This window comes from Altererythrobacter sp. C41 (genome assembly GCF_016803135.1).
GTDB lineage: Bacteria > Pseudomonadota > Alphaproteobacteria > Sphingomonadales > Sphingomonadaceae > Pelagerythrobacter.
In genome coordinates this window covers 1-114,232 of sequence record NZ_JAEVFE010000005.1, presented here as the reverse complement: position 1 = coordinate 114,232, position 114,232 = coordinate 1, and the positions used below count along the sequence as shown (strand labels likewise).

The window sequence follows — 114,232 nt, the reverse complement described above, 5'->3', positions numbered from 1 at the left end:
CCGCTGACGGAGTGCGAAGCACCGATCAGTTCACGCTGCGCGTCGCGCAAAACGCAGTTTTGGATTTCGACCTGTCCGCGCCCCAGGCCGCACCCACCGCCACGGGTGAAGAGCTTCCCGACGCAGGCGAGGGGGGCGAGATCATTGTCACGGCGAATCGCATCCGCACGATGGAGGGCGGCGAAGTCGGTGTTAACATCACCCAGCGACTGATCGAGCAGCTTCCGCAGAACAACCGCAACTTCCTGGCCTTTGCCGATCTTGCGCCGGGTGTGCAGTTCATCACCGGAGCCAATGGCGACAGCCGGCTGCAGGGTGGCGCGCAAAACAGCAGTACCGTCAACGTCTTCATCGATGGCGTCGGACAGAAGGACTATGTCCTCAAGAACGGTGTCACCGGCCAGGATTCGACCCAGGGCAATCCGTTCCCGCAGCTCGCCATCGGTGAGTATCGCGTGATCAGCTCCAACTACAAGGCCGAGTTCGATCAGGTCAGTTCGGTCGCAATCACGGCCGTGACCAAGTCGGGCACCAACGAATTCGAAGGTCAGGGGTTCGTCGATTTTACGAACCAGGATCTGCGTGACGCGCGGCCGATCGAGATCTTCGGTGATAACCCCGGCAAGGTAGAGAGTCGGGACTTGCAGTTCGGCGGTGCATTGGGCGGTCCGATCATCAAGGACGTACTGCACTTCTTCGCAACTTACGAGGGCAAGCGGCGCGTCGAGCCTCGCGACGCCGTTCCCGGTCTTGATCTGCCCGTCAGCTTCTTTCCCGAAGAATATCAGGGATACTTCGGTGCACGGAATCAAGAGTTCAACGAAGATCTCTACTTCGGAAAATTGACCTTCTCTCCGACCAGCCGAGACATATTCGATGTATCGGTGAAGTTCCGCGACGAGTACGGCGAGCAGTACAATGGAGGTATTGCCGCCTACGATACGCGGAGCATCACGAACGTGCGGGAGTGGCGCGGGCTGGCTCGCTGGGAGCACACCGGTGACAACTTCGTAAATGACTTCAAGGTCGCCTACGAGGACGTGTTCTGGAACCCGCGTCCCTTCACGATCGGAAATACGACTCTCTTCACTGCGCGAGTGCCTGGAGAAGAGCCGGGCACCACTCGTCGCGGGGACATCCTGCGCTTCGGAGGCGGCAGCAACTTCCAGAACAAGGGGCAGAAGGGCTGGCAGGTCTCCAACGACTTCACCTACACAGGCTTCTCGAACCATACGCTGAAGTTCGGCGTGAAGGCCAAATGGGTTCGTCTCAATTCGGACCAGCGTAACAATCTGAACCCCGTATTCAGCTATCTGGTCACGTACGATCCGACCGACAGTGGCCTGACGTTTAACGACCAGATCCCCTATCGCCTGCAGTTCAGCGCGCCCGTAGGGGATGCCGATCCGCGGATCAGCTCGAAGAACTTCCAGTTCGGCATCTACGCTCAGGATGATTGGGAAGTCACCGATCGTCTGACGCTCAACCTCGGCGTGCGTTGGGATTATGAGCGTACGCCGGCGTTCCTGGATTACGTTCACGACCCTGAACAGGTCGCCGCCGTGTCTCCGGAGAACTATCCGAACCTGAACAACGCGAACTACGACATCAACGACTACATCTCGACCGGTAATGAACGGAAGGCATTCACCGGCGCATTCCAGCCGCGGCTCGGGTTTTCTTATGAGCTCGATGACGAAAGTCGCTTCGTGCTCTTCGGCGGCTATGGCCGTTCGTATGACCGTACGCAGTTCGACTTCATTCAGCAGGAGCTGGCACAGGGCCTCTTCGCCGGCAGGACTTTCCAGTTCATCGGTGCCGATGCGGATTCGCCGTGCACGCCAGGCGTTACCTGTATCGCGTGGGATCCGATCTATTTGACCGAGGAGGGGCGTCAGCAGCTCATCGATAGTGTACCAGTTGGCACGGGGCGCGAACTGCGCTTCATCAAGAATGATCTGAAGGTTCCGTACTCCGACCAGTTCAGTCTTGGCTTGCGTGGACGGTTCAACCTGCTCGACCTCGAAGTGGGCTACACACGCGTCAATAGCCATGACGGCTTCGTATATCTGCTTGGCAACCGTCGTCCGGATGGCAGCTTCTTCCCGCCCAGTGGCAATCCTTCATCGCCATGGGGCTTCGCGCCCTCCCCCTTCGGTAACCTCATCATTGGCGATAATGGCCTCGAGACGCGCGCAAACACCGGTTATCTGAAGCTGACCAAGCGCTACACCGAGACGTCCCGCTGGAGCCTTGACGCGACCTACACTTATACGGACGCCGAGGAGAACCGGTCGTTCGGCGAGGTCTTCGCGCTCGATTTCCCGTCGATCGAAGACTACCCCTTCGTGCATTCGGCGGGCGTACGTACGCACCGCTTGGTCATGGCCGGGACCGTTGATCTTCCGATGGACATGGTGCTGGCGGGCAAGTTCCAGATCTCCTCACCGAAGTGGCAGACGAGCTTCGTGTCGGTTGAGGGAGATCCATTGTCGCGTGACGTGATCGCCGTGGAGACCGAAGGAAACGGTGATCGTTGGGGCTATCGTCAGATGGATCTCGCGCTCACTAAGTATCTCAATCTGCCGTTTGTCACCGACGATACCAGAATCTGGGTTCGAGCCGACGTGATCAACTTGTTCAACGATCGAAATTATAACAGCTTCAATGCCGAGACGGGTGAGCGGAATCTTGGCAGTTTCGGCACAGACGGGCCGCCCCGCACGATCAAGTTCTCTGCCGGCTTCTCGTTCTGATCGTCGACACTGTTCGGGCGCTCGGTCATTCCCCTCCTCCTCCCTTGACCGGGCGTCCATCCTACTCTTGGGAGTTATGATGTCCTTCCGTTTCGGGTCGCTTGCGCTGCCGCTTCTGGCGTTGGCAGCGTGCACTTCTACCGCCACCCCGCCTCCTCCTGCGGCGGCGGGCGGGAATTCCGCTGCGGCGCTGCCTCAGCTCACGCAGGCGGAGTTCGCCGAGCAGCTCTCGCAGCGCACGTTCCAGTATTTCTGGGAGACCACCGACACCGAGCGTTGCCTCGCGCCCGATCGCTGGCCGAGCAACCCGTTCTCCTCGATCGCAGCGACCGGCTTCGCGCTGACGGCCTATGGCATCGGCGCCGAGCGCGGCTATGTCACGCGCGAGGAAGCGGCGCAGCGCACCCGCGACTGCCTGGAATTCTACTGGAACGCGCCGCAGGGGCCCGAAGTTTCGGGCAAGGCCGGATACAAGGGCTTCTTCTACCACTTCCTCACCAACGAGGACGGTACGCGCCGCGGCAAGACCGAGCTGTCGACGGTCGATACCTCGCTGCTGCTCGGCGGCGTGCTGTTCGCGCAGAGCTATTTCGACCGCGACACGGCGGTTGAGGCCGAGATCCGCGACCTCGCGGAGGAAATCTATCGCCGCGTCGACTGGACCTTCGTGCAGCGCGAGAACAGCGAGATTCCCTCTGCCAACGGCGGCAGCGGCAAGGCGATCGTGATGGGCTGGTATCCCGAGCGCGGCGAGGACGGCGACTTCGGGACCCACGACTGGGTCGGCTACAACGAAGGCATGCTGGTCTATATCCTCGCCGCCGGATCACCGACGCATCCGATCGGCAAGGAGGCCTGGGACACCGGCTGGGCGGCGAACCTGGAGAAGGACTGGGGCACTTACTACGGCTACGAGCATCTGCAGTTCGAGCCGATGTTCGGCCACCAGTACAGTCACGTCTGGGTCGACTTCCGCGGCATCCGCGACGAATTCATGCGCGGGAAGGGGATCGACTACTTCGAGAACAGCCGCCGCGCGGCCTTGAGCCAGCGCGCCTATGGCGCCGACAATCCGAACGACTGGATCGGCTATTCGGCCGATATCTGGGGCTGGACGGCATCCGACGGGCCGACCGGCGCTGCGAACGGGCGGGCCGTCAACGGCAAGGCGCGAGAGTTCCTCGGCTATGCCGCGCGCGGCGTCAGCGCGGAGCGGGTGATCGACGACGGCACGATCGTGCCCACCGCGGCCGGCGGCTCGGTGCCGTTCGCGCCGGAGGTGACAATCGATGCGCTGATGAACATGCGCGAGGCATACGGCAGCAAGCTCTACACCAAGTACGGCTTCAAGGACGCGTTCAATCCGAGCTACACCTTCGTCGACGCGGGCAGCCGCAGCGGCACGGTCGATCCGAAGTTCGGCTGGATCGCGCGGGACCATATCGGCATCGATCAGGGTCCGATCCTGGCCATGATGGAAAACCACCGCAGCGGCCTGGTGTGGCGCACGATGCGCAAGAACCCGCACATCCGCCGGGGGCTCGAGCGCCTCGGTTTCACCGGCGGCTGGTTGGACGAGGGCAAGTAGGCCGTTCGGCGGCTGCCCAACGCGCCAGCCGTCCCGCCAATCCGTCACCCCAGCTTTCGCCGGGATGACGGCGCTCTACCTCACCGCCGCAGTTTGATATCGGCGACCACCGGGTAGTGGTCGGAGGGCAGGCGGCCCTCCCAGTGCTGCGTCACGACCGCATAACGGTTCACTGAAAAGTCGCCGGTTGCGAAGATGTGATCGATCGGCGCTTCGGCTGCGGCCATGATGTCGAAGCCGGTGAAGGTGCCGGGCGGTCCGTAGGGCGGGAGGGCGCTGATCGTGCGAGTGTCGGAAAGGCCGCTCTGCGCGGTGTCCGCAAGGACCTGATAAGGTTCGCTATCCGGCTTGACGTTGAAGTCCCCCATGACGATCGCGGGCGCCCCGCCGTCGGCGACCCATTCGGCGATCATCAGCGCGGCATTGGCGCGGGCAGCCGTGCCGACGTGATCGAAATGGGTATTGAGGACACGGATCGTCTCGCCGCTGCTCCTGTCGCGCAGGACGGCCCAGGTGGCGATGCGGGGGAGGGCGGCGTCCCAGCCCTTGCTGCCGGCCACCTCTGGCGTTGGCGAGAGCCAGAACGTGCCCGAGTCCACCACCGCGAAGCGATCGTTGCGCCAGCCCAGCGGGGAGAACTCGCCGGCCTCTGCTCCGTCGTCGCGCCCGACGCCCACGAATGTGTAATCCGTCAGTTCGGCTTCGAGATACTGCTTCTGGTGCAGCAGGACCTCCTGCATGCCGAGCAGGTCGGGATTCTCGTGCTTGATGACGGCTTCGACCATCTCCTTGCGGTGCGGCCAGGCGTTCTCGCCATCCGAAGCGACGTCGAGCCTGATGTTGAACGTCATTGCCCGGATCGGCGCGCTATCGGCGGATTGCGCCGGCACATGCGCGCAGGCGGCGAGCAGAACGGTCGCGAGGAGGGAGAGGAGGTATTTCATGCGGCGTGCTCCAGTTCGGCGCCGTTGCTGGCGATGATCTGACGGTAGAGCCGCGCGCTGTGCTTGGGCGTGCGCGCGAGCGTTTCGTAGTCGACATGGACGATCCCGAAGCGCTTGGCATAGCCGAGCGCCCACTCGAGATTGTCGAACAGCGACCAGACCATGTAGCCGCGAATGTCCACCCCTGCCGCGATCGCGTCGCGCACCGCGGCGATGTGCTCGGCGAGATACTGGCAGCGGTCGTCGTCGGGAATGCCCTCGGCGGCGCTGGTCGCGGGATCGGAGAAGGCGGCGCCGTTCTCCATGATGTAGACCGGCAGGTCGCCGTAGCGTTCGCGGAACCAGAGCAGTGTGCGGGTCATCGCTTCGGGGAAGACTTCCCAGTCGGTCTCGGTATGCGGCGCGCCTTCCTGCACGACGTGTTCGGCGAACAGCGGCCAGGCCGTTTCCGACGCGCGCACGACGCTGCGGGTGTAGTAGTTGATGCCGACGAAATCGACCGGCTGGCAGCACAGCGCCAGGTCCTCGGCCGACCAGTCCTCCCACGCCTCGCCGTAGATCACCGGCAGCTCCGGCGGGCAGGTGCCGAGCAGCGCGGGGTCGAAATACTGGCGGTTCATATAAGCATCGGCACGCGCCGTGGCGGCGAGGTCCTCGGGGCTGTCGCTGGCCGGGTATTTGGGCTCGATATTGATGACCAGCCCGACCTCGTGCGCCCCGCATTCGCGGTAGGTCTGCACCGCGCGGCCGTGCGCGCGCATCAGGTTGCGGCTGACAATGGCGCATTCGAAGATGCTGCGGTGGCCGGGCGCGAGCACGCCGTTGAGGTAGCCTCCATCGGCCACCACCCACGGCTCGTTGAGCGTGGCCCACTTCTTCACTTTGCCGTCGAGCGCCCGGAACATGACGCCGGCATATTCTGCGAACCATTCCGCGCTCTCGCGGTTGAGCCAGCCGCCCCGGTCGTCGAGCGCGGCCGGCAGGTCCCAGTGGTAGAGGGTCGCCAAGGGCTCGATCCCAGCTTCGAGCAGGCGGTCGACGAGACGGCGGTAGAAGTCGAGCCCGGCCTCGTTCACCCGGCCGGTGCCTTCGGGCAGAACGCGGCTCCACGAAACGCTGAAGCGATAGGCCTGCAACCCGAGTTGCTTCATCAGCTCCACGTCGCTTTCCATGCGATTGTAGTGGTCGCAGGCCACGTCGCCGGTGTCGCCGGTCGCGATCATCAGGCGCGGGTCATGAGTGAAGCGGTGCCAGATGCTGGTGCCCGCGCCATCAGCCAGAGGGGAGCCCTCGACCTGATAGGCGGCGGTTGCCGCGCCCCAGAGGAAATCATCGGGAAAGCCGCTCATTGGCCCTGCTCGTCGAGGCGATGGGACAGCAGCCACAAGTAAAGCGCGGGGTCGTCGTAGGCAGGATCCCATGCGTTGTGGCCGAGATCGGGGTAGATCGTCAGGCGGCTCTGGTGCCCGCCGCAGGCGCGGATCGCGCGCGACATGGCAAAGCTGCCCTCCGGCGTCACGACATCGTCACGGTCGCCGTGGAGGGCCCATACGGGCGTGTCGACCAGCGCGCAGGCGGTCGCCGGATCGCCGCGCCCGGCGACGGGGGCGATGGCGGCGAAGCGGTCGGGCTCCGCGGCCGCCCAGCGCCAGGTCGCATGGCCGCCGCGGCTGAGGCCGGTGAGATAGACACGCGCCGGATCGACCGGCAGCGTTTCCCTCACATGATCGGCGATCGCGTCGAGCTTGGCGATGTCCCAGTCCTCTTCCGCCGGCAGCAGCGGGGAGATCAGAATGAAGGGGAAGTCCTTCTGCCGGTCGGCGACCTTGGGCGGGCCGTGGACTTTGACCTTGGCGACGTCGCTGCCGCGCTCGCCCGAACCGTGGAGGAAGATCATTAGCGGCCAGCGCGCGTCCTCGTCCGCCGTCGCGACGCCGGGCGGCAGGTGAAGCTGATAGACGTAGCCGCTGTCCTCGACCGCCGGCTGCGGGTGCTGCCCGGCTTCTATCGGAGGCGGCGGTGTCGCCGCCACGGCATGACCGGTGCAGGCCCCCAGCAAGAGGACCAGCGGCAACAAGCGAACCCAATTCATCCTTTGACACTCCCGGCAAGCAATTCGCCGATGAACTGGCGCTGGAGCGCCAGGAACAGCAGCAGCACCGGCACGGTGGTCACCACCGAGCCGGCCATCATCAATTCGATATCCTGCGCGCGCTCGCGCCCCAGCGAGGCGAGGGCGACGGGCAGGGTGTAGAGGTCCTGATCGGACAGCACGATCAGCGGCCACATGAAGTCGTTCCAGCTCCCGAGGAACACGAACAGCGCCAGCGTCGCGATCGCCGGGCGGAGGATCGGCAACACGACGTGGCGGAACACCTCCCACTCGCTCGCGCCGTCTATCCGCGCCGCCTCCAGCAGTTCGTCGGGGATCGAGAGCGCATATTGTCGCACCAGGAAGATCCCGACGATCCCCGCCAGCCAGGGGACGAGGACGCCGGCGTATGAGTTGACCAGCCCGAGCGCCTTGAGTTCGAGGAACAGCGGCAGCATGCCGATCTGACCCGGGATCAAGAGCAGCGCGAGCAGGGTTTGCACGGTGGCCGCCTGTCCCGGAAATCGCAATTTGGCGAAGGCGTAGCCGGCAGGGAGGGTGAACAGCAGTGCGAGCAATGTCGCTAGAGTGGAGACGAGCAGGCTGTTGAGCAGGAAGCCGCCCATGCCCTGCGCGGCGAACAGCTCCCGATAATTGGCGAGTGTCGGATCGACGGGGATCAGCGGCGGCGGGAACTGACCGGCTTCCCCCGGCTGCATCAGACTGACCGAGACCATCCACAACAGCGGCGCGAGCGTGATCGCCGCGAAGAGGGCGGCGAGCGCGGTCAGGGCGCGCCGCGCGATCATGCCTTGCGCACCCCGAGCAGCCGCATCGCGAGCGCCGGCAGAACCGCCGCGGCGAGGATACATGCGAACAGCACGACCGCGACCGCCGCGCCGGTCCCGAGGTTCCACCACTGGAAGCCTTCCTCGAACATCAGATAGAGCACGGTGATCGTCGATTGCGCGGGGCCGCCCTCGGTCATCACGTAAGGCTCGGCGAAGAGCTGGAACATGGCGATTATCGTGAGGATCGCGACGAGGCCGGTCGCGGGGGCGATGGCGGGCAGCGTGACATGGCGCAGCCGGGCCCACCATCCTGCGCCGTCGATCCGCGCCGCCTCGTCCAGTTCGCGCGGCACGGTCTGGAGTGCGGCGAGGAAGATCAGCATGGCATAGCCGAAGCTCTTCCAGACGACGAACAGCGTGATCGCCGGGATCGCCCAGCGCGGATCGCCGAGCCAGTCGACCCTCGGCAGTCCCAGGGCGCCAAGCGCGTAGTTCACGAGGCCGTAGCGCGTGTGGAGCAGATATTTCCACACCATCGCTGCCGCCACGAGCGTCGCGACGTAGGGTGCGAAAAACGCCACCCGCCACACCGGCCGCCAGGCGACCATGCGCTCGTTGACCAGGATCGCCGCGCCGAGCGAAACGACCACCACCAGGGGAACACCGAGCAAGACGAACCAAAGCGTGTTGTGGAGCGCAGCCCAGAACAGCGGATCGGCAAGCAAGGCGGCGTAGTTGTCGAAGCCGACGAAGCGCAGGTTGCGAATGTCGGCAAGCGCATAGATGTCGAAATCGGTCAGGCTCAATGCGAGCGAAGCGATCGTCGGCAGGATGAAGAACAGCGCGATTGCGAGCAGCGCCGGGGCGCTGAACAGCCACCCGGCTCGCCGCTCCGCCCTGATTCCGGCGCCGCTCATGGAAGACGCCCCTTTCCCATCATCCAGCGACGCTTGGTGAGGATCTCGTCGACCCTCCGGTCCATTTCGGCAGCCGCGCCGCGTACGGTGTATTCGCCGCGCACCATACGATCGGCGACGACCTGCATGGCGGTAACGACGCGCTCCCACTCGGGAACCTTGGGCAGCGGACGGGCGAGCTCGAGCTGGCGCGCGAACGGCGAAATCACGCGGTCGCCCGCAAGCTCGGCCTCGCGCCAGACCGAGCGCCGTGCCGGCAGGTCGCCGGTCGTCCGGTGCAGCGCAAGCTGCGCTCCGGGCTCGAGCAGGCGGCGCACGGCATCCCAGGCTTCCGGCTTGCGCTCACCGCGGCTGAATACGACGAGGCTCGATCCCCCCGGTGCGGCGGCACCGGCGCCGCCGGGGCCCGGATGCGGCGCAGTGCTCCACAGGTCCTGCATTGCGGCCGGCAGGCGCCTGCGCATCTCCTCGATCATCCACGGGCCCGCCGGATAGACCGCGAACCAACCGCGGGCGAACTCTACCCAGCGGTTGGCGATCTGCGCGCCGGTGACGATCGGCGCCAGCCCCTCGTCGAACAACGACTTGTAGAAGGCGAGGCCCTCGACGAACTCGGGCGCGGAGAAAGCGCCGCGCGTGCGATTTTCCCGCAGGAACGTCGCGCCGGCGGACAGCGCCAGCGTCTGCAGGTGTTCGAACTCTTCGAGCGGCAGGAGTACGCCGTAGGTCTCGCTCCCGCGTTGGGCGCGAATGCGGTGAAGCGCCGCCTTCCATTCGTCCCAATCCAGCGGCGGCGAGCCGTAGCCCGCCCGGGCGAACAGATCCGTGCGGTAGAACTGGACGCGCGTATCGACATACCATGGCGCCGCCATCAGCCGGCCGCCGATGCGGTTGCTTGCGAGCACCGCGCCGAACTGGTCTTCGGCGAGGTCGAGGTCGGCTGGCACCGGATCGATTGCGCCCAGTGCCGCGAGCTCGGCCAACCAGCTATTGCCGACTTGCGCCAGGTCGGGCAGCGACTGGCCGACGTACCCGGTCAGCAGCTTCTGATGTGCTCCGGACCACGGCAGGGGTTGCACCTCGACCCCGCCGAGGCCGAGGTCGGGAAGGAAGGCGGGGAGGGCGGCCGCCTCGTTGCCGATGGCCCAGAAGGTCAGTCCGCCCTCGCTGCGGCAGCCCCCCAGCGCGAACGCGGCGGATCCTGCAAGCCCCGCCGCGAGAACCGCGCGCCGCGAGAGGGCGCTCGTCATCAGGCCACGTCGGCGGGCGCGCCCGCAATGGTCGCGCCGTCGTGCGATTCTGCTCCGGTCGATCCGCGCGCGGCCAACTGGGGTGAAAGGACGACGCCATGCTCCCGGCCGAGCTCTTCCCCGCGCAGCATCCGCAGCAGCAGCATCGCCGCTGTCGAGCCGAGCTGCGCCATGTTCGACTGCATCGTGGTCAGCTTCGGGCTCACATGGCGCGCGAGCGGGATGTCGTCGAAGCCGGCGACGAGTGTGTCCACGCCGACCGCGACGCCGGCCTCCTCGAGCACCGACATGAGGCCGACCGCCATCACGTCGTTGGACGCGAACACCGCATCGGCGGGCACTTGTCCGGCGAGCAGCAGGCGGGCTGCTTCCAGGCCCGCGCTCTCCGTGAAATCGCCGGGCAGGATTACCGGGGCCCTCTCACCCAGACCATCCCGCATCGCGTCCGTGAAGCCTCGCAGGCGCTCGCGCGCATCGCGGTTGTGCTTGGGCCCCGAGATATGGACGATCCGCCTGCGCCCGCGCGCGATCAGATGCTCGGTGATCGTCCGTGCGCCGTGATAGTTGTCGACCGCGACGAAGGGCACGTCGCTGCCGTCCGCCTGCGCGTTGAGCAGGACGGTCGGCATGTTGACGTCGAGGTGGTCCGACAGCAGCTCGGCGGTGGAGTCGGGCGGCATCAGCAGCAACCCGTCGACCCGCCCCCGCATCGAGCGGATCGCGTTGGTCGTCTCGTGCGAGCTGCCGTGCATGTTGCCGAGCAGCAGGTGCTTGCCCGCACCGTGGGCGATCTTGTCGATCCCGCGGATGACTTCGGAGAAGAACTCGCCGAACAGGTCGGGCAGGATTACGCCGATGGTATCGGTCTGGCGATTGGTCAGGCTGCGCGCGCCGCTGTGGGGCACGAAGTTGAGCGCCTTGGCCGCGGCCTCGATCGCCTCCCGGGTCGCTTTGGTGACGTTGCTGTGCCCGTTGAGCGCGCGGGACACGGTGGCGATCGAAACGCCGGCTTCCCGCGCAACATCCCGAATCGTGACCATGCCTTCCCTCTCCCGCGTCAATGTAACCGTTTTCACAAATTCGGCAATGCGGCATGCGGAACCGCTCGTCCCTCGCCGTCGAAGACGTGCACCTTCTCGGGCGCGACATGCAGCGCAATGCTCTCCCCTGCGGCAATCGGGTGATCGCCGGTGGTGCGCCAGACCAGCGCAGTATCGCCGTCCCCAAGGCGCGCGTGGCGCTCCCCGCCGAACCATTCGACGAACGCGACCGCGCGCGGGGCGAGCGCGATCGTGCCGCCATTCGGCCGTGCCGTCAGTGCCTCGGGCCTGATCGCCACCACCACATCGTCCTGCACAGGGCCTGCGCCGGTAAGCGGCCCGAGCACGATCCGCTCACCGTCACCGACCGTGATTTCGGTCCCTCGCGCATCGGCGCGGACAATGCGACCGGGCAAGCGGTTGATCGGCGGCTGGCCGAAGAATTCTGCGGCGAAGAGCGTTGCCGGGCGGCAATAGAGGTCCTCGGGCGTGCCCTGCTGTTCGATCCGCCCGTCGCGCATCAGCACGATCCGGTCGGCCAGCGCCATCGCCTCGGCCTGGTCGTGGGTGACGTAGATCGTCGTGGCGCCCAGCCGCGCGTGCAGCTCCGCGAACTCGCGCCGCATCTGCGCGCGCAGATTGGCGTCGAGGTTCGACAGGGGCTCGTCGAACAGGAACAGGTCGGGCTGACGCACGATCGCGCGGCCGATGGCGACGCGCTGCCGCTGCCCGCCCGACAGCTCGGCTGGCCGCCGATCCATCAGCTCGGCAAGCCCCAGAAGCTCGCAGGTCCGCTGGACGCTTTCGTCCAGCTCGCGCTTCGGCCGCCCCGCCATGCGCAGCGGAAAGGCGATGTTCTGCGCGACCGTCATCTGCGGATAGAGCGCATAGGACTGGAACACCATGGCGACGCTGCGCTCGCCCGGCGGCAAGCGATCGACGCGCCGCGCGCCGATGCGGATCTCGCCGCTGTCCGGCCCGTCGAGCCCTGCGATCAGCCGGAGCAGCGTCGACTTGCCGCAGCCGGAAGGGCCGACGAGCACGACGAACTCGCCGTCACCGACCGACAGGTCCAGGCCGTCGAACAGCGTGACTGCGCCAAAGCTCTTGCCGATCCGGGATAGCGTTGCGCCCGGCAATTGACTCTCTCCCTCCACCGCTGCGGCCATAGCGCCGCCATGGGCTGCGCACCAAGGGCCTTGTGCGCGAGAGAGGGAACGCGTCGGCTCAGGTGCGCTTCAGGATTACCTGCATGACCCGCGCAACCTGGCTGCGCAGCGTCGACGCCTGCGTCTCCAGCTCGGTTGCCGAGTTGAGCACTTGCGAAGCGGCCGCGCCGGTCGAGAGCGCGGTTTCACGGATCTGGTCGACGCTCGCCTGCACCTCGCTCGCACCGCGTGCGGCAAGATCGATGTTGCGCGCCAGTTCCTGCCCCGCGACCGACTGCTGATCCACGGCGGAGGCGATCGAGACCGCGGTTGATTCGAGCTGCTGCACCTGATCGGCGACCGTGCGCAGCGCGCCGACACTGGCACCCGTCGATTCCTGGATGGCCCGGATCTGCTGCGCCACCTGCTCGGTCGCGCGGCCGGTCTGGGAGGCGAGCTCCTTCACTTCCGATGCCACGACCGCGAAGCCGCGACCGGCTTCCCCGCCGCGTGCTGCCTCGATCGAGGCATTGAGCGCGAGCAGATTGGTGCGCTGGGCAATGGTGGAGATCAACTCGACAATCTGCCCAATCTGGTCCGCCGTGGCGGAAAGCGCGGAGATCGTGTCGTTGGCCTGCCGGGTGGAGCCGGTCGCCCGGCGTGCCAGTTCGGCCGACTGCGCGGCCTGACGGCTGATCTCGCCGATCGACATGGCGAACTCGTCCGACGCAGCGGCCGCGGCAGTGACGCCGGAGGAGGCCTCCATCATCGCCCGCGCCACGCGCTGGGTCTGTGCCGCGCCCTGTTCGGCGGCGGCGGCCATCGAACTGGCGGTCGCCTTCAGTTGCGCGGAAGCCGCGCCGACGCCCGAGACCACCTCGCCCACGCTCGATTCGAACGTACGCCCGAAGGTGCGGACTTCCTTCTCGCGCCGCTCGCGTTCCGCGCGGCGGTTGGCGAACAGCTCGTCGAGCTTCACGCCCGATTTGACGAAGACCTCGAACGCGCGGGCGATCTCACCGATCTCGTCCCGCCGATCGAGCCCGCTGATCGTGAAGTCGCGATGGCCGGCGGCAAGTGCAGTCATGTCACGCGCCAGCGTGCCAAGCTGGTCCGAAGTGTCGGCTAGCATCGCCTTGATCGCACCGAGGCCGAGCAGGGCGGCTACGGCCGCGATGGCGACGATTGGCCAGCGCAGCGCGGCCGCGGCTTGCGTGTCTGCCGAAGAAAGCCCGATCCAGGCGAGCACGGTCACCAGTGCCAGCGCGGCAAGCGGCAGCCCGCCTAGAATCGCAACTTTGCGCACGAGCGACTGGTTGTTGAAGAAACGCACATGCACGAAGCCTTTGCCGGCAGCGGCCGCGGTCGGGGCCGATTGGCTCAGCTCGACCTGGTCGATTTCGTCGCGCATCTCGTCGGGCACGATGATCGTCGTCGGGGCGTTCATGCTACTTTCCTTCCCGGTTCGACCTTGGCCGGGCCGGCCTTTCGGGCAGCGGGGGCGAGGTGCTGTGGGATGTCGTCGGGCGGCATCGGCGCAAAGAAGAGCCAGCCCTGAATGTGATCGCAGCCGGCGCTTCGCACCATGGCGGCCTGGGCTTCGGTTTCGACCCCTTCGGCCGTCACGCGCATCTTGAGCGCGCGTGCCATCGAGATGCTGGAGAGCATCATCGCACGCAGGCTCTCGTCGATCGCCGAGTCGACAACCAGCGAGCGATCGAGCTTGAGCTTCTCGAACCGGAACTGCCGGAGAAAGCCGATGGACGCGTAGCCGGTTCCGAAGTCGTCGAGCACGACGTCGACGCCGAGGCCGCGCACGAGATCGAGGCTACGCTCGGCAACGAGGGGATCGAGCACGAGGCAGGTTTCGGTGATCTCCAGTTCGAGCCGCTCGGGCGGGAAGCCGGTCTCCTCCAGAACCTGTCCGAGCTGGAAAGGGAATTCGGGATTGCGGAGCTGCGCGGCGGAGATGTTGACCGAGAGCTGGATGCCCCAGGGCAGGGCATCGGTGCAGGCGCGGCGCAGGACCCAAAGGCCGATCGCATTGATCAGCCCCGATTCCTCGGCCACCGGAATGAACACGTTGGGCCCTACGTCCCGGCCGTCGGGTCGTTGCCAGCGCAGCAGCGATTCCACAGCCACGACGCGGTGGGTCCGTGCGTCCACCAGCGGCTGGTAGTGGACGCGGAACTCCTCGTTGAGGAGCGCCGCGCGCAGTTCGTTGTCGAGATCGCGCATCGCCTCCAGGCTGCGGTCGAACTCGTCCTTGAACCAGGTGCAGCGCATCTTCCCGTCGCGCTTGGACACATACATCGCCACGTCGGCGCGGCGCAGCAGCTCGGAGGATTCCAGAGTTCCGCCGGCAGCGCAGCGGGCCAGCCCGACGCTCGCCCCGATCGGAATACGCCGGTCGTCGAGTGCCACCGGCTGCGACAGCGTCTCGAGCAGCCCGCGGCAGATTCCTTCGAGCAGCGTTCCCGCGAGCGGGCCCACCATGCTCACGGCGAACTCGTCTCCGCCCAGGCGGTAGGCGGCGGCGTCGTTGCCGCACAGCCGGCGCAAGGTCAGCGCGACTTCCTTGATCAGCCGGTCGCCGACCCCGTGCCCGTAAAGATCATTGACGGTCTTGAAGCCGTCGAGGTCGATCAGCGCGACGGCCATTTCGTGTCCGGTCATCGCCGCGGCGGTGATGTTCCGGTGCAGCGCGCGGCGATTGGGAAGCTGGCTCAGGCTGTCGGTCATGCCGAGCCGTTCGAGCCGCGCGACATGCGCAAAACCGAAACGGAGCAGCAGGAGCACCGCGATCGCGTAAGCGACGATGCCCACGAGGATCAGTGGCGAAGCCTTGGCGAGCGCGAAATCGTCGCTCATCAGCAGGGCAAGGCAGATCGCCGCGAAGATCGCCGTAAGAACGGCGACGGGCGCGACCACCAGCAGGCGCGGCGCCAAACCGTGATTTTCCCCCTCTAGTGTCACCCGCCGGACCCCAAACCCCTGTTCTTGCTCCGCAAGTTAGCGGCGCGGCACTAAAGAACTGTTAAACACCGATTTACCTTGCAGCCGCCATGCGGGTGCTCAGAGCCGGCGCGCGCGGTTCGACGCATCGGTAGAGCCCCTGGACGTCCGTTGCGGGGGCGAAACGCCCCGCCTTGCCGGCCATGGTCTCGCCCGCACCGAGCATCAGCCACCCGTCGTCGCGCAGGCTGTCGGCCACGCGGCCGAGTGCCCTTTGCCGGGTCTCCCCGTCGAAATAGAGCAGTACGTTGCGGCACAGCACGAGGTCGAACCGCTCCGGCCGGGACTGTACGTCGAGCACGTTGCCGACGCGGTAGCAGATCGGCGTCAGCAGCGCCGGGTCCGGCTCCCATCCCCGCGGCGTCTCGTTGAAATGGCGCAGCATTTGCGCGACGCCCAGGCCGCGCTGGATCTCGAACTGGCTGTAACACGCGCGCCGCGCGGCCGCGATCGCGTGGGTCGAAATGTCGGTACCCAGGATCTCGATCTTCCAGCCGCGCCACATGTGCGGGCGGTCGGCGAACATCATCGACAGCGACAGCGCCTCCTGCCCGGTCGAACAGCCGGCGGACCAGATCGACAGGCGCCGGGTGCCCGCGCGCTTCTCGGCCAGATCGGGCAGGACGGTTTCGGATAGCTGCTGAAAGAGTTGCCGGTCGCGGAAGAAGTAGGTCTCGTTGTTGAGCAGGGCCTCGACGACCTTGCGCGAGAGTTCCCCGGAATCGCCGGTGCCCAGCATGCAGACGAGCTGGTCGAGGTTGTCGATCCCGTATTCGCGGAACACTCCGGCAAGCGCGCTGCCGATACGCCACTGGCGGCCTTCGGTGAGTTGCTGACCGGTCCGTTCCAGAAGCAGGTCGGCAATGATCCGGTGCGAGATCTGCGTCACCTCCATGCGGCTTCTCCGGCGTGAAGCGCGATGCGCAAGGCGATCTTTTCCGGCGGCAGCACGGCCGAAGCAAGGCCCGCCTGAACGACCGCGCGCGGCATGCCCCAGACGGAAGAACTGGCCTCGTCCTGCGCGATGATATTGCCGCCGGCGCGGACCAGTCGCTCGGCGCCGATCAGGCCGTCGCGGCCCATGCCCGAGAGCACGACGCCGAGCGCCGCCCCCTCCGCAACGTCGGCCATGCTCTCGAACATGGTATCGACGGAAGGCATGCAGCCGCTGGGCGCCTTGAAAGCGGCCGTGCCGGCAAGCAGCACCCCGCCGTCCCGGCGAAGCAGAAGGTGCCCGTCGCCGGGCGCAATATGGATACGGCCGCTCTCGACCGGTGTCGCGCCGTCGACCACCACCGCTTCGCGCCCGCTCGCGAGCTCGAGCTGCCCGGCGAAGACCTGCATGAAGGTTTCCGGCAAGTGCTGCGTGACCAGGATCGGCGCTTCGACATAGCGCGGCAGGTTGCGCAGCAGCATGCAGAGCGCGTGGATACCCCCGGTCGAAGCGCCGATGCCGATCACTTCCAGCGGGCCGCCCCGCTTGTTGCGCGCGCGCAGCGGTGGCGCAATGGGCGGTACGGCGGCCGCGCCTGTCCAGTTGCGCCGCCCCAAGGCCCGGATGCGTTGCAGCAGCGCAGTACGATAGTGCTGATCGAACTCGCCGCTCCGCGGCTTCAGCATGGTGTCGGCGGCGCCCATCGAAAGCGCGGCCAGTGTGTGCTCCGCCCCGACTTCGGTGAGCGAGGAAACGACCAGCACTTGCGTGCCTGCATGCGCGGCGAGGATCTTGGGCAGAGCGTGAAGGCCCCCCATGCCCGGCATTTCGAGGTCGAGCAGCACGACGTCTGCCGGGGCGATCGCGAGGGCGGCGAGCGCGTTCTCTGCGCTGCCGGTCTTGCCCACGATGGTCATATCGCCTTCGGGCGCGATGATCCTGGAAAGCACGGCGCGGACCGTCAGCGAATCGTCGACGATCATCACCCGGATCGGCGCCCGTTCGGTCGACGATCGGCCGGCCCTGCCAGCCGCGATGCTGCTCTCCGCGCCCACGGGCCGGACCTCAGGCCATTCCGACGAGCTGGAGCTTTATCTGCAGGGTTTCGTGGTCGAACGGCTTCATCACGTATTCGTCGGCACCCGCCCCGATCGCCTCGCGGATGTGTGCGATGTCGTTCTCGGTCGTGCAGAACACGACCTTGGGCACGTCCCCACCGGGCATGCGGCGCAGGTGGGTGATGAATTCGATGCCGGTCATCACCGGCATGTTCCAGTCGAGCAGGACGAGATCGGGCATGGCCTTCTCGCACTGCGCGATGCCTTTCTCGCCGTTCTCCGCCTCGTCGACCGAAAGGCCGAGCGATTCCAGAATGTGGCGTGAAACCTTTCGGATCACCCGCGAATCATCGACGATCAGACAGGTCTTCATTGTGCGCGATCCTTTTCTATGATCCCGGATTATTCGCTCCGGGTAACCAATCATTTAAGCGGCGGCCCGCTGCGGGCCGGCGACCAGGGCGGCCACATCGACCAGAACGGCAGGGCCGGCTGTGGTTTCAATCATCCCGCGTGCGACCGGCGTCCAGGCCGGTCCCAAAGTGGCAGGCGGCGGCGTAGGTTCACCGACGGCGGCGACAACGTCGTCCACCCGGTCGACGAGCAGGGCGTAGGCGTGCCCCCCAACCTCGACGACCGGCGCACGCACATCGGCTTCCCTGGGGGTGCCGGAAAGAGCGAGCGCCTTGCGGCTGTCGATCACGGTCAAGGCGCGGCTACGCAGGGCAGCAAGGCCTGCGACGAAATCCGGTGCGCGCGGCACCGGGGTAATCCCGGTCAACTCGATGATCGAGCTGATGTCCTCGGCCCGGAACGCGGCCGGCCGCCCGCCGATGCGCGTCAGGAGAAGCAGGCTGCTCATCGTCTTGCTCCCGGGCATGCCCGGGCAAGGGCCGAGAGAAGCCCGTCGCGGTCGTAGCGGTAGATGCTGTCCGGATCGCGCTCGCCCCCCTCCGGACGCGAGCGGAGGCGGACGACGGCCGCGGCGGGGCCGGTGTCCTCCGCTGCATCGAGCGTTACGGTGATGTCAGCGGCCCGCCCATCGCCGTCGCCTAGAACATCGTAGCCGGCCGAACGGATCAGCGGTTCGAGAAAGCTCGCCACCCACGGGTCGGAGCCGGGCAGGCGGCAGGTCGGGCGCTGTGCCCGCAGCGCGGCGCGCCCATGACGGGCGAAGAGCCCGTGCGCGTCGATCACGCCGACGATAGCGCCGTCGATCAGTGCCGTGCCTTCCAGCGTTTCGTCGCCTTCCAGCGGCACGACGGGGCCCGGCAGCTCGACCGAGTCGATGATACCGGCGACGGCGTAGAGCAGTTCGAACTCACCATCCCCGAGACGCAGCGCAGTAATCGTGTCGTTGACGAGTGTTCCGCCCTCTGTCCCCAGCAGTGGCAGGATCGTGCCGTCGACGGTGGCCAGCACGCCGCCGTCGGTGAGCTCGATTGCGGAGACCGGCAGAGTATGAATATGCCGGATGGCCGCCATGCGGATCGCGAGTCTGCGTCCGGCGAAGGAGGTGAAGACCACCGCGTGCTCGGCGGGCGCCGCGGCCTGTTCGGTGCCATGTTCCTGCACCGCGGTGCGGATGCGTGCATGGCTTGCCAGCCCGTATGCTTCGGCAAGACCGGGAACGTCGATCTTGAGGATCGGCTGGCCGTCGTCGAGCAGCGCCGTGCCGCCGTAAAGACCGATCGCTTCCAGCGCCGGGGGCAGGGGCTTCAGAACGAAGTCCTCGTTGTCGAGCACCCGATCGACCGCGAGCGCGAACAGGTCACCGCTGACGAGCCGCAGGAAGACGAAGGTGGCGCGCTCGAGATCGACCTCCTGTTCAAGCCCGAGCACTTCCGCGAGATCGAGACAGGGCACGCGTTCGCCGCGGAAGGTGAGGAAGATGCCGTCGCCGAGCCGGTCGACCTCGACCGAGCGCGAGACGCTGCGTGCGATCTCGACGATGTAGGAACGCGGCAGGCCCAGCGTGTGGGCGCCAACTTTGACCGTCAGCCCCTCCACGATGCTGAGCGTCAGCGGCAAGTGGAGGAACACGATCGTGCCCCGGCCTTCCTTGCTGGAAACCGAAACCGAACCGCCGAACCGCTCGACATTGGCGCGCACGACATCCATGCCGACGCCGCGGCCGGACACCTGGCTGACCTCGGCGGCGGTCGAGAAGCCGGGCGCGAAGATCAGGTCGAGCTTCTGCTCATCGGTCATCGCGGCGACTTCGGCAGCGCTCGCCACGCCTGCCGCCACCGCCTTGTCGCCCAGCTTGCCGAGCGCGATGCCGCGCCCGTCGTCGCTCACGGCGACGATGATGCGGTTGCCCGTGCGGCGCGCGGAAACGGTGATGATGCCGATCTCGCGCTTGCCCACGGCGAGCCGTTCGGCCGGCGGTTCGATCCCGTGGTCGATTGCATTGCGCAGGATATGGGTCAGCGGGTCGCGGACCGATTCGATCATCTCGCGGTCGAGTTCGACATCGCCGCCTTCGAGATCGATCATTACCTGCTTGCCGAGCTCGGCGGAAAGATCGCGGACCATGCGCGGCAGGGCGCCGAACAGGTGCTCCAGGCGCTGCATCCGCATCCGGGTCGCCCCTTCGCGAACCTCGTCGAGAATGGTGGAAAGCCGCTCGAACGGACCCTGCAGTACGGGATCGGCGCCGTGGTCACGCAACCGCCGGGCGAGTTCGTTGCGGGCGAGAACCATGTCGGAAACGCCGCTCATCACCCGGTCAAGAAGCTCGACAGGCAAACGGATGGAGCGCGTGCTGCCTGCCCGCGCCGCGCGCGGTCCGGCCTTCTCGCCCGCCTGGATCGTCTCGCTGTCGGGCTCGTCGCGGCCTGGTTCGAGCGCAGCGATTAGCATGTCGTCGCCGCCTGCTGGCAGGTCCTCGCCTGCGTCGATCGCATCGATCATGTCGGTAATGCGGTCGATCACCGCGAGCACCGCGGTGACCAGGGCACTGCTGGCGCGCCGGCGCCCGGCGCGCACATCGGACAGTGCGCTTTCGGCCGCATGGCTGAGTTTTTCGAGGCGGGGGAAGTCGAAGAAGCCGCAGTTGCCCTTCACGGTGTGGACGAAGCGGAAGATGGCGTCGAGCCGCTCGCGGTCCGCGGGATCGGCTTCCCACGCCACGATCTCGCCCTCGATCGCTTGGAGCATCTCGCGGGTTTCGGCCACGAAATCAGCCAGCAGGTCGTCCATCGAAAATCCCAGCCCCCCGGATAGAGCGGGGAGGTATGGCCAAGGATGGTTAACGAACGGTCACTGCCGCCCGGGAAAGTGCCGCAATGCGCGCCAGACGATCAAGGCCGCGACCGCCCCGCCAACGACGTTCGCGGCAAGCTCGGCGGCATAGACCGCTTCCGCGCCCCAGCGTGGACGCAGCAACCAGCCGATGGGCAGCATGACCAGGAACACCCGTGCGCAGCTCTGCGTCAGGGCCCAGCTTGCTTTGTCGACCGCATTGAGTGCGCCATTGGCGACGATTACCAGCCCGAACCCGGCATAACCCCAGGCGGCGATGCGCAGATAGCTGTCGAACTCGGCGATCACCGCCGGATCGTCGGTGAAGAACCGCGCGAACCATTCGCCCGCGGCGAACAGCACGAAGGCGAGCGCAATGCCGTAGACGAGGCAGAACACGCCTGCCTCCAGCATCGCGAGCCGTGCCCGGTCGGGCCGCCCAGCGCCCCAGTTCTGTCCGACGATCGCCCCAATCGACCCGGAGAGGCCGAGCAGCGGCACCACCGCGAAGCTCTGCAGACGCCCGGCCGCGCCGAAACCCGCCACCGCGGCTTCCCCCTGCGCGGCGAGCAGTGCGGTGAGGATCGACAGTCCGATCGGGTTGACCGCGTTCGAGAAAGCGGCTGGCCCGGCGACGCGCAGGATCGCACGGGCGGATTCGCCGAAACGGGACTGACGGATCAGGCTCGGTTTTATCGGCAGCTCGGTGCCGGCGATCAGCCACAGGGCGACGCCGATGGCGAGCGCATATCCGGCGATCGAGGCGTAGGCCGCGCCCGCCATGCCGAAACCGGCAAATCCGAAGGCACCGGAGATCAGCAGCGGATCGAGGACCCAATTCGCGATGGCGAAAGTGAATGCGACGACCGTGGTCTTGCGCGCCTCCCCCTGGCCGCGCAGCACGCCGTTGAGCGCCATCTGCAACAGCAGCACAGGCATGCCCAGCGCGAATGGGGCCATGTAAGCCCGGATCAGCGGCAGCAGTGCGTCCGATGCCTGCATGAGGCGGAACAGCGGATCGAGCAGCAGATAGAGCGTCAGCCCCAGGATCGCGCCGAGCACGACCGCGAACACCGCACCGAAGTTCGCCCGCCGCGCGGCCTGCGCGGTATCGCCAGCACCCAGCGCCCGCGCGATCACGGAATTGACACCGACCATGACGCCGACCCCGAGACTGGAGAGCGCAATGGTGACCGGAAACACGAATGCGACCGCCGCCAGCTCCGCGCTGCCAAGCTGGCCGATGAAATAGGCGTCGATGAGCCCGACCGACATGATCGCCGCAACGCCGATGATCATGGGCAGGGTTTGGGTCACGAGGTGGCCGCGGATCGATCCGCGCGTCAGCTTGGCGCCCTCGCTCATGCGCTTGCCGATAGCGCCGCCCCGCACGATTGCAAGGTCGCCGGGCCGGCGCTTGTGCAGGGGGGATGCTCCGTGCGATAAGTGGCACAAAGCAATCGAAGGAGAGAGTGCTCGTGGCGACTCAGCTCAAACCCCGCATGGAATGCAGCGAGGCCGAATGGCAGGCCCGGCTCGATCTCGCCGCATGCTACCGCATTTTCGATCATTTCGGCTGGTCGGAATCGATCTACAACCACATCTCGGTGAGGGTGCCGGGAGAGGACAACGCGTTCCTCATCAACCCGTTCGGTCTGCTCTATTCGGAAGTCAGCGCCTCCAACCTCGTGAAGATCGACATCGACGGCAATGTGCTCTCGGGCAATTACCCGGTGAACAAGGCGGGCTTCACCCAGCACGCCTATTTCCACCGCCACCTCGATTGGGCGCACGCGATCTGCCACACGCACACCACCGAGGCGATGGCGGTCTCCAGCACCGAAGGCGGACTGCTGCCGATCAGCTTCTACGCCTGCAACTTCCAGGGCCAGATCGGTTATCACGATTTCGAAGGCGTGACCGTGCGCGAGGAGGAAGGCGAGCGGCTGCTCGCGAACCTCGGCGACAAGCGCATCCTGATGCTGCGCAACCACGGCCCGGTGGTGCTTGGCCGCACGATCCACGAGATGTTCGTTCAGGCCTGGGCGCTTCAGCGCGCCTGCGAGATCCAGGTTGCGACGCTCAGCCAGGGCCGGCCGATCCACGTCTCGCAGGAGGTCATCAACGTCCACCAGCGCGATCTCAGCCAGGCGCAGGCACCGGGCGGGCCGGGCTACGCCGACTTCGAGGCGTGGAAGCGCAAGGTCGATCGGATCGATTCGAGCTGGCGCGACTGAGAACCAAGCTCCGCCGAACCGAATGCCCGCGCTCACCGTCAACGACCGCCCGGTCCGCTTCGACATGGACCCGGAGACGCCGCTGCTCTGGGCGCTGCGTGACGCGGCGAATCTCACCGGCACCAAGTATGGCTGCGGCGTGGGCGATTGCCATGCCTGCACCGTGATCGTCGATGGCGAGGCGCTCCGATCGTGCCTGATCACGCTGGCCGAGGCCGAGGGGCGTTACGTCACCACGATCGAGGGGCTCAGCCGCGACCGCTCGCATCCGGTGCAGCAGGCGCTCGTGGCGGAGCAGGCGATCCAGTGCGGCTTCTGCACACCCGGCATAGCCATGGCGGCGGCCGCGCTGATCGAGGCCAATCCCGATCCATCCGAAGAGGCGATAAGGCAGGCGATCCCGAACCTGTGCCGCTGCGGCGTCTATCCGCGGCTCGTCCGCGCCATCCAGCGCGCCGGCCGGGTCGCGCGGCGGGTCGAACGCATCAGCGCCGCCCCCGCGCCGGGGATCAGCGCCGACGATGCGGCTGCGGAAGTGCCGGCAATGGCTGCGCCGCAGAGCGAGGCGCGGGAATAGCGCGCGGTTCAGGGACTCGCGAAATTGCCGCGCCGGCGCTAACCGTTCCTGCAAAGGAGACCGGCGATGAAAGCAACCATCTGGCACAACCCGAACTGCAGCAAGTCGCGTGCGGCGCTCGAGACGCTGCGCGGGCGTGACGACATCGAGCTCGAGGTCGTCGAGTATCTCAAGAACCCACCGAGCCGCGACAAGCTGACCCAGCTCTACAGCGATGCGGGAATCGCACCGCGCGAGGGCATCCGGACCCAGGGCACCGATGCGAAGGAGCGCGGATTGACCGAAGCCGACGACGACACCGTGCTCGACGCCATGGCCGCCGATCCCAAGCTGATCGAACGTCCGCTGGTCGAGACGGAGAAGGGCGTGCGGCTGTGCCGTCCGACCGAACGGATCGAGGAAATTCTCTAGTCGTCGTCCGCGGTGCGACCTTCCAGCAGGTCGTCTGACTGGAGCGAGCGCCAGCCGAACGCGAACACGGCCGCGCACAGCAGGCAGATCGCGGCGAAGCCGATCCACGCGTGATGGCCGTAGAGCCACACGCCCGCCGCGGGTGCGACGATATAGGCCGCGCCGTTGACCGAGGCGACGATGCCGCCGATTTGCCCCTGCTCGCCCCGCGTCACCGCGAGCGAGGAGCCCGCGGTGAAGCCCGGGCGATAAAGGCCGAACCCGAGCGATGCGACCGCAAAGCCGAGCGCGATCGAATGCAGGTCCTGCGCCACCGAAAAGCCGATCACGCCGATGATCGCCAGCGCCATGCCCCAGAGCGTGGAGGAACGCGGACCCAGTTTGAGCATGGGAATCAGGCCCCACTGCGCGAGCAGCGTGGCGATCGCGCCGCACATCAGCACCAGGCCGATCGGCCCCGTGCCCGCCGAGGGATCGGTCCGCAGCCCCAGCCGGTCGAGAATGAAAAACCCGATGATGCCCAGCGTCGCCGCCTGAGCATGGCCGCCCAGCAATCCCGCCACCAGCCAGGGCCGCAGCCGCCTGTCGCGCCAGGACAGATCGGGGATCGCCTCGGGCGCGGGCAGAGCATCCTCCCGCTCCTCCTCGTCCTCCCCCCGGACGACGTTGGGATTCGAATTCGCACTGAAGGGAACAGCCACGACGTCGCCGCGCGCGGCGAATGTCGGCGCGTCATTCGGCAGGCGCAGGCGCAGTGCGATCAGCACCGCCGCGCCGACCAGCGCGAAGGCGAAGAACGGGCCGACCAGTCCCGTTGCAGGGAAGATCAGCAGCGGCGCCAGCGCCGGACCGATCACCGTACCCAGCCCGAAGCTGGAGGCGATCAGGGCCATCGCCTTGGTCCGCTCGGCGCGCGGCGTGCGGCTTGCGACATAGGCCTGGACGGCGGGCGGTGCGGCCGAGCCGAACCCGCCGTAGAGACTGCGCGCGGCGGCGAAGAAAATCAGCGTCGCCGCAGCGGAGATTGCGCCGGCCAGTCCGAACATCAGGACGAGGCCGCACAGCGCGAACGACGCGATGAAGCCGACAAGGCCGATCGCCATCATCGCCTTGCGTCCTCGCCGGTCGGAGCGGCGTGCCCAGATCGGCGCGCAGATCACCCACAGCAGCGCCGACCAGGTATAGGCTATGCTGATCCACACGTCCGCCACACCCAGCGCCGTGCCGACCGAGGGCATGACGGACTGCATCGCGGTATTCCCCGCCGCCGTCACCAGCATGACGAGGAACAGCAGCACCATGCGCCCGCGCGAGATCCTTTGCGCCGCAGGCGCTTCGATCGGGGGAAGGTGGGGGTCCCTGTCGGCCATCGCGCTCATCGCTAGGCTCGCCGCGGAGCGCTTGCAATACGCCCGTGGATTTGCGAACGCGAACGGCGCAACCGCGAACGAGGCAACATTTCTTGGCCCAAATGAACGAATTGGCGGTCGAACCGCGTACCCGCCTCCGCGATCGCACCGCCCGGCTGTTCGGGCAATGGGGCGTTTTCTTCCGCGGTTTCGTGGAACATCCGCGCATGGTCGGCTCGATCATCCCGTCCTCCCGCTTCACGATCCGCAAGATGCTCGGCCCGGTGAACTGGGCCGAATGCAAGCTGTTCGTGGAGTATGGGCCCGGCGTCGGCACTTTCTGCCGCCCGGTGCTCGAGCGGCTGCCGCGCGACGGCAAGCTGCTCGTGATCGACACCAATCCGCTCTACATCGACTATCTGAAACGGACGATCACCGACGGCCGCTTCGTCGCCGTCCACGGGTCGGCTGCCGATGTGAAGGAGATCGTCCGCGCGATCGGGTACGAGGAGGCGGACTACGTGCTCTCCGGCCTGCCGTTCTCGACCCTGCCCGACGGGGTGGGACCCGCCATTGCCGAGGCGACGCACGACGTGCTGCGTCCGGGCGGGGCGTTCCTCGTCTATCAGTTCAGCGCCAAGGCACGCGACTTCATGGCCAAGCACTTCGCGCGTATCGAGCAGGGCTTCGAGCTGTGGAACGTCCTGCCGTGCCAGCTCTTCTGGGGCTGGAAGGACGAGGCGGCCTGAGCCGCCTCGCTTCCGATCTTCCTTATTCGAAGGCTTCGCTGACCGCCTCGGCCGAGGGGCCCGCGAGCTGCTTGTAGACCGCGGCGAGCACGCACACGATCAGCACGCTCCAGATCGCGGCGATGATCCCGCTGAGCGCCCCGCCGACGAGCAGGCCCGCCGTGTTCTGGCCGAGCATGGCGACGAACAGGCCCGAGATCATGCTGATGACGATCCCGACCACGATCACGCCGATCGCCAGGAGCAGGTAGAAGCCGAACAGTCGCAGGCTGTTGCCCTTGGTGAGGCGCCACGAATTGCGCAGCGCCGTGATCGGATTGAGATTGGCGCCGATCACCATTTCCGGCGAGACGAGCGAGAACTTCACCATCACGTACGCAAATATGACGAAGGCGAGCAGGCCCACGAGCACGCCCGCAGCGGGCCCGCCCAGTCCCGCCGCGACGCCGACGGGCACGCCCAGCACGATCGACAGGCCGAGAACGAGAAGGATCTGCGCCGCGATATAGGGGATCAGCGTGATGAGCCCGGTCCTGATCGCCTCGCCCACGGTCGGCCGGCGGTCGTGCAGCAATGCTAGGAGCGACAGCGTTCCCACCGACTGGATGATCCCCAGCAGCAAAAACCAGATGCCGTTGTCGGCGTAGAACGCCTGGAAGGCGGCCATCGGGTCCTCCGGATTGACCTCGGCCGGGCCGGTCATCATCTCCGGCACCAGCAGCGCGAGTGCGAGGTTGGGCAGAAATATGAAGATGCCCGCGATCACGGCGAGCAATTCCTTGTTCGCACCGACCATCGCGGTCGCTTCGTTCCACGCGCGTCCCATGTCGAATTTCATGGCATGTCCCCTCGTTGCGGTGCCTTTGCCCTTGATAAGCTGCGCGGGGCGCGCCACGCAATCGGCAATGTCCGGCAATACCCAGTCAGAAATCGAATGGCGGCGCGAGGCTGCGCCCGTGCCTTATCGGGAAGCACTGTCCGAAATGGAGGCGCGCAACCGCGCTATTGCCGAGGGTGAGGCGGGGGAGCTCGTCTGGCTGCTCGAACATCCGCCGGTCTATACCGCCGGCACGAGCGCCGCGGCCGCCGAGATGCTCGACCCGCGCTTCGAGGTTGTCGAGGCGGGGCGGGGCGGTCGTTACACCTATCATGGTCCGGGCCAGCGGATCGGCTACGTCCTGCTCGACCTGAACCGTCGCGGGAAGGACGTGCGCTGTTTCGTCCATGCGATCGAAGGCTGGGTGATCGACACACTGGCGGACTTCGGGGTCGAATCCTGGCGCGCCGAAGGGCGGATAGGCATCTGGACGCACGACATCGACGGCAGCGAAGCCAAGATCGGCGCGATCGGCGTGCGGGTGCGCCGGTGGGTCACCATGCACGGCTTCGCGGTCAACCTGGCGCCCGATCTCTCGCATTTCGCGGGGATCGTGCCCTGCGGTATCGCCGAATACGGGGTCACCAGCCTCCAGCGGCTCGGCGTCACGGTTGCGCCGGAGGAATGGGATGAGGCATTGGAGGCGCGCGGCGGGGGCTTTCTCGATGGCCTCGCGCGTGCTTGCGGAGTGAAGGCATGATGCACAAGACGATTGCGGTGGCCGGTCTGGCGGTGCTCCTTGCCGCCTGCGACGGCGGCGCCGACAGCGGGGCGGATGGCGGCACGGCCGAGGGCGAAGTGCTCGGCGGTACGATCAGCGACGAGATGCTGCCGCTCGACACGGTTCAGTCGCAGTCCCCGCCACTGCGCACCGAGCCGACCGGCGACGCAACTGGTGAAGACGGGGCGGAGGAGGCCGACGAAGCGTCCGATGCGCAGGAAGCTGGCGACGGCGATGAGGCGGCCGCCGATGCGGACGCCGGCGGCCCTCCGCAAATCCAGCTAAACCCCGCGCCGGAGCCCGAAGCTCCGGCAGATGAGGGCGAGCCGGATTAGGGCTTCGCCATCCCAGCTTTCGCTGGGATAACGGTGTTTCGGAAGGGCGGCTGGCGAGAACCGGCGGCCCCGCCCGCCACTGCCGGGCGAAGCTCAGGCCGCTGCGCTCTGCTCCATCAGCGTCGGGTAGTCGACGTACCCCTCCGGACCGCGCCCGTACCAGCTTTGCGGCACGCCCTTGTTCGGGGCGAGGTCGGCGCCGGCGCGGATACGGTCGGGCAGATCGGGGTTCGAGATGAAAGGACGGCCGAAGCTGATCGCGTCGGCGCGGCCCGCGTCGACATCCGCTGCCGCCTGCGCTGGATCATAATCGGAATTGAGGATCAGCGGTCCCGAATAGATGCTGCGGATCAGCGGGCTCTGCTTGGGCACCTCGGTACTGCCGAAGGTCCCGTCGGGCCCGGGTTCGCGCAGTTCGAGGAAGGCAATGCCGAGATCCTCCGCCACCTTGGCGGCAGCGCCGAAGGTCGCCGCAGGATCGCTGTCGTCGCAGCCCTGCGATTCGCCGTTGGGTGAAAGGCGCAGTCCCACGCGATCGGCGCCCCAGACGTCGATCAGCGCGGTCAGCACCTCGCGCAGCAGGCGTGCACGGTTTTCCGGCGAGCCGCCATATTCGTCCTCGCGAAGATTGGTGGAATCCCGCAGAAACTGGTCGATCAGATAGCCGTTCGCGCCGTGGAGCTGGACGCCGCCGAAGCCGGCCTTCTTCGCATTCTCGGCCGCCTTGCGATAATCCTCGACCACGCGCGCGATGTCCGCCACGCTCAGCGCGCGGGCCGGCTCGTAATCCTTGCGCCCTTCGTAGGTGTGGGCGTGTCCGGGTCCCGTCGTCGCGCTGGCGGAGACGGGCGGCGCGCCGTCGAGAAAGTCGGGGTGGACCAGCCGGCCCATGTGCCAGAGCTGGAGCACGATCAGCCCGCCTTCGCGGTGCACTGCATCGGTGACCGGCTTCCAGCCTTCGACCTGCTCCTCGCTCCAGATGCCGGGCGCGCCCGGCCAGCCCGATCCTTCGACGCTGATCCCCGTCGCCTCGCTGATGATGAGCCCGGCGCCGGCGCGCTGGCGGTAATAGGTCGCCATCATCTCGTTCGGCACCACGCCGGGGAGGGTTGCGCGGCCGCGCGTCAGCGGTGCCATGAAGATGCGATTCTTCGCCTGGAGAGCACCCATGGTCAGCGGTTCGAACAGGTTCTCGTGCATTCGGGATACATCCTTTTTGCTGTCGCTTTCTGCCATTGGAGCTAGGGCCCGGTCATGGCGATCACAACCGAACCGATTGCGGAGAAAAACTATCAGGCGAGCGCCTGGCACTTCGCTGCGCTCGTCGGAGGCAACGTCGCGCTCGCGTTCGGCCCGTGGTTCGTGCGCATGGCCGACACCGGCCCGGTAGCCGCCGGTTTCTGGCGCATGGTAATCGCTCTGCCGGTCATCGCCCTGCTTGCCTGGCGTGCTCGCTCGCCGGGCCCGATCGACCGGCGGCTCTTGCTCCTGGTCGCCGCAGCCGGACTGTTCTTCGCCTTCGATCTGGCGAGCTGGCACGTCGGCATCGAGCGCACCCGGCTCGCCAACGCGACTCTGTTCGGCAACGCGGGCAGCGTGATCCTGATGATCTGGGGACTGCTGGCGCTGCGCCGGATACCCGGCACACGCGAGATTCTCGCGCTCGCAGCCGCGCTCGGCGGCGCCGCGATCCTCATGGGGCAGAGCCTCGAGATCTCGGCGGTAACGCTCGTGGGCGATCTGTTCTGTCTGCTCGCCGGCGTGTTCTACGTCTTCTATCTCCTGCCGGCGCAGCGCGCGCGGACCGGGCTGGGGCAGTGGACCGTCTTGCTCCTGGCCGGTCTCGCCGCCGCGCCCGTGCTGCTTGCGGTTGCGTTGGTGCTGGGCGAGCCGGTCTGGCCGGGAGAGGCCGGATGGACGCCTGTTGTCGGACTGGCAATTTCGAGCCAGGTTATCGGGCAAGGCTTGCTCGTGTTCTCGCTCAAACACTTTCCGCCGCTGGTGATCGGAGTCGCGCTCCTGACCCAACCGGCGATCGCCGCTGCGACCGGCTGGCTCGCATTCGGCGAAACGCTCGGCGTGCCCGATATGGCGGGCATGGTGCTTGTCGCCTGCGCGCTCGTATTCGCCAAAGTGGCGGAGCCGCGCGCTGCGCGCGCCGTGCCGCCCGAGCGCTAACGCGCCGCGTCTTCGGGAAACCCGTGCAGAAAGCGGCTGTAACCTTCTGCGACATCACGCATATCGGGACCTCCGATCGCGAGCTGCGCCTGTTCGTAGAGCCGCCTGCCTTCGTCGCGCAGCATGGCGATCCGCGCTTGGTCGGTGATAGGCGCCGCGGCGCTGCGCAGGACGTCGAAGGTGACAAGCGCCGCGGTGGGGCTGGTGGCGACGGCGCTGCGGATGGTTCCAAATCCGCGATGCAGGAAATGACCGAACGTTTCCGGCAGTGGATGCACACGCGCGTGTTCGGGATGGTCCTCCCATCGCCGCCGCAGATCGCGTCGTCCCAACTCCGCCGTAGCAGCGCCGAGCCAGTGGAGCGCGTTGATCGCGGTGAAAGGATCGTTGATCGCCGGCGATAGTGCGCGCAGCGCGATCTCGACCAGCTCGTCGATCAGGAACTGCGGATCCTGCTCTGCCGTGCGCGTGGCGCCGAACGAGAAGGCGTTTGCGGCCGCTTCGCCGACGGTCTCACATGATTCGCCCTCGCATACCCGCACCAGCGCCATTCCTGGATGAACGAAATCGCCGGTCCGCACCTCCAGCGCGATCGTGCAGTTCGCCCTCGCCGCGAGCGCCGCGAGCTCGTCGTAGTCGATCATCTGGACATAGCCGGTGTGCTCGCTCGGCACAGGCGTGCCGACGGGCGCCTCCCCCTCTTCGCCGGGGTTGTGATCGCGGGGATAATTATCCTCGATGTCGGCCAGCAGGCGCTTGCCGATACCGTGCAGCACGCTGTTGATGCGGATGCTGGATGGGACGTGATTGAGAAAATAGACAAGCACCGCCACCGACAATGCCATCAGCAAATAGGCAACCAGGAGCGATAGCTGCGGCACGAACCCAGGAAGCGTCGTGGCAACGGCTGCTTCGGCGGTAGCGGCCACCTCGTCCTCGGCACGCACCGTCCTCAGCACGGTAAGGGCGTAAACGAACGTTCCGATGAACGTGGCGAGGCTCAACTGGTTGCCGCGATCCTCCAGGAAGTTCGTCAGCAGCCGCGGGCCATAGGTGCCGCTGGCATAGGCGACCGCCGCGATGGTGATCGAGAACACGGTCGAGGCGACCCCGATCATCGACCCGGCCATCACGGTCAGCATATTGGCCGCGCCGTCGGGTCGCGCCGGTACGATCGCCTCCACCCGGCTGAGGAATTCGGCCGCGCCGATCCGATCGAGATGGACCAGGGTGAACGCGAGCGCCGCCGCCGCGATCGAGAACAGTGCCGGATAGAACCAATAGTTCGCCCCGAGCCGCGCGAGTAGCCACCTGAGGTCCGCCGTCATGCGCGTTAAACCCCTTGAGGAGCGGTACGTTGCCGCGCGCTCAGTCGATCTTCGCCAGTTCGCGGTTGAGGAAGGTCAGCAGCAGGGCCGCGCGCTTCGCGTCCTCGGCGTGGTCCGCGCCCACCGAATGGCCGCCTTCGCGGTATTCGTGGAAGTAGAGCGTCTGCCCCAGCGCCTCGTGCTTCGCCGCCATCTTGCGCGCGTGGCCCGGATGGACCCGGTCGTCGAGCGTCGAGCTGTAGTAGAAGGTCGCCGGATAACCCTCGACCGCGCGCAGATTTTGATAAGGCGACCATTCCTTCATGAACGCCCAATCCTCCGGCACTTCGGGATTACCGTACTCGGCCATCCACGAGGCGCCGGCGAGCAGCTTGTGATAGCGCTTCATATCGTCGAGCGGCGATCCGGAGATCACGGCCGCGTAGAGGTCTGGGCGCTGGTTCGCCGCGGCACCGACGAGCACACCCCCGTTGGAGCGGCCCGAGATGCCGATCCCGTCCGCCACCGCGAGGTTGTTCGCGATCAGGTCCTCGGCCACCGCGTGCAGATCGTCGAAGCTGTTCTGGCGCTTCTCGCGCAGAGCGTCCTCGTGCCAGCGCGGCCCGTATTCTCCGCCGCCGCGGATGTTTGCAAGCACGTAGGCATGCCCTTCCTCAAGCCAGAACAGCGCCAGCGGACCGCTCCGATAGGGCTCTGCCGTGAGGTACTTCGGGGTCTGCGCCGCACGGAAGCCGCCGTAAGCGTGCATCAGCGTCGGCAGCGGCCCCTCGGCGCCCTTTGGGCGGACGATGTAGTAGGGAACCTTGGTGCCGTCCTTCGAGGTGGCGAAGCGCTGCTCGACCGCGAATTTCGAGGCATCGAACTGTGCGGGCATCGAATCGACGACGCGCGGCTCAGCGCCCGGTGTGGCGGCATAGAGCGTCGGCGGCGTCAGCATGCCTTCGACCGTCACCAGCGCCAGATCGCTGCTGCCGCTCACTGCGGCGAGCGAGAGGGTGGAACTGTCGGGCAGGGCCATCTCCTCGGCCGTCCAGCCGCTTGCGCCCGGCGTCAGCGCGACGAGCTTGCCGGAGACGTCGTCGAGCAGCTTGATCCACAGGTTGCCTTGCGACGCAGCGACTTCTTCCAGCGCTTGCGATGCACTCGGTGCGAAGACGAGCGATGGCGCGGCGTCGCTGCCGGCGGCGATCTCCGCCAGCGGCCATGACACCAGCGAGCCGGCCGCGAAGGTGGCGCCGCCGGCCTCCAGCGGTGAATTGAGCTTGGCGATCATGCGCCCGCCCAGCACATCCTGGAAATCGGCATCCTCGGGCAATGGCAGGGCAACCGTCGCGCCATCTTCGCGCACCAGGCTGACACGGTTGGTCCAGAAGCTCGGCGAGACATTGACGAAGCGCCAGCGCGTCGTGCCGTCGAGAATCGAGAAGGCGCCCGCGCTGACCGCCTGCTGCTCGGCTTCGATCAGTTGCGGCGCTTCGGCGAGGTCCGCCCCGCGCTTCCACAGGCGGATCTGCCGCGGATAGCCGGAATCGGTCATGCTGCCGGCGCCGTACTCGGTGCCGACCATCAGCGTATCCGCATCGAACCAGGCGACGTTGGACTTCGCCGCGGGGAGGGTAAAGCCGCCCTCCACGAAGGCGCCGGTCGTCACATCGAATTCACGCACCACGTCCGCATCGGTGCCGCCGGGGCTGAGCGAGACGAGGCAGCGGGTATATTCGGGGGCCAGACAGTTCGCGCCGTGCCAGACCCAGCTTTCACCTTCCTGCTTGCCGAGGGCGTCGACGTCGATCAGCACACGCCATTCGGGCGTACCGGAAAGATAGCTGTCGAGCGAGGCGATGCGCCAGAGTCCGCGGGGATTGTCCTTGTCGCGCCAGAGGTTGGTGACCTGGTCGCCCTGGATCGCGGTCGGCATTGCGATCTGCCGCTCGTCGTCGAGTATCTGCCGTGCCCAGGCTTGGGCGATCGCATATTCGGGCTCGCCGGTCAGCTTCGCTTCGGTTTCCGCGTTCCACTTCTCCACCTGCTGGAGCGCGCGTTCGCCCTGGATTTCCTCCAGCCAGACATAGGGATCGTCGTCCGACACCGCATCCTGTGCGGCGAGCGCGGCGGGCAGCGAGAGGAAGGCGAGAGCGAAAGCGGTCGTGCGGTTCAGCAGCATTGGCACCTCTTTGTGGATGCGCGGGACCATACCGGTTTTGCCGCCCGATCAAAGGGGTGCGATGCGATCTAAACGTAGCCGGACACGTCAATCTTCGTCGTCCCTGCTCAGGCAGGACGACGGAAGAGGGCAGGAACGAGCGGGAGCTAGACCCGCCCCAGGTCCCCCTTGCCGATCGTGCCGCTCGCCATCTCCAGCATACGGTCGAGGCTCTGCTTGGCTTTGAGGCGCAGGCCTTCCTCGATCTCGATGCGCGGTTCGAGGTCCCGCAGGCAAGCGTAGAGCTTTTCCATCGTGTTGAGCGCCATGTAGGGGCAGATGTTGCACGAACAGTTGCCGTCCGCGCCGGGCGCACCGATAAAATTCTTCTCCGGCAGCGCCTTTTCCATCTGGTGGATGATGTGCGGCTCGGTCGCGACGATCAGCGTGTCGCCTTCGAAGGTGCGGGCGAACTGGAGGATGCCGCTGGTAGACCCGACGTAATCCGCATGATCGATGATCGTCGGCGGGCATTCCGGGTGCGCGGCGACCGGGGCGCCCGGATACTGTTCCTTCAGCTTCATCAGCTCGGTCTCGCTGAAGGCCTCGTGCACGATGCACACGCCGGGCCAGAGCAGCATCTCGCGGTTGAACTTGCGGCTGAGATAGCCGCCCAGGTGCCGGTCGGGGCCGAAGATGATCGGCTGGTCCTTGGGGATCTGGCTGATGATCGTCTCGGCAGAGGAACTCGTGACGATGACGTCCGACAGCGCCTTCACCTCGGTCGAGCAGTTGATGTAGGTCAGCGCGATGTGATCGGGGTGCGCCTCCCGGAAAGCCTTGAACTTCTCCGGCGGGCAGGAATCCTCGAGACTGCATCCGGCGTCCAGGTCCGGCAGGACGACGATCTTCTCCGGACTGAGGATCTTGGCCGTGTCGGCCATGAACTTCACACCGCAGAACGCGATCACGTCGGCATCGGTTTCCGCCGCCTTGCGCGAGAGCTCGAGCGAATCGCCGACGAAATCGGCGAGGTCCTGGATGTCCGGCTTCTGATAATAATGCGCCAGAATGACCGCATTGCGCTCCTTGCGCAGGCGATCGATCTCGGCGAGCAGATCGGTTCCGGCGGGGATCTTGTTTTCAATGGACATGCCAATCTCCTGTCGCGCTGGCATATAGGAAGCGGCCGCGCCTGTGTCGCGGAGTTATTCCTATGCCCCTGCGATCTCGCGCTATTCTCAGCGATCGGGGCAAGACGCAACCGGCAGCGCCGGCGCGCGTTGTTTGCCGGAGGAGCAGTTGGGGAGCGCGGCGTGAACGATCCAGTCCTGAAGGAAGCGGCAGGCGCAGAGCAGAGTGCGCGGATCAAGGTCAATCCGCCGGTCTTCTTCGTTTCCGCGGCATTGATCGTCGCCTTCGCGCTGTTCGGTGCGGTGTTTGCGGAGCGCGCCGGCATTTTGTTCGGCCGGGTGCAGGCCGTCATCGTCGCCGATTTCGGCTGGTTCTACATCGCCTCGGTGGCGGGGTTTCTGATCTTCGTCGTCTTCCTCATGATCAGCCGTTACGGCGACATCAAGCTAGGGCCGGACGAGAGCGAGCCCGAATACAGCCACCTGTCGTGGTTCGCGATGCTGTTCAGCGCGGGAATGGGCATCGGGCTCGTCTTCTTCGGCGTCGCCGAGCCGATCCAGCACTACGCAGCTCCGCCTGTGGGCGAGGGCGGAACCGTCGATGCCGCACGGCAGGCAATGGTGCTGACCTTCTTTCACTGGGGATTTCACGCCTGGGGCATCTACGTCGTGGTCGGGCTGGCGCTCGCCTACTTCTCCTTCCGGCGCGGTCTGCCGCTGACGATCCGTTCCGCGCTGTTTCCGCTGATCGGGCGACGGATCAACGGACCGATCGGCCACGCGATCGACACCTTCGCGGTGCTCGGCACGATGTTCGGCGTGGCGACCTCGCTCGGGCTCGGCGTCCTGCAAGTCAACGCGGGCTTCAGCTACCTGTTCGGCCTGCCGGTGGGCACGGGCGTGCAACTGCTGCTGATCGTGGGGATCACTGGCCTTGCCACGCTATCGGTGGTCCTCGGGCTCGACAGGGGCGTGAAGCGCCTCTCGGAACTCAACATCGTCCTCGCCGTGCTGCTGTTGCTGTTCGTGCTCTTTGCTGGCTCGACCGTGTTCCTGCTCGAAGCATTCGTGCAGAACGTCGGCGCCTATCTCAGCGCCTTCGTCCAGCGGACCTTCCGCATGTACGCTTACGAGCCCAATCCGTGGCTCGGGGACTGGACCCTGTTCTACTGGGGATGGTGGATCGCCTGGTCGCCCTTCGTGGGCATGTTCATCGCCCGGATCTCGCGCGGGCGCACCATTCGCCAGTTCGTCGGCGGCGTACTGCTTGTCCCGGTGCTGTTCACCTGTCTGTGGATGACGGTCTTCGGGAATACCGCCATCGGGATGGACATGAGCGGGACGGCGCCGATCGCCGGGGTCGTGGCCGACAATCTGCCGGTCGCCTTGTTCGAGATGCTTTCGGAACTGCCCTTCGCCGCGATAACATCGCTGCTCGCTACCCTTCTCGTGATCACGTTCTTCGTGACCTCGGCCGACTCGGGCGCACTGGTGATCGACATGATCACGTCGGGGGCGGCCGAGAACCCGCCCGTCTGGCAGCGCATCTTCTGGGCTACCTGTGCGGGCGGTATCGCGGCCGTCCTGCTGCTCGCCGGCGGGCTGGAGGCGCTGCAGACCGCCGCCATCGCCAGTGCCCTGCCGTTCGCCGTGGTGATGATCTTCATCTGCTACGGCCTGCTGCGCGCCTTGCAGATGGAAGCGGTGGGCACCGCCGCGGACCTGTCCCAGCCGACAGACGCGCCGCCCGACCCGGAGCTGGACTGGCAGCAGCGCCTCGCCTCGATCACCAGGTTCTTCGGCCGGGAAGAGATCGGCAGCTTCGTCGAAGGAACGGCGCTACGGGCGCTGGAACAGGTAGCCGAGGAGCTCCGCGAGAACGGACTTGCCCCCGAGGTGACTCAGGAGGAGGACAAGATCGAGCTCACCGTTCCCCACGGCGAGCGCGGCGTGTTCCGCTACACCGTTCGCAGCCGAGCTTTCATGTCTCCCAGCTTTGTCTGGGCCGAGACGCGCAAGTCGCAGGAGCGCGAGCGGCGCCATTACCGCGCGATGGCGCACAGCTCCGAAGGCGAACATGCGCACGACGTCACCGGCTATACGAGCGGCCAGGTCATCCACGACCTGCTCAACCGCTACGCCCATTTCCGGCAGGCGCGGCGGCTGGCGTGAGGCCGCTCAACGTGCGGCGATCGCTTCCGCAAAGCGGATGAAGGGCGGGGCGATCGCGAGGCCCTCGATCACCACGTGCTGCAGGGTCACCGCCGCGATGCCGGCCCATGTGGCCGGGTGCATGCGGCCGAGCGTCTTGCGGTCGTGCCGCAGGATGATGAGAAATACCGCGAGCTGAACCACCAGCACGGCCCATTCGCCCCACGGCATCATTAGCGGCAGAGGCAGCACACGTCCCAGGGCCGGCTCCAGGATCAGGATCAGCGAGGCGAACATCAGCCGCCGGTGCCACTGCGTGTTGCGCCGAAGGCTGACGGCCCAGAACACGAGCGCCATGTAGAACACCGCGGTGACCTGGGTCAGTGCGATGAAGTATGCGGGCGGAAAGAAGGGGGGCTGACGTTCCATCGCAACCGCCCAGTAACCCGTGAAGCTTGCGGTGAGAGCGACCAGCATCGCCAGGACCACGCCTATCCGGCCGAGCACGCGATGCTGCACGATGGCGCGCCGTTCGATCAGCCAGTTCTGCGTGGTGAACAGTGCCAGCCACGCCAGCATGAATCCGCCATGCAGGTGAACCCAGAAGGGCGCGGTGCGATAATCGACTATCCCTCGGAGCGCGAACTGGGCGAACGCAATGACGATGAACAGCGCAAGCCCGATGGCGAGGCGGGTGAAAAAGCGCTGGTCACCAATGAAATCGCGAGATCGCGGCGCCGAATGGGCAATCGTGTCTGAAACGGAATCGGAAACGGTCGCCATGATCGACCTCCCCCCAATTGCCCGCCCGTTATATTGCGATTCGACCCTTGGCGGAAGCGATACTTGGTGGTGCTACTCCCCGTCGAAAATGACCTGTACGGTCGCGCGGTCGTAACCGGCGATCTGCAGCGGGATCGCAAGGTTCTGGCGCACGGCCTCCTTCGCTGCGGTGCGGGCAAGCGCCAGCACTTCGGGGTTCTTCGCGAAAGCACTGGCCTTGCGCTCCGCCTGTCGCGAGTTGTTCTGGCTGAGGTCGCGGGAAGCGTCGCGAGTGATGAACACCCCGTCCTGAAACACGCGCGCCTGTGCCTCGTCCAGGTTGGGGCGCGTGGTCTGGAGCTGCGGCAGGCGCACGGTGAGCTGCTGTGTCTCTGCGTTCCAGTCGATCCGCTCGCGCCCGACCTGCGAGAGATCGACGCGGTATTCGACCGTCGCGGGAAGGATCATGGCCTGCCGCGAGCGCAGGACCGGCACGCCGAGAACGCCGCGCGTATCCTCGCTTTCGGCGACGACTTCGAAGCGTGATGAGAATACCGTCAGGGAATTCTGCTTTTCGAACGCAAGCATCGCGCTGCCGACCGGATCCCCTTCTTCCTGATAGACGAACGCGCGCCAGCCGAGCCAGGCGGCGAGCGCAAGGAGGACGATCACGATCATCCACGGCACAGCCTGGACAAGCGCCAAGGGGCGCTCCCGGCGGACCTCGGGGCCGAGGGCCTCGCCGTCACGGCGCTTGGTTCTCAAAGGGTTTGCCATACGTCCCCCGAACGACCGACGAGGCCGCGGCGTTCCAGATCGAGCAGATGCGCAGTTACGCTCATCTCGGCCGCACCGGTCAGCCGCGGGTCGAGGCCCTTGTACATGCGCGGCACGAAATCGGCCGCGGTATGCGGCGCGTCGCCGAGCAGGCGCAGGATCTGATTCTCGCGCTGGCGGCGGTGGCCGATCATCCCGCGCACGAGTTGGCGGGGCTTCTCCACCGGCGCGCCGTGCGCAGGGTAGTAGACCCGGTCGTCACGCTCGTAGAGCCTCTCGAGGCTCTTCATATAGGCACCCATGTCGCCGTCGGGCGGGACGACGACGCTGGTGGACCAGCCCATCACATGATCACCGGTGAACAGCGCGCCGCTTTCCTCGAGCGCGAAACACAAGTGGTTGGACGTGTGGCCAGGCGTGTGGATCGCGCGCAAGGTCCAGCCCGGACCGATCATCGCCTCACCGTCCTCCATCACCCGGTCGGGCGCGTAGTCGCGGTCGAAGCTGGCATCGGCCCGGGGCTCGCTGTCGTCGAGCACCAGCGGCGCGCAGCCGACGATCGGGGCACCGGTGCGCGCGGCGAGGGGGCGCGCGGCGGGCGAATGATCGCGGTGGGTGTGCGTGCACATGATCGCGGCAATCTTTGCCTCGCCGACGGCGTCGAGGATGGCGTCGATATGCGCCGGATCGTCCGGGCCGGGATCGATCACCGCAACCGCGTCGCTTTCGCCGACGATGTAGGTCTGCGTGCCCGTATAGGTGTAGGGCGACGGATTGGGCGCGAGCACACGGCGCACCAGCGGCTCGGGACGCTCGACCAGTCCGGTCGGCCAGGGTTTGGGCGGGGGACCTGCCATGCATTCCCATATGGGAGCGGGGAAGGGGTGTGTCGAGTTCCGCGCCCATCGACCGCGACCATCACCGCCCGTCATCCGGCTTTCGCCGGGACGACGATATTGGCTAAGGTGGGGGCATGGGAGAGCAGATCCTTGTACTCGATGCCGGCACGACTTCGACCCGCGCAATGCTGTTCGGGGCGGACGGCGCGCTCCATCACATGGCGCAGCGGGCGCTGACGCAGCACTATCCGCGCCCCGGCTGGGTCGAACACGACGCGGGCGAGATATGGCAGCGCACGCTCGCCTGCGCGCGCGAGGTGGTGGACAAGGCGGGCGGCGCGGACGCTGTTGCGGCAATCGGCATCACCAACCAGCGCGAGACGGTGGTCGCGTGGGACCGCAACACCGGCGAACCGCTCTCCCGTGCGATCGTATGGCAGGATCGGCGCACGGCCGATTTCTGTGCCGACCTGCGCGAGGCGGGGCACGAAGCCGAGATCCAGCGCCGCACCGGCCTGTTGCTCGATCCCTACTTCTCCGGCACCAAGATGCGCTGGCTGATCGACAACGATGCAGCCGTGCGCGCCGCGGCCGAGCGCAAGGCGCTGGCGTTGGGCACGGTGGAGAGCTGGCTGGTGTTCCAGCTCTCGCGCGGCACGTTCGTCAGCGACGCGAGCAACGCCAGCCGCACGCTCCTCCTCCCGCTCGACGGTGCGCAGTTCGACACTGCCCTGTGTGACCTCATCGGCGTGCCGATCTCGGCGCTCGGGCTGGTGGTCGATACGCACGGGGCGCTCGCCGAAACCAGCGCAGAACTGTTCGGGCGCGCCATTCCCGTGTGCGGGCTTGCCGGCGACCAGCAGGCAGCCACTGTAGGGCAATGCTGCCTCTCCCCGGGCGAGACCAAGGCGACCTACGGCACCGGCGCCTTCGTGCTGACCAACCAGGGGAATGCGCTTCCGCGTTCCGAACACCGGCTGCTCGGGACCATCCTGACCCAGCGCGGCGGCGTGCGGCGCTACGCGCTCGAGGGATCGGTCTTCGTCGCCGGCAGCCTGATCCAGTGGCTGCGCGACACGCTCGGGCTGATCAGCACCGCATCCGAGACGGAAGCGCTTGCCCGTTCGATTCCCGATAGCGGCGGTGTGACGATCGTCCCTGCGCTCTCCGGCCTCGGCGCGCCGCACTGGCGGGCTGACGCGCGCGGGGTAATCGCCGGACTGAGCTTTGCGAGCGGTCCGGCGCAGATCGCCCGCGCGGCGCTGGAGGCGATGGCACATCAGACGCACGATCTGGCCGAGGCATTCGCCGCCGACGGCACCGCCTGGCAGACGCTCCGCATCGACGGGGGGATGAGCGCGAACGACTGGATGGCGCAGGATCTCGCCGACATTCTGGGCGTCACCGTCGAGCGGCCCGATTTCGTCGAGACGACGGCGCTCGGCGCGGCGATGCTTGCGGCCGTGGGGGCGGGCATTCACGCGAGCCTGGAGCATGCGGCGCAGACCATGCGCGGAAAGGTCCGTCGCTTCGAACCCGCGATGGCGGCAGGCACGCGCGCGGAGCGTCTCGCGCGCTGGCGCAAGGCGCTGGCGGCGGTCTAGATCTCGCCCACCCGGCGCCCGAGCCGCTCGTGCAGGCGCAGGATGGCCGGGGGATACATCTCGAATCCGTCGTTCCATGCCCGGTCGAGCCGTGCGATCCGCGCGTGGAGCCTCCCGCTCGCGCGGATCAGGTCGCGGATCTGCGGGTCGAGCCACGACAGGTTGTCCGGGTCGGCCGGCCGGTCCTCCGGCAGCTTGCCGTGGCGGCGGAGCTGGAACTCGGTCATCTCGCCATTGAAGAACGCGCGCCGGTTCAACAGCCAGGCGAGGACGTGCATCACTCGCGTGGTCGTGCGCAGCCCCTCCACCGACAGCGCAATCCGGGCGAAGTCGCTTTCGCTGGTGGGGGTGTCGTACTGCGAGAGATCGAATGTGGCGCGCACGTCATCGGCAAGGACCAGAGCCTCGCAATAGAGCGATTCGATGATCGTCTGGCTGATGTCCGCGCGGCTGCCCATGCCCGCAGAGCGCTATCGCAGACGGAGTCGCCCCGCTAGTCGCGCCGCGCGGGTTTTTCCCACTTTGATAACAATTGTGCCGTCGCGGGATAGCGAGGCCGATAATCCTTCCCGGGTTTCGCTGCGGGGGCTGGGGAGGGCCTGGAGAACATCAGGCGATGATATCGGGCAGCAGCTCGTCCTCGATGGCGGCGATCTGGTCCTTCAGCTTCAGCTTGCGCTTCTTCAGACGCGCGATCTGCAACTGATCCACCGAGCCCGAAGCGCGCAAGGCATCGATCGCCGCATCGAGGTCGCGGTGCTCGATCCTCAGCGTTGCCAGTCGCTTGCGCAGTTCCTGCTCGTTCACCCCAGGTTGCTCCTCCCGGTCGATTCGACGTGCCTCTGCCCGGTCCCATCGAAATGCGCAATCTCGCCCCTTCGCAAGCGGGTCCGGTTGTGGTTCTATGCCCCTTGCGCGGCTCGCCCGCGAAGGACGAGTCGCTCCATGGCTGCAACCAAGGAGAGCCCGATGGTATCGTCCCACGCCAGCGCACTACAGAGCAAGCATGCCGGTCTCGAAAACAGGCTCCGCGAGGAGATGAACCGGCCCTCTCCCGACGCGGCGGCGATCCAGGCAATCAAGCGACAGAAGCTCCGGATCAAGGAAGAACTCGCCGAGATCTGATCCGGGGAGACCGGCAAAAGGGAGAAGCGGCGCGGGAATCGTTCCAATATCGCGCGCTTTTGTTATAGGCGGCTTGCATGAGCGCAGCCGCCGCCGCCCGCCGCATCCTTACCCGCTTGCACGAGGTCATGGCCTCGCGCCTGCACGCGCAGGGCAAGCTCGATCATGTCGTCGACATCATTGCCGAATCCCTGAACAGCGAAGTCTGCTCGATCTACCTCCTGCGTGAGGGGATGCTGGAGCTGTTCGCGACCCGGGGCCTCAATGCTGAGGCGGTTCACGTCACCCGCATGGCGATCGGGGAAGGCCTGGTCGGCACGATCGCCGACAATGTCGAAACGCTCAACCTGGCCGAGGCCAAGGCCCATCCGGACTTCCAGTACCGGCCCGAAACGGGGGAGGAGAAGTTCCATTCCTTCGCGGGGGTGCCGATCGTCTACCGCGAGCGGGCGGTGGGCGTGCTGTGCGTCCAGCACGTCGATCCGCGCCGTTACGAGGACATCGAGATCGAGGCCTTGCAGACCACCGCCATGGTCCTCTCCGAACTCATCTCGAACAACGAACTGATCGACGAGGAGGAGGCGCGCGGCCTCACCCCCGCCGACACCGGCCCGGCGACGATCTCCGGCTTGCCGCTGGTCAAGGGGCTGGCGAGCGGCGTCGCCGTCTACCACCAGCCGCGGATCACCATCGACCAGGTCATGGCCGAGGACATCGAGGTCGAGCGGCAGCGGGTCTACCGCGCCTTCGACAAGATGCGCGACCAGATCGACAACCTCGCGGACCGCGCGGAGTTCGGCGTCGGGGGCGAACATGAAGAGGTCCTCGAGACCTACAAGATGTTCGCCTATGATGAAGGCTGGAGCCGGCGGATCAACGAGGCGATCGATGCCGGCCTCACCGCCGAGGCGGCGATCGAGCGGGTGCAGCAGCGCACCCGCATGCGCATGCGCGAGATCGACGATCCGCTGCTGCAGGACCGGATGCACGATCTGGAGGATCTCTCCAATCGTCTGCTGCGGATCGTCTCGGGCCAGCTTGGTACAGCGGCGACGCAGGGCCTGCGCGGCGATGCGATCCTGATCGCCAAGAACCTCGGACCCGCCGAATTGCTCGAATACGACCGGCGGCGGCTCAAGGGCGTGATCCTGGAGGAAGGCTCGCTCACCGCGCACGTCGTGATCGTGGCGCGGGCGATGGGCGTGCCGGTGCTCGGCCGCGTGCGGGGCCTGCGCGGGATCGTGCAGGAAGGCGACGTCATCCTGCTCGATGCCGACAACGGAACGGCCACGGCCCGCCCCGCGCAGCCGGTCGTCGACGCGTTCGAAGCCCGCTTCGCCAAATCGCGCCAGCGCCAGGCCGTCTACGCCGAACTGCGCGATATCGAGCCGTTTACCCGCTGCGGCACGCGCATCGAGGTGATGATGAACGCGGGGCTGCGCGACGACATCTCCACCCTCCCGCTGGTGGGCGCCGACGGCATCGGGCTGTTCCGCACCGAATTCCAGTTCCTCGTGTCCGCCACATTGCCTCAGCGCGAGCGCCAGTTCCGGCTCTACCGCGACGTGCTCGACGCGGCGGGCGACAAGCCGGTGATCTTCCGAACGGTCGACATCGGCGGCGACAAGGCGCTGCCCTACCTGCGCGAAAGCGAGTTCGAGAACGACGAGAACCCGGCCATGGGCTGGCGCGCGCTGCGCCTCGCGCTCGAACGCGGCGGGCTCCTGAAGGCGCAGGCTCGCGCCCTGATCGAGGCCGCGGCCGGCCGGTCACTCTACGTCATGTTCCCGATGGTCAGCGAGCCCTGGGAGTTCGACGCTGCCAAGGCGGTGTTCGACGATCAGCTCGCCCACTTGCGCAAGCAGAAGAAGATCCTGCCCGAGGCGATCCGCTACGGGGCGATGCTGGAGGTGCCGGCGCTGGCCGAAGTGCTCGATCTGCTCCTGCCGCGGGTGTCCTTCCTCTCGATCGGAACCAACGATCTTACCCAGTTCCTGTTCGCAGCCGACCGCGCCAATCCCAAGCTCGCCGAACGCTACGACTGGCTCAGTCCGGCGATCCTGCGCTTCCTGCGGCGTGTTGCGCAGACGACGCTCGGCAGCGGCGTCGATCTCGGCATCTGCGGCGAGATGGGCGGGCGGCGGCTGGAGGCGCTGGCGCTGCTCGGGCTCGGCTTTCGCAGGCTGTCGATCACGCCCGTCTCGGTCGGTCCGATCAAGGAGATCGTGCGCCAGATCGACTTGCGCGAGCTGGAAAAGGCGATGCAGGGCTGGCTGTCGTCGCCGCCCGAGAACATGCGCGCCGCGATCGCCGGATGGGCGTCCGAGCGCGGAATCGAGACCGACTGAGGCCGCACCGCGGGCGCGCGGTCGGCCCGCAAGCCGCACGTCTGCGTGGACAGGCGGTTCGACAGGGTGGCGCGCGGCGCCCTGTTCGGGTTAAGGAGCGAGCAAGCCGCGCTTTTTCGGGTACGCTAGGGACGGCATGTCGGACGAATTGAACGAAGCTCCAGGGGAACTGCCGCTGGATGGGGCGGGGCAAACCTTGCGTCGCGCGCGCGAGAAGGCGGGGCTGTCGCTCGAGCAGGTCGCCGCCGAAACGCGCATCCCGCGGAGGCATCTCGAAGTGATCGAGCGCGGCGATTTCGGCGCCTTGCCGGCACGCACGTATGCGATCGGTTTCTCCCGCACATATGCCCGGGCCGTCGATCTGGACGAAGGCGAGATCGCGCGCCAGGTCCGTGAGGAGCTGGGCGTGCAGAGCGCGAACGAGGTGACCCGCGCGAGCAGTTTCGAGCCCGGCGATCCGGCGCGGGTGCCCAGCCGCGGGCTCGCCTGGTTCAGCGCCTTCGCCGCGCTGCTGCTGATCGGGGGCGGGTTCGCCTATTTCAAGGACTACTTCTTCCCCGGCGCGGGTCCCGGGCCGCTGATCCGGCCCGAGGCGCAGCAGACGCCGGCGCCGGCCCAGGCTGCCTCCGCGCCCACGCCGGCCGCGACGGCGACGGGACCGGTCGTATTCACCGCCCTGCAGGACGATACCTGGGTCAAGTTCTACGACGCCAACGGCGAGGAACTGATGCAGAAGCAGATGGCCGAAGGGGAAAGCTATACGGTGCCGGCGGATGCCCAAGGTCCGCAGATATGGACCGGCCGGCCCTATGCCTTCGCGATCACGGTCGGCGGGCGGAGCGTTCCCAAGCTGTCCGAGGAAAACGAGATCATTCGTGACGTCCCGATCAGTGCCGAAGCGCTGCTCGCCCGCGGGCAGCCGGCTGCGGAGGGCGGGTAAGCCGAGTACGGTTTCCCCCGATTCACGCGCCGCCCACCTCGACAGCGGGGCGTGCTTGGGGCACAGATTTCATGCCATTCAGGCGTTGTTCGGGCACCGGGCGCTTGGGTGGCCGCGACCTTCAGGGACAGGAGCCAATTCATCATGACCAGCCGAACGAGCCGTGCAATTCTGGGCGCACTGGCGATCGTATCGGTCGGGGCCGCGTCTGCCCCGGCGCTCGCGCAGGACGGGAATGCGGAAACGCGCCTGCGCAAGCTCGAAGCCGAAGTGCGTGCCTTGCAGCGCACCGTGTTCCCGGGACCGAACGGGCGTTTCTTCCAGCCCGAGATCACCGGCGCGGCGCCTGCGCCGAGCACCCAGCAGGCGCCGCCGTCGACCACCGCGGTGACCGACATTCTCGCGCGGCTCGACGCGCTCGAGGCGCAGATCCAGTCGCTGACGGCGCAGACCGAACGCAACACCAATTCGCTGAGCGAGCTCGAAACGCGGCTCTCCGCGCTTGAGGTGACGAACACCGCGCCGGCCGGGCAGACCTCCGGCTCGAGCGCGCCGCAGCAGAACCTTTCGGTGATGACCGGTGGCGCATCCGCCTCCGCGCCGCCGCCGTCTCCACCGCCGCCGCCGGCATCGACGCCCGCCTCCAGCGGACCGAGCCCCCAGCGGCTCGCCGCGGTGCAGGCGATCGCCAAGCCGCAGACTGACGATCCGGCCGACGACGAATATTCCTACGGCTTCCGCCTGTGGGAAGCGGGCTTCTACCCCGAAGCGCAGCAGCAACTCGCGCTGTTCGTGGAGAAGTACCCGAGCCACTGGCGCACGACCTACGGGCGCAACCTGCTCGGCCGGGCCTACCTCGACGACGGCAAGCCGGCCGAGGCGGCGCCCTGGTTCCTCAAGAATTACCAGACCGACAAGCAGGGTGCGCGCGCGCCGGACAGCCTCCTCTATCTTGCCGAAGCGATGATCGCCTCCAAGGACACGAACCGGGCCTGCATCGCGCTGGCCGAATTCGCGGAGACCTATCCGGCGATCGCGGCCGGCCGTCTGTCCGACCAGTATGAGGCCGACCGGAAGAAGGTCACCTGCAATTGATAGGCCGGTCGATCCCGCGCGCGTAGCCCGCTTCCGGGCCGACCTCGCGCGGATCGGGCCGGAGGCCGGACGGCTGGGCCTTGCCGTTTCGGGCGGGCCGGACAGCCTCGCCATGCTGCTGCTCGCCCATGCGGCCGTTCCCGGCGAACTGGAGGCGGCGACCGTGGATCACGGTCTTCGGCCGGAGAGCGCGGACGAGGCGGCGATGGTCGCACGCCTCTGCGGTGAGCTCGGCGTGCCGCATGCCACCCTTCGCGTCGCGGTCGCCGGCGGCAATCTTCAGGACGAGGCACGGAAGGCGCGTTACGCGGCGCTCGAAGGCTGGGCGCGCCGGCGGGGGCTTGCTGCCGTCGCCACCGCCCATCACGCCGACGATCAGGCCGAGACGCTGCTGATGCGGCTCAACCGGGCAAGCGGCGTAGCCGGGCTTGCCGGGGTGCGCACGCGAACTCACGTGCCCGGCTGCGACCTCGTGCTGCTGCGCCCGCTGCTTGGCTGGCGGCGGGCAGAGCTTCAGGCGGTGCTCGACGCCGTCGGGGTGGTTGCCGCGCAGGACCCCTCCAATGCTGACGAGCGCTTCGACCGTGTCCGCATGCGCCGCGCGCTTGCCGACACCGACTGGCTCGACATCGCCGCGCTGGCGCAGAGCGCGGCTCACCTCGCCGACGCCGACGACGCGCTGCAATGGGCGGCGGACCGAGAGTGGGACGCGCAAGTGGAGGAACGAGCAGGCGGTTACCTCTACCGACCGCAAGCTCCACGTGCGATCCGTCTGCGGATTCTGGCGAGAGCGGTCGCCCTGCTTGGCGGCGCCGCGCGGGGCGCCGCTCTGGCGCAGCTTGACGATGCCCTGACACGCGGATCGGCCGCGAACTGCGGCGGCGTCGCCGGGCGCGGCACAGCGGAAGGTTGGCTGCTGGAACCGGAACCGCCCCGCCGATCCTGACGTCCGCTTCGATCGCGTCACCCCCGCGCAGGCAGGGGCCGCTAACTTCAGTCCTTAGAGGCTCGGGCTCGGGCGAGAGCCGTCCCGACATCAACGCGCGGTTCCACTGAGGCGGAGAGCGTGGATGGGCCCCTGCCTGCGCAGGAGCGACGGCTCGATCATGGTGCGTATTAAATAATCGAATCGCCGAGCTGCATCGTCTCGCCGCGGGTGATGATGACCTTGTCCCCCTTCTTCGCGACCGCAAACAGGCGGCTGGCGAGCTCGTCGGGAATGGCGATGCAGCCGTGGCTGGCGTAGCCGTTCTCGACCACCGAGCCGCCATGGATCGCAACCCCGTCGTGCGTCAGCCGCAGGGTCCAGGGCATCGGCGCGTTGCCGTACTTCTCCGAGACGTTGTGGCGTTCCTTGCTCATGATCGGGAAAGTGCCGAGCGGGGTCGGGTGCTCCTCGGTGCCGAGCATGGCCGCGGCGGCGCCGATCTCGTAACCGTTCCGGAAGATCGAGACCACGCGCGCGTCGAGATCCACGGTCACGACCAGCGGTCCGTCGGGCACGCCCTCGTCGTCCCAGTGCCACTCGCCGTACTTGATCGGACCTTCGATCGGTAGAATCCGTTTGACCACGAAGGCTTGCTCCTTGGTCGAGGGCGCGGGGGTCGGGGGCGTATCGCCGCCGGTGGCGGCAGGTTCGGCCTCGCTATCGGTGGCGCCTTCGGGCGTTTCGGTCAGTGCAGCCTCATCGACCGGAATGGCCTGCTCGAGCGCGGGCGCATTCTCGGCCTCCGGCGCGTCCCGGAGGTGGCTGACCAGAGTAGCTCCGCCGAGCAGGAGCACGAGTGCGGCGGTCGCACCGCCGATCCATTTGAGCATCGGGTCCATGGGCGCGGGCTATGCGCCGGCTGCCGCGCAAGGGCCAGCCTGCCGCACGCCGCGTCCCGCAAGGGGACGCCGGGCGCAGGGACGTTAACGCGTGAGCGCCGCGGCCTCGCGGGCGACTCGTTCGACCTGCTCGCGGTCGGGCGCACCGCGGGGAGCGACCCAGCTTCCGCCGACGCAGAGCACCGGATCGAAGGCGAGCCACTCGGCGGCATTATCGAGCCCGATCCCGCCCGTGGGACAGAACCGGCAGGCACCGAACGGCGCAGCAAGGGACTTGAGCGCCGGCAAGCCCCCCGCGGCCATGGCCGGGAAGAACTTGAAATGCGTGAGGCCGAGGTCGAGCCCGCGCATGATGTCGCCGGCATTGGCGATGCCGGGCAGGAAGGGCACGCCGCGGCGGATCGCCGCCTGCGCCAGCGGTTCTGTGAGACCGGGGGAGACGATGAACTCGCTCCCGGCGGCGAGCGCGTCTTCCAGATCGCGCGGGTTGGCGACCGTGCCTGCGCCGACGATTGCGCCGGGCACCTGCTTCATCGCCGCGATTGCGGACAGCGCGGCCGGAGTGCGCAGCGTCACCTCGAGCACGGGCAGACCGCCGGCGACGAGCGCTTCGGCCAGCGGCACGGCGTGTTCGAGCTCATCGATCACGATCACCGGGATCACCGGGGCGGTGCGCATCAGCGCGTCGATATCGGTCATGTCAAAGTCCTGCGGTGGCGAGCATGGCCGAGCCGCCCTGTTCGGCGCCATCGGCGAAGTTGCGGAACATGGCGAAGAGCTCGCGCCCGGTGCCCGACTCGGGCAGCGGATCGGGCGCCGGCTCGCGCGCGTCGAGATCGGTGGTGGTCGAAAGCTCGCCGGTCACGGCGCAGACGCGAACCACATCGCCGTCGCGCAGCCGCGCCAGCGGGCCGCCGCCGAGCGCCTCGGGCGTGCAGTGGATCGCCGCCGGCACCTTGCCGCTCGCGCCCGACATGCGCCCGTCGGTGACCAGCGCCACGCGGTAGCCGCGGTCCTGCAGCACACCGAGCGGCGGGGTGAGCTTGTGCAACTCCGGCATGCCGTTGGCGCGCGGCCCCTGGAATCGGACCACCACGACCACGTCGCGGTCGAGCTCGCCAGCCTTGAACGCCTCGGCCACCTCGCGCTGCGTCTGGAATACGCGGCACGGCGCCTCGATCGTCCAGCGCTCTTCTTCGACCGCACTCGACTTGAAGCACGCCCGCCCGAGGTTGCCCTGAACCAGCCGCATGCCGCCGTCGGCCTGAAACGGCTCGGACGCCGGACGGAGCATCTCGCGGTTGCCGCTGGGGCCTGGATCGCGCCACACGAGCGTGTCCTCGTCCAGCCCGGGCTCCTCGGCATAGCGCGACAGATCGCCCTCGCTCACGGTCAGCACATCGCGGTGCGCGAGACCGGCTTCAAGCAGTTCGCCGATCACGTAGCCGATGCCGCCGGCCTCGTGGAAATGGTTCACATCGCCTGCGCCGTTGGGATAGACCCGCGCCAGCAGCGGCACGACGTGCGACAGTTCGGCGAGATCGTCCCAGTCGAAGCGGATGCCGGCCGCGCGGGCCATCGCCGGAATGTGGATCGCGTGGTTGGTCGATCCGCCGGTCGCCAGCAGCCCGATCGCGGCATTGACGATCGCCTTCTCGTCGACGCAGCGGGCGAGGGGACGGTAGTCGTTACCCTTCTGCCCGATCGCCGCGACGCGGTGCACGGCGGCCCGGTCGAGCGCCTGGCGCAGCTTGGTGCCCGGCTGAACGAAGGCCGCGCCGGGGATATGCAGCCCCATCAGCTCCATCATCATCTGGTTGGAGTTGGCGGTGCCGTAGAACGTGCAGGTGCCCGGCGAATGATAGCTGCCGAGCTCGCTTTCGAGGAGCTCGTCGCGGCCGACTTTGCCCTCGGCATAGAGCTGGCGGACGCGCTGCTTCTCCTTGTTCGGAATACCCGTCGGCATCGGGCCGCTCGGCACGAATATCGTCGGCAGATAGCCGAAGCGCAGCGCGCCGATCAGCAGGCCGGGCACGATCTTGTCGCAGATGCCGAGCATCAGCGCCCCGTCGTACACGGCATGGCTCAGCGCGACGCCGGTCGAGAGCGCGATCACGTCGCGGCTGAACAGCGACAGCTCCATGCCCGTCTCGCCCTGCGTCACGCCGTCGCACATCGCCGGCGTGCCGCCCGCGACTTGCGCCGTGGCGCCGGCTTCGCGCGCGTAGATTTTCAGGCGCTCCGGATAGCGGCCGTAGGGCTGATGCGCCGAAAGCATGTCGTTGTAGGAGGTGACGATGCCGATGTTCGGCAACTCGCCGGATTTGAGCTCCGGCTGATCGTGCAGCGTCCCGGCATAGGCATGCGCGAGGTTGGAACACGAAACCGACCGTCGATCGGGCCGGTCCTCAGCCTCGCGCTGCATGAGGTCGAGGTAAGCCGCGCGGCTATCGCACGAGTTTTCGATCACGCGCTGGGTGACGCGGTGGATGGTGTCGTTGAGGGTCATCATGCCCCCTCCTCTTCAGAGGAGGGGGTTGGGGGTGGTGGCGGCGCGTAAGCGTCGCGCCCGGTAGCGCACCACCCCGCTGCGACTAGCCCCTGCTGACGCAGGAGCAAGTCTCGCTCCCCTCCTCTGAAGACGAGGGGAAAGGTTTCGCCTGCTCCACACATCGCAAAATCACTCATGCCAGGTAACTCCGTCGCGCTCCGCCAGGGCAATCGCCGCGCTCGGGCCCCAGGTGCCGGCGCTGTAGGGGCGGGGGGTGAGGCCCTGTTCGGTCCAGCCGGCACGGATCGCGTCGATCCATTCCCATTGCGCTTCGACCTCGTCGCGGCGGACGAACAGCGTCTGGTCGCCCTCCATCAGATCGAGCAGCAGCCGCTCGTAAGCGATCCGCCGCACTGCGCCCGAGAAAGCGTCGGGCATCGAAATGTCGAGCGGTACCGAGCGCAGGCGGATGCCCTCGCGGTCTAGCCCCGGCACCTTGGCCATCAGCGAAAGGTGCACGTTCTCTTCGGGTTGGATGCCGATGACGAGGCGGTTGGGCTGCATCCGCGCACCCTTGTCCTCGAAGATCGAGTGCGGAACGCAGCGGAACTGCACGACGATCTCGGTCACTCGCTCGGGCAGGCGCTTGCCGGTGCGCAGGTAGAACGGCACGCCCTTCCAGCGCCAGTTGTCGACGTGCGCCTTGATCGCGACGTAAGTCTCGGTGTCCGAATCCTTGCCCAGTTCCTCGTCGTAGCCGGGGACGGACTCGCGCTGGATCGCGCCGACGCGGTACTGGCCGGTCACCGTCTCGCCTTCTCCGACGCGGCGCAGCGCGCGCAGGACCTTGACCTTCTCGTCGCGCACCGAGGTCGAATCGAAGCTGCTCGGCGGCTCCATCGCGACCAGCGCGAGGAGCTGGAGCATGTGGTTCTGCACCATGTCGCGCAGGGCGCCGGCGTCGTCGTAGAAGGCGACGCGTCCTTCGAGGCCGACCGTTTCCGCCACGGTGATCTGAACGTGGTCGATGTGGCCTGCGTTCCACAGCGGTTCGAACAGAATGTTCGCGAAGCGCAAGGCGAGCAGGTTCTGCACCGTCTCCTTGCCGAGATAGTGGTCGATGCGGAAGATCCGCTCTTCCGGAAAGGCGGCGGCGACCGCGTCGTTGATCTCGCGGCTGGTCTCGAGATCGACACCGAGCGGCTTTTCCAGGCACATGCGCACGCGCGGCCCGTCCAGCCCGGCGTGCTGCAGGCCGCGGATCGTCGGCTCGAACAGGCTGGGTGCGGTGGAGAGGAAGATCGCGATCCCGCGCTCGGGCTCGCCTACCTTGGCGGCCAGCTCCTTGTAGCCTTCCAGCGTCGTCGCATCGAGCGGCTGGTAGCTCAGGCGGTTGAGGAATTCGGCCATGCCGCCGCGGCGGTTGGCGGGAAGGAACTTCTCGAGCGCCGCGCGCGCGAAGTCGCGGAATTCGGCGTCGCTCATGTCCGAACGGGCCGTGCCGACGATCTTGAGGTCGGGCGCGAGCAGGTCGTCGTGATCCAGTGCGCAGAGAGAGGGGAGCAGCATGCGCTGCGCCAGGTCGCCCGTCGCGCCGAACAGAACCAGACGGTCCGCAGTGAAGCTCATGCGCATATGCCTTTCGCTTGTCGCCGCCCTGTCTAGGAAACCGGGCGAGCGCATTCCAGTGTGCCGCATACATATTCAGGCTCGCTTGCGCTTTTGCGCGCTCTTCCCGATAGGGAGCGGCGATGAAAAGGCGGCCGACTTCGATCGATGTGGCGGAACGGGCGGGCGTAAGCCAGTCCACCGTGTCGCGCGCGCTCGCCGGGTCCGAAGTGATCACCGAAGCGACCCGCGCCCGCGTGCTGCGCGCGGCCGAGGAAATCGGCTATTTCGTCGACGAGCGCGCCGCCCGGCTGCGGCGCGGCTCCACCGGCACGCTCGCCGTGGTGGTGATCTGCCGCCCGGGCGAAAGCGCGGCGGACATCAACCCGTTCTCGTACATGCTGCTCGGCAGCGTCTGCCTCGCCGCATCGGAGCGCGGGTTCGAGACGCTGGTTTCGTTCCAGGCGCGCGAGGCGCAGTTCTTCGGCCATTACGAGGAACGCGGCTGGGCCGACGGGCTGGTGGTGATCGGCACGACGACCAACCGCGCCGCGTGGGATTATTTCCGCGGGCTCGAGAAAGCGGATCGGCGCGTGGTCTACTGGGGCTCGCCGTTCGACGATCTCGAATGGGTCCGCTCCGACAACCGCGCAGCCGGGCGGCTGGCGGTCGAACACCTGCTTGCGCAGGGCTACCGCGCGCCGTGCTTCCTCGGCGCGATCGATTCCCCGCAGCACCAGTTTGCCGAGCGCTATGAGGGCTATTGCGAGGGCATGCGCGCGGCCGGGCTGGAGCCGTGCCTGGTGCCGACGCGCGATGGCGTCACGCGCGAGGAAGAAGGAGCCGCCGCCGTTGAAGCGTGGCTCGATGGGGGCGGCGGCTCGGATGCGATCTTCGCAGCCTGCGACGCAATGGCGCTGGGCGCGCTCGACGCGCTCAAGCACCGCGGCGTGGCCGTGCCGGGCGAGATCGGCCTCGCCGGGTTCGACGATCTGCCCGCCGCGCGCTTCGTCCAGCCGACCCTGACCACGATCGCTCCCGACCCGGCCGCTGCCGGCTCGCTGCTGGTCGACGCCCTGTTCAATGCCGGCGACGACGCGCCGCCGCGAAGAGTGCCGGTTTCGCTGATCGCGCGAGGCAGCACGGCGCGATGATGAGCTGATCCTCCCCAGTTTTGCGTCAGCACAAATGGGGAGGTGGCAGACGCTGCAAGCGTCTGACGGAGGGGCATTGGCGCGCGAAACCCCTCCACCACGAGCCGCTTCGCGTCTCGCGGTCCCCCTCCCCATTTGGCTGCGCAAAATGGGGAGGATCCTAGGCTTCACCCATGCGCGCCAAACTCATTGGCGATGGCGGTGGTGATCCGCAGGCTCAGCGCGTGCGCCCGTTCGATCGGGGCGATGAAGTCATGCTCGATCGCGGCATAGCCCTCCGCACCGCCATCCGGATAGTCCGATGGCTCGTCCAGCACATAATCCGCAGGCGCGGGGAAGCGCGTCGGAAAGGCGCGGCGGAGCTGGGCCAGCGCTTCCTCGATCCGCAGCGTCAGCACCATCTCGATCACGTCGCTGCGGCTGATGTCGTTCGCGCGGCTGAAGGCCGGGACCGAAACCGCGCGCAGGAACATGAACTGCAGCAGCGCCAGCCGCAGCGCCTGGAGCACGCCGATCCGGCGGCGGACCTGCTCGCGGTCCTCCATCGGTGCTTCGTCGGGCAGCAGGTCGAGCAGGCGGTGGAGCTTCAGCGCGTCGATCCGCAGGCGCGAGGCAAGGCGGCGGAACACGCCCGCACGGTCGTCCTTCACCAGATATTCGGCCAGCGCCGCGCAGGCGTTCGCGATGTGGCTCTCGGTCCCGCGATAGGTGCGGCTCGCCCAATAAGCTGAATTGAACAGCTCGCCATAGGCGGCGACCGTCTTGATGCTGCCGAGCGCGTTGGAGGCCCGCACCAGCCGCACGAGCTGCCGCCCGCGCGCGCTTTCGCTGAGCAGCCCGGCGATCTCCTCGCGGTTGCCCTCGGCCGCGCTGCCCATGCCGGCGATCACGTTCACCGGATAGCCGAGCTGCTGGAGCACCGCATTGTGCGGGATCGCGCGGATCTGGCGCAGGCTCATCTCGCGGTCCGACGACAGATCGGACTGCCGGCGCGACACGCGGCTGCCGGTCGCGTTGAGCAGGCCGAGCCCGAAGGCGGTCACCGCGCGGCTGTAGGTCCGGCTTTCCAGATGCTCGTGCTGGTGATCGCGGATCGCGCGGTAGAAATCGAGGCTCAGGTCGGTCCGGCGGTAGAACGGATCGGTCGGCGCCTCCGCGTCGGTTTCGGCCGGGCGCAGCTCGGCGATGCGGGTCAGCGTCGCCAGCGCCAGTTCGGGGTTGGCGAAGAACAGGTAGCCGTCGCCGCCCTGGAAGGTGACCTCGGGTTCGATGCGGATGCCCGCGCGGGCGAAGCGCCGCCGCGCCCAGGGGGACAGCGGCCATTCGAGCCGGTCGGCGAACCCGCCGGGATGCGCGCCGCGACCCATGCTCTCGCCGTGCGTGTCGAAGATCAGCGCCGCGACGTCGGTCAGGCCGTTCGCGGCCATCGCATCGGCCAGCCGCCCTTGCAGCCGCTCGATTGCGAGGCTCGCCGGAATCTGCCCGACGAAGCGCCCGGCATCGGAAAAGCCGGTCTGCACGCAGACCCGCCCGCGCTGCCGGGCGTAGTCGCGGTAGATGTCCTCCGCCAGCAGTGCGTCGAGGAAGCGGCCGCCGTGCTCGAGCGCGGTCTCGGTTTCGAACAGGGGCGAGACGTCGACTTTATCCTCGACCCCGAACAGCCGCGCGAAATAGAGCGCCGCGAGCACGGTCGCGGGCTGTTCGCATTCGGCGACAAGCATGCGGATCGGCGCGTCGGCGTCGATGTGGCGCAGGATCTGCGCCATGGCGAGGAACTGGCGGATCGCGGTCGAACTCTCGATCGCGAGCGCGGCGAAATTGCTCCGGAGCGGCGTCGCCTCCGCGATCAGCGTGCGCAGCGTGGCGAGCGCCCCCTGGCTCGACAGGTCGAGGCTCTCGCCGCCTTCGAGCCGCCCGCGGATGGCATTGTGGAGCTGCTTGGCGTTCACGCGGAAATGGATCCCGCCCATGCCGAGCCCATCGGCCCGCATCGCGGCAGCGAGCGTCTTGAGCGCGACGGCGCGTTCGCTGCCGGCCCCGCGCGCCTCGCGCTCCAGCTCGTCGATCAGCGGCGCGAGCGTCAGCAGCTTGGCCGGATGATCGGCGGTCAGCCCGTTGGCCGCCGCCGACAGCGCGCCGGCCTCGTCCAGCGGTTCGGCGAAGGCGGCGGCGCAGTCGGCAGTGTGCGCCTCGGCCGCGCGCAGCGTGCCGAGCAGCGGATGGCTGCGGTCGATGGCCTCCAGCGCATCGGCGTAACGCCCGAGCCGTTCCGCCTTCTCGGCCAGCCGGAACCCGATCGAGGTATGCCAGCCGATGTCAGTCCGCCCGTCCATGTCATAACCGACCCAGGTGGCGAAGCGGTAGGGGAGCGGGGCGAAATCGTGCCACTCGTCCGGCCACCGCTCGCACGCCGCGTTCAGCAGGTGCGCCACGATCCGGTCGCGCGCGTCCTGCGCCTGGGTCAGCGCCGCCATCGCCTGCGCGTGCTCGAATGCGAGCGTGATCCTGGGGCGCTCCGGCGAAGCCGCGCAGGCGTTCTTCCCAACCCCCTCCTCGCTCGCCGCGGCGGAAGCGACCGCCTCCGACTGCGCAGGCGTGAGCAGGAACGTCGGGTGTGCGGTGAACACCGCATGGAGCTGGGGCCGCTCCCAGGCCGCGCGGAACTCCGCGAAGTTGGCCGTGCCCAGGCACGCTGCAAGCGCGTCATCGTTAGCCTGCGGCTCGACCGGCGCGACCAGCCGCCGCAGCCGCCCGGCGCGGGTCATCAGCGCATCGCATTCCAGCTCGGCGATCAGCCTCTCCGCGCCGGCGAGGTCGAGTTCGCCGCTCTCCAGCATGCGCGACAGTTCGAGCGAGAGCTGGAACACAGGGTTGAACAGCGGCGCTTCCTGCGTCTGCCGGTGCAGAACGGCCAGGCGATCGGCAAGCTGTGCGACACTCGTCATTGATTCATTCCGTGCTCTGCGACGAAGGCGGCGGCCGCGCCGAACAGGCCCGGCTGCGGGTGGACGATCAGCTTGACCGGGATCGAGCCCATCAGCCCGGCGAAGCGGCCCTTGGCGCGGAACCGGTCGGCGAAGCCCGACGTCAGCAGCGTCTCGCGGATGCGGTAGCCGAGCCCGCCGGCGATCACGACGCCTGCGAAGCCGCCCTGGACCAGCGCGATATCGCCGGCCACCGAGCCGAGCGAGAGGCAGAATCGGTCGACCGCCGCTGCGGCGAGGCTGTCCTCCCCGCTCATGCCCTTGGTCCAGATCTCGACGTCGTCGCACTCGGGCACCGAGCGGCGCTCCATCGCGGCGAGCGTCTGGTAGATGTCGACGATCGCCGGGCCGGCGACCACGCGCTCCACCGAGACCCGCGTGTGCCGCTTGCGCAGCCGCGCCAGGATCGCATCCTCGATCAAGTCGAGCGGGGCGAAGTCGGCATGGCCGCCTTCGGTCGCCTGCACGCGATACTGGCCGCCCGAGCGCCACAGGTGCGCGACGCCGAGCCCGGTGCCGGGGCCGAGCACGCTGATCGTCCCTTCCGATCCGAGCGGCTCGTCCGGGCCGGTCAGGTGGAGGAACTGGTCCTCCGGCGCGCGCGCGACCGCATGGGCGACGGCTTCGAAATCGTTGACGATGCAATAGCGCTCGACGCCCAGCTTGGGCTTCACCAGCGCCGGGCGGATGATCCAGGGATTGTTGGTGAAGCGGATCACCTCGCCGCCGACCGGCCCGGCGATCGCCATGCTCAGCGCGTCGGGCAGGGCACCGCCCTGGCGCCGGCGGAACTCTTCCCAGGCCGTCTGAAAGCTGGCGTGATCCTCGGTGTGAAGCGTTTCCGGCTCGCTCAGCGAAATGGCGCCGTCCTCGCCGATCGACGCAATCGCGAAGCGGGCATGCGTGCCGCCGATATCCACCACGACCAGATCCATCGGTCTCCTCCCGCTTTCATCTCCTGCCCGGCTGGTAGCAGCCGCACCGCGCCATGCCCACGCGCCGCATACATATTCACGCGGCGCGTGTAACCGTGACGTCCTTCTCCAGGAACTCGGTCGGTCCGAAGCTGGTGATGAAGCTCACGTCCGCGGCATCGCGGCCGACTCCGATCTTCACGACCTCGTCCGGGCGCGTCATGCCGGTGGCGTCGACCAGGAACCAGGCGCCGCCGCCGGGGGTGGTCGGATCGGTCAGGAACACCTCGGCGACGGCGTGGAAGTCCGGCGGATCGACCCCGGGCGCGAAGCAGCTCACGAAACGCGCGGGGATGCCGGAGGCGCGGGCGAGCATGACCATGACATGCGCGAAATCGCGGCAGATGCCGCGCCGTTCGATGAAACTGTCGAGCGCGGTCGTGTTGGCGGTGCTGCTGCCTGGCTCGTAAGTGAGATTGCGGGCGATCCAGTCGCGGATCGCCACGACCCGTGCGCCGCCCTCGCTGCCGCCAAACTCCGCCTCGACAAACGGCTGGAACCGGTCGGCGGGGCAATAGCGCGAATCGAACAGATACTGCACCGCCTCGCCCGGCAGGTCGTGTGGCAGCAGGTATTCGAGGTTTCCGATCTCGGCCGGCAGGCGATTCACGGCCACCTTGGCCTTGTACGAAACGTCGTAGCGCCCCTCCGCGCGGATCCACACCCGCTCGCCGATGTCGTCCTGCGCCGAAATGCGCGCGAAGTGCTCGCCTTTCGTCACCCAGGTATCGGTTTCGAGCAGCGTCTGCTCGGGGATGATCGCCGCTTCGAACTGCAGCAGCACGTCGGTCACCTTCTCCATGCGGAAGGCGAAGGCGAGATCGATCGATATGGGCATACTCCGCCAACGCGGCGGCGGCGCGGTTGTTTCGCCCTTATTCGCCCGCCACGTGCAGCGCGACTTCGCGCCGGTGCGGGCGGGCGCGATGCTCGGCGAGGAACAGGCCCTGCCAGGTGCCGAGCATCATCCGCCCGCCGGAAATCGGGATCGAATGGCTGACACCGGTGAGCGCGGCCTTGAGGTGGGCCGGCATGTCGTCCGGCCCCTCGTCGTCGTGCAGGTAGTGCGACCCTTCGGGAGCGATGCGATCGAGCCAGGCGACCAGATCGTGCTGCACCGCGCGAGCGGCGTTCTCGTTGATCAGCAGCGAGGCGGAGGTGTGGCGGCACATGGCGGTGAGCAGACCGGTCTCGATCCCGGTGGAGGCGAGCCAGGCGGTGACCTCATCGGTGATCTCGGTCAGCCCCGGTCCGTGGGTGTCGAATGCTAGCGTGGTGGTGTGGTGCGGCATCGCACCCATATAGTTGCCATGGGTTTCCAGCGCGACCTCTTCGCCCCCGAGGGGCAGGCCGTGGCACCGCCGGTGCCGGGCATGCTGCTGATCGAGGAAGCGATTGGCGCCGAAGAGGAACGCGCGCTGGAGGCGCGGATCGACGCCGCGCCGCTGGAACCGTTCCAGTTCGGCCAGTGGCGCGGCAAGCGGCTGACGGCGAACTACGGCTCGGCTTACGACTACCAGCGCGGCAGAGTGGCCGAAGCGCCGCCGCTGCCCGAGTGGATCGAGGCCTTGCGGGCGCGCCTTGCACCGCTTGTCCTGCGCGACCCGCGCGATTTCGGGCAGGCGCTGCTGATCCGCTATGATCCCGGCGCGGGCATCGGCTGGCACCGCGACCGGCCGCAATACGGCGAGGTCCTCGGCCTCTCGCTCGCCGCGCCCGCCGTCCTGCGGCTACGCCGCCGCACTGCGCAGGGGTTCGAACGCCGCAGCGTCGAGCTGCCGCCGCGCTCGCTCTACCTGCTGAGCGGCGAAGCGCGCGAGGCATGGGAGCATTCGATTGCCCCCATGGCCGTCACCCGCCGCTCGCTGACGCTGCGGAGCTTGCGCTAGAAATCGACGGAGACCGAGGCGTTCACCGTGCGCGGGCGGCCTTGCAGCAGGGCGGATTCGAACGCGTCGAAGGCGGAAGCCCAGTAGCGCTTGTTGGCGACGTTATCGACCGTCAGGCGCAGCGTCACCGGCTTGCCGCCCGCCGCGAAGACATAGCGCGCGCCGAGGTCGAACACGGTCCAGTCGTCGAGCCGCAGCGTATTCGCCGTATTGACCCACTGTTCGCCGGTATGGGTCATGCGCCCGGTCAGCGTCAGGCCCTGGACGAAGGGCAGGTCCCACTCGACGTTCGCATTGGCGGTGAAGCCCGGCACGCCGGCGACTTCGGAGCCGGTGTCGAGCTCGGCATCGATGGTGGAGAGGCCCGCGATCAGTCGCAGCCCCTCGACCGGTTCGCCGTTCAGCGTGAACTCGATACCCCGATGCCGCTGGTCGCCGATATAGCCGTAGCGCTCGGTGCCGTCGGGGTTCTCGATCACGCCCTCGCCGGGGCGCTCGATCTGGTAGAAGGCGAGGCCGGCATAGAGGAAGCGGCCGAGCGCGAGCTTGGCGCCGGCCTCGTATTGGGTGGACTTGCGCGGGGCGAGGACGCCGCCGCTGTTCTGGAGACTTTCGTCGAGCGGCACGTTCGGCCCCTGCTGCAACGCCTCGATCCGGTTGGCGTAGAGCGAGACGTAGGGCAGCGGCTTGAACACCACGCCGACCACCGGCGTGATCGCGTCTTCGTCGTAGCTTGCTTCGAGCTGGCCATCGGCCGCGCTGTAGCTATCGATGCGGATCGTCTGCAGCCGCAGGCCGCCGGTGATCAGCAGGCTATCGTCCCACAGCCCGATCGTGTCGGAGGCGAAGGCGCTCCAGAGTCGGCTCTTCACCCGCGGGAAAGGATCGTCGAGATCGCCGCCCGGGTTCCACGAGGCGACGGTCGACGGCGGCAGCGGCATTGGCTCGAAGTGATAGATATTGGCCGCAAATTCGTCACGGAAGTCGAAGGCGTTGCGGTTGGTCTGCCAGTTTATGCTGCCGCCGAAGTTGAACTCGTGCGTGACCGTCTCGCCCAGATTCACGCGCAGGCCGGCCTCGACCGCCTCGTTGTTGTCGGTGCGCGGCACGATCAGCGAATCGTCGAAACCGTCGCCGGTCGCCGCGTCGGTCAGGGTGATGCCGCCGTAGTTCCCGTCCTCGCGCCCATCGCGCGCGCCGGCCCTGGCATAGAGCAGCGCGTTGTCGGCGATGTCCCACTCGAGGCTGAGCGTGCCGAACACGTCGCGCATCTCGGTATAGGTGTAGGCCTGCGCCTGGTTGGCATCGGCTTCCGGCACCGCCGGAATCGCGGTGACGCTGTCGCCAAGCGTCACCTTCGGCCGCAACGCGTCGATCCGCACGTTCTGGTACGCAAGGTCCAGTGCCGCGCGGAAGTTGCCGCCGTCGTAGTCGAGCGCGCCGCCGATCACCTGCGTCCGGCGCTCCTCGCGGTCGACCGAGGTTTCGCCGTCGCGGTAGGCGCCGTTGACGCGCAGGCCCCACTCGCCGTTGGCGCCGAATCGTCGCGAGACGTCGAAGCTGCCGCCGAAGTGCGCGCCCGAGGTGTAGCCGAGCGTCGCGCGCGTCAGCGGGTCGAACCCGGCGCGCTTGAGCTTGAGGTTCACCGACCCGCCGAGCGATGACCCGCCGGGCGCCGCGCCGTTGAGGAACGCGCTCGCGCCGTTCAGCACCTGCACGCTGTCGTAGAGCTCGGGTGCGACGATCTGGCGCGGGGCGATGCCGTAGAGGCCGTTCAGCCCGACGTCGTCGCCGAACAATGCGAAGCCGCGGATCACGAACAGCTCCGCCGCGTTGCCGAAGCCGTAGGTGGAGCGCACCGTCGGATCGTTGTCGAGCACTTCGCCCAGCGTCAGCGGCTGCTGGTTGAGGATCAGCGATTCGTCGAAGCTGCGGATCGAGAAGGCGAGGTCGACCGCGTGCTTGTTGCCCAGCACGCCGGCATCGCCGCCATTGGTCACCTCGGTCGCGTTCACGCGCTGCGCGGTGACGACGATGTCGTTCGTGCTCTGGCCGGTGCTCTCGGAGGTGCTCTCCTGCGCGAAGGCGGGCGCGGCGGCGGCTGCAAGCGCGAGGGCGGAGGCCGTGAAGGCGTAACGAACGATCATGTCGGGTCTTTCTTTGGTGAGGGGGATCGGCCGCGCCGCCGCCAGGCGACGCAGACCGCGAAAACGGGAAGCGAGAGCAGGGCCCAGGCGAGCACGTCGGGCGCGCCCTCGCCGGTCAGGCCGAGGACGAGCCCGGCCAGGCTCGCCGCGAACAACACCAGCGGCAGCGCGAACACGCGGGCGAGGCCCTGCCGCGCGCGGCGGCCCTGCGACGGGGCGAACGGCTTCACGCGAGTTGCCCTTCCGCGCCGCCGTGGATCTCGGCCACCCGCCGCTCGACTTCGCCGGGGGAGCGCCGCCACCACAGCAGCACGCCGGTCCACAGCACCCAGATCGTCGCCAGCGTCAGCAGCGCCCACAGCGTCTTGAGCGGCAGCCCGCCATAGTCGCCGAAGTGGAGCGGCTTGGACATCATCAGCGCCTGGTTGAGCGCGGGCATGGCGCGTGCATCGACCAGTTCGCCGCTTGCGGCATCGATCAGCGCCGGGGTGAGCAGATGCTCGGTCAGCGGCCGGTCGCCCTGGAAGAACACGGCGTAGTGGCGCGCGGTGCTCCACCCTCCGCCGGGGAAAGCGATGAACTGCGGGTTGCGGCCGGGCAATACCGCATGCGCTTCGGCCATTGCGGCGTCGAGCGATCCGTAGTCGGCCGGGGCTACCGCTTCCTCGCCGCCGTGCTCGGCGGTCATTGCCGCCAGCTCGCCCTCGCGCCAGGCGTCGGTCAGCGGATCGGCGAAAGCGTTGATCACGCCGGTGCCGCCGACGACCAGCGCCCAGGCGAGGATCACGATCCCGCCGAGGTTGTGCTGGTCGAGCCGCCCGACGCGGCGGCTCTTGTCCATCCGCAGCGCGCCGAACCGCAGCCGCCGCATGAACGGCGCGTAGAGTACCGTGCCCGAGATCAGCGCGACCACGAACAGTGCGCCCATTACGCCCAGGAACCACATGCCCGGCTGGCCGAGAAACATGTCGGTGTGGAGCTGGAGGAGGAAGTCCATCACTCCGCCTCCCGGCGCGGGGCCGAGCGATTCGCCGGTTGCACGGTCGAAGAACAGCAGCGTCATGTCTTCGCCCGGCGCGTCGGGCGACGGGCCGGTGGTGACGGTCAGCAGCGGGCTCTCCTGGCTGAAAGCCATGAACAGCGGCACTTCACCCGGCCGCTCGGCCAGCGCGGTTTCGAGCATCGTATCGAGCGGCACCCCGCCTTCCGCCGAGGGCGCGCCGGGCAGAGCGGTTTCGTAGTCGACCCCCTCCAGCGCCTCGATCTCGTCATGGAAGATCAGCGGCAGCCCGGTCAGGCAGAGCATGAGCAGGAACACCGTGGGCACGATGCTGCTCCACTTGTGAGCCAGGTACCAGGCGCGGATAGTGCTACGACGCATGCGCCGCCGCCTATGCGGAGCGGCGGCGAAGGTCAATGATAGTCATTTGCAATAAGCGCGATCGCGTGACGGTCGATGGTCACATCTCCCGGCGACCTTCCGAGCTCGCCGCATCCGAAAACGGCAGAATTCAGCGGTTCTGCCGTGTCACAGGTGTCAACAGGTCAAGCCGGCACGCCGTAGAGATCGTGCGCGTCGGCATCCTCTATCAAGGCATCGACGAAATCGCCGGGCCGCACCGTCTCGGGCACGTTGCGCAGGAAGACCTGGCCGTCGATCTCCGGCGCGTCGGCCTGGCTGCGGCCGGTGGCTCCGAGATCGCCGTCCTCGTCGGGCTCGCCGACTTCGTCGACGATGACCGGCAGCGTGCGGCCGACCTTGGCGGCGAGCTTGGCCGCGCTGATCCGCTCGGTCACTTCCATCAGCCGGGCGTAGCGCTCTTCCTTCACCGCCTCGGGCACCGGGTCGGGCAGGGCATTGGCCGCGGCGCCCTCGACCGGTTCGAAGCGGAAGGCGCCGACGCGGTCGAGCTGCGCTTCCTCGAGCCAGTCGAGCAGGTAGCGGAAATCATCCTCGGTCTCGCCGGGGAAGCCGACCACGAAGCTGGAGCGGATGGTCATGTCGGGTGCGATCGCGCGCCAGGACTTCAGGCGCTCGAGCACCTTGGCCTCGTTCGCCGGGCGCTTCATCGCCTTTAGCACCTTCGGGCTGGCGTGCTGGAACGGGATATCGAGGTAGGGCGTCAGCAGCCCCTCCGCCATCAGCGGAATCACCGCGTCGACGTGGGGATAGGGATAGACGTAGTGCAATCGCACCCACGGCACCTGGCCCTCCGGCGTACGCAGGGTGCCGAGTTCCCGGGCGAGGTCGGTCATGTGCGCCCGCACCTCATGGCCGTGCCATTCGCGGCTCTCGTGCCGGATATCGACGCCGTAGGCGCTGGTGTCCTGGCTAATGACCAGCAACTCCTTCGTGCCCGCCGCGACGAGCTTCTCCGCCTCGCGCAACACCGCGTCGATCCGGCGGCTGGCGAGCTTCCCGCGAAGCTGCGGGATGATGCAGAAGGCGCAGGAGTGATTGCAGCCCTCGGAGATCTTCAGATAGCTGTAGTGGCGCGGCGTGAGTTTCACGTCGGGCTGCGGGATCAGGTCGACGAACGGCCCCTGGCTCGGCGGAGCGGCGCGGTGCACTTCCTCGACCACCTGTTCGTACTGGTGCGCGCCGGTGACCGCGAGCACAGCCGGATGCGCGGCGCGGATCGCGTCGGCTTCCTCGCCCATGCAGCCGGTCACGATCACGCGGCCGTTTTCGGCGATCGCCTCGCCGATCGCGGCCAGGCTCTCCTCCTTCGCGCTGTCGAGGAAGCCGCAGGTGTTGACCAGCACCACGTCCGCGCCGGCATAATCGGGGCTCATCGCATAGCCGTCGGCGCGCAGACGCGTGAGGATACGCTCGCTATCGACGAGAGCCTTCGGGCAGCCGAGGCTGACCATGCCGACCCTTTTCTGGCCGGGAATCGTTGTGTTGGGGTTGGAAGCCATTGCGCGGCGCGCCCTACACCTCCGGCTCGCTTTGCGCTAGCAGGTACGGGAAAAGGCGAAGGAGATGCGTCTTGGGTCCGGTGAATTGGGTTGCAGTCGTCGTCGCGGCGCTGGCCGCAGGACTGCTCGCTTTTGCGTGGTTCGGCCCGTTGTTCGGGCGCGCCAAGGCACGCAAGGTCGCGCCGGGAAAGATCCTTGCGCGCTCCCGTCCTGAGCGAGTCGCGGCCATTACCGGCGGGCTGTTGCTGCTGACCTCGGCGATGATGGGGCACATGTTCGCGCGCATCGGGGCTGAGACGCTGGCGGCCAAGCCCTGGCTCTACTTCATGATGTCGGGCGGGCTGGCGCTGGCGTTCGTGATCCCGGCCTTGTGGATCAGCTTCACGCACATCCGGGTGCCGATTCGCGTCGCGATGATCGATGCGGGCTACTGGCTCGCCGGCTATCTGACGATGGGCGCGGTGTTTTGGCTGCTAGGCTAGAGAGCTCTCTGTTTCCGCGGTCGGGCGGATCTCGACCACCACGTCTCCGAGTTGCAGCCGCTGGGCTTCCGGTTCCCAGAAGCCGAGCGCCGCGCCGTTGCGATAGACCCTGAGGCCGCGCCCGCCCGTCGCCAACTGGTCGATCGACTTGCCGATCTCCTCGGGCGATACCGGCCGCTCCACGAGGTGGACCCGACCGGTCACCGAGGCGAGATCGGCCATGTAGTCTGCAATGTGCATGCCCTGGACGCTGCCGGCGAGGAGCAGCCCGGTGAAGCGCACGGGGTTGATGACGTTGTTCGCGCCGGCCTGGTGGGCGAGCAGCTCGTTGTCCGCCGCGCGCACGACCACGGTGATCGGCACGTCGGGCGCGAGATGGCGCACGGTAAGGACGATAAGGATCGAGGCATCGTCGCGCCCGGCGGAGACCAGCACCGTCTCGGCCTTGTCGATCCGAACGGCCATGAGGCTGTCGTCACGCGTGGCATCCGCCGCCATGACGTTGCAGCCGAGCAGCTCGGCCTCGGCCAGGCGTTCCTCACGCGTGTCCATCACAACGATGTGGCGCGGATCGGTGCCGCGTTCGATCAGTTCGGCGACGGCTTCCGAGCCGGATATGCCGAAGCCAATGACCACCACATGGCCGGAAAGCGTTTCCTGAATGCGGGCCATGCGCCATCTCTCCCAACTGCGCCTGATGATGAAGTCGTACGCCGCGCCGATGAATATGAAGATCACGATGAAGCGGATCGGCGTCACGATCGCCGCCTCGACCAATCGCGCGCGGTCGCTGATCGGCGCGATATCGCCGAAACCGGTGGTCGTGATCGAGATCATGGTGAAATAGACGACGTCGAGGAAGGACACCTCTCCGTCGAGATTGTCGACCAGGCCCGCGCGGTCCCACCAGTGGATCAGAACGACGATGAATACCAGTGTCAGAGCGGCGCCCACGCGGAGGCCGAGGTCGGCCCAGATCGGCACCTTGAGCGCTCGTCGCAGCGGCTGAAAGCGCGTGCCGCGATGCGTGCGGCGCCGGGCAAGCCTTTCGGAGAGCTGGAACCGCTTCACCCGCCGCTTGCGCCCTGCAGCTTCTTGGCCGGATCGACCTTCCGGCCGTTATGGCGGATTTCGAAGTGTAGCTCCGGGCTCTCCGCATCGCCCGATGCGCCGGCGATCCCGATCCGTTCGCCGGTCTTGACCACGTCGCCCGCCTCCACCGTGACCCGTCCGAGGTGGCCATAGGCGCTGTGCCAGCCGTTGCCGTGGTCGATCACCACCAGCCTGCCGAAACGCGGCGCCTCGGTTGAGGCCTCGACCACCGTGCCGCTGGCGGAGGCGCGCACCATGTCGCCGCGCCGGGCGGCATAGTCGATCCCGTCATGACCGCCCCCATCGGGGCGGACGGCATAGCCGAGCAGAACCGCTCCATCGTGCGGGGGCCGGAAATAAGGTTCGCTGCGCATGGGCGGCGCGGGCGGCGGGACCTTGAGAACGGCCGGGATGATCAGGCGCTGGCCTGGGCTGATGCGGTAAGGCGGCTCGAGCCCGTTGGCGAGGGCGACGTTCTCGAACGTCACGCCGTAGCGTATCGCGATCGCGAACCCCGTCTCGCCCGGTTCGACCAGATGGATGCGCTGCCGCGGGATCGCCAGCCGCTGGCCGGCTTTCACGGCATAGGGTTCGGCCAGCCCGTTGGCCGCCGCGATCACCGCGGCGGGGACCCGCGCGCGATTGGCGATGCCGTTCAGGGTCTCGCCTTCCTTCACCACGTGCTCGGTCTCGGTCGCTGGATCGCCGGCGGCGATCAGCAGCGGCGCGAGCGCAAGCAGGGCGAGGCGTTTCATCCCGCGTAGCGCTCGCCGAGATCGCCGAGCGAAGCGTGATGCGTGAAGTCGAGTTGCAACGGGGTCACCGCGACATATCCCTCGTCGATCGCCTCCAGATCGGTCCCGTGGTCGAGCGTATGCTCGATCGCCTGGAGGCCGAACCAGTAATACTTGTAGCCGCGCGGGTCACGCCCCTCGACCACGGTGCCGCGCGAATAGTCGTGGAAACCCTGCCGCACGACGCGGATGCCCTTTACCTCCTCGGGTGCCCGCGCCGGGAAGTTGACGTTGACCAGCGTGCGCTTGGGCAGCGGTGCGTCGAGCAGGGGGGCGAGCACGCGTGCGCCCCATTCGCGCGCGGCGCCGAAGGGCACCTCGTCGCCCATGCCCTCGCGCGCATAGACCTGGCTCAGCGCGATCGAGCGGATACCCGCCAGCGCGCCTTCGATCGCGGCCGAGACGGTGCCTGAATAGGTAATGTCGTCGCCCAGGTTGGCGCCGCGATTGACGCCGGAGAGGATCACGTCGGGCGGGCCGTCCATCACCTTGCGCAGTCCGATCGTCACTGCGTCGGTCGGCGTGCCGGTGACGGAGAACCGCCGCTCTCCGAAGCGGCGCAGGCGGACGGGCTGGGTCAGAGTCAGCGAATGGCCGGTGCCCGACTGCTCGTCGTTCGGCGAGCAGATCCAGATGTCGTCCGAGAACTCGCGCGCGATCTCCTCGAGAATCTTGAGACCCGGTGCGTGAATGCCGTCGTCGTTGGTGAGGAGGATTTTCATCGGTGCCGTTTCTCTGATCCGTCACCCTGAACTCGGTTGTGCGTTGCACAGCTTCGCTTCCAGGGCCCATTTCGCCATATGACCCGATGGTCTGTGAGGCAGGATGGGTGCTGAAACAAGTTCAGCATGACGGACTAAGGTGTCAGGTTCTCGATCCCGCCCATGTACGGCCGCAATGCTTCGGGCACTTCGACCGAGCCGTCTTCCTGCTGGTAGTTCTCCATCACCGCCACCAACGTGCGCCCGACCGCGAGGCCCGAGCCGTTGAGCGTGTGGACGAACTCGGTCTTCTTCGATCCTTCCGGCTTGTAGCGCGCGTTCATCCGCCGCGCCTGATAGTCGCCGCAGTTTGAGCACGAGCTGATCTCGCGCCAGGCGCCCTGGCCGGGCAGCCAGACTTCCAGATCGTAGGTCTTGCGCGCGGTCGCGCCCATGTCGCCGGCGCAGAGCAGCATCTTGCGATAGGGCAGGCCGAGCGCCTGGAGCACACCTTCGGCGCATTCGGTCATCCGCTCGTGCTCGGCCTCGCTCTCCTCTGGCCGGACGACGCTGACCAGTTCGACCTTCTCGAACTGGTGCTGGCGGATGAAGCCGCGCGTGTCCTTGCCCGCCGCGCCCGCTTCGGAGCGGAAGCAGGGGGTGAGCGCCGTCATGCGGATCGGGAACTGCGCCTCGTCGATGATCTGCTCGCGCACCGCATTGGTCAGGCTGACTTCGGCGGTGGGGATGAGCCAAAGACGTTCATGCTTTTCAGGTGGTTTTACCCATTCGTCATAGGCTTTAACAGTTTCCAGAATCGTGTCCCGAATGCTCGCTCCCGCAGATACAGGACCCAGTCGATCGATGGCGTAGTGGTAAAAAGTCATATCCCGAGAGGTGGGAAACAAGTCTTCCGTGAACTTCGGCAGTTGGCCGGTTCCGAACGCCGCCTCGTCACGCACGAGCAGCGGCGGGGCGCATTCGGTATAGCCGTTCCCGGTCGTCTGCCGGTCAAGCATGAACTGGCCGAGCGCGCGGTGCAGGCGTGCCATCTGGCCGCGGAGGAAAGTGAAGCGGGCGCCGGAGATGTTCGCGCCGGTCTCGAAATCCATCCCCAGCGCGGGGCCGAGGTCGGCATGTTCCTTCGGCTCGAAGGCGAATTCGCGCCGGTCGCCCCATTGCGACAGCTCGACGTTGGCGCTCTCGTCCTCGCCCGGCGGGACATCGTCGGCGGGCAGGTTGGGGAGGCCGGCGAGGGCGTCGTGCAACTCGGCGGCGAGCGTGCGGTCCTCGTCCTCGAGCGCGGGAAGGGTTTGCTTGAGCTCGGCGACCTCGGCCTTGAGCGCCTCGGCCTTGTCCTTGTCGCCCTGCGCCATCGCCTGGCCGACCGCCTTCGACGCGTCGTTGCGACGGCTCTGGGCCTCCTGCATCTGGGTCGTGACTGCGCGGCGCCTGGCGTCCAGCGCGAGGAGGCTTTCGGCGACCGGCTCGACTCCCCTGCGCGCAAGTGCGGCATCGAAGGCTTGCGGGTTTTCGCGGATCAGGCGGATGTCGTGCATGGGCGCGGCCTATGCCGCACGCGCGCGTCCTTTTCCAGTAGGCTTCGGGAACGGATTTCGGGGCTGAAGGGTAGACAACCCACGGATCGATTGGCAGCCAGCCCGGCCGTCAAATCCGCAGCGCGGGCGAAAGTATTGCAGCACCAGAAGATCCAGCCCCCGCGGCGAACCCCCTTCATCGACATCTTGGACGCGGCGATCCGCGGCGGGCGCAAGCTGGGTGCGGTCGAGCCGGCGCGGCTCGACAAGGATTATCTGATCGCGCAGGCGGCGGAGAGCGCGGAGCTGGACGATTTCGGCAGCCGCTGGTTCGAACGCCCGATGGAGGTGCTGCTCGACGCGGTGAAGCGCGAGGCACGGCTCAATGCGGCCGGCACCTTCTCCGCGATGAAGCAGTTCCATCATGTTTTGCGCGACCGGCTGCTGGCGCAAATGTGGTTCAAGCGGCACCCGGAAATCCTTGCCCGGCCCATACCGCGCCCGGTCGTGATCGTCGGGCCAATGCGCTCGGGCACGACGCGGCTGCACCGCCTCCTCGCGGGAGATCGACGCTTCAGCCACATGCGCAGCTTCGAGACGATCAGTCCCGTGCCGCGGCCCGATTTCGAGGAAGTTCTGGAGGGGCGGCGCGAGGATTTTCGCCCGATCCTGGCTGCGCGGATCATGAAAGTCGCCCGCCTGGCCAACCCTCGCACGCTCTCGATCCATCCCACCGGTCCCTACGAGCCCGAGGAGGAACTCGGCCTGCTCGTCGCGAGCATGTGGGGCATGAAGCACGAAGCGCAGTGGCAGGTTCCGACTTACGGGCGCTGGTGCGAGGCCGAGTGCGCGGAGCCCGCCTACCGCCACATGGCGAACCTGCTGCGCTTGGTCGGCTGGTCTCAGCAGGTCTCCTCCATCCGGCCGTGGATTCTCAAGACGCCCCAGCACATGCTCGATCTCGATGCACTGCTGAAGGTCTTTCCCGATGCGCGGCTGATCTTCACGCACCGCGATCCGCACAAGGTCGTCGGCAGCGCCACGTCGCTCGCCTGGAACCAGACGATCATCTATTCGGACCACGTCGATCCCGCCCGCATGGGCCGCGAGTGGTTGCGCAAGACCGCGCTCCAGATCGACCGCATGCGCGCCGCGCGCGAGACGATCCCGCCTGAACGGATGATCGACGTGCAGTACGACGACATGGAGCGTGACTGGCGCGGCACCATGCAGCGGGTCTACCGCTTTCTGGAGCTCGACATCGACCCCGCGCTCCCCGCGATGGAGGACTACATGCGCCGCGCCTGCGCGCTCAAGCGCCGTCCGCATACCTACAGCCTCGCCGAATTCGGGCTGTCGGAAGCGGACGTGCGCGACCGGCTCGACGATTACGTGCGCGCGTTCGACGTGCCGATCGAAGGCGAAACCGCGGGCTCCGCAGCGCTGCGTTCGGCGCGGGGCTGAGGCTCTCCTAGTACTTCAGCGTTGCCGTGACGAAGACCTGCCGCGGATTGCCGTAGAACACGGTCGCAATGCCCTCACGGCCAAGCGACGGGGTGGGCAAGCCGTTGCCGCCTACCACCGGCAAGCCCGTCGCCGGATCGGTCACGAGAAACTGGTAACCTGAGGTCTTGTACCGCTTGTCTAGGATGTTCTTGCCGTGGAGGCCGATCGAGTAGCGGTCCCCGCCAAAGCTGTAGACTAGGCTCGCATCCCACAGTGCGTAGCCTTCCTGATCGAGATAGGGGCTGGGATATTCGAACTGCTGCGTCTCACTGCGGTAGGAAAGCGTGGTCGAGAGGTTGAGCTCCCCGTCCGCGCCCATCGGCACGAGCGCGCCCAAGGTGCCCGAAGCGGTCCAAGTGGGCGTGTTCTGGATATCGGTGATGTCGGCGACGTCGGTGCCCAGGTTGCCGATAAATTCGTCGTACTGCGCATCGATATAGCCGAGCGTGCCGGCGAAGATCATCCGCGACCCCGCGCCCGCGAAGCCGCGCGCGAAGCTGGCCGATGTCTCTAGCTCCAGGCCCTTGAAGGTCGCCGACGCGGCATTGGTGGTGACGCCCGAGAAACCCTCGAACACGCCGTCGCCGTCCGCGTCGATGCCGATCGAACCGGGAATCTGGACGTTGGTGTAGTCGGCATAGAAGCCGGTCAGCGCGAAATTCAGATCGCCGCCCAGCGCCGCGCCCTTGATCCCCACTTCGTAGCTGTCGACTTCTTCCGGCTCGAACAGGAAGAAGTCGTAGATTTCCTGGTAGGAGAAGTCGCCGTCGCCGTTGACGTCGATCGCCGCGGCATTGGCGCTGCCGCGCGGGTCGAAGCCGCCGCCCTTGAAGCCCTGCGAATACGAGGCATAGACCATGACGTCGTCGGTCACGTCGTAGGAGATCGATGCGCGCGGCGTGAACTTCTTGAACCGCGCCTCGCCTTCGAAATCGGTGATGGGCGCGCCGATGGGCAGCGCCGTGCCGCCGAACTCGGGATCGGCGCCGAGGATCTGGTTCTGCTTGAAGATGAAGCTGTCGCGATCGTCGACGGTGTAGCGGCCGCCGAGCGAGAGGTGCAGCCGGTCGGTCACGTCGAAGGTGAAGTCGCCGAACACCGACCAGGTGTCGGTGCGCACGTCGCCGATCGTCTGCTGGCCGAACCCGGGCAGGTCGAGGAGTTCGCCCGTGGTCGCCAGCAGAACGTCGAACTTCGAATAGGCACGCGCGTCGAGGTAGTAGAACCCGACGAGGCCGTGCAGCCGGTCGCTCTCGTAGAGGAGCTGGAATTCCTGGCTGATCTGCTCGTTGCGGTAGACCGCCGGCACGTCGACGTCGACCGCGGGCAGGGCGTCGAAGTCGATCGGCGTATAGCTTTCGTCCTTGCGCCACGCACTGATCGAACGGAACGTGAGGTTGTCTGTAAGCTCGGCGGTGACGTTCATCGCGACGCCGTAAGCCTCGACGTCCTGCTCCGGCGCATTGAGCCCGGCGCGGGTGTCGAACTCGTCCTCGAGCACGGGGGCGCCGGAAAGCAGACCCGGAATCAGGCGATGGCCGTTGCGCGGATCGGACTTGTCGCGCGTGTAGTCGCCTGAAATACGGATCAGCACCGGCTCGCCGTGCCCGCCCAGCTCGAACGTGCCGCGCGCAGCCCAGACGTCCTTGTTGTAATTCTCGACGCCGGGAATGTTGAGATTGTCGCCGAACCCGCCGCGCGAGAGCCGCGCCACCGATCCGCCGATGCGCACGAGATCGCCGATCGGGGCGCTGGCGGTCAGGACGCCTTCCGCCTGATCGTAGGTGCCGTAGGTAGCGCGCAGCTTGGCGCTGAATTCCTGCGGCAGAAGCTTGGTCACGTACTTGACCGCGCCGCCGATCGTGTTGCGGCCGTAGAGCGTACCTTGCGGTCCGCGCAGCACCTCGATCCGTTCGACGTCGTAGATGTCGAGCACCGCGGCCTGCGGGCGGTTGAGATAGACGTCGTCGAGATAGATGCCGACCCCGGCTTCGAAGCCGGGCACCGGGTCCTGCTGACCCACACCGCGGATGAAGGCGCTGAGCGTGGAATTGGTCCCGCGGGAAGTTTCCAGCGTGGTGTTGGGCGTGACATTCGAAATGTCGGTGATGTCGAGTGCGCCGCGCGCCTCCAGCGTCTCACCGGTAAAGGCCGTCACGGCAACCGGCACGTCGTTCAACTGCTCCTCGCGCCGGCGCGCGGTCACCACGATTACACCGTCGGCTGACGCGGCCCGATCCGTTTCGATCGGTGGGCTGGGGGTCGGCGAAGCGTCCTGCGCGGCCGCAGGCTCCATCATGAACGCCGCAGCCGCCACGCCGCCGAGCAGCACAGCCGCCATGCGTGAATTGATGACCCTCATCGATCCTCTCCTGCTATTCGTTGGAGCTTCAATATTGAAACATGAACCAGGTTTCAAGTTTCCTCTTGCGGATCGGCCTCTCGCCATCTAGCCCGGACATCGATGGATACGGGGACACCAGCCGCCGCCGACACCAACAAGCAACCGCGCACCGAGCGTGGCCGGCGCACGCTGCGCAAGCTGCTCGACGCAGCGGCGGTCGAATTCGGGGAACGGGGTTTCCACGACGCTTCGATCAGCGGGATCACCGCCCGGGCCGGGACGGCGCTCGGCAGTTTTTACACTTACTTCGATTCGAAGGAGGCGATTTTCCAGGCGCTCGTGCGCGACATGAGCGAGGCGGTGAAGGTCGCCGCGCGCGAGGCCCTGGCCGAACCGGCCTCGGCGCTGGAGCGCGAGCGCGCCGCGCTCACCGCCTTCCTGCGCTTTGCCGCGGAGCACAAGGAAGTCTACCGGATCATCGACGAAGCCGAGTTCGTCGACCCCGAAAGCTACCGCCAACACTACGAGACGACCGGCGCGCGCATCCTCGATCGCCTGCGCGAAGGCGCGCGCAAGGGCGAACTGCGCGCCGACCTCGAAGAGGCGCACGCCTGGGCGATCATGGGCATGAACGTCTTTCTCGGCCTGCGCTACGCCGTCTGGGGCGAGGGCGACTTGCCCGCCGAACGCGTGGCTGCCATCGCCGGCGACCTCCTCGCGAAAGGCATTGCTGTCGATCGTTGAGGGGGGCGCCGAACGGCGCCGGACGTACCTGATCGACTCGCGCGCTGCACAGCGAAAGAACGCGCAAACCACGGGCTGGATCGCAGCTTATAGTGCCCAAGCCGATGATGAAGAGTTCTTCTTCTGCCCGGCTCGCGCCTGGCGGCCATAATTCTCGTCTACTCGACGAAACGTTTTGCCTCGCCAGCCTCTCCATCAGGACCGGGCACTAATAGATACTTGAAAAATCAAGCTCCTAAGTCGCGTTCGCATGCGCTTCGCGTCATGCCTGGCGCCCCAACTCCGCCGACGAATAAGCGTTGGCGAAGAGCACTTTCAAAAAAATGGCGGCGCCCAAATCCCCCGTTGACCATCATGCGACTCTATGTCAGTCCTGTGAATCATATAGGATAGAATCGTGAGAGAGGGAGGGATTTATGACCCTAAGGCTTCGTTACAGAAGAGGTGTGTCCGCCGCGGCGGTCGCTGGATGCCTGATTGCGGGGAGCGCGCAAGCTCAAAGCTCGCAAGACGCGGCGGATTCGGCCAGCAATCCACAAGCGTCGGGGGAGGAGGCAGTAACAACACCTCCCTCCACGTTTGACAGCGAAGAAAGCGTAATTGTCGTCACCGGGTCGGCCATCCGGGGTGTCGCGCCGGTCGGCTCCAACCTCGTCTCGGTCGGGCTGGAAGCCATCGAGAAGACGGCGCCGGTGGACGTATCCCAGCTGGTCAACACCGTGCCCGCGATTTCGACCGCAGGATCGGTCGCGCAGGGCGAAAACGTCTGGTCGTACTATTCGCCCCAGATCCACAGTCTTGCCGGGTCGTCGTCGAACACCACGTTGACGATTGCAGACGGCCTTCGCCTGCCTGGTGCCGGGATTCAGTTCTCACAGACCGACCCCAACATCATTCCCGTCAGCGCGATTCAGCGCGTCGAGGTTCTGGCGGACGGCGCTTCCTCCGTTTACGGCTCCGATGCGGTCGCCGGCGTGGTGAACTTCATCACTCGCCGAACGTTCGACGGCCTCGAGGCTAACGTGCAGAAGGGCTTTGCGGACGATTACGGCACGTTCCAGGCCAATTTCATCTGGGGCGACACCTGGGACACCGGCGGCGTCTATGTCGCGGGCTCCTATGGCGAAAAATCGGACTTGATGCAGGCCGACCGGGAATTCTTGAGTCGCGGCGACTATCGCGCTGTCGGGGGCTCCGTGAACCAGAGCTATCAGTGTGCTCCCGCCACGATTGTCGCGGACGGCATAGATGGCGTGTTCCTGTCGCTCGACTCGACAGAGACGGTGGAGCGCAATTCGTTCAATGCCCCTTGCAACAACTCAATTTACGGAACGAACCTGCCGAGCCAGATGCGCGCCAATGCGCTGATCAAGGTCACGAATGATTTCAGCGACCGGTTCCGCGTGACGGCGATGATGAATTACAATCGCAACCAGACCAAGAGCCTGGACGGGCCCGGCGGCATCAACCAGGCCACCGTGTTTGCACCTGGTTCCGGCGGCTTCGGTGGTGTGAATCCCGGCCAGGAAAACCCGTTTTATACCAATCCCGCCGGCGCGCCCGACGCCATCGAGCAGCAAGTCAGTTTCATCGTTCCTCGGGAGGACGGCAATTACGGCCATAGCGCGACGCAGTCCGATACCATCTATGCCACCCTGGTGGCCGAATACGACGTAAGTGATGACTGGACGCTAACGTTTAGCGACGCTTTCGGCTGGAATCGGTCGGATCGTTCCAACGTCAATACCTTCTGCAGCCCTTGTGCGCTGCTGGCGCTGAATGGGACCGCTCAGCTTACCGGCAATCCGAACCAGACGAATATTCCCGGCCAGGATGTCATAGTTCACAATATGCCGTTGACGGAGGAGAACGCCCTGGATGTCTGGAGTGTGCCCGGCCAGGCGCGCACCTCGGAGCTGGTTGCGAACAGTCTCTATCGCAACAACAGCCAGAATGAGAACTTCAACACCTTCAACCAGATGAAGCTCGACCTGCAGGGGTCTCTTTTCGACCTGCCGGCGGGGCCGCTGCGGATTGCCGTGGGCGGCGAATACCTGTGGCAGACCCAGACCCAGAAGATCACTTCACCGAACAACACCGGTCCGACCACGACCGGCTCGGGCTTCCGCGTCTATAATTACGATCGCGACGTGAAGTCGGTTTACGCGGAGCTGTATATTCCGGTCATCTCCCCGGAAATGAACGTGCCGCTGGTCTATTCGATCGATGTCAGCATCTCAGGTCGCTACGACAGCTACAGCGACGTTGGCGACACCACCAACCCGAAGTTCGCGGCGAACTGGGAAGTCGTCCCGGGCCTGAAGCTCCGCGGCAACTATTCGGAATCCTTCGTCGCGCCGCCGATGGCGGTTATTGGCGACCCGACACAGGGTTACCTCTATTCCTCGGGCAGCATTGGCGTCAGCGGCGGTCTGATCAACGTGCCGATCGCGAACTATCCCGAAATCGTCAACATTCCGGGTATCACCTGCGGTCCCGAGACCTGCGAGATCGGCTCTGCCACAAACATCCAGGGCATGCGCCGGCAGCTTGGGGGCGGTTTCTCCGGAATGACGCCGCAATACGGCACCAGCTGGTCGGTCGGTGTCGATTTCGCACCTGTCTTCCTCCCGGGATTCGTTGCGGCCGCGACCTTCTTCCACAATACGTTTGATGGCGGCACCAGCTCCCCCAGCCCGACGGCGATCGTCAACTCGGCCGGATTGCACGACCTGCTGACCGTCTGCACGACGGGCTGCACCGATGCGCAAATTGCCGAGTTCGCCAATCTTGCCAACGGCGCGACCATCTCCGGGGCAATTCCTGATAACGTCTACTTCCTCATTGATCAGAGTTCGCGCAACGCGCTCAACCTGAAGGTGGAAGGGATCGACGGCCAGTTCGCGTACCAGACCCCGGAAACGGGGATCGGCACGTTCACGATCGGGACGGCGTTCACCTACTTCACCCGGTTCGAGCAAAACTTCGCGGGCGCGCCTTACTTCAGCATTCTGAACACGTCGGGCTATAACACCACGTTCCCGTCCATTCAGTTCAAGAATCGCGCGCATCTGGGTTGGGAATCCGGACCGGCTGCTATCGATTTGTACTGGAACCACACCGGAAGCTATCGGAACTGGTCGAGCACTTCGGTCAATCCGATCGAGGTTGACGAGAACGGCGATCCGGTAGGTGGTGGCGACCGCGTGGACGCCAACAACACGTTCGACCTGCATCTGCAATACACGTTCGAAACTGCCAACTTCCTCAATGATTGGCAGGTGTTTCTGGATGTGCAGAATCTCTTCGACACAGAACCGCCATTTTACAATGGGAACACTGGCGGTTTCATGGGCGGCGCATGGGGATATAACGGCTTTGTTTCCAGCCCGATCGGGCGTCTGACCACGGTCGGGCTGCGCGCGCGGTTCTAATCTCCCGGCCCGACCCGTCAGGGCCACCCCCCCCTGATCCCCCGGCGCTCGCGCCGGGGGATCGTTTTTTGTTTTCCCGGACGCGGCGAGTTCCTGCCAAACCCGTGCGGGTAGAGGGCGGATCCGGCCGCGTGGATCGCGCGGATCAAGTTATGAGGTCACGCGCTTTAAGGTGATTGGTGCCTTCCGGTGCAACTTGTGATGGACCGGGGAGAGGCTGCCGTAATCCGCGAGATCGATCGCGGCGGAACGATGTCGTAATCCAGGCAACGTGGTGCCTATCACCCGGCGCCCGGACGAAAGGATGGGCGTCGAAGAACACGGAAAAGCGCACTGCGCGTGCCGCACAGTGCGCCATTGGATTGCGTGGTAGTTGGGGGCGGGTGCGCCGGTAAGTACGGCGCACCCGCCGGTCTACTATTGTCGCCCGCCGGATTCCTGAGTGTAGACGTGCGCGCCCTGCGGGTAAGGATTGATTGCTACCCGCGTGCCCATCTGACCCACCGGCCCTCCGAAGCTGGCCCGGTGCCAGTGGCCTTGCGGGGCGGAAATGATATCGCCGGCTGCGGCGGTAAAGACCGGCTGTCCTTCCACCTGGAGGGTCACATTGCCTTCCATCACGAACCAGAACTCGTCGTAGCCGATATGGAAGTGGCCGAGATTGGACGCCGGCGGCGTAGGCGTGGCCCGGCCGCGGATGTTGTTCACGAACATGTGCTGATCGGCGATAAAGGCACCCGCGCGGTCGTTCCCGTTCACCACGTCGCCGTAATAATCGAGATATGGACGGTGCTTTTCATCGAAGCCGCCCGGTCTGCCGGGAATCAACCGCTGTTCGTATTCCCAGCCGGCAATGTCCTCGGGCTTCGCCGGTGTCGTCTCGACGGGATAGAGCCGCATGTCGCTGGCCGCGTTGAGCTGGAAGTAGAGCGCCGGCTCCGAGCCCACCGACTCCAGCGTGAACGGCACCCTTAGCGGCACATTTATCTCGAAGCCCTTGCGAGCCGTAAAGGGCTCGTGGCCTTCCATGCTGACGCGTAATTCACCCTCCCATACGATTATCGCCGTGCGATTATCGGAATAGGCGATCGTGGGGGTCTTTCCTTGGGGAGACAGCTGGTGCCAATCGGCCACGAGATCCTTGTTGCGGATGACGGGCTGCGTCCAGTTCTCCTCGCCTTCGTGCAATGCGCGCACGTCGGCCAATTTCCACCAAGGCCTGTTAGGCTCCGCCCACGGCTTGGAAGGTGCTTTCTTGGGCGTCCAGGCGACGAGCGGGGCGGGCCGTTGTTCCGGCGGGCTCTGCGCAGCCGCCGCTTGCGAGACGAATAACGCGGCCAGAACGGCCGCGCACGGCACCGCCGAGGGACGGGAAATTTTCATGCATCCTCCTGAGGTCATTGCGCCATTTTTATGGCGGGGTTGGGCCGTTGCCGGCTGTTTATTCGGCCGAACGACAAGCGACCAGTGAACACTCGGTGCCGCATTGCTCGCCGACATGGCGGCGGAACATCGCTGTTCACCGCCCGCTCTCGGCGACGGGATTGGCGAACGCTGACTGAGGGACGGATTCGTCCGTCTCGACTGGTTCGATAAGCCGGCGGGGGTCAACCACGGCCCAGGCTGCGGTTCCCACCACGACTATTGCAGCACCGGTCCCGAACGCCGCAACCCAACCGTACTGGGCTGCAATCCAGGGCGTGAGAGAGGCCGTGATAGCGCCGCCGATCTGGCATCCGGCATTCATCAGTCCCGACACCACCCCCGTGTGCCGGCCGGCGATATCCGCGGTGACGGACCAGAAGCTGCTTTGCGACAGATAGATCGCGCCGCCACCCAAGGCGAGGACCAGAACCGCGAGCGGTACGTTGTCGACGTTCGAGCCGACCAGCAGGAAGAGGGCGGTCAGCAGGAAGGAAATCATTGCGAGGCCCGAGCGACCGGCAAAGAGGCCGAAGCGCTTCGAGATCGCGTCGTTTAGGAAGCCGCCGCCGAGACAACCGACCGTCATGGCGATGAACGGTGCCATGCCGAACACTGCGCTGGAAGCGAGATCGAGCCCGCGCACCTCCGTAAGGTAGATGAAGAACCAGCTGAAGAAGATCCAGACCACGTAGCCGAATGCAAAGTAGCTTACGAACAGGCCCCAGACGTTGCGGCTCGAGAGGATGGCTCGCCACGGGGGCGCAACGCGTTCTGCGGGCGGGGCCGGCGGAAGCCCGCTTTCGATATGCGCGAGCTCGGCTTCATTGACGCCGGCGTGATCCTGCGGTCGGTCGCGCGAAACCACGTACCAGATCGCCGCCACCACCAGACCGATGGCAGCGCAGGCGTAGAATGATGCTCGCCAACCGGCGAACGCGATGACCGCCGTTATCAGCGGCGGCGTAAGGCCGGAGCCCGCGCCGACGCCGGCAAAGATCAAGCCGTTTGCCTTGCCCCGTTCGCCAACTGGCACCCAGCGCGAGATGAACTGATTCCCGGCGGGATAGACGGCAGCCTCTCCTATCCCGAGAGCAAAGCGGACCAGGATCAGCATCGTCACCGCATAGCGACCTTCCGCGGGTACAAGCGCCGTCGCGACGCTGAATACACCCCACCAGATCAGTGCCCACGTCAGAAGCTTTCGCGGACCAAAACGTGCTGCCATCCAGCCCGCGGGCACCTGGAACGCTGCGTACCCGATCAGGAAGGCGCTGAATATCCAGCCCAGCTGGATTTGGTCGATGCCGTACTCTTCGCGCATCTGCACGCCGGCGACGGAGATGTTGGTTCTGTCGAGGAAGGCGATCGCGCTGATCACGAACAGCAGGAACACCAGTTGTACACGTATCCGTGAGCGTCCGCTCGCCGCCATCGATCCCTCCCAACTTAAATATCCTATATGATTATCACTGTAATGCGGTTATAGAGATACGTAAAGGCCGGTCATCCGGCGCAAGGAGGGAGGGCGCACCATGCTTCGCACCGCACGAGCAACAGGCGTTATGGCGGCGCTGGCGGCGGTATTGATGGCCGCGCCAGCAGTCGCGCAGACTCTGGAGCAGCGGATCGGTCGCACCGATCCGGCAAACATGCGCGAGGCAGCCGGTGTCCACGGGGGCGCAGGCTCTATGCGTCTGGGCTCATTGCTTGGCGCGGATGCGCTGAGCACCAACGTCATATTCGTCCACCGCGGCGTCATCATGCCCGGAAGCAGCATCGGCCAGCACTTTCACAATCAGTGCGAAGAGATGTTCCTCATCCTGGACGGAGAGGCTCAGTTCACTATCAACGGCCGTACCGCCACGATCCCTGGCCCGGCGGCCGTGCCGGATCGGATGGGAGACGCGCACGCCATCTACAACCACACGGACAAGCCGCTCCAGTGGCTGAATATCAATGTGGGGATGACCAAGAGCTACGATAATTTCGACCTTAACGACTCTCGCGAGGGAGTCGAACTCGATAGCATCCCGCAATTCATCAACGCGCGCTTCGATCGCGCGTTGCTCCGGCCCGTGCAGGCGATGGATGGCGGGGCCGGTGAGGTGCTGTATCGGCGCGTGCTGGGTCCCAGCGTGTTCTCCACGCCTTGGACCTATGTCGACCATTTACTGGTTCCGTCCGGTACCAGTGTGGGCAGCGGCCAGAACCCGGGCATGAGCGAGGTGCTCTACGTGATGTCAGGCGCGGGCGACGTCGTCGTCGGCGGAGAAACCGCACGCATTCAAGCAGGCGACGCGGTGCCCGTCGATGTCGGGCAGGCGCGCGAGATACGAACGACCGGCGAAGAGCCCCTGGAACTGATCGTATTCGGTGTAGCCGAAAGCCTGGCTGCCAAGGCGGCCTATGCTGCGAGCCAGCAGCGCGCGCGTTGAAGGAGAGGAACATGGAAAGACGCAACATGCTGAAATTGCTGGCGGTAGCCGGCGTTGGTGTCAGTGGCGTGGCACGGGCGGCCGCCATGGCGCAGGACCGCAGTGCCGGCAGCGGCTCCGGGCCCAAGCCGATCGTGCTATATTGCGATCTTGCGGTCGATCCCGAGCGCGAGGAAGAAATGCTCAATGCTTTCCGCACGCGTTTCAAACCTGCGGCGGAGAGTTTCCGCGGCCGGGGCTACATCGATGTCAAAATGCTCAGGCTCCGGGCCATCATCCAGGGCCGTCCAGCGCCCGCGCCCGGTATCAACTATCGCTTTCAGCTCACTTACGAAAGCGAGGCGCAGCGGCAAGTATGGATCAAGTCGGACATTCATCAAGAGGTCTGGCCTCTGATCGAGGATACGGTGCTCAACAAGGACTACCTGGTCCTGCTGACCGACAGCGTTTGAGGAGCACGGCCATGCGCGCATTCGCTATCCTCGCCGCAGCGACGCTCGTGGCTGTGTCCCCCAACACGGCCGCCCAGGAAGGCGAAGCCGGTCAAGCGGCTCGGATCGAGCGCGTCGACCCTGCGCTGGACGCCTTGATCTCCCCGGACGCATCCATCGAGCGGGTCGCTACCGGGTTCGGCTTCACCGAAGGTCCGTTGTGGCATGATGGCCAGCTCTGGTTCTCCGACGTAAGCGGCGACAAGTTGCGGGTCGTCAGCAGGGAAGGGGAGGTTACCGAGCTTCTCGCCAATTCCGGGGGGCTTCCCAACCCGCCGGAGGGTGCCAACATCGGCTCCAACGGCCTCGCCCCCGGTCAGGACGGGCGCGTGCTGATGGCGCAGATGGGCGCCCGACGCATCGTCCATGTCGATGCGGAAGGAGCCGTGACACCCTTCATCAGCAACTACCGCGGGAAGCGTCTCAACAGCCCGAACGATCTCGTTTACGGCCCCGATGGCGCATTGTGGTTCACGGATCCGCCGTTCGGCCTCTTCAATGGCATGAACGATGATCCGGCCAAGGAGCTGCCCTATAATGCGGTATTTCGCTATGCCGACGGAGACCTGACGCCGGCGATCACCGACCTGAAGCTGCCGAACGGGATCGGCCTGTCGCCCGATGGCGCCACGCTCTACGTTTCGGATTACGGCGACGCGACCATCTATGCCTGGACGATCGGTGCGGGCGGTACGCTGTCGGACAAGCGCAAGGTCATCACCCTCGAGGGCGATGAACCGGGCGGCGCCGACGGGCTCAAGGTCGATAAGATCGGTAATCTCTGGGCCACCGGCCCGGGCGGCATCTGGATCGTCTCCCCTCGAGGCAAGTTGCTGGGGCGCATTCATATGCCGGAAGTGGCCGCGAACGTGGCGTTCGGTGAAGGCGGCGACGCCTTATGGATCACTGCTTCCACCAGCATCTATCGCGTTCCGATCAAGAGCGTTGGAGCTCTGCCTCGTTACGCGCGATAATCCGCTGTACGCGGCCGGCCATTTACCTCAGCTGCGAAGAGACTCCGGCAAAGCGTTCGGTCGGGAGGGCCGCGTACCAACCGACACGCCTCAGGTGTGCTGCCCGGCTAGCGTATCGGGTCCCGGACATCGTCGGGGCGGCAAATGGTTTCAGGCAGCAGTTCGTGCAAGACTTTAGCCCGGATCGACCTGCTAAACCAAATGCCGCCCTCGAACAGGCATCTCGCCGATCACGGGCTGTGGAGCGCCCCGGGCATGTGAGGCGCATTGTCACCATCGGCGCGCGGAGCGCCGTCAGCGTTGCTTGCCTTTCCGCACTCCGAAATGGGTGTTCAGGTAATTGATCATTACCTTCTCTTCGCTGGGGCTGAGTTCCGCTCCCCGGTCGACCATCAGCCTGACGGTGGTTCTCCAGGCCTCAGGAGTCTTACGCACGCGTAGCACCTGTGCGGTGGTGTGGCAGAAGGCGCAGCGCTCGTTGATGAGTTTTAGTCCGGGGCCGGGGGGCGGAGCGGTTCTCTGCTGACCGGCGGCCATTGTGCAAGTCCCGGCCGCAGCGAGCAGAAGAACGAGGCGAGATAGATTCTTAGTCAGCATAGAAAGACCTCATGGCAGGGTATAGACGACCACCTCGTCGGCAGTCGGAGGTTGGGATGCGAACCCGCCCGTAGCCACGACGGCGAGCGCCTGGCGCCCGTCCTCCATCGCGTATGTCATGGGGGTTCCGTAGTTTGAGGCAGGCAGCTGGTCCTTCCAGAGCAACTCGCCTGTGCGGGTGTCGAACGCTCGGATCATTGAATCCGTCGTCGCGCCGATAAAGGTCAGGCCGCTAGCCGTGGTGATCGGGCCTCCGGCGCTGATCCGCCCCGCATCCTTGAGCAGGGGCTCTTCGTTGTCGCCCAAGACAGTTCGCCAGGCGACGTCCCCGGTATTCACGTTTACCGCCACCAGCTCGCCCCACGGCGGCTTGCCGCAGGGGTGGCCAGTCTCGGGGTCACGGAAGTACGTGTAGCCGGTCTTCATGCCCCAACTGCCGTCGGGCTGCTGCTCCATCTGCTGGGGGCTTCCGAGACTGTTGATGTTGACGACGTAAAGCGAGGTCGCAGGGTCGAACGATCCGCCGCCCCAGTCCACTCCGCCGAGGCTGCCGGGAAAAAATGCAACAGCTGAATCCGCCCGCAACGGCTGAAACATCTTGCTGCCGACCACGTTCAGCTCTGCGGCAACCTTCTCGCACGCTGCGCGCAGAGTTGGCGGTCCCTCGACGATCTCACTCATGTCGAAGCTCAGGCGGGCGAGCGGCGCGGGCTTGGCCGGCATGGGCTGCGTGGGCCAGGGCCGTTCGTCCGGAATATCGGTTTCGGTAGGGACCGGGACTTCCGTCACGTCGTAGAGTGGCTCGCCGGTCACGCGATCGAGGATGAACATGATTGCCATCTTGTTCATCGCCACGATCGCGGGGATCGTCTCGCCGTCGCGCTTCACGTCGACGAGGGTCACGACCGGGAGATCGACGTCCCAAATGTCGTGATGCACCGTCTGAAAGTGCCACAGGTATTCGCCGGTGGCTGCGTTCACCGCGACCACGGAATTGCCGTAGAGATTCTCGCCCGGGCGGTCGCCGCCCCATCGGTCATAGGTGGGAGCGCCGACGGGGAGATAGGCGATGCCGCGCTCATTATCGACGGGAATGAATGTCCAGACGTTGGCGCCGGAGCGATCCTTCCAGCTGTCGCCCTCCCAGGTTTCGAAGCCGGGTTCGCCCGGGCGCGGGATGGTGCGGAACGTCCACACGAGTTCGCCGGTAACCGCGTTCCAGGCGCGTACGTCGCCCCGCGCGCCCTTGACCGGCATCTCCTGCACGCGCGAGCCGGTAATGATGAGATTGCGGTAAATCGCCGGCGGACTGGTCATGCCCAGCGGCGCGCGCGTGCCGTTCATGACTTCGGGCGTCTTCATGTTCACCGCGCCCGATTCTCCGAACCCCTCCGCAAGACGGCCCGTGGCTGCGTCGAGCGCGTAGAGTTTTCCGTTCCGCGAGCCAAACACGATCCGGGGGCCGACCTCGCCGTCCCCTGGCCAGTATGCCACGCCGCGAGTCGACGCCTGGTCCTTGTCGGGCAGCACGAAAACCCATCGCTCTTCGCCCGTGGAGGCGTTGAGAGCCACGATGCGGTTATAGGGAGTCGGCAGATACATCGTGCCGTCCACGACGAGAGGAGTGGCTTGCGACGCGGAATAACGAGACGGCTGTGGCGGCGCCGAGGTGTCGGGCATTGCGACCGCCTCTGCAGCTTGGCCCTCGGGGCGCATGTTGAAGGTCCACAGCTTGCGCAATTGGTGGACATTTTCGGGGGTGATTACGGTCAGCTGCGAATGCCGCGCGTGGCTCTCGTCGTGCCCGTAGCTGCTCCAATCGCCGGGACCCTCCGCCAGAAGTGCCGGGCAAGCGGTTGTCGCCAACAGGCTTCCGATCAAGAATCCGGGCCAGTGCTTCAATCGCATCGGTAAGCCCTCTCCCTATAAAGGCTTGCCTGGGGGCATCGGCCCCCGGCAGGTCCATCTAAAGCGCTACGTTAAACCGCCTTGGAATCATATACAATATGATTTAGGCCAGAATTAGAAGGTTATTGAGGAGAGACATTCTGATGGCACACTTGCCGCTCGCGGGGCTGCGCGTCCTCGACATCTCGCAGGTCATGGCGGGGCCATTCTGCTGCATGTTGCTGGGCGACATGGGAGCCGACGTCATCAAGATCGAGCCGCCGCGAACCGGCGATTCGACGCGCCATTCCATGGGATTTCGTCTGAAGGGGGAGGACAGTCCGGGTTTTCTCGCGCTCAATCGCAACAAGCGCAGCATCTGCCTGAATCTGAAAGATCAAGCCGAACGCGAGGTCCTCTACGCCTTGGTCAAGACTGCCGACGTTCTGGTCGAAAACGCGCGGCCGGGCGTCGCGCAGCGGCTTGGCATCGATTACGCGACGCTAAGCGAGCTCAATCCCAGGCTCGTCTATGCCAGTATTTCGGGCTTCGGCCAGACCGGGCCCTGGGCAATGCGTCCCGGTTTCGACCTGATTGCGCAGGCTATGTCCGGGGTCCTGAGTTCGAACGGATTCCCGGGCATGGAGCCGGCCAAGAATTCGATCGCCGTTGCCGATCTCGGTGCAGGCCTGTTCAGCGTTTACGGAATACTCAGCGCGATCATCGGACGAGAAAAAACGGGCAAGGGTCAGTACATCGACGCATCGCTGCTGGAAGCTGCCCTGGGCCTGTCGATCTGGGAAACGGCCGAACTGTGGGGCACGGGAAAACCGCCTCAACCTATCGGCTCTGCCAACCGCATGTCGGCCCCCTACCAAGCGGTAGAAGCATCGGACGGCTGGTTCGTGATCGGTGCCGCAAACCAGGGCCTGTGGCTCAAGATGATCGATGTGATGGGGAGGGCGGAATTGCAGGACGATCCCCGCTGGTCCGACAACGCATCGCGTGTCCAGAACCGCCAGGAGCTGATCGACGCGATGGCGCCTACCTTCAAGACGCGCACCAAGCAGGAGTGGATCGACACTCTTCTGGGCGCAGGCGTCCCCGCGGCGCCTATCCTCGACTATGGTGAAGCCATTGCAAGCGAGCAGGCCGAAGCGCGCGAGATGATGATGATGGTGGAACATCCGGTGGAGGGAGAGTTCCGCTCGCTCGGCTTTCCGGTCAAGATGCGCGGTACGCCGCAGGAAGTGAGGTTGCCACCGCCACTGCTCGACGAACACGGCGATGCCATCCGCGAGGAACTGATGGAGCGAGGCTTGCTGTCCAAAGGCGCGGAGGCGGCGGAATGAGCGAGGGGCGTATCACAGTCACGCGCGATGGCGCGGCGGCGCATGTCCGTATGGACAACCCATCCGCGCACAACGCCTTGACGAGCCAGATGTGGTTCGATCTGCGCGATGCTGCGCGCGAGTTTGCGCAGGATCGCTCCGTTCGCGTCGTTACCTTCCGGGGCGCCGGCGGCAAGGCGTTTGTCTCCGGCACGGATATCTCCAAGTTTGCCGAGTACGAAGACGGCCGGCAAGGTGTTGCTTACGAGCGTGAGATAGACGAGTGCATGGGGGCGCTCGACGCCATTCCTTGCACGACGATCGCGGTTGTCGAAGGCTGGGCGGTCGGCGGCGGAATCAATATCGCATCCGCCTGCGATTTCCGCATCGCCACGCCGGATTCGAAGTTCGGCTCGCCGATCGGGCGCACCATCGGCAATTGCCTATCCGCTGCAAGCGTGGCGCGGATAGGCGCTGCGGTGGGAGTGCAATTCGCCAAGCGAATGGTCCTGCTTGGCGAGATGCTGACCGCAGATCAGCTCTACGCGAGCGGCTTCCTGCTCAAACTGGTCGAACGGGAGAACATGGATGCGGAAGTTGCTGCATTATGCGAGCAGGCATCCGCTAACGCTCCTTTGACCACGCACGCCACCAAGGAAACGATCCGCCGGATGGTATTCGAGGGCCTGCCCGATATCGAGGAACTGATCGCCGGCGTCTACGGCAGCGCGGATTTCCGTCGCGGTGTGGCGGACTTCCTGGCCAAGACGAGGCGCATCCCTGACTGGACAGGGCAGTGATCGGACGCTTCGGCTGAAGGAACAGGCTGCGCCGCAAACCGTGCGACGCAGCCTCTTGCGGTTCAACAGGTACAGTCGCCTTCGTCATCGGCCGGCTTCTGCGAGGTTATCACGACATTGCGCATCAGCGCGGGGTTAGGTGGCAGATCGAGATCGCCCGCGGGCATGCCATTGGCCTGGAAAATATAGGCCTCGATATCGGCGACCATGCGTCCGCCGAGGCTGTTGGGCGCCTGAATCGGCATCGTGAGCTTGATGCGCTCGTGTAGATCCGCCGCTGACGTATTGTTCCAGTTGCTGGAAAAAGTGGCGCCCGTAAGCGCGGGAGCCACATCGATGCCTTCCAGCGAGGAGCCGTGGCATGCTGCGCAATGCATGGCATAGGCATCGGCGCCGCGCGCGGCCTGTGCGGCAGTGTAGACGCCGGACCAGACATTGCGTTGCGGTGCCTGCGCCTGCGCCGCGAACAGGCCCAAGCCGGTCAAGGCGGCAAGCGTAGATGTGGCCGCGACGGTCTTCTTCAGGTTGATCGGCATCATACTACTCCTGGTGGTAGGCGGAAAGCGAGCAGCTCCGCGCTGTAATTGCCGCCTCCGATTGCGACGACGATATACTGGCGTCCGCCGAGCATGTAGGTCATCGGCGAGCCGCTCTGTGGCGCGGGCATGTAGACGGCCCCCTTCTCGTCGCCCGTCGCCTTGTCGTAGGCCCGGAGCATGGCCCCGCGAATGCCGTACTCGTTGGTGTAGAATCCCGCTTCGCCGCAGATCACCAGCGTCTTCGTGACGAGAGGGCCGAGATTGCCGGCGCGGCCGGTTCGCGGGATATCGATGCCCTTCAGAGCGGGATGATTGCGAATGTTGTCGGGCGTCTCGCCATGGGCGATCTGCCAGCGATGTTCGCCCCGTGTCAGATCGATTGCGGTGATGCGGCCGTAAGGCGGCTTTAGCAGCGGCAGACCCTGAACCGACAAGATGCCGGGCGGGGGGCCATCTCCTTCCTGCTGGTTCGAAGGGGGGCGACGAGGTGGCAACGGGTTAGAAGGCGCGGCACCCATGGGCGACATAGCGCGCGGCTCGTTACCGTGAATGCCGCGGATGTAGGGAAACTCCGAAACGCTCTCATCCGTGTTGGGAATAATGCCCACCACCCCAGGCTGGTTCTTGGAATAGACGAACACGGTGTGGGTTTCAGGGTCGTAGCATCCGCCGGGCCAGTTGGTCCCGCCCTGAATGCCGGGAGACATGATCGTGCCCCACCGTCCGGGTTTGCTCAGAACGGGGGGCGTGAACAGGGGACCGATCTTGTATTGCTCGACGAGCTCGAGCGCTTCCGCCCGCAACTCGGGGGTGAAATCGATCAGGTCGTCCTCGGTTACGCCCTGTATATCGTAGGCCGGCGGCTTGGTGGGGAAGGGCTGCGTTGGCGAATACCACTCGCCCGGCACGTCGCCCGCCTCTACCTCACGCTCCTCGATCGGCCAGACAGGCTCACCGTTCGTGCGATCGAGCACATAGAGGAACGACTGTTTGGACGGCTGTGCCAGGGCCTTCACGATACGTCCCTCTACCGGGATGTCGCAAAGGATCGGTGCGCACGGGATGTCGTGGTCCCACAGACCGTGATGGATGAACTGGTAGTGCCACCGGCGTTCACCCGTCTCGATATCGAGCGCGACGAGGGATTCGCCGAACAGCGCATTGCCTCGGCGGAATATTCCCACTTCGTCGCCGGTTGCCAGCTCGACGGGGACGTACACGAGGCCTAGCTCTTCGTCGGCCGACATCTGCGCCCAGGCACCTGCATTGCCGGCGTTCTCTGCATCGTCCTCGAGCCAGGTATCGTAACCGAATTCACCCTTTCTCGGGATCGTGTGGAAAATCCATTTGCGTTTGCCGGTCCGGACGTCGAATCCGCGAATATAGCCCTTCACATTGTCTTTGATCGGGGGGGCATCGCCGGCCGTGTGCGCCGCACCCACGACGACAGTGTCGCGCGCCACCAGCGGCGTGGAGTGGAGGCCGACATCCGCGGTTTCGGGATCGATATCCTGATCGAAGTTGCGCTTGAGATCCACGATCCCACCGTCACCGAAGGCGGGGTCCGGCCGGCCTGTTTTGGCATCGAGAGATACGAGCTGATAACCGATCGTGACGAAGAGGATGCGTTCTTCGGTGCCGTCGGTCCAGTAGGAACATCCGTGCCCGGACAGCTGACGAGGCGAGTTGCTCGCGCGCGCACCTTCGTCCAGGCGGTACATCCATAGCAACTCGCCCGTTGCCGCATCGACCGATATGCAGTCGCGGCGTGAGCCCGCGGTGAGGAACAGGCGTCCCTTGATCAGCAGCGGCGTAGCTTCGAACTGGTATTCCTTGCGCGCGCCCAGCACGTCGGTCTTGAAAGACCACGCCAACTCGAGATCACCGAAATTCTCCCCGTTGATCTGATCAAGCGGGGCATAACGGGTGTTCGCCTGGTCACCTGCATAGTGGTGCCATTCGGTATCCCCGTCTCCGGACTGCATAGGCTGGGCCAGCGCTCGCCGGAATCCTCCTAGCCCCACTGTCGCGACAGCGAGCGCCGAACCTTCAAGAAGTCTGCGCCTGGTCAGTTCTGCCATAGGTGTTCATCCTCTCTCCGCCGGGCCGGATCATTGACGATCCGTACCCCTCGCATATGCATCACCAGCTCACGGCGATGTACTTCGCCTCGCAATATTCGAGCAGGCCGTGGTGTGATCCTTCGCGGCCGAGCCCACTCTGCTTGACGCCACCGAAGGGCGCTGCGGCATCCGAAACCAGCCCGCGGTTGATCGCGACCATGCCGCAATCGATGCGTTCCGCGATCGGCAGCGCTCGCTCCAGGCTCCGCGAATAGACGTAAGCGGCGAGGCCATGCTCGGTGGCGTTGGCAAGTTCGATTGCCTGATCCTCATCCTCGAAGGGGATCACCGCCGCAACCGGGCCGAAGACCTCGGTCGAAAGGATTTCCGAACCTGGCTGGACGTTCGCGATGACCGACGGAGGATAGAAATAGCCCGGCTGGGCCAGCGTCTTGCCGCCCAGCTTCACCTCGGCCCCCCGCTTCACCGCGTCGGCTACCAGCCGCTCGATCTTGTCGATCGAGGCCTGATTTATCATGGCGCCGCATTGGGTTGCCGGGTCCGCGCCCGGGCCCACCGCAATGGCACCCATTCGCTCGCATAGCTTGGCGACGAAGGCATTGTGGAGCCGGCGGTGGACGTAGAAGCGATTTGCCGCGGTGCATGCTTCGCCCCCGTTACGCATCTTGGCGAGCAAGGCGCCTTCTATGGCCTCATCGAGATCCGCATCATCGAAGACCAGGAAGGGCGCGTTGCCCCCCAGTTCCATTGAGGTTTTGATGACCTGATCCGCTGCTTCCCGCAGCAGTATTCTGCCGACCTCGGTAGATCCAGTGAACGATAGTTTTCGTACGCGCGGATCGTGCAAAATTGCGCGGCATACCGGCCCTGGATCGCTGGTATTGATGAGGTTGACCACGCCTGCCGGCACCCCGGCCTGGCGGATGATCTCCAATACCGCTTGGGCGGTAAGCGGAGTTTCCTCGGCGGGTTTCAGAATGCAGGTGCATCCCGCGGCGAGCGCCGGCGCGATCTTGCGAGTCGCCATGGCAGCCGGGAAATTCCAGGGCGTTATCAAAAGCGCGATGCCGATCGGCTGATATTGCACCATGATGCGGTTGGCGCCGCTGGGCGACATGTTCAGTTCGCCGTTGATGCGGACGGCCTCTTCCGCGTACCAGCGGAAGAACTCAGCGGCATAAGCGACTTCCCCGCGCGCATCGGATAGCGCCTTGCCGCTCTCGCGCGAGATCAGGTGCGCCAGCCATTCCTGTTCGGCCATAATCGCGTGAAAACAAGCGACGAGAATCTCGGCGCGCTTTCGCGGTGCGGTGGCCGCCCAGGATTTCGCGGCCGCCTCGGCGGCGTCAACCGCAGCAAGAGCTTCTTCGACACCTGCGTCGGCGACGGAAGTGAGCACGCTCCCGCTGGAAGGATCGATGACGTCGATGCGTCCCATGCCATTGGACTGCCAGGCGTCGCCGATCAGATTGTCGGTCGGGATGGCGAACGGCCCGGGGCGATCGGGCAGCGTGAAGCTGTGGACGGTCATCATTGTTCCTCGAATTAGATCTTGATCAGACGCTGCCTGTCTCCGCTGAAGGCCGCCTGCGTTATCGCCCGCATTGCCGCGAGATCGAGCGGACGCGGATTGTTCTTGATGAGGCGCGCGGCATCCAGCGAGTGTGCGGCCACGTATTCCTGCTCATCTTCGGCCAGCCCCAGTTCGGCGAGGGAGCGAGGAATGCCGATAACGGCCAGCAAGTCCGCGACCGCCTCGACGAAGGCTTGTGAGCGCTCCTCCGTGCTCCCGCCGGGCAGGCCGATCAGGTCGGCCAATTCCGCAAAGGATTCCTCGCAAGCAGGCCGATTGAACTGCATCACAAAGGGCAACAACGCCGCAACGCCTGCGCCGTGCGCAGTGTGCGTGAGATTGCCCAGAGGGTACTGCAGCGCATGGGCAGCCGCCGTTCCGGCGGTGCCGAACGCGCAGCCCGCAGCGAGCGCCGCAAGCATCACGCCTTCGCGTGCCTCGAGGTCACTGCCATCCTTGAACGCGCGCTCTAGGTAACGGAACAGATTCACGACCGCGAGGCGCGCGAAGTGATCGGAAAGCACGTTCTTTCCCACGAAGACATGCTCTTCCGTCAGCAACGGATCATAGTGCCGCTTCGCTACGGTGAACGATTCGATCGCGTGGGTAAGTGCATCGGCACCGGACACGGCAGTCAATTCCGGCGGGCAACTTACCGTCAGTTCCGGATCGCAGATTGCGACCTGGGGAATCAGGTACGGGCTGGCGATGCCGATCTTGGCGCCCCGCGCTTCATCGGAAACGACCGCTACCGGCGTCACTTCGGAGCCCGTTCCTGCGGTGGTCGGCACCGCAATCAGCGGCAATACCGGGCCGGGAACCGCGAATTCGCCGTAGTAGTCGCTAACATGACCGCCGTGCGCCAACAGGACAGCGGTCACCTTGGCCAAGTCCATCGAGCTGCCGCCACCAACTGCGATGAGCACTTCGGGCTGGAAGACCCGGGCGAGTTCGACACAGTCCTCAATCGCAGAAATTGGCAGATCCGGTACCACGCCGTCGAACACCTGCGTCTCGACAGCGCAGGCAGCAAGATCGTCCTGTATGGCCGCGAACTCCGGTTGCGCCGCCTGCCTGGGATCCGTGACCAGCAGGGTGCGCGTGCCCAGGCGAGCACTGACTGCCCCGATGGCCTTACGCTGCTCACGTCCAAACAACACCCCGCGGGGCAACCTTGCGGCGCCGAAAAGTGCGCTAGTATCTTCCACGTATTGCTCGCTTTCTGCCCGACCGATCGAAAGCGCTCGGTCGACGTTTGACACCGGCGATGCGTTCGCTTCGCCGCCCTTTGAGACGTCGGAATGGGAGCCAGCCCTCCGGCACGCTGTCGTCAGGACGCATGCGCGGAGGGCCGGTAGAAGGCGCAAGTGAAATGCCTGTCGCCACGGACCGCCCGGAGACGCGGGCCGCAAACACCTGGAGGGTGCACCTTTCGGTGCCCGCATGAATCCAGGCCGCAAAATGCAACCGCACCAGGCTCATCCATGGCCCCTGTTTCCTATCCTATATGATTTGGCTAGGAGCGGGCCGTGCGGCTGTCAAGGGACTCTTTGTGGAATTCTATGTGGTTGGGGCTTCCTCGCCTGCGAGCGCCTCATCCATTCTTTGAAGAGAGCGCTCCAGGTGGATCCGCATGGCATTCTCCGCACCGTCTGGATCGCCGGCCACCAGAGCATCGATGACCACTCTGTGCTCGGCCGCCGCTTCGCTCGGCGCATTGGTTCTGTAGAGCGCGCGGAAGATATGCATGTGGGCGTGCAGCCCTTCCAGCATATCAGCCACGAGACGGTTGCCGCTCAGGGCCGCAATCAGTTGGTGAAGCTGGTCGTCCGCCGCGGCGAAGTTGGAGAACGCGTCGGGGTCGCCGTCCACGATACTGGACATCGCCCGATCGATCGACTTGAGCGTTGCTATCGAGCGAGGCGACATCGCGGCGGCAGCGCGAGCCGCGGTATATGGCTCGATCAATTGGCGCAGCGCATATAGATCGCGCACTTCTTCGCGCGTCATCTGAGGGCTGGCCCGGTATCCCACATTGGGCGTCTTGACGACCAGCTTCTTGGCCTCGAGCTGGCTAAGCGCTTCCCGGACGGGCGTTTGCGAAATGTCCAGCCTTCGCGCCACCTGATCAATCGCAATGCGGTCGCCCGGTGCGATCTGCAGGGTCATGAGCGCCGTCAACAGGTGGTCGTAAGCCTGCTTGACCATGGTCGGGCTCGCCGATGGTCGTGCCGCGCGCGCGCGCGGAGCAAAGCCGTCCTCGAGCGCCGAGGCGGCGTCAGAATTTTTGCTGGTCTTCGTTTTTGGCATCTTGCTGTCTCAAAAAGGTGTGGGAGGCGCCTGAAATCAGAGGGCCCATTTCACATCTGATATCATTTCAGCAACCTATTGTCTCCACTCATGCAGCGGCTTGTGGCACGCATACATTCTCTCTCTATGTGCGGGAGCCGGGATAGTTCTACCACCGTGCCGTTGCTGTTTCGCAATGAGACGCGACCGAGGCCGACCGGCCTTAGCGCGGGTGGCAGAGGTGGTTGCAGGGCGAGCGATTTAGGTGGCTGACGGTGCTCGCACCGTCCGCGGCAAGCAGCGCGCCGTTCTGCCGGTGCTCTTGCCGGAGCTGGTCTCCAGCCGGGGCCGAAGATGGACTTTCATGCAAAAAGGGATGGCGCCTCGGGATCAAGGCGTTATGCTGCCAGATAAGATATGATATGATTCGCAGCGGAGCTATGGACGCCAAACGGTCATAGCCGTAGCGAGGCGGCGGTAACCAGCACCTTTGCAGGCCAAAGGCTGCCTGCCGCTCATAAGCGCGGAGTTCATCCGCCGGAGAGGAGAGGAAGATGCAGCGCAGCTTAGGCGCAGCGGGGATCATTGCCGCTCCGAATTCCGCGTGCCGCTCCTCCGTCGATGAGCGCCCGTCCGCCTGCACATTTTCTGCCGCCTGGCAGCGGCTGCTTCCGAATGAGATCTCCGGGTTTTGGCGGCTTGTCCCGCCCATAGGCCGTGCGCGGACGAACGCCATCGGATCGTCGAACTTCGTGGAGCTGCCAATCTGAGACGAAAATGATCTGACCTTTTGCAAGGCGCGCCCGGCCTCACGAATGCAGGCGCTCGGCGTGACGAAGTGAAAGGGCGAACAAGCCAAAGGGAGGGCGAATGATGCGAAATCGCTGGTGGTTGGGTGTAGTTGCGGCGCTTACGGTTGGAGGCTGCGATGCTGCAAGCTCCGGCTCGGCGGGCCAGGACGTCCAAGCCTATACGAATTTCACGCTCATCGATGGAACCGGTGCGCCAGCCGTCGAGAACGCCGGCATGCTGGTCGAAGACGGGCGCATTGTCCGGATTGGCCCGGTCGGAGAGCTGGGAATACCCGACGATGTCGAGCCGACGGACCTTGCAGGGAAGTACGTGATCCCCGGTTTGATGGACCTCCACGTCCATCTCGGGAATGTCGTCGATCTCAACCAGGATAAGGCAAATTACACGCGAGAGAGCGTCGAGAAGGACCTTCGCACTTATGCGTCCTACGGGGTGACCACCGTTCTCAGCATGGGCACCGACCAGGATCTCATCTTCGACATCCGCAATGCGCAGCGCGAAGGCCGGCCGGAAACGACCCGGGTCTACACAGCAGGACAGGGCCTCGTCTTCAAAGGCGGGTACGGCGGCCTTGCCGGCGTCAACAACCAGGTTGCCACCGTCGAAGAAGCCATCGCGGAAGTGAACGCCCAGGCCGACAAGGGCGTCGACATCGTCAAGTTCTGGATGGACGATGAATTGGGCACAATGCCCAAGATGCCCTACGAAATGAGTCAGGCCATCATCGACACCGCCCACGAACGGGACCTGCGGGTGGCGGCCCACATTTTCTACCTCGCCGACGCCAAGGAACTGGTCGAACAAGGCGTCGACGCGCTCGCTCACGCAGTTCGTGACCGCCCGGTGGACCAGGAACTCGTCGGCGCCATGAAGGAGAACGACGTCTGGCAGGTTGCCGAGACGCTTTCGCGCGAGGCCTCGATGTTCGCCTATGGCGAGCCCGCACCGTTCCTCGATGATCCGTTCTTTCGCCGCTCCGTTTCCGAGACGGCGCTCGCCCAGCTTGCCAGCCCCGAACGTCAGAAGAGCGTCTCCGGGGGCGCGCATTTCCATGACTATCCGCAGTTCCTGGAAACGGCCCAGGCCAATTACAAGCGCCTCGCCGATGGCGGCGTGAGCTTCGCTTTCGGTACCGACAGCGGCCCTCCCGGACGTTTCCCCGGCTATTTCGCTCATTGGGAGCTGAAGTTGATGGTGGACGCCGGCTTTACCCCCGCCGAAGCGCTGCATGCCGCCACGGGGCGGGCCGCGGAGTTCCTTCAGGCCGAAGACCTGGGAACACTCGAGACCTCGCATTGGGCCGACTTCGTGGTCCTCGATGCAGATCCGCTTGCTGACATCCTCAACAGCCGGACGATCAACGCGGTCTACATCGCCGGACGGAAGGTACAGCAATGACGAGCATGGAAGAAACGACTTCGGCGCCGCTGGCGCGTAGTGCACGTCCTACGCGCACCCGGCACACGGTGTTGTGGCTCACAGTCGCCGCCTACATGGTCACCTACATGGACCGTGTTGTGATCGGGGTTGCAGCGCCGTCCATCCAGGAAGAGTTCGGCTTTTCCGTCGTCACGATGGGCTGGATATTCTTCGCCTTCCAGATCTCGTACGCGCTGTTCCAGGTTCCAGGCGGATGGCTTGGGGACCGCTTCGGCCCGAGACGGGCCCTTACCTGGGTTGTTACCTGGTGGTCGTTCTTCACCGCCGCCACAGCGCTCACGTGGTCGGCGGCGTCCATGATCGTTTGCCGCTTCCTGTTCGGAATGGGCGAAGCGGGAGCGTTTCCCATCGCGACACGCTCCCTCTCACGTTGGATGTTGCCTTCGGAACGGGGCTGGGCCCAAGGCCTGACGCACGCCGGTTCCCGGCTCGGTGGGGCCCTGACCCCGGTCCTCGTCGTTGCCCTGATTGGGCTTTACGACTGGAGGATGCCGTTCTTCCTGTTCGCATTGATCGGCGTCATATGGGCCGCGATCTGGTTCTGGTATTATCGCGACAATCCGAGCGAACACTCCGGCGTAAACGACGCGGAGCGCGAGATGATCGTGGAAGCGCTCGGCGATCACTCGGCGAAGCGCAGCGGCTCCGTGCCCTGGAAGCAGATCCTGCTCAATCCTCAGATGTGGCTGCTCGCATCGATGTATTTCTGCTACGCGTATTGCATCAACATATTCCTCACGTGGTTCCCCAACTACCTGAATGATGCGCGCGGCTTCGAACTGGCAGCCATGGGCCTGTTTGCCAGCGCTCCTCTGGTCGCCGGTGTGCTTGGCGACCTTGCTGGGGGATACGTCTCCGATCATCTCGTCAAGCGCGAATGGGGGCTCAAGCTGGCGCGGCGGCTGGTAGCGGTCGTCGGCTTCGGAATGGCCGCAGTGCTCATTCCGGTTGCCGTCACCGCGGATGACACGGCTGTGAGCATCATTTGCTTCTGTGTTGCGGTGTTCGGACTCGAGCTGACGGTGGGCGTATCGTGGGCGGTCTCGCTCGATGTGGGCGGCCAGTACGCAGGTTCGGTCTCGGCGCTGATGAATACTTTCGGCAACATCGGGGCGGCATTGGCCGGCGTCCTTACAGGCTATATCGTCGCAAGTGCAGGATGGGAGCCCGCGTTCTACGTGCTGTCGATACTGTGCCTGATCGCGGCGATCATCTTCCTGTGGCTCGATGCCTCCAGGCCTCTTTTTCGCGAACCGACGGACGGTGACGCTCGTGCGGCCTCCTAGCTGCCGTCGTTCGGGCCCATCGCTTATCCCAGGCTAGCGAACAATCCGAACGCGGCAGCAGAAGGCCTGCCGCGCGCGCGATTGAGGGCTCGTCCCGGCCGCATAGGTAGCAGGCTTCGAAACCGGATCAGGAACCCATTGGAACAGGTCACGCGATGATAGATCAGACTTTCGGAACGCATATGTTGGCCGACGACTGGCGCGATGCGCTTTTTCTCGGCCGAATAGCTACCGCGGAGGGGCCTAGTCCGGTTCTGGTCGAGGGCGGTACGGTTTATGAGATGAGCCGGGTCGCTCCGACCGCGTCGCAAATCGTCGCCGATCGCGCCTTCGATACGTCCGCTGGGATCGCTCTGGGCGAGATCGACGGCTTCGACTGGTCGCCCGCGACACGCGTCATAAGCCCCATCGATCTTCAGTGCGTCAAAGCGGCCGGCGTTACCTTTGCCGTCTCGGTGATCGAGCGTGTCATCGAAGAGCGCGCACGCGGAGACGCTGCCAAGGCAGGGGAAATGCGCGCAATGCTCGAACACGCCGTCGGCGGCAGCATCCGCGGCATCGTTCCGGGCTCGCGTGAATCGATGGTGCTCAAACAGGCGCTGATCGACGAAGGCATGTGGTCGCAATATCTGGAAGTGGCGATCGGACCGGACGCGGAAATCTTCACGAAATCGCAGATACTCTCGACCGTTGGGTGGGGCGCCGACATCGGGATCCGGCGTGACTCGGCCTGGAGCAATCCCGAGCCGGAGATCGCGCTCCTGGCCGACAAGACGGGTGAGCCGGTCGGAGCATGTCTCGCGAACGACGTGAACTTGCGGGACTTCGAAGGGCGTTCGGCACTCCTGCTCGGGAAGGCGAAAGACAACAACGCTTCGTGCTCGCTCGGACCGCTCGTGCGTCTGTTCGACGAGAGCTTCGGCATGAACGACGTTCGCTCCGCCGAAGTCACTCTGCACATCCGGGGCGAGGATGGGTACGAACTGGACGGTCATAGCTCCATGCTGGAGATCAGCCGCGATCCGGATGAACTTCTCCGACAGACCATGAGCGAACACCACTATCCCGACGGATTCGTTCTGCTGCTCGGCACCTTGTTCGCTCCCACCCAGGATCGCGATCATCCGGGCCGTGGTTTCACGCACAAGATTGGCGATATCGTTTCCATATCGACGCCCAAGCTGGGGACGCTCGTCAATCGCGTGACACACTCGGCGGCTGCCGCGCCATGGACCTTCGGCGTGTCGAGCCTCATGGCGAATCTGGCGGCCCGTGGGCTGATCGCCGGAGCGAGAGCGGCCTAGCTGCCGGCGCCGACAAGAAGCCAAGAGATCTCGATCCAGAGCGACCGCGCCGCGGCCGGTCGTGGTCGGCTGAACATAGCGTTCAGCAATACCGGTATCCCGGTGCCGCCTTCGCGCGCGCTCACGATCGCTATGGTTCGCTGATTGTCAGGCCGCTGGCGGAGACGGAGGGATTCGAACCCTCGATACCCGATAGGGTATGGTTCCTTAGCAGGGAACTGGTTTCAGCCACTCACCCACGTCTCCGCATGCCTGGCGGCGTGCGAGGGGCGCGCTATAACGGGCACGGGTGAGTGCTGCAAGCCGCCTCTCTCCGCTTCGGCAAAAGCCATGAAAACAGGGGCGTTCCGACTCGTTTCGCCGTGTTTCCGATTCGATTCGTCGCCGGTTCATTGCCGCTTCAGCCGCAAAGGATTCTGTTCGGCCCTGGACAGGTCCGGGTTTCGGGCCCGATTTCGGACCAGGAGGGGCCGCATGCAACTCATTCCCATCATCCGCCGCGCGATCGCAGGCGCAGCCGCGGTTGCCGCGCTCGCCGCGGCGCCGCTCGCCGCGCAATCGATCGAGACGTTCGATCCCGACACCGCGATCGACGCCGATCTCGAGGAAAGACCCGGCGCGCAGCCGGACTACAGCCAGGAGATCCCGGCGCAGGAGACCTCCGCCCCGGCGCCGCAGCAGACCGCGCCGGCGCAGGACAACAGCATCACCTACAGCGAGACGCCGCCGGACGGCGCGCCCGTCGCACCGGCCTGGGCCGACCCCGCGGCGAGCGGCGAGACCGCCGTCGCCACCGGAGAGACCGCCGGCACCACCCAGGTCGCCGGCGCGCAGAGCGAGACGTTCAAGGAAGACGACCTGATCGGCGCGGCCGAGGGCCTGTTCGGCAAGGGCGCCGAGGGTCTCGCGCGGATGATCCAGGATCTTCTGAAAGAGCAGGGCGAGCCCAACGCCTACATCGTCGGCCGCGAGGCGGGCGGCGCGTTCATCGTCGGTGCGCGTTACGGTTCGGGCACGCTCTACCACAAGGTGGAGGGCCAGCGCCCGGTCTACTGGACCGGCCCGTCGATCGGGTTCGACGTCGGCGCGAACGCGGCGAACACCTTCGTCCTGGTCTACAACCTCTACGATACCGAGCAGCTCTACGAACGCTATCCGGCCGGCGAGGGGCAGGCCTACGTGGTGGGCGGGCTCACTGCCAGCTACCTGCGCAAGGACAACGTGGTGCTGATCCCGATCCGCATGGGTGCGGGCCTGCGCCTGGGCATCAACGCGGGCTACATGAAGTTCTCGAAGGAGCAGCGCTGGATGCCCTTCTAGCCGCACAAGCAAAATTGCTTGGAGGGGCAGGGGCCGCGACAGGATTTCCTGTTGCGGCCCCTCGCGCGTCTGGGCATGGGGCGGCGCATGCTCGACAGACTCGAACCCCAATCGCCCGACGCCCTGCTGGCGCTGATCAAGCTCTATGCCGACGACGACCGGCCGGACAAGATCGACCTCGGCGTCGGCGTCTATCGCACCGGGCAGGGCGGCACCCCCGTCTTCGCCGCGATCAAGCAGGCCGAGCAGCGGCTGGTCGAGGAGCAGGATTCCAAGTCCTACCTCGGCCCCGAGGGCGACATGGGCTTCGTCAATGCGCTGATACCGCATGCCTTCGGGCGCGACGGGACGATGGGCGGGCGGCTGCAGGGCATGCAGACGCCGGGCGGCACCGGCGCGGTGCGCCTCGCGGTCGCGGTGGCCCAGCGCGCGGGCGTGAGCCGCATCCACCTCGGCGCGCCGAGCTGGCCGAACCACGCGCAGATCCTCGCCGACGTGGGCGTGGAGGCGGTCATGTTCGACCATGCCAATCCCGACGGCACCGCCAATGCCGAGGCCGCGCTGGCCGCGATCCGCGGCGCGAAGGAAGGCGAGGCGGTGCTGCTCCACGGCTGCTGCCACAACCCGACCGGCATCGACTACTCCGCCGAGGAGTGGGACGCCATCGCCGATGCCTTCGCGGGCGGCGCGGCGCTGCCGATCCTCGACCTCGCCTACCAGGGCCTCGGCCACGGGATGAAGGAGGACGCCTACGGCCTGCGCCGCGTGATGGCTGCGGTGCCGGAAGCGCTGGTTGCCTATAGCTGCGACAAGAACTTCGGCATGTACCGCGACCGCGTGGGCGCGCTCTACGCGCTGGCCCGCGACGCCGGGCAGATCGACGCGATCCAGTCGAACCTCAATGCGCTGGCCCGTGCGGCCTGGTCGATGCCGCCCGATCACGGCGGCGCGGCGGTGCGGATCGTGCTGCGCGACGCGGACCTGACCGCGCTGTGGCTCGACGAACTCGAGACGATGCGCGAGCGGATGCGCCACGTGCGCCGGTCGCTCGCGGACGCGGGAACGGCCGGCGCGGTCGACCTGACGCCGCTGGCGCACCAGAACGGCCTGTTCTCCGTCCTGCCGCTGAGCAAGGAGCAGGTCGGCCGGCTGCGGACCGAGCATGCCATCTACATGGCGGGCTCGGGCCGGATCAACGTCGCCGGACTGCACGGCGGCAACATCGAGAAGTTCGTCCAGGCGATCGCCGCCGTCACCGGCTGAGTATGTTTTTGAAAGATGCGACACCGGCCCGTACCCCCACCCGGCCACCCATAGGATAGGCCCTTGCCGGGTAGCCGGGTGGGGGCGCGGGCCGGTGCCGACATGGGAATTTGTCGACCTCTCGGTTGACACTCGACGGCATATTTGCGCGGCGTGACCTTTCATGCCGCCTCCCTCTCCCGCCGGGTGCGCTCGCCGGTGAGCCGCGCGCGGTCGAGCCGGGCAAGTAGCTGGAAAAGCGAAGCATTGTCGGCTCTCCGCCAGACCCCGGCGAAGCGGCCGCGGTGCATGCGCACCTGCCACAGACCAGTCTCGACCCGCCACATGAGCTCGCTGTTCGTGACCTTCCGTGACGGGGTCACGCCGACCTGTGACCTTTCGCCGTCACCTTGCGCAGGGGCGATCCCGAGCGCCGCATCCCACGCCGCGTTGAAGCTTTCCGCGCCGGCCCGGCCGCGCAGCCGGTAGACGGTCTCGCGCGCCATCGACACGCGCCGCGCGGCTTCGGTGACGGATCGGGTTTCGGCGAGATGCCCGATGAACAGTGCCTGCCGCCGCGGCGTCCATCCGTCGGCGCGGGTGCGGCCGGGGACGGCGTAGAACAGCGGGATCCGGGGCGGCGAAGGCTTCCGCTCGCGCGGGAGAAGGGGCGGATAGTGCTTCATCCGGAAGGATAAGGCAGATTTTCGCGATGTAGGAAAGTTGTTTGTGCGCGTTTTGTTCCGGAGGCGCTGGGATGACGGGCATTGGGTTCAGTTCCGGTCCCGGCGGCGGGGCGCTTCCGCATCGGAGGTACGCGCCACCCCGCACGTCACACGACCCGTCTCGCTGACGGTTATAAACCCGTGCTGCCCCGCGTACTTGGCGGCCTTCATCATGGAGGATCGCATGAAGACCGTTTTGACACTGGCCGCCGCGTCGCTTGCGATGGGCGGAACCGCATGGGCCCAGGACGCCGCGCCCCCGCAGCAGACCGCGCCGGCGCAAGCCGCGCCCAAATCGGCGGACGTCTCGGACGATCAGGTCGACCGCTTCGCTCTCGCCGTCCTGAAGGTTCAGCAGATCGCGCGCGATACGGCTGCCGACGAGCAGCAGAAGCAGGCGAAGATGATGGCGGTGATGCAGGAATCGGGCATGGGACCGCAGGAATTCCAGGCCATTGCCGTGGGCAGCCAGAGCGACCCCGAACTGAAGCAGCGCATCCAGACCGCGGCCGAGGCGTACGTCAAAGCCGCGCAGGATGCCGCGGAGGCGCCCGGCCGCTGAGGCCAGACCCGGCGGGACGCGCCGCTGGGATGACGGAGGGAGGCGGGGAGCATCTCCCTCCGCACCTCCCCCCGTGCCCCCCGTCGCCGCTGCGGTGACGAACCTGCTCGGCGTGTTCGGTCAGAAGCTGTGGCGCATGCCGATCGCGACGCTGCGGCCGCGGAGCGGGGACTGGTCCTTCACGAACGAGGTGTGGACGTAGGCCAGTTCGTTGGTGAGGTTCGTGCCGCGCGCGTAGAGCTCCACCGACTTTCCGCCGCCGACGTCGAACCGGTAGGCTAGCGTCGCGTTGAGCATGTCGTAGCCGCCCGTCGGCGTCTCGTAGGAGGCGGCGCGGTCCTGCTTGAAGGTGTGGTAGTATTCGAGGTCGGCCGAGACCGGGCCCGAGGTCCACTCGTAACGCGCGCCGAGGCGCCCCGGCGGAATGCGCGGCAGATTGTCGTCCTCGCTCTTGAGCTCGGCGTCGACGTAGTCGCCGAACAGGGTGACCAGCGATCCCGGCGCGAGTTGATGGCTGATCTGCCCGTCGATCCCGAAGAACCGCGCGTCCGCCGCCGTGTAGACCAGCAGGAGATGGGGGCGGCCGGTCTCGCGCTCCTCCTCGATCAGGCGGGCGAAGATGTAGTCGTCGACGTCCTGATAGAAGGCGCCGAGTTCGAACCGGGTGCGCCCGTCGGTCTTGCGGAAGGTCAGGTCGACGGACTTGTTCGTCTCGACGAGGTCGGTCACCGGCGCGGGCAGCTCGTCGGAGATGGTCGCCGTGCGCGCCAGGCCGACCTCGTAGCTGTTGGTCGCGAGGTTGTTCCCCCGGGCGTAGAGCTCGCGCACGTTCGGCGCGCGCTGCGAGCGGGCGAGCGTCAGCCCGAGCGAGTAGCCTGCGTCGATGTTCCAGGTCGCGCTTGCGGAGACCGAGAAGGGGTTGTGTTCGGAGGCGGGATAGTTCGACGCGAAATAGTCGTCGTAGAAGCCCGAATACATCTCCTCGATCTCCGGCGTCAGCTCGAACCCGGGGGGAAGAATGTAGTAGGACGTCCAGTGCTTCTTCACCGCATGCATGGTCCGCCAGTCCTGCCGTACGCCCAGCTCGATATCGACAGGACCGAACGCGCGCCGCTCGGTCAGGAACAGGCCGACATTCTCGGTCTTGATGTCGTAGATGCTGTCGTAGCCGCGATAGACGTCGTTGACGTTGAGACCGCTGAAGGTCCCGTCGGTGTACTGGACGCCGAACGTGCCGGTGAAGCCGAGCAGCGGGGCATGGGTCAGCTCCAGCCGCCCGTCGTAAACCTTGTTGCCATAGCGGGCGAACAGGAACGTCCCGTCCATCTCCTCGTGCCTATAGTCGGTGTAGGACAGCCGCAGGCGGGTATGCTCGAGCCCCGGCAGCAGGCGGTCGTAGTCCGCGCGGATGTCGAAGCGCTCGCTGCGCAGATCGATGTAGGCGGTATGATCGTCGGGCGCCGAGACGAGCGGCGGCGGGGTGCCGTGCGAGCCGCAGTGCAGATCGAGGTCGTGGGTGTGGCACGGGGCGTTGGCGTGGCTGTGGCCGGGCAGGCCGTATTCGCTGTCCTGCCGGGTGTAGGCGGCCCCGATATAGCCCTTGTCCGTCACCCATGAGGCGCCGAAGCTGTAGCTCGTCCCTTCGGCGTAGGAGTCCTTGAGCTTGTCGCTGCCGAAGGCGTCAGGAACGTCGTAGTCCTCGCTGACGTGGCGCGATCCTTCCGCGTGTACGGCGAAGGAGCCGATGCCGGCGGTCACCCGGCCGACGACTGTCTTCTCCTCGTCGCCGGTGCCGTAACGGACTTCGGTCGCGCCGGTATAGCCGCCCTCGGGCACGGCCTTGGGCACTTTGCTGTCGATCAGGTTGATCGCGCCGTTAAGCGCGTTGCCGCCGTAGCGGACGGCGGCGGGGCCGCGCTGGATCTCGATCGCATCGAGCAGCAGCGGATCGGCGGCGATGGCGTGGTCGGGTGAGACGGACGAGGCGTCGAAGAGGTTGGCGCCGTCGGTCAGGATCTCGATGCGCGGCACCGTCTGGCCGCGGATGACGGGGCGTGAGGCGCCGCCGCCGAAGCTGTCGAGATGCACGCCCGGAAGGCCCGCGAGCGTCTCGCCGAGGCCGCCCTGGCGGCGGTGCGCGAGCTCGTCGCCCGCGAGGACCTGGACCGGCAGCGGCTCGCTCGTCTCCTCGCGCTCGAGCGAGGCGCCGGTGACGACGATGTCGGCCCGGGCGGCCCGCTCGCGCGGCTTCTCCTCGTCCGCGGCGTCCTGCGCCCAAGCGGCGGCGGGCGAGACGAGTGCGACCGAGGCGGCGGAAAGCCAAAGCCGCTTCCGCCGGGCGAGTACTGAAAAAATCATCGTGTGGTGAACCCCTTCCTGATTGGCGCGGGGTCGATAGATGATGTTATACCATTACGTCAACAGGGTGGGATGGTTGTTCGGGTGTGGGGTTACGAGCGGTCGCGTTGGGGTGCGCCGAGTCGCTGGCGGACGGGGGGCGGCGGAGGAGATCACCCCTACTTCCGTCATCCCAGCGAAAGCTGGGATCGCTACCCGCCAGGTCGGACTTTGCTGCACGCGATCCCAGCTTTCGCTGGGGCGACGAGAGGGGAAAGAGCGATCTCGCCTGCCCCCTCCTTGTCATTCCCGCGAACGCGGGAATCAGTTCCAGCGTCGGCCATGGATTCCCGCGTTCGCGGGGATGACAAAAGGGGAGTGGGGGCGGCGGCGGGGTCGCCTGCCCCAGCGTCTAGCGCTGGAGGCTCTGCATCCGCTTGAGATAGCGCGCGAGGACGTCGATCTCGAGGTTCACGCGGTCGCCTTCGGTGAGGTCGCCGAGCGTCGTCACCTCCGCCGTGTGCGGGATCAGATTGAGGAGGAAGTCGCACGCGCCGTCCTCCTGATCGCGCACGTCGTTGACGGTGAGCGAGACGCCGTCGACCGTGATCGAGCCCTTGGGCGCGACGAAGGGCGCGAAGGTGGCGCTGGTGCGGATCGCGACGGTGGTCGAGCCGCCCTCGGCGCGGACCAGGCGGACTTCGCCCACGGTGTCCACGTGGCCGGTGACGATATGGCCGCCGAGTTCGTCGCCCAGTTTGAGCGCGGTCTCGAGGTTGAGCCGGCGGCCGGCGCGCCACATGCCGGGCACGGTGCGCGAGACCGTCTCGGCCGAAACGTCGACCGCGAACCAGGCGTCTCCCGGCTCGCCGCCGCGCTCCACCACCGTCAGGCACACACCCGAGCAGGCGATCGAGGCGCCGATGGCGATCTTCTCGGGATCGTAGGGGCAGGCGATCCGCAAGTGCAGGTCGCCGCGCTGCTGCGCTTCCTCGATGGTGCCGATCGCGCTGACTATGCCGGTGAACATTGTTCGCTCCCTATCCGGGCGCGCTCATAGGCCTCGCAGATGTCGCTGCCAAGCTGCCGCCGCTCGGCAAGGCGCCAGCGACCATGCGCGTCGGCGAGCGAGGCGAGGCCGATGTCGCCGAGTGCCGGGGTGCCGGCGCCGATCAGGACCGGCGCGCGGTAGAGCTCGAGCCGGTCGACGAGGTCAGCGGCAAGGAAGGCGGCGGCGGCTTGCGCCCCGCCCTCGATGTAGAGGTACTGGACGGCTTCGAGCCCTGCGATCTCCTCGGGCGCGGCGATCGTCTCGACCGCTTCGTCCTCGACCTCACGCGAGAGGACGACCCGGCGCGGGCTGCGCCCTTCGAGGCCGGGCAGGCGGACGTCGAGATGCGGGGCGTCGGCGCGCCAGGTGCCGCCGCCGACGAGGATCGCATCGGCCATGGCGCGGCGCGAATGGACGTGCGCGCGCGCGGTCTCGCCGGTGATCCAGCGGCTCTCGCCCGCCGTCGTCGCAATGCATCCGTCGAGCGAGGTCGCGAGCTTGAGCGTGACGTGCGGGCGGCCGTGTTCGGCGCGGGTCAGGTATCCGGCGAGGCTGGCGCGCGACGTGGGGCAGTCGAGCGTCTCGACCGCGATGCCCGCTGCGGCCAGCCGCTCGATCCCGCGGCCGCGAGTGCGTTCGTCCGGATCGCGGACGCCGATGACGACACGGGCAGGGGCGGCCTCGGCGATCAGATCGGCGCAGGCGGGGCCGCGTTCGGAGCGGTGCGCGCAGGGTTCGAGCGTGACGTAGAGCGTGGCGCCGCGCGCCGCCTCGCCCGCTTCGGCGAGCGCGATCGCCTCGGCATGGGGGCGGCCGCCGGGCCGGGTCCAGCCGCGGCCGACGGCCTTGCCGTCCTTGACGATCACGCACCCGACGGCGGGGTTGGGGCGGCTCAGCGGCCGGCCGCGCGCGGCAAGGCGGGCGGCGGCGGCGAGCCAGGCGGCGTCACCGGGCGGATTCACTCCGCGCGTTCGGCAATGGAATCGCCGATAAGGGCCTCGCGCCTCTCTGCCTCGGCGGCGGCTTCGCGGGCGCGCGCCTCGGCGGCTTCGCGCTCGATCTTCTCGACGTCCATGCCCGAGGCGCGGCCGAGAGTGCGGTAGATCTCGCGGCGGATTTCCTCGCGCTCCGCCTGCTCGGCGGCGAGCGCGTCCTGCCGGGCCTGATTCGCACGGTTGGAAGCCATGATCTCCTCGTCCGTGCGGCCGGGCGCGAACGTGGTGATGTAGGTCACCTGGGGCCGTTCGGGCGGCAGGTAGTACTTCTCCTGGAAGACCCAGAAGAGCAGGGTCCCGGTCATCAGGACCGACAGCCCGAGGATCGGCCAGCGGTAGGGCTGTGGCCGCCGGATATAGGCCCAGAAGTCACCGATGCCCTCGGTCGGGTTGAGGCGGCTGATCAAACGCATGGGGGACAAGATAAGGGTTCCGGCGCCCGAGCGCCAGTGTTCAGCCGAATGCGGCGTAGAGCGTGCGGCCGCGCTCCTTCAGCCAGTGGTCGGCGGCGGGCAGGTCGCCGTCGTAGATGCGGGCAAGCGCCGCCTTGAACGCGGGGCCGTGGTCGAAGTGCAGCAGGTGCGCGACTTCGTGCGCGACCACCGAGCGGCGCACCGCATCGGGCGCCATGATCAGCCGCCAGTTGATCCGCACCGTGCCGTCGCTCGCGCAGCTTCCCCAGCGCCGCTTCGCCCGCGACAGGCGGAGCGCCGGGACGGGCACGCCGGCGGCGGCGCAGAAGTGGGCGAGGTCGGACTCCATCAGCCGCTGCGCCTCGCCCTCCAGCCAGCGCTGGAGGCGGGAGGTGAGATGCCGCTCCGGCCCACCGATCGCGATGGCGCCCCCGCTCACGACGGGGCGGCGCGAAGCCTCGGGCGACCAAGCGATGGCCAGCTCCTCGCCGCGGTAGGCGAGCGTTCCGCCGGCCTCGACCGGTGCAGCGCGGGGCAGGGCGTCGAGCTGCGCGGCGAGCCAGTCGCGGCGGGCGTGCGCGAATGCGATCGCCTCGTCCGTGCGGCCCCAGCGCGGCAGGGTGACGCGCACCGCGTCGCCCTCCGGCGCGAGCCGCAGGACCATGCGGCGTGCGCGCGGATGGCGCATGACGAGGATCGGCAGGCGCCGGTCGCCCAGCTCGATCTCCGGTGCGGCCCGCACGTCGCGCCGCAGCCAGTCGATCACGCCTGGCTCCAGTCGACGATGTGGTGCTCGAGCGGCCCCGCCTCGGTCTCGCTGACCACGCGGCCCGCGACCGAGGCGCCGGTGCGCATCACGCTCTCAGGGTCGCCGGTCAGCAGCGGATGCCATTCGGGCAAAGGCTCGTCCGCGGCCCGCCGGCGGTAGGCGCAGGTCTCGGGCAGCCAGCTTACCGTGCCGACGATCTTGAGCGTCAGGCGCAGGCAGTCGGGCACGAAGGCCTTGCGGTGGCGATAGTCGCGGCAGCGCGCGGTCTGCGTGTCGAGCAGCTTGCAGGCGACGTTGGTGTCCTCGATCTCGCCGGTGTCGGCGTCCTCGATCTTGTGCAGGCAGCAGCGGCCGCAGCCGTCGCACAGCGCCTCCCACTCCTCGCGCGAGAGCTCGGCGAGCGGGCGCTCCCAGAACCTGTCCCTCAGCGCACCCATCGCGCCAGTTCCGCGGCGATCGCGTCCGCGCCTTCGCTTGCCGGCAGGATCGCGACCGGCGACCCGTCGGGCGCGAAAAGATAGACGACGTTCGAATGGTTCATGTCGTAGGCGCCGCCTTCGCCCTCCCGACCGCGCGAGAAGAAGACGCCGAAAGTCTTCGCGACCGCCTCGATCTGCTCGGGCGTGCCGGTCAGCCCGACGAGCCGCGGATGGAAGTTGGAGACGAACTCGGCCACCACGTCGGGCGTGTCGCGGGCCGGGTCGATGGTGATGAAGATCGGCTGGACCTGCGCGCCGAGCTCCGGCTCAGCCTTCTCGAACTGCGTCAGCCCCTGCGAGAAGCGCTGCACGTCGGTGGGGCAGATGTCGGGGCAATAGGTATAGCCGAAATAGACGATCCGCCACTTGCCGTCGTAGTCGGCCCAGCGGTGCACCTTTCCGTCTCCGCCGGTCAGCGCGAAGGGACCGCCGATGGCGGCGCCGTAGAGCGGCGCGGTGTCCAGCGCGGGCTGGCTGTCGCAGGCGGCCAGAGCCAGCGCGGCGGAAAGGGCGACCAGAGTTCGGGGGAGAGGCATGGCGCGGCGCTTCATGCTCTGCTAATCGGGCTTCCGCAAGGGGGCGGCAAGGGCTCCCCGGACACGACGACGACAAGACACGACGACGAAAGGTAGGGAAGACATGGCCCGCGCCGTTCTGCGCAAGGCGACCCTGGCGATCGGACTGGCAGCCGCGATCGCGGCCGCGCCCGCCGCCGCCCAGATGATGTCGGAAGGATACGAGTTCCTGGAAGCCGTGCGCGATCGCGACGGCACCAAGGTGACCGAAGCGCTCAGCCAGCCGGGTGCGGTCGTGGTCAACGCCCGCGACATCTCCACGGGCCAGACCGCGCTGCACATCGTGACCGAGCGGCGCGACCCGGTGTGGATCCGCTTCCTGACCGCCAAGGGCGCCAATCCCAACGTGCGCGACAAGGCCGGCAACACTCCGCTGTCGATCGCGGTGCGGCTGGGCCTCGTCGAAGGGGCGAAGGAACTGATCGAGGCCGGCGCCCATATCGATGTGACCAGCGCGACCGGCGAGACGCCCCTGATCGCGGCGATCCACCGGCGCGACATGGCGATGATCCGGCTCCTGCTGGACAAGGGCGCCAATCCGGACCGGACCGACAATTCGGGGCGCTCCGCGCGCGACTATGCCGAACTGCTCGGCTCCGACACCCGCATTGCCGAAGCCATCGCCGCGGCCGACGAGAAGAAGGCGACCAGCGGCGCGAGCTACGGGCCGAAGCTCTGACATGGCCCTTTCCGCCGACCTGACGCTCGACGAATTGCGGCTCTCGCTCGCCCCCGCGGTCGCCGACTCGGCGATCTTCGACGGCTGGACCCACGAGGCCGTGCGCGTGGCGGCGGAGATCGAAGGCGTCGACCCCGACGTCGCCGCGCTCGCCTATCCGGGCGGGGCAATGGACATGATCGCCGCATGGTTCGAATCGGTCGATGCGGCGATGGCCGCGGCGCTGCCGCCCGAACGGCTCGCGGGCATGAAGATCCGCGCGCGAATCGCAGGGCTGGTGCAGGCGCGGCTCGATGCCATGCTCGGGCGCGAGGAGGCGCTGCGGCGCGCGCTGTCGATCATGGCCATGCCGCAGAACGCGGCGCGCAGTCTCAAGCTCGGCTGGCGCAGCGCCGACGTCATGTGGCGGCTCGCGGGCGACACGGCGACCGATTACAACCACTATACCAAGCGCGCGCTGCTCGCTTCGATCTACGGCGCGACGGTGACCGTGTTCGTCGACGACGAGAGCGAGGGCAAGGCGGAGACGCGCGCCTTCCTCGACCGGCGAATCGACGGCGTGATGCGGTTCGAGAAGGCCAAGGCGCAGCTTCTCGGCAGCGGGCGCGAGGGGTTCAACGTGGCGCGATTCCTCGGGCGGCTGCGCTATCCGGCGCGCTAGTCCAAAGGCTCTATTGATAATCAGTTGCAAATCAGGTGCGCATCCCATAGCGGGCATGGCATGACACTCGACCAGCTCGTTCGCGGCCAACGGGCGACCGTCCTTGCGGTCGACTGGGCCCTCCTTGCCCCCGAAGATGCCAAGCGCCTGCGCGCCATGGGCCTCGACGAAGGCGCGCACGTCGCCGTCGAGCATCGCGGCGTGTTCGGCGGAGTCGATCCCCTTGCGGTGACCGTCGGGCGCATGACCGTGGCGGTGCGCCGCGTCCATGCCGCGGCGATGAAGGTCGAAGCGATATGAGCCGCCAGCGCAGGGCCGCCCTGGTCGGCAATCCCAATTCGGGCAAGAGCGCGCTGTTCAACGCGCTCACGGGCGCGCGGCAGAAGATCGCCAACTATCCGGGCGTCACGGTGGAGCGCAAGGCGGGCCGCCTGATCCTGCCCTCGGGCGCGCCGGTCGAACTGATCGACCTGCCGGGCAGCTATTCCTTCGACGCGGCGAGCCCGGACGAGGAAGTGACCCGCAAGGTCATCCACGGCGAGTTTCCCGGCGAAGCCCTGCCCGAAGTGCTGGTCCTGGTGCTCGACGCCGCTAATCTCGAACAGCACCTCGTGTTCGCGCAGGAAGTGATCGCGCTGGGCCGGCCGACGGTGGTCGCGCTCAACATGCTCGACCTCGCCGAGCGCGACGGGCTGACGCTCGACCCCGCGGCGCTCGAGAAGGCGCTCGGCGTCCCGGTGATCCCGACCGTCGCGGTGCGGCGCAAGGGGCTGACCGAACTCGCCGCGGCGATCGAGCAGGCCGAAGCGCGTGCGGCGGCCCATGCGTCTCCGGCCAGTCCGCGATCCGCGCCGACCCTGTCCGAGCGGCGGCAGACCGCGCGGACGGTGGCGAAGGCGGCGACCGTTTCCGAATCGGTGGAACATCGCATCCATGCGCAGGTCGACCGGGTCCTGCTCCATCCGTGGATCGGGCCGGTGATCCTGTTCGCGATCCTGTTCGTCATGTTCCAGGCGGTGTTCGCCTGGGCGACGCCGTTCGCCGACGGGCTCGAGGCCGCGGTGACGGCGATCTCCGACTGGGTCCTGGCGACCTTCCCCGGCGGTTTCCTGCGCGACCTCGTGACCCAGGGCATCCTCGCGGGCGTCGGCTCGGTGGTCGTCTTCCTGCCGCAGATCGTGATCCTGTTCGCCTTCATCCTGGTGATGGAAGCGAGCGGCTACATGGCGCGCGCGGCCTTCATCATGGACCGGATGATGGCCGGCGTCGGCCTCTCGGGGAAGAGCTTCATTCCGCTGCTCTCCAGCTTCGCCTGCGCGATTCCCGGGATCATGGCGACGCGCAGCATCGCCGATCCGAAGGACCGGCTGACGACGATCCTGATCGCGCCGCTGATGACCTGCTCCGCCCGGCTGCCGGTCTATGCGCTGATCATCGCCGCGGTCATTCCGCAGACGACGGTCGGCGGGGGCATCGGGCTGCAGGGCCTGGTGCTGTTCGCGCTCTATGTCGCCGGGATCATCGGTGCGATGGCGGCCGCGCTGCTGCTGCGCCGCACGGTGACGCAGGGGGCGGCGAGCGGCTTCATCATGGAAATGCCGCGCTACCAGATGCCGCGCCTGCGCGATCTGGCGATCGGCTTGTGGCAGCGGGCATGGATCTTCCTGCGCCGTGCGGGCACGATCATCTTCGCCGCTACGATCGCGCTGTGGGTGCTGCTGAGCTTCCCCAAGGCCGACCCGGGCGAAAGCCAGATCGACGCCTCGTTCGCCGGCATGGTCGCCGACGGCGTGCACACGGTGGTCGAGCCCATCGGGTTCAACCGCGAGATGGCGCTCGCGCTGGTGCCGGCTATGGCCGCGCGCGAGGTCGCCGTGTCCTCGCTCGCGACGACGTATGCCGTCGCCTCGGAGGACGAAGAGCAGACCGCGCTTGCGCTCGAGCACGAGGTTGCCGCGCGCTGGAGCCTGCCGACGGCGCTCGCGTTCCTCGCCTGGTTCGTGTTCGCGCCGCAGTGCCTCTCGACCATCGCGGTGGCGCGGCGTGAGACAAACGGGTGGAAATGGCCGGCGTTCATGGTCGGCTACCTGTTCGCGCTCGCCTATGTCTTCGCGGGGCTGACCTACTGGATCGCGGTCGCCCTGGGGCTGTAGTGGCCGCGGGCGAAAATATCCTCAGGATTGGCCCCGTCCCGGGGTAGCGCCCCCTCGACCCATTGGTTAAGCCGTTCGCCACACCCGAAAGAGGAAAGCGAATCCATGGCCGGCAGCCTCAACAAAGTCATGCTCATCGGCAATCTCGGCGCCGATCCCGAAGTGCGCGAGTTCCAGAACGGCGGCGCGGTGTGCAACCTGCGCATCGCGACCAGCGAGCAGTGGAAGGACCGCAACACCGGCGAGCGGCAGGAGCGGACCGAGTGGCACAGCGTGGCGATCTTCTCCGAAGGGCTGATCAACGTCGCCAAGAACTACCTGCGCAAGGGGAGCAAGGTCTACATCGAGGGCCAGCTCCAGACGCGCAAGTGGCAGGACCAGAACGGGCAGGACCGCTATTCGACCGAGATCGTGCTGCGCGGCTTCAACGGCACGCTGACCATGCTCGACGGCGCGCCGGGCGCGGGCGGCGGTGGCGGCCAGCGCAGCGGCGGCGGTGGCGGCTGGGACCGCGGCGGCGGCTCTTCGGGCGGCAACAACGACGGCGGCTGGAATCAGGGTGGCGGAGGCCAGGGTTCGGGCGGCGGCTCGCGCGGCGGCTCGAACTTCGACGATCTGGACGACGACATTCCGTTCTAACCTGGGGTAACGCGGTGTAACTGCTGCTGTGTTGCTTCAAGGAGCAGAACTCCTCGCTTTGAGCCTGGCTGATGCAGCTACACGGCTGTAACTATTCGTTTGGTTGCTGCCCAGCTGAAACCGGGTATCTGGAAGCGTAACCGTCAGCCATCTGAGGCCGTCCCAATCGGGTCGGCCTTGGCTCATTTGGCACAAATGATCCTCTCTTCCTAAAACCACTCAAGACCGAGTGGAGCGAAGAGTGATACCTAGAAACTTTCGTGTTGAGACAATAATCCTCAAGGGCGGGGAGCGGTTGCCCCTGCTCATAAGCCTGTCGACCGGACTGCCCAATGGCATGGCGTGCGACTATAGTCTCGCTCACCATCGCGCGAAGCCCATTGGCACCACAAAAAAGTCAATTGATGCGATCGCGATGCTTCACGCTTGGGCGGACCAGCAGCGCATTGATCTTGATGAAAGGTTCGGAACAGGCCGTCTCCTCGACAGCAATGAGACTACCAGTCTCGCTGACGCTCTGTGGCTGAGCGGCCGACGCGGGAAAGAGGGCGAACTCCCGCTGTCGGTCGTTGGGGCGACGCAAGCGTCCAGGATCGACAGCCTGATTCACTACATCAATTGGCGGATTGGGAAAATTGTGTCGGCCACGGCTCTAGACGACCCAAGGGCCGAGCACATCAACATGAGGCTTGCCGCGACTGTCGAGCAACTGAATTCATTGAGAGGCAGAAGTGTATCTAAGCCCCGGGGGAGCCTAACTGAAGAGCAGTGCAAGCGGTTATTCGAAATAGTTCGTCCGGGATCGCCTCTCAATCCATTTTAGAAGCGAACACAGCTACGAAACTTCCTGATCATTCTCGCCTACTACGAATTAGGGATTAGAAAGGCGGAGGTACTGACGCTTAAAGGAAGTCACGTTACGATTGGACCTCGGTCCACATTCCATGTGACTTTTACTCCCAATGATCCGTTGGATCCACGCGTCGAATTGCCGAGCGTGAAGACGAGATCGAGATTGTTGCCAATCAGCAGGACGATGGCGTCAACGTACGAGCTTTGGGTTCGAGAACTCAGGCGAAATCCCAACATGGCGAAGGCGGCCAAGAAGACCCCTTTCGTCATACTCAGCGTACGAGATGGATCGCCGCTGACGTGACCCCCAGCTTTCCTCCAGCTGGGATTAGAGCCGGGCGGTTGTTTTGCGCATGAGCGCGGTTGAAGCAATGGGCTGCGCAGCGGAGCCCGTAGGGCGTAGCGGAGCAGGCCATTGCTTTT

General features: G+C 66.4%; 100 protein-coding genes, 1 tRNA gene and 1 pseudogene (1 of these 102 cut by a window edge). 38 read left to right on the top strand and 64 right to left on the bottom strand.

Features of this window, described 5'->3' with window-relative positions; genetic code table 11:
* Both JNO53_RS10715 and JNO53_RS10710 read left to right on the top strand, forming a co-directional pair.
* Positions 1-2,756, top strand: partial view of a TonB-dependent receptor gene (locus JNO53_RS10715; protein WP_203110770.1) — the 3' portion only. It extends 295 nt beyond the left edge of the window; the window shows 2,756 of its 3,051 coding nt (coding positions 296-3,051); the start codon falls outside the window, past its left edge; its stop codon occupies positions 2,754-2,756.
* Between the two features lie 79 nt (positions 2,757-2,835).
* On the top strand, positions 2,836-4,344 hold the full coding sequence (locus JNO53_RS10710; RefSeq protein ID WP_203110768.1) for a glucoamylase family protein: 1,509 nt from the start codon (positions 2,836-2,838) through the stop codon (positions 4,342-4,344).
* Positions 4,345-4,424: 80 nt separating this feature from the next.
* Here the strand turns inward: JNO53_RS10710 and JNO53_RS10705 are convergent, their stop codons facing one another.
* From JNO53_RS10705 to JNO53_RS10630, 17 genes and pseudogenes are all read right to left on the bottom strand, one after another.
* Positions 4,425-5,288, bottom strand: a complete 864-nt coding sequence (locus tag JNO53_RS10705; RefSeq protein ID WP_203110766.1) for an endonuclease/exonuclease/phosphatase family protein — start codon at positions 5,286-5,288, stop codon at positions 4,425-4,427.
* Positions 5,285-6,637: a GH1 family beta-glucosidase gene (locus tag JNO53_RS10700; protein ID WP_203110764.1), complete on the bottom strand. Its 1,353-nt coding sequence runs from the start codon at positions 6,635-6,637 to the stop codon at positions 5,285-5,287. Before JNO53_RS10700 ends, JNO53_RS10705 begins: the two co-directional genes overlap by 4 nt.
* A complete protein-coding gene (locus tag JNO53_RS10695; protein ID WP_203110762.1) occupies positions 6,634-7,380 on the bottom strand; it encodes a dienelactone hydrolase family protein in 747 nt (248 codons plus the stop codon). The genes JNO53_RS10700 and JNO53_RS10695 overlap by 4 nt, the downstream gene beginning before the upstream one ends.
* Complete coding sequence (locus JNO53_RS10690) at positions 7,377-8,189, bottom strand: carbohydrate ABC transporter permease (protein ID WP_238401836.1); 813 nt, start codon at positions 8,187-8,189, stop codon at positions 7,377-7,379. The genes JNO53_RS10695 and JNO53_RS10690 overlap by 4 nt, the downstream gene beginning before the upstream one ends.
* The gene (locus JNO53_RS10685) at positions 8,186-9,088 is read right to left on the bottom strand and encodes a carbohydrate ABC transporter permease (RefSeq protein WP_203110760.1); all 903 of its coding nucleotides are present in this window, start codon (positions 9,086-9,088) and stop codon (positions 8,186-8,188) included. Before JNO53_RS10685 ends, JNO53_RS10690 begins: the two co-directional genes overlap by 4 nt.
* Positions 9,085-10,338, bottom strand: a complete 1,254-nt coding sequence (locus tag JNO53_RS10680) for an extracellular solute-binding protein (protein ID WP_203110758.1) — start codon at positions 10,336-10,338, stop codon at positions 9,085-9,087. Before JNO53_RS10680 ends, JNO53_RS10685 begins: the two co-directional genes overlap by 4 nt.
* Entirely contained in the window at positions 10,338-11,378 is a 1,041-nt protein-coding gene (locus JNO53_RS10675) for a substrate-binding domain-containing protein (protein ID WP_203110750.1), read from the bottom strand. Before JNO53_RS10675 ends, JNO53_RS10680 begins: the two co-directional genes overlap by 1 nt.
* Positions 11,379-11,410: 32 nt before the next feature.
* Positions 11,411-11,899, bottom strand: coding sequence for a TOBE domain-containing protein (locus JNO53_RS15580; protein ID WP_443111174.1), 489 nt, complete (start codon positions 11,897-11,899; stop codon positions 11,411-11,413).
* A gap of 147 nt (positions 11,900-12,046) precedes the next feature.
* Positions 12,047-12,547, bottom strand: a pseudogene (locus JNO53_RS15575) (ABC transporter ATP-binding protein); the annotation flags it as partial.
* A 58-nt stretch (positions 12,548-12,605) separates the two neighbouring features.
* The gene (locus tag JNO53_RS10665) at positions 12,606-13,973 is read right to left on the bottom strand and encodes a methyl-accepting chemotaxis protein (RefSeq protein WP_238401835.1); all 1,368 of its coding nucleotides are present in this window, start codon (positions 13,971-13,973) and stop codon (positions 12,606-12,608) included.
* Positions 13,970-15,475 carry a putative bifunctional diguanylate cyclase/phosphodiesterase gene (locus JNO53_RS10660; protein WP_238401834.1) on the bottom strand — a complete coding sequence of 502 codons (1,506 nt, stop codon included), beginning with the start codon at positions 15,473-15,475 and terminating at the stop codon, positions 13,970-13,972. Before JNO53_RS10660 ends, JNO53_RS10665 begins: the two co-directional genes overlap by 4 nt.
* Before the next feature lie 100 nt (positions 15,476-15,575).
* Positions 15,576-16,436, bottom strand: coding sequence for a CheR family methyltransferase (locus tag JNO53_RS10655; protein WP_203110746.1), 861 nt, complete (start codon positions 16,434-16,436; stop codon positions 15,576-15,578).
* Positions 16,427-17,458: a chemotaxis-specific protein-glutamate methyltransferase CheB gene (gene cheB, locus JNO53_RS10650; protein WP_203110744.1), complete on the bottom strand. Its 1,032-nt coding sequence runs from the start codon at positions 17,456-17,458 to the stop codon at positions 16,427-16,429. The genes JNO53_RS10655 and cheB overlap by 10 nt, the downstream gene beginning before the upstream one ends.
* Before the next feature lie 82 nt (positions 17,459-17,540).
* A complete protein-coding gene (locus JNO53_RS10645; RefSeq protein ID WP_203110743.1) occupies positions 17,541-17,906 on the bottom strand; it encodes a response regulator in 366 nt (121 codons plus the stop codon).
* A 54-nt stretch (positions 17,907-17,960) separates the two neighbouring features.
* The gene (locus JNO53_RS10640; RefSeq protein WP_203110740.1) at positions 17,961-18,395 is read right to left on the bottom strand and encodes a chemotaxis protein CheW; all 435 of its coding nucleotides are present in this window, start codon (positions 18,393-18,395) and stop codon (positions 17,961-17,963) included.
* Positions 18,392-20,737: a chemotaxis protein CheA gene (locus JNO53_RS10635; protein ID WP_203110732.1), complete on the bottom strand. Its 2,346-nt coding sequence runs from the start codon at positions 20,735-20,737 to the stop codon at positions 18,392-18,394. The genes JNO53_RS10640 and JNO53_RS10635 overlap by 4 nt, the downstream gene beginning before the upstream one ends.
* A gap of 60 nt (positions 20,738-20,797) precedes the next feature.
* A complete protein-coding gene (locus tag JNO53_RS10630) occupies positions 20,798-22,144 on the bottom strand; it encodes an MATE family efflux transporter (protein WP_203110730.1) in 1,347 nt (448 codons plus the stop codon).
* 113 nt (positions 22,145-22,257) lie between these two features.
* Here JNO53_RS10630 and JNO53_RS10625 point away from each other — a divergent pair, with 113 nt between their 5' ends.
* The 3 genes from JNO53_RS10625 (at position 22,258) to arsC (ending at position 24,004) form a co-directional block, all read left to right on the top strand.
* On the top strand, positions 22,258-23,016 hold the full coding sequence (locus JNO53_RS10625) for a class II aldolase/adducin family protein (RefSeq protein ID WP_203110728.1): 759 nt from the start codon (positions 22,258-22,260) through the stop codon (positions 23,014-23,016).
* A gap of 22 nt (positions 23,017-23,038) precedes the next feature.
* Positions 23,039-23,593 (top strand): (2Fe-2S)-binding protein, encoded by a 555-nt coding sequence (locus tag JNO53_RS10620; RefSeq protein WP_203110726.1) that lies wholly within the window; start codon positions 23,039-23,041, stop codon positions 23,591-23,593.
* Between the two features lie 66 nt (positions 23,594-23,659).
* A complete protein-coding gene (gene arsC / locus JNO53_RS10615) occupies positions 23,660-24,004 on the top strand; it encodes an arsenate reductase (glutaredoxin) (protein WP_203110725.1) in 345 nt (114 codons plus the stop codon).
* On the opposite strand, the gene JNO53_RS10610 is transcribed toward arsC, so the two are convergent.
* Positions 24,001-25,374, bottom strand: coding sequence for an MFS transporter (locus JNO53_RS10610; RefSeq protein WP_203110717.1), 1,374 nt, complete (start codon positions 25,372-25,374; stop codon positions 24,001-24,003). The two genes, arsC and JNO53_RS10610, sit on opposite strands and share 4 nt — an antisense overlap.
* A gap of 101 nt (positions 25,375-25,475) precedes the next feature.
* Here JNO53_RS10610 and JNO53_RS10605 point away from each other — a divergent pair, with 101 nt between their 5' ends.
* Entirely contained in the window at positions 25,476-26,102 is a 627-nt protein-coding gene (locus tag JNO53_RS10605) for a class I SAM-dependent methyltransferase (RefSeq protein WP_203110959.1), read from the top strand.
* Between the two features lie 22 nt (positions 26,103-26,124).
* Here the strand turns inward: JNO53_RS10605 and JNO53_RS10600 are convergent, their stop codons facing one another.
* Positions 26,125-26,940 carry a glycerophosphoryl diester phosphodiesterase membrane domain-containing protein gene (locus JNO53_RS10600; protein WP_203110715.1) on the bottom strand — a complete coding sequence of 272 codons (816 nt, stop codon included), beginning with the start codon at positions 26,938-26,940 and terminating at the stop codon, positions 26,125-26,127.
* A 67-nt stretch (positions 26,941-27,007) separates the two neighbouring features.
* Between JNO53_RS10600 and lipB the strand changes: the two genes are divergently transcribed.
* Both lipB and JNO53_RS10590 read left to right on the top strand, forming a co-directional pair.
* Positions 27,008-27,679 carry a lipoyl(octanoyl) transferase LipB gene (gene lipB / locus JNO53_RS10595; protein ID WP_203110713.1) on the top strand — a complete coding sequence of 224 codons (672 nt, stop codon included), beginning with the start codon at positions 27,008-27,010 and terminating at the stop codon, positions 27,677-27,679.
* Positions 27,676-28,035, top strand: coding sequence for a hypothetical protein (locus tag JNO53_RS10590; protein WP_203110705.1), 360 nt, complete (start codon positions 27,676-27,678; stop codon positions 28,033-28,035). The genes lipB and JNO53_RS10590 overlap by 4 nt, the downstream gene beginning before the upstream one ends.
* Before the next feature lie 93 nt (positions 28,036-28,128).
* Here JNO53_RS10590 and JNO53_RS10585 read toward each other — a convergent pair whose 3' ends face one another.
* Positions 28,129-29,235: an alkene reductase gene (locus JNO53_RS10585; RefSeq protein WP_203110703.1), complete on the bottom strand. Its 1,107-nt coding sequence runs from the start codon at positions 29,233-29,235 to the stop codon at positions 28,129-28,131.
* Between the two features lie 54 nt (positions 29,236-29,289).
* On the opposite strand from JNO53_RS10585, the gene JNO53_RS10580 reads away from it, so the two are divergent.
* Complete coding sequence (locus JNO53_RS10580; protein ID WP_203110701.1) at positions 29,290-30,213, top strand: DMT family transporter; 924 nt, start codon at positions 29,290-29,292, stop codon at positions 30,211-30,213.
* Here JNO53_RS10580 and JNO53_RS10575 read toward each other — a convergent pair.
* The 3 genes from JNO53_RS10575 to nadA all read right to left on the bottom strand — a co-directional run bounded on the left by JNO53_RS10575 (position 30,210) and on the right by nadA (position 34,838).
* Positions 30,210-31,541 (bottom strand): DUF2254 domain-containing protein, encoded by a 1,332-nt coding sequence (locus tag JNO53_RS10575; RefSeq protein WP_203110699.1) that lies wholly within the window; start codon positions 31,539-31,541, stop codon positions 30,210-30,212. The two genes, JNO53_RS10580 and JNO53_RS10575, sit on opposite strands and share 4 nt — an antisense overlap.
* Positions 31,542-31,581: 40 nt before the next feature.
* Positions 31,582-33,705, bottom strand: a complete 2,124-nt coding sequence (locus JNO53_RS10570; protein WP_203110697.1) for a prolyl oligopeptidase family serine peptidase — start codon at positions 33,703-33,705, stop codon at positions 31,582-31,584.
* Positions 33,706-33,851: 146 nt separating this feature from the next.
* Entirely contained in the window at positions 33,852-34,838 is a 987-nt protein-coding gene (nadA, locus tag JNO53_RS10565; protein ID WP_203110695.1) for a quinolinate synthase NadA, read from the bottom strand.
* Positions 34,839-35,000: 162 nt separating this feature from the next.
* Here nadA and JNO53_RS10560 point away from each other — a divergent pair, with 162 nt between their 5' ends.
* Positions 35,001-36,989: a BCCT family transporter gene (locus JNO53_RS10560; protein ID WP_338015339.1), complete on the top strand. Its 1,989-nt coding sequence runs from the start codon at positions 35,001-35,003 to the stop codon at positions 36,987-36,989.
* 6 nt (positions 36,990-36,995) lie between these two features.
* Here the strand turns inward: JNO53_RS10560 and JNO53_RS10555 are convergent, their stop codons facing one another.
* From JNO53_RS10555 to JNO53_RS10545, 3 genes are all read right to left on the bottom strand, one after another.
* The gene (locus JNO53_RS10555) at positions 36,996-37,751 is read right to left on the bottom strand and encodes a hypothetical protein (protein WP_203110691.1); all 756 of its coding nucleotides are present in this window, start codon (positions 37,749-37,751) and stop codon (positions 36,996-36,998) included.
* Between the two features lie 72 nt (positions 37,752-37,823).
* The gene (locus tag JNO53_RS10550; RefSeq protein WP_238401833.1) at positions 37,824-38,495 is read right to left on the bottom strand and encodes a DUF4230 domain-containing protein; all 672 of its coding nucleotides are present in this window, start codon (positions 38,493-38,495) and stop codon (positions 37,824-37,826) included.
* On the bottom strand, positions 38,492-39,364 hold the full coding sequence (locus JNO53_RS10545) for an MBL fold metallo-hydrolase (protein ID WP_203110687.1): 873 nt from the start codon (positions 39,362-39,364) through the stop codon (positions 38,492-38,494). Before JNO53_RS10545 ends, JNO53_RS10550 begins: the two co-directional genes overlap by 4 nt.
* Positions 39,365-39,480: 116 nt before the next feature.
* On the opposite strand from JNO53_RS10545, the gene JNO53_RS10540 reads away from it, so the two are divergent.
* On the top strand, positions 39,481-40,950 hold the full coding sequence (locus JNO53_RS10540) for a glycerol kinase (RefSeq protein WP_203110685.1): 1,470 nt from the start codon (positions 39,481-39,483) through the stop codon (positions 40,948-40,950).
* Here the strand turns inward: JNO53_RS10540 and JNO53_RS10535 are convergent.
* Together JNO53_RS10535 and JNO53_RS10530 are read right to left on the bottom strand one after the other, a co-directional pair.
* Positions 40,947-41,408, bottom strand: coding sequence for a DUF1465 family protein (locus JNO53_RS10535; protein WP_203110683.1), 462 nt, complete (start codon positions 41,406-41,408; stop codon positions 40,947-40,949). The two genes, JNO53_RS10540 and JNO53_RS10535, sit on opposite strands and share 4 nt — an antisense overlap.
* Before the next feature lie 151 nt (positions 41,409-41,559).
* Positions 41,560-41,757, bottom strand: coding sequence for a DUF465 domain-containing protein (locus JNO53_RS10530; protein WP_203110681.1), 198 nt, complete (start codon positions 41,755-41,757; stop codon positions 41,560-41,562).
* A gap of 138 nt (positions 41,758-41,895) precedes the next feature.
* Here JNO53_RS10530 and JNO53_RS10525 point away from each other — a divergent pair, with 138 nt between their 5' ends.
* From JNO53_RS10525 to tilS, 5 genes are all read left to right on the top strand, one after another.
* The gene (locus tag JNO53_RS10525) at positions 41,896-42,075 is read left to right on the top strand and encodes a YdcH family protein (RefSeq protein ID WP_443111173.1); all 180 of its coding nucleotides are present in this window, start codon (positions 41,896-41,898) and stop codon (positions 42,073-42,075) included.
* 77 nt (positions 42,076-42,152) lie between these two features.
* Positions 42,153-44,423 (top strand): phosphoenolpyruvate--protein phosphotransferase, encoded by a 2,271-nt coding sequence (gene ptsP, locus JNO53_RS10520; protein WP_203110679.1) that lies wholly within the window; start codon positions 42,153-42,155, stop codon positions 44,421-44,423.
* Positions 44,424-44,559: 136 nt separating this feature from the next.
* Positions 44,560-45,363: a helix-turn-helix domain-containing protein gene (locus JNO53_RS10515; RefSeq protein WP_203110677.1), complete on the top strand. Its 804-nt coding sequence runs from the start codon at positions 44,560-44,562 to the stop codon at positions 45,361-45,363.
* A gap of 144 nt (positions 45,364-45,507) precedes the next feature.
* Positions 45,508-46,458 carry a tetratricopeptide repeat protein gene (locus tag JNO53_RS10510; RefSeq protein WP_203110675.1) on the top strand — a complete coding sequence of 317 codons (951 nt, stop codon included), beginning with the start codon at positions 45,508-45,510 and terminating at the stop codon, positions 46,456-46,458.
* On the top strand, positions 46,424-47,404 hold the full coding sequence (gene tilS, locus JNO53_RS10505; RefSeq protein ID WP_203110673.1) for a tRNA lysidine(34) synthetase TilS: 981 nt from the start codon (positions 46,424-46,426) through the stop codon (positions 47,402-47,404). The genes JNO53_RS10510 and tilS overlap by 35 nt, the downstream gene beginning before the upstream one ends.
* A 170-nt stretch (positions 47,405-47,574) precedes the next feature.
* Here the strand turns inward: tilS and JNO53_RS10500 are convergent, their stop codons facing one another.
* From JNO53_RS10500 to zwf, 4 genes are all read right to left on the bottom strand, one after another.
* Positions 47,575-48,285: a L,D-transpeptidase family protein gene (locus JNO53_RS10500; protein ID WP_203110668.1), complete on the bottom strand. Its 711-nt coding sequence runs from the start codon at positions 48,283-48,285 to the stop codon at positions 47,575-47,577.
* 84 nt (positions 48,286-48,369) lie between these two features.
* The gene (gene eda / locus JNO53_RS10495; RefSeq protein WP_203110667.1) at positions 48,370-48,984 is read right to left on the bottom strand and encodes a bifunctional 4-hydroxy-2-oxoglutarate aldolase/2-dehydro-3-deoxy-phosphogluconate aldolase; all 615 of its coding nucleotides are present in this window, start codon (positions 48,982-48,984) and stop codon (positions 48,370-48,372) included.
* Position 48,985: 1 nt separating this feature from the next.
* A complete protein-coding gene (gene edd, locus JNO53_RS10490) occupies positions 48,986-50,797 on the bottom strand; it encodes a phosphogluconate dehydratase (protein ID WP_203110666.1) in 1,812 nt (603 codons plus the stop codon).
* 168 nt (positions 50,798-50,965) lie between these two features.
* Positions 50,966-52,405 carry a glucose-6-phosphate dehydrogenase gene (gene zwf, locus JNO53_RS10485; protein WP_203110664.1) on the bottom strand — a complete coding sequence of 480 codons (1,440 nt, stop codon included), beginning with the start codon at positions 52,403-52,405 and terminating at the stop codon, positions 50,966-50,968.
* Positions 52,406-52,527: 122 nt separating this feature from the next.
* On the opposite strand from zwf, the gene JNO53_RS10480 reads away from it, so the two are divergent.
* The gene (locus tag JNO53_RS10480; protein ID WP_203110662.1) at positions 52,528-53,538 is read left to right on the top strand and encodes a LacI family DNA-binding transcriptional regulator; all 1,011 of its coding nucleotides are present in this window, start codon (positions 52,528-52,530) and stop codon (positions 53,536-53,538) included.
* Positions 53,539-53,705: 167 nt separating this feature from the next.
* On the opposite strand, the gene JNO53_RS10475 is transcribed toward JNO53_RS10480, so the two are convergent.
* The 4 genes from JNO53_RS10475 to JNO53_RS10460 all read right to left on the bottom strand — a co-directional run bounded on the left by JNO53_RS10475 (position 53,706) and on the right by JNO53_RS10460 (position 58,788).
* On the bottom strand, positions 53,706-56,483 hold the full coding sequence (locus tag JNO53_RS10475; protein WP_203110661.1) for a phosphoenolpyruvate carboxylase: 2,778 nt from the start codon (positions 56,481-56,483) through the stop codon (positions 53,706-53,708).
* A complete protein-coding gene (gene glk / locus JNO53_RS10470; RefSeq protein ID WP_203110659.1) occupies positions 56,480-57,457 on the bottom strand; it encodes a glucokinase in 978 nt (325 codons plus the stop codon). Before glk ends, JNO53_RS10475 begins: the two co-directional genes overlap by 4 nt.
* A gap of 76 nt (positions 57,458-57,533) precedes the next feature.
* Positions 57,534-58,334, bottom strand: a complete 801-nt coding sequence (locus tag JNO53_RS10465) for a transglutaminase-like domain-containing protein (RefSeq protein WP_203110657.1) — start codon at positions 58,332-58,334, stop codon at positions 57,534-57,536.
* Positions 58,335-58,371: 37 nt separating this feature from the next.
* A complete protein-coding gene (locus tag JNO53_RS10460; RefSeq protein ID WP_203110955.1) occupies positions 58,372-58,788 on the bottom strand; it encodes a secondary thiamine-phosphate synthase enzyme YjbQ in 417 nt (138 codons plus the stop codon).
* Positions 58,789-58,806: 18 nt separating this feature from the next.
* Between JNO53_RS10460 and JNO53_RS10455 the strand changes: the two genes are divergently transcribed.
* Positions 58,807-59,385, top strand: coding sequence for an alpha-ketoglutarate-dependent dioxygenase AlkB (locus JNO53_RS10455; RefSeq protein ID WP_203110655.1), 579 nt, complete (start codon positions 58,807-58,809; stop codon positions 59,383-59,385).
* Here the strand turns inward: JNO53_RS10455 and JNO53_RS10450 are convergent.
* The 4 genes from JNO53_RS10450 to rimO form a co-directional block, all read right to left on the bottom strand.
* A complete protein-coding gene (locus JNO53_RS10450) occupies positions 59,382-61,532 on the bottom strand; it encodes a TonB-dependent receptor (RefSeq protein ID WP_203110654.1) in 2,151 nt (716 codons plus the stop codon). The two genes, JNO53_RS10455 and JNO53_RS10450, sit on opposite strands and share 4 nt — an antisense overlap.
* A complete protein-coding gene (locus tag JNO53_RS10445) occupies positions 61,529-61,762 on the bottom strand; it encodes a hypothetical protein (protein ID WP_238401853.1) in 234 nt (77 codons plus the stop codon). The genes JNO53_RS10450 and JNO53_RS10445 overlap by 4 nt, the downstream gene beginning before the upstream one ends.
* Complete coding sequence (locus JNO53_RS10440; RefSeq protein ID WP_203110651.1) at positions 61,759-62,913, bottom strand: PepSY-associated TM helix domain-containing protein; 1,155 nt, start codon at positions 62,911-62,913, stop codon at positions 61,759-61,761. Before JNO53_RS10440 ends, JNO53_RS10445 begins: the two co-directional genes overlap by 4 nt.
* A 164-nt stretch (positions 62,914-63,077) precedes the next feature.
* Positions 63,078-64,406: a 30S ribosomal protein S12 methylthiotransferase RimO gene (rimO, locus tag JNO53_RS10435; protein ID WP_443111172.1), complete on the bottom strand. Its 1,329-nt coding sequence runs from the start codon at positions 64,404-64,406 to the stop codon at positions 63,078-63,080.
* Between the two features lie 128 nt (positions 64,407-64,534).
* On the opposite strand from rimO, the gene JNO53_RS10430 reads away from it, so the two are divergent.
* Positions 64,535-64,936, top strand: coding sequence for a DUF1761 domain-containing protein (locus JNO53_RS10430; RefSeq protein ID WP_338015341.1), 402 nt, complete (start codon positions 64,535-64,537; stop codon positions 64,934-64,936).
* Here JNO53_RS10430 and JNO53_RS10425 read toward each other — a convergent pair.
* From JNO53_RS10425 to serS, 4 genes are all read right to left on the bottom strand, one after another.
* Positions 64,928-66,007 carry an NAD-binding protein gene (locus tag JNO53_RS10425; protein WP_203110645.1) on the bottom strand — a complete coding sequence of 360 codons (1,080 nt, stop codon included), beginning with the start codon at positions 66,005-66,007 and terminating at the stop codon, positions 64,928-64,930. The genes JNO53_RS10430 and JNO53_RS10425 overlap by 9 nt on opposite strands.
* On the bottom strand, positions 66,004-66,783 hold the full coding sequence (locus tag JNO53_RS10420; protein ID WP_203110643.1) for a M23 family metallopeptidase: 780 nt from the start codon (positions 66,781-66,783) through the stop codon (positions 66,004-66,006). Before JNO53_RS10420 ends, JNO53_RS10425 begins: the two co-directional genes overlap by 4 nt.
* Entirely contained in the window at positions 66,780-67,544 is a 765-nt protein-coding gene (gene surE / locus JNO53_RS10415; RefSeq protein WP_203110634.1) for a 5'/3'-nucleotidase SurE, read from the bottom strand. Before surE ends, JNO53_RS10420 begins: the two co-directional genes overlap by 4 nt.
* A 134-nt stretch (positions 67,545-67,678) precedes the next feature.
* Positions 67,679-69,082 carry a serine--tRNA ligase gene (gene serS / locus JNO53_RS10410; RefSeq protein WP_203110631.1) on the bottom strand — a complete coding sequence of 468 codons (1,404 nt, stop codon included), beginning with the start codon at positions 69,080-69,082 and terminating at the stop codon, positions 67,679-67,681.
* Positions 69,083-69,217: 135 nt separating this feature from the next.
* Here serS and JNO53_RS10405 point away from each other — a divergent pair, with 135 nt between their 5' ends.
* The gene (locus JNO53_RS10405; RefSeq protein ID WP_238401832.1) at positions 69,218-70,525 is read left to right on the top strand and encodes a sulfotransferase family protein; all 1,308 of its coding nucleotides are present in this window, start codon (positions 69,218-69,220) and stop codon (positions 70,523-70,525) included.
* Positions 70,526-70,532: 7 nt separating this feature from the next.
* Here JNO53_RS10405 and JNO53_RS10400 read toward each other — a convergent pair whose 3' ends face one another.
* The gene (locus JNO53_RS10400; RefSeq protein WP_203110629.1) at positions 70,533-72,929 is read right to left on the bottom strand and encodes a TonB-dependent receptor; all 2,397 of its coding nucleotides are present in this window, start codon (positions 72,927-72,929) and stop codon (positions 70,533-70,535) included.
* A 102-nt stretch (positions 72,930-73,031) separates the two neighbouring features.
* On the opposite strand from JNO53_RS10400, the gene JNO53_RS10395 reads away from it, so the two are divergent.
* Together JNO53_RS10395 and JNO53_RS10390 are read left to right on the top strand one after the other, a co-directional pair.
* On the top strand, positions 73,032-73,655 hold the full coding sequence (locus tag JNO53_RS10395) for a TetR/AcrR family transcriptional regulator (protein ID WP_203110627.1): 624 nt from the start codon (positions 73,032-73,034) through the stop codon (positions 73,653-73,655).
* A gap of 416 nt (positions 73,656-74,071) precedes the next feature.
* Positions 74,072-77,089: a TonB-dependent receptor domain-containing protein gene (locus JNO53_RS10390; RefSeq protein ID WP_203110625.1), complete on the top strand. Its 3,018-nt coding sequence runs from the start codon at positions 74,072-74,074 to the stop codon at positions 77,087-77,089.
* 417 nt (positions 77,090-77,506) lie between these two features.
* Here the strand turns inward: JNO53_RS10390 and JNO53_RS10385 are convergent, their stop codons facing one another.
* Together JNO53_RS10385 and JNO53_RS10380 are read right to left on the bottom strand one after the other, a co-directional pair.
* A complete protein-coding gene (locus JNO53_RS10385; protein ID WP_203110623.1) occupies positions 77,507-78,472 on the bottom strand; it encodes a cupin domain-containing protein in 966 nt (321 codons plus the stop codon).
* A gap of 136 nt (positions 78,473-78,608) precedes the next feature.
* On the bottom strand, positions 78,609-79,946 hold the full coding sequence (locus JNO53_RS10380; RefSeq protein WP_203110621.1) for an MFS transporter: 1,338 nt from the start codon (positions 79,944-79,946) through the stop codon (positions 78,609-78,611).
* Positions 79,947-80,046: 100 nt separating this feature from the next.
* On the opposite strand from JNO53_RS10380, the gene JNO53_RS10375 reads away from it, so the two are divergent.
* Genes JNO53_RS10375 through JNO53_RS10365 form a run of 3 tightly spaced genes read left to right on the top strand, consistent with a single transcriptional unit; the run spans position 80,047 to position 82,414 of the window.
* The gene (locus tag JNO53_RS10375; RefSeq protein ID WP_203110619.1) at positions 80,047-80,949 is read left to right on the top strand and encodes a cupin domain-containing protein; all 903 of its coding nucleotides are present in this window, start codon (positions 80,047-80,049) and stop codon (positions 80,947-80,949) included.
* A gap of 11 nt (positions 80,950-80,960) precedes the next feature.
* A complete protein-coding gene (locus tag JNO53_RS10370) occupies positions 80,961-81,401 on the top strand; it encodes a hypothetical protein (RefSeq protein WP_203110617.1) in 441 nt (146 codons plus the stop codon).
* A gap of 11 nt (positions 81,402-81,412) precedes the next feature.
* A complete protein-coding gene (locus JNO53_RS10365; RefSeq protein ID WP_203110615.1) occupies positions 81,413-82,414 on the top strand; it encodes an SMP-30/gluconolactonase/LRE family protein in 1,002 nt (333 codons plus the stop codon).
* Between the two features lie 294 nt (positions 82,415-82,708).
* Here the strand turns inward: JNO53_RS10365 and JNO53_RS10360 are convergent, their stop codons facing one another.
* Positions 82,709-82,951: a hypothetical protein gene (locus tag JNO53_RS10360; RefSeq protein WP_203110613.1), complete on the bottom strand. Its 243-nt coding sequence runs from the start codon at positions 82,949-82,951 to the stop codon at positions 82,709-82,711.
* Positions 82,952-83,020: 69 nt separating this feature from the next.
* The gene (locus tag JNO53_RS10355) at positions 83,021-84,877 is read right to left on the bottom strand and encodes an outer membrane protein assembly factor BamB family protein (RefSeq protein WP_238401831.1); all 1,857 of its coding nucleotides are present in this window, start codon (positions 84,875-84,877) and stop codon (positions 83,021-83,023) included.
* A 185-nt stretch (positions 84,878-85,062) separates the two neighbouring features.
* Here JNO53_RS10355 and JNO53_RS10350 point away from each other — a divergent pair, with 185 nt between their 5' ends.
* Positions 85,063-86,250 (top strand): CaiB/BaiF CoA transferase family protein, encoded by a 1,188-nt coding sequence (locus tag JNO53_RS10350; RefSeq protein WP_203110603.1) that lies wholly within the window; start codon positions 85,063-85,065, stop codon positions 86,248-86,250.
* Entirely contained in the window at positions 86,247-87,029 is a 783-nt protein-coding gene (locus tag JNO53_RS10345) for an enoyl-CoA hydratase (protein WP_203110601.1), read from the top strand. Before JNO53_RS10350 ends, JNO53_RS10345 begins: the two co-directional genes overlap by 4 nt.
* A 62-nt stretch (positions 87,030-87,091) precedes the next feature.
* Here the strand turns inward: JNO53_RS10345 and JNO53_RS10340 are convergent, their stop codons facing one another.
* The 5 genes from JNO53_RS10340 to JNO53_RS10320 form a co-directional block, all read right to left on the bottom strand.
* Entirely contained in the window at positions 87,092-87,565 is a 474-nt protein-coding gene (locus tag JNO53_RS10340) for a c-type cytochrome (RefSeq protein ID WP_203110599.1), read from the bottom strand.
* Positions 87,565-89,649 (bottom strand): outer membrane protein assembly factor BamB family protein, encoded by a 2,085-nt coding sequence (locus JNO53_RS10335; protein ID WP_203110597.1) that lies wholly within the window; start codon positions 89,647-89,649, stop codon positions 87,565-87,567. Before JNO53_RS10335 ends, JNO53_RS10340 begins: the two co-directional genes overlap by 1 nt.
* Before the next feature lie 61 nt (positions 89,650-89,710).
* Positions 89,711-91,183, bottom strand: a complete 1,473-nt coding sequence (locus tag JNO53_RS10330) for an NAD-dependent succinate-semialdehyde dehydrogenase (protein ID WP_238401830.1) — start codon at positions 91,181-91,183, stop codon at positions 89,711-89,713.
* Between the two features lie 14 nt (positions 91,184-91,197).
* The gene (locus tag JNO53_RS10325) at positions 91,198-92,487 is read right to left on the bottom strand and encodes an iron-containing alcohol dehydrogenase (protein WP_338015338.1); all 1,290 of its coding nucleotides are present in this window, start codon (positions 92,485-92,487) and stop codon (positions 91,198-91,200) included.
* A 298-nt stretch (positions 92,488-92,785) separates the two neighbouring features.
* Positions 92,786-93,535 carry a GntR family transcriptional regulator gene (locus tag JNO53_RS10320; protein ID WP_203110591.1) on the bottom strand — a complete coding sequence of 250 codons (750 nt, stop codon included), beginning with the start codon at positions 93,533-93,535 and terminating at the stop codon, positions 92,786-92,788.
* An 852-nt stretch (positions 93,536-94,387) separates the two neighbouring features.
* On the opposite strand from JNO53_RS10320, the gene JNO53_RS10315 reads away from it, so the two are divergent.
* The 3 genes from JNO53_RS10315 to JNO53_RS10305 all read left to right on the top strand — a co-directional run bounded on the left by JNO53_RS10315 (position 94,388) and on the right by JNO53_RS10305 (position 98,357).
* On the top strand, positions 94,388-95,725 hold the full coding sequence (locus JNO53_RS10315) for an amidohydrolase family protein (RefSeq protein WP_203110589.1): 1,338 nt from the start codon (positions 94,388-94,390) through the stop codon (positions 95,723-95,725).
* Positions 95,722-97,053, top strand: coding sequence for an MFS transporter (locus JNO53_RS10310; protein ID WP_203110581.1), 1,332 nt, complete (start codon positions 95,722-95,724; stop codon positions 97,051-97,053). Before JNO53_RS10315 ends, JNO53_RS10310 begins: the two co-directional genes overlap by 4 nt.
* 155 nt (positions 97,054-97,208) lie before the next feature.
* Positions 97,209-98,357 carry a fumarylacetoacetate hydrolase family protein gene (locus tag JNO53_RS10305; protein ID WP_203110579.1) on the top strand — a complete coding sequence of 383 codons (1,149 nt, stop codon included), beginning with the start codon at positions 97,209-97,211 and terminating at the stop codon, positions 98,355-98,357.
* Between the two features lie 156 nt (positions 98,358-98,513).
* Here JNO53_RS10305 and JNO53_RS10300 read toward each other — a convergent pair.
* Positions 98,514-98,603 (bottom strand) — tRNA-Ser (locus JNO53_RS10300).
* 228 nt (positions 98,604-98,831) lie between these two features.
* On the opposite strand from JNO53_RS10300, the gene JNO53_RS10295 reads away from it, so the two are divergent.
* A complete protein-coding gene (locus JNO53_RS10295; protein WP_203110577.1) occupies positions 98,832-99,677 on the top strand; it encodes a DUF1134 domain-containing protein in 846 nt (281 codons plus the stop codon).
* Between the two features lie 87 nt (positions 99,678-99,764).
* Positions 99,765-100,940: an amino acid aminotransferase gene (locus JNO53_RS10290; RefSeq protein ID WP_203110575.1), complete on the top strand. Its 1,176-nt coding sequence runs from the start codon at positions 99,765-99,767 to the stop codon at positions 100,938-100,940.
* Positions 100,941-101,101: 161 nt separating this feature from the next.
* Here the strand turns inward: JNO53_RS10290 and JNO53_RS10285 are convergent, their stop codons facing one another.
* Complete coding sequence (locus JNO53_RS10285; RefSeq protein ID WP_203110573.1) at positions 101,102-101,605, bottom strand: hypothetical protein; 504 nt, start codon at positions 101,603-101,605, stop codon at positions 101,102-101,104.
* Between the two features lie 223 nt (positions 101,606-101,828).
* On the opposite strand from JNO53_RS10285, the gene JNO53_RS10280 reads away from it, so the two are divergent.
* Positions 101,829-102,206 carry a DUF4168 domain-containing protein gene (locus tag JNO53_RS10280; RefSeq protein WP_203110571.1) on the top strand — a complete coding sequence of 126 codons (378 nt, stop codon included), beginning with the start codon at positions 101,829-101,831 and terminating at the stop codon, positions 102,204-102,206.
* 120 nt (positions 102,207-102,326) lie between these two features.
* Here the strand turns inward: JNO53_RS10280 and JNO53_RS10275 are convergent, their stop codons facing one another.
* From JNO53_RS10275 to JNO53_RS10245, 7 genes are all read right to left on the bottom strand, one after another.
* Positions 102,327-104,564, bottom strand: coding sequence for a TonB-dependent receptor domain-containing protein (locus tag JNO53_RS10275; RefSeq protein ID WP_203110569.1), 2,238 nt, complete (start codon positions 104,562-104,564; stop codon positions 102,327-102,329).
* A 391-nt stretch (positions 104,565-104,955) separates the two neighbouring features.
* The gene (locus JNO53_RS10270; RefSeq protein WP_203110567.1) at positions 104,956-105,573 is read right to left on the bottom strand and encodes a riboflavin synthase; all 618 of its coding nucleotides are present in this window, start codon (positions 105,571-105,573) and stop codon (positions 104,956-104,958) included.
* Positions 105,558-106,556, bottom strand: a complete 999-nt coding sequence (gene ribD / locus JNO53_RS10265) for a bifunctional diaminohydroxyphosphoribosylaminopyrimidine deaminase/5-amino-6-(5-phosphoribosylamino)uracil reductase RibD (RefSeq protein ID WP_203110565.1) — start codon at positions 106,554-106,556, stop codon at positions 105,558-105,560. Before ribD ends, JNO53_RS10270 begins: the two co-directional genes overlap by 16 nt.
* Positions 106,553-107,002, bottom strand: a complete 450-nt coding sequence (locus tag JNO53_RS10260; RefSeq protein WP_203110558.1) for a hypothetical protein — start codon at positions 107,000-107,002, stop codon at positions 106,553-106,555. The genes ribD and JNO53_RS10260 overlap by 4 nt, the downstream gene beginning before the upstream one ends.
* A 40-nt stretch (positions 107,003-107,042) precedes the next feature.
* The gene (locus JNO53_RS10255; protein WP_203110556.1) at positions 107,043-107,768 is read right to left on the bottom strand and encodes a YgjP-like metallopeptidase domain-containing protein; all 726 of its coding nucleotides are present in this window, start codon (positions 107,766-107,768) and stop codon (positions 107,043-107,045) included.
* Entirely contained in the window at positions 107,765-108,208 is a 444-nt protein-coding gene (locus JNO53_RS10250; protein ID WP_203110554.1) for a YcgN family cysteine cluster protein, read from the bottom strand. The genes JNO53_RS10255 and JNO53_RS10250 overlap by 4 nt, the downstream gene beginning before the upstream one ends.
* The gene (locus tag JNO53_RS10245) at positions 108,196-108,786 is read right to left on the bottom strand and encodes an SCO family protein (RefSeq protein WP_238401829.1); all 591 of its coding nucleotides are present in this window, start codon (positions 108,784-108,786) and stop codon (positions 108,196-108,198) included. Before JNO53_RS10245 ends, JNO53_RS10250 begins: the two co-directional genes overlap by 13 nt.
* 103 nt (positions 108,787-108,889) lie before the next feature.
* On the opposite strand from JNO53_RS10245, the gene JNO53_RS10240 reads away from it, so the two are divergent.
* The 5 genes from JNO53_RS10240 (at position 108,890) to ssb (ending at position 112,957) form a co-directional block, all read left to right on the top strand.
* Entirely contained in the window at positions 108,890-109,504 is a 615-nt protein-coding gene (locus tag JNO53_RS10240; RefSeq protein WP_238401828.1) for an ankyrin repeat domain-containing protein, read from the top strand.
* A 1-nt stretch (position 109,505) separates the two neighbouring features.
* Positions 109,506-110,165 carry a COQ9 family protein gene (locus tag JNO53_RS10235; RefSeq protein ID WP_203110550.1) on the top strand — a complete coding sequence of 220 codons (660 nt, stop codon included), beginning with the start codon at positions 109,506-109,508 and terminating at the stop codon, positions 110,163-110,165.
* A 60-nt stretch (positions 110,166-110,225) separates the two neighbouring features.
* Positions 110,226-110,465: a FeoA family protein gene (locus JNO53_RS10230; protein ID WP_203110542.1), complete on the top strand. Its 240-nt coding sequence runs from the start codon at positions 110,226-110,228 to the stop codon at positions 110,463-110,465.
* Positions 110,462-112,318: a ferrous iron transporter B gene (gene feoB, locus JNO53_RS10225; RefSeq protein ID WP_203110540.1), complete on the top strand. Its 1,857-nt coding sequence runs from the start codon at positions 110,462-110,464 to the stop codon at positions 112,316-112,318. Before JNO53_RS10230 ends, feoB begins: the two co-directional genes overlap by 4 nt.
* A 105-nt stretch (positions 112,319-112,423) precedes the next feature.
* Positions 112,424-112,957, top strand: a complete 534-nt coding sequence (gene ssb, locus JNO53_RS10220; RefSeq protein ID WP_203110538.1) for a single-stranded DNA-binding protein — start codon at positions 112,424-112,426, stop codon at positions 112,955-112,957.
* Positions 112,958-113,869: 912 nt separating this feature from the next.
* Here the strand turns inward: ssb and JNO53_RS15360 are convergent.
* Positions 113,870-114,232: hypothetical protein (locus JNO53_RS15360; protein ID WP_238401852.1), on the bottom strand; the 363-nt coding region annotated here is incomplete at its 5' end.

Coding starts and splice junctions, on each gene's coding strand:
- lipB (WP_203110713.1), top strand. CDS start 27,008: ATGTCCGGCAATACCCAGTCAGAAATCGAATGGCGGCGCGAGGCTGCG.
- JNO53_RS10680 (WP_203110758.1), bottom strand. CDS start 10,338: ATGACGAGCGCCCTCTCGCGGCGCGCGGTTCTCGCGGCGGGGCTTGCA.
- JNO53_RS10685 (WP_203110760.1), bottom strand. CDS start 9,088: ATGAGCGGCGCCGGAATCAGGGCGGAGCGGCGAGCCGGGTGGCTGTTC.
- JNO53_RS10545 (WP_203110687.1), bottom strand. CDS start 39,364: ATGGCAGGTCCCCCGCCCAAACCCTGGCCGACCGGACTGGTCGAGCGT.
- JNO53_RS10420 (WP_203110643.1), bottom strand. CDS start 66,783: ATGAAACGCCTCGCCCTGCTTGCGCTCGCGCCGCTGCTGATCGCCGCC.
- JNO53_RS10630 (WP_203110730.1), bottom strand. CDS start 22,144: ATGAGCGAGGGCGCCAAGCTGACGCGCGGATCGATCCGCGGCCACCTC.
- JNO53_RS10240 (WP_238401828.1), top strand. CDS start 108,890: ATGGCCCGCGCCGTTCTGCGCAAGGCGACCCTGGCGATCGGACTGGCA.
- JNO53_RS10610 (WP_203110717.1), bottom strand. CDS start 25,374: ATGGCCGACAGGGACCCCCACCTTCCCCCGATCGAAGCGCCTGCGGCG.
- JNO53_RS10350 (WP_203110603.1), top strand. CDS start 85,063: ATGGCACACTTGCCGCTCGCGGGGCTGCGCGTCCTCGACATCTCGCAG.
- JNO53_RS10645 (WP_203110743.1), bottom strand. CDS start 17,906: ATGAAGACCTGTCTGATCGTCGATGATTCGCGGGTGATCCGAAAGGTT.
- JNO53_RS10510 (WP_203110675.1), top strand. CDS start 45,508: ATGACCAGCCGAACGAGCCGTGCAATTCTGGGCGCACTGGCGATCGTA.
- serS (WP_203110631.1), bottom strand. CDS start 69,082: ATGCACGACATCCGCCTGATCCGCGAAAACCCGCAAGCCTTCGATGCC.
- JNO53_RS10305 (WP_203110579.1), top strand. CDS start 97,209: ATGATAGATCAGACTTTCGGAACGCATATGTTGGCCGACGACTGGCGC.
- JNO53_RS10620 (WP_203110726.1), top strand. CDS start 23,039: ATGCCCGCGCTCACCGTCAACGACCGCCCGGTCCGCTTCGACATGGAC.
- JNO53_RS10335 (WP_203110597.1), bottom strand. CDS start 89,649: ATGGCAGAACTGACCAGGCGCAGACTTCTTGAAGGTTCGGCGCTCGCT.
- JNO53_RS10390 (WP_203110625.1), top strand. CDS start 74,072: ATGACCCTAAGGCTTCGTTACAGAAGAGGTGTGTCCGCCGCGGCGGTC.
- JNO53_RS10695 (WP_203110762.1), bottom strand. CDS start 7,380: ATGAATTGGGTTCGCTTGTTGCCGCTGGTCCTCTTGCTGGGGGCCTGC.
- JNO53_RS10675 (WP_203110750.1), bottom strand. CDS start 11,378: ATGGTCACGATTCGGGATGTTGCGCGGGAAGCCGGCGTTTCGATCGCC.
- JNO53_RS10665 (WP_238401835.1), bottom strand. CDS start 13,973: ATGAACGCCCCGACGACGATCATCGTGCCCGACGAGATGCGCGACGAA.
- JNO53_RS10640 (WP_203110740.1), bottom strand. CDS start 18,395: ATGAGCAGCCTGCTTCTCCTGACGCGCATCGGCGGGCGGCCGGCCGCG.
- JNO53_RS10460 (WP_203110955.1), bottom strand. CDS start 58,788: ATGCCGCACCACACCACCACGCTAGCATTCGACACCCACGGACCGGGG.
- JNO53_RS10575 (WP_203110699.1), bottom strand. CDS start 31,541: ATGACGGCGGACCTCAGGTGGCTACTCGCGCGGCTCGGGGCGAACTAT.
- JNO53_RS10585 (WP_203110703.1), bottom strand. CDS start 29,235: ATGCACGAGAACCTGTTCGAACCGCTGACCATGGGTGCTCTCCAGGCG.
- surE (WP_203110634.1), bottom strand. CDS start 67,544: ATGAAAATCCTCCTCACCAACGACGACGGCATTCACGCACCGGGTCTC.
- JNO53_RS10285 (WP_203110573.1), bottom strand. CDS start 101,605: ATGAAGCACTATCCGCCCCTTCTCCCGCGCGAGCGGAAGCCTTCGCCG.
- JNO53_RS10525 (WP_443111173.1), top strand. CDS start 41,896: ATGGCTGCAACCAAGGAGAGCCCGATGGTATCGTCCCACGCCAGCGCA.
- JNO53_RS10320 (WP_203110591.1), bottom strand. CDS start 93,535: ATGCCAAAAACGAAGACCAGCAAAAATTCTGACGCCGCCTCGGCGCTC.
- JNO53_RS10250 (WP_203110554.1), bottom strand. CDS start 108,208: ATGGGTGCGCTGAGGGACAGGTTCTGGGAGCGCCCGCTCGCCGAGCTC.
- JNO53_RS10500 (WP_203110668.1), bottom strand. CDS start 48,285: ATGGACCCGATGCTCAAATGGATCGGCGGTGCGACCGCCGCACTCGTG.
- JNO53_RS10440 (WP_203110651.1), bottom strand. CDS start 62,913: ATGCGTCGTAGCACTATCCGCGCCTGGTACCTGGCTCACAAGTGGAGC.
- JNO53_RS10360 (WP_203110613.1), bottom strand. CDS start 82,951: ATGGCCGCCGGTCAGCAGAGAACCGCTCCGCCCCCCGGCCCCGGACTA.
- JNO53_RS10540 (WP_203110685.1), top strand. CDS start 39,481: ATGGGAGAGCAGATCCTTGTACTCGATGCCGGCACGACTTCGACCCGC.
- JNO53_RS10345 (WP_203110601.1), top strand. CDS start 86,247: ATGAGCGAGGGGCGTATCACAGTCACGCGCGATGGCGCGGCGGCGCAT.
- JNO53_RS10455 (WP_203110655.1), top strand. CDS start 58,807: ATGGGTTTCCAGCGCGACCTCTTCGCCCCCGAGGGGCAGGCCGTGGCA.
- JNO53_RS10315 (WP_203110589.1), top strand. CDS start 94,388: ATGCGAAATCGCTGGTGGTTGGGTGTAGTTGCGGCGCTTACGGTTGGA.
- JNO53_RS10260 (WP_203110558.1), bottom strand. CDS start 107,002: ATGCGTTTGATCAGCCGCCTCAACCCGACCGAGGGCATCGGTGACTTC.
- JNO53_RS10310 (WP_203110581.1), top strand. CDS start 95,722: ATGACGAGCATGGAAGAAACGACTTCGGCGCCGCTGGCGCGTAGTGCA.
- JNO53_RS10245 (WP_238401829.1), bottom strand. CDS start 108,786: ATGCCTCTCCCCCGAACTCTGGTCGCCCTTTCCGCCGCGCTGGCTCTG.
- JNO53_RS10705 (WP_203110766.1), bottom strand. CDS start 5,288: ATGAAATACCTCCTCTCCCTCCTCGCGACCGTTCTGCTCGCCGCCTGC.
- JNO53_RS10385 (WP_203110623.1), bottom strand. CDS start 78,472: ATGAAAATTTCCCGTCCCTCGGCGGTGCCGTGCGCGGCCGTTCTGGCC.
- JNO53_RS15580 (WP_443111174.1), bottom strand. CDS start 11,899: ATGCGCGACGGGCGGATCGAACAGCAGGGCACGCCCGAGGACCTCTAT.
- zwf (WP_203110664.1), bottom strand. CDS start 52,405: ATGAGCTTCACTGCGGACCGTCTGGTTCTGTTCGGCGCGACGGGCGAC.
- JNO53_RS10655 (WP_203110746.1), bottom strand. CDS start 16,436: ATGGAGGTGACGCAGATCTCGCACCGGATCATTGCCGACCTGCTTCTG.
- JNO53_RS10290 (WP_203110575.1), top strand. CDS start 99,765: ATGCTCGACAGACTCGAACCCCAATCGCCCGACGCCCTGCTGGCGCTG.
- JNO53_RS10375 (WP_203110619.1), top strand. CDS start 80,047: ATGCTTCGCACCGCACGAGCAACAGGCGTTATGGCGGCGCTGGCGGCG.
- cheB (WP_203110744.1), bottom strand. CDS start 17,458: ATGATCGTCGACGATTCGCTGACGGTCCGCGCCGTGCTTTCCAGGATC.
- JNO53_RS10690 (WP_238401836.1), bottom strand. CDS start 8,189: ATGATCGCGCGGCGCGCCCTGACCGCGCTCGCCGCCCTCTTCGCGGCG.
- JNO53_RS10330 (WP_238401830.1), bottom strand. CDS start 91,183: ATGACCGTCCACAGCTTCACGCTGCCCGATCGCCCCGGGCCGTTCGCC.
- tilS (WP_203110673.1), top strand. CDS start 46,424: ATGAGGCCGACCGGAAGAAGGTCACCTGCAATTGATAGGCCGGTCGAT.
- JNO53_RS10340 (WP_203110599.1), bottom strand. CDS start 87,565: ATGCCGATCAACCTGAAGAAGACCGTCGCGGCCACATCTACGCTTGCC.
- JNO53_RS10515 (WP_203110677.1), top strand. CDS start 44,560: ATGTCGGACGAATTGAACGAAGCTCCAGGGGAACTGCCGCTGGATGGG.
- JNO53_RS10230 (WP_203110542.1), top strand. CDS start 110,226: ATGACACTCGACCAGCTCGTTCGCGGCCAACGGGCGACCGTCCTTGCG.
- JNO53_RS10450 (WP_203110654.1), bottom strand. CDS start 61,532: ATGATCGTTCGTTACGCCTTCACGGCCTCCGCCCTCGCGCTTGCAGCC.
- eda (WP_203110667.1), bottom strand. CDS start 48,984: ATGACCGATATCGACGCGCTGATGCGCACCGCCCCGGTGATCCCGGTG.
- JNO53_RS10465 (WP_203110657.1), bottom strand. CDS start 58,334: ATGCCCATATCGATCGATCTCGCCTTCGCCTTCCGCATGGAGAAGGTG.
- JNO53_RS10480 (WP_203110662.1), top strand. CDS start 52,528: ATGAAAAGGCGGCCGACTTCGATCGATGTGGCGGAACGGGCGGGCGTA.
- nadA (WP_203110695.1), bottom strand. CDS start 34,838: ATGTCCATTGAAAACAAGATCCCCGCCGGAACCGATCTGCTCGCCGAG.
- JNO53_RS10295 (WP_203110577.1), top strand. CDS start 98,832: ATGCAACTCATTCCCATCATCCGCCGCGCGATCGCAGGCGCAGCCGCG.
- JNO53_RS10395 (WP_203110627.1), top strand. CDS start 73,032: ATGGATACGGGGACACCAGCCGCCGCCGACACCAACAAGCAACCGCGC.
- JNO53_RS10235 (WP_203110550.1), top strand. CDS start 109,506: ATGGCCCTTTCCGCCGACCTGACGCTCGACGAATTGCGGCTCTCGCTC.
- JNO53_RS10275 (WP_203110569.1), bottom strand. CDS start 104,564: ATGATTTTTTCAGTACTCGCCCGGCGGAAGCGGCTTTGGCTTTCCGCC.
- JNO53_RS10570 (WP_203110697.1), bottom strand. CDS start 33,705: ATGCTGCTGAACCGCACGACCGCTTTCGCTCTCGCCTTCCTCTCGCTG.
- JNO53_RS10380 (WP_203110621.1), bottom strand. CDS start 79,946: ATGGCGGCGAGCGGACGCTCACGGATACGTGTACAACTGGTGTTCCTG.
- JNO53_RS10605 (WP_203110959.1), top strand. CDS start 25,476: ATGAACGAATTGGCGGTCGAACCGCGTACCCGCCTCCGCGATCGCACC.
- JNO53_RS10700 (WP_203110764.1), bottom strand. CDS start 6,637: ATGAGCGGCTTTCCCGATGATTTCCTCTGGGGCGCGGCAACCGCCGCC.
- JNO53_RS10710 (WP_203110768.1), top strand. CDS start 2,836: ATGTCCTTCCGTTTCGGGTCGCTTGCGCTGCCGCTTCTGGCGTTGGCA.
- JNO53_RS10400 (WP_203110629.1), bottom strand. CDS start 72,929: ATGAGGGTCATCAATTCACGCATGGCGGCTGTGCTGCTCGGCGGCGTG.
- JNO53_RS10635 (WP_203110732.1), bottom strand. CDS start 20,737: ATGGACGACCTGCTGGCTGATTTCGTGGCCGAAACCCGCGAGATGCTC.
- JNO53_RS10365 (WP_203110615.1), top strand. CDS start 81,413: ATGCGCGCATTCGCTATCCTCGCCGCAGCGACGCTCGTGGCTGTGTCC.
- glk (WP_203110659.1), bottom strand. CDS start 57,457: ATGGATCTGGTCGTGGTGGATATCGGCGGCACGCATGCCCGCTTCGCG.
- JNO53_RS10555 (WP_203110691.1), bottom strand. CDS start 37,751: ATGGCGACCGTTTCCGATTCCGTTTCAGACACGATTGCCCATTCGGCG.
- rimO (WP_443111172.1), bottom strand. CDS start 64,406: ATGGTCAGCCTCGGCTGCCCGAAGGCTCTCGTCGATAGCGAGCGTATC.
- JNO53_RS10580 (WP_203110701.1), top strand. CDS start 29,290: ATGGCGATCACAACCGAACCGATTGCGGAGAAAAACTATCAGGCGAGC.
- feoB (WP_203110540.1), top strand. CDS start 110,462: ATGAGCCGCCAGCGCAGGGCCGCCCTGGTCGGCAATCCCAATTCGGGC.
- edd (WP_203110666.1), bottom strand. CDS start 50,797: ATGATGACCCTCAACGACACCATCCACCGCGTCACCCAGCGCGTGATC.
- ssb (WP_203110538.1), top strand. CDS start 112,424: ATGGCCGGCAGCCTCAACAAAGTCATGCTCATCGGCAATCTCGGCGCC.
- ptsP (WP_203110679.1), top strand. CDS start 42,153: ATGAGCGCAGCCGCCGCCGCCCGCCGCATCCTTACCCGCTTGCACGAG.
- JNO53_RS10590 (WP_203110705.1), top strand. CDS start 27,676: ATGATGCACAAGACGATTGCGGTGGCCGGTCTGGCGGTGCTCCTTGCC.
- arsC (WP_203110725.1), top strand. CDS start 23,660: ATGAAAGCAACCATCTGGCACAACCCGAACTGCAGCAAGTCGCGTGCG.
- JNO53_RS10475 (WP_203110661.1), bottom strand. CDS start 56,483: ATGACGAGTGTCGCACAGCTTGCCGATCGCCTGGCCGTTCTGCACCGG.
- JNO53_RS10535 (WP_203110683.1), bottom strand. CDS start 41,408: ATGGGCAGCCGCGCGGACATCAGCCAGACGATCATCGAATCGCTCTAT.
- JNO53_RS10280 (WP_203110571.1), top strand. CDS start 101,829: ATGAAGACCGTTTTGACACTGGCCGCCGCGTCGCTTGCGATGGGCGGA.
- JNO53_RS10600 (WP_203110715.1), bottom strand. CDS start 26,940: ATGAAATTCGACATGGGACGCGCGTGGAACGAAGCGACCGCGATGGTC.
- JNO53_RS10370 (WP_203110617.1), top strand. CDS start 80,961: ATGGAAAGACGCAACATGCTGAAATTGCTGGCGGTAGCCGGCGTTGGT.
- JNO53_RS10270 (WP_203110567.1), bottom strand. CDS start 105,573: ATGTTCACCGGCATAGTCAGCGCGATCGGCACCATCGAGGAAGCGCAG.